The 113,078-nt window shown below is 71.2% G+C and carries 102 protein-coding genes and 2 tRNA genes (1 of these 104 running past the window's edge); 41 read left to right on the top strand and 63 right to left on the bottom strand.

Annotation, left to right across the window (positions count from 1 at the left end; translation table 11 throughout):
- Positions 1-98: 98 nt before the first annotated feature.
- A complete protein-coding gene (locus ACZ68L_RS06320; protein WP_469574598.1) occupies positions 99-311 on the bottom strand; it encodes a hypothetical protein in 213 nt (70 codons plus the stop codon).
- Positions 312-392: 81 nt separating this feature from the next.
- Between ACZ68L_RS06320 and ACZ68L_RS06325 the strand changes: the two genes are divergently transcribed.
- Positions 393-1,367 (top strand): GlxA family transcriptional regulator, encoded by a 975-nt coding sequence (locus ACZ68L_RS06325; RefSeq protein ID WP_469574599.1) that lies wholly within the window; start codon positions 393-395, stop codon positions 1,365-1,367.
- 104 nt (positions 1,368-1,471) lie between these two features.
- Positions 1,472-3,382 (top strand): family 20 glycosylhydrolase, encoded by a 1,911-nt coding sequence (locus tag ACZ68L_RS06330; protein ID WP_469574600.1) that lies wholly within the window; start codon positions 1,472-1,474, stop codon positions 3,380-3,382.
- Positions 3,383-3,451: 69 nt separating this feature from the next.
- Here the strand turns inward: ACZ68L_RS06330 and ACZ68L_RS06335 are convergent, their stop codons facing one another.
- From ACZ68L_RS06335 to ACZ68L_RS06375, 9 genes are all read right to left on the bottom strand, one after another.
- The gene (locus ACZ68L_RS06335; protein WP_469574601.1) at positions 3,452-4,189 is read right to left on the bottom strand and encodes a D-Ala-D-Ala carboxypeptidase family metallohydrolase; all 738 of its coding nucleotides are present in this window, start codon (positions 4,187-4,189) and stop codon (positions 3,452-3,454) included.
- 170 nt (positions 4,190-4,359) lie between these two features.
- Positions 4,360-4,998, bottom strand: a complete 639-nt coding sequence (def, locus tag ACZ68L_RS06340; RefSeq protein ID WP_469574603.1) for a peptide deformylase — start codon at positions 4,996-4,998, stop codon at positions 4,360-4,362.
- A 106-nt stretch (positions 4,999-5,104) separates the two neighbouring features.
- The gene (locus tag ACZ68L_RS06345) at positions 5,105-6,097 is read right to left on the bottom strand and encodes a tetratricopeptide repeat protein (RefSeq protein ID WP_469574605.1); all 993 of its coding nucleotides are present in this window, start codon (positions 6,095-6,097) and stop codon (positions 5,105-5,107) included.
- 91 nt (positions 6,098-6,188) lie between these two features.
- Positions 6,189-7,457: an HD-GYP domain-containing protein gene (locus ACZ68L_RS06350; RefSeq protein ID WP_469574606.1), complete on the bottom strand. Its 1,269-nt coding sequence runs from the start codon at positions 7,455-7,457 to the stop codon at positions 6,189-6,191.
- Positions 7,454-8,914 (bottom strand): HD-GYP domain-containing protein, encoded by a 1,461-nt coding sequence (locus tag ACZ68L_RS06355; protein ID WP_469574607.1) that lies wholly within the window; start codon positions 8,912-8,914, stop codon positions 7,454-7,456. The genes ACZ68L_RS06350 and ACZ68L_RS06355 overlap by 4 nt, the downstream gene beginning before the upstream one ends.
- A gap of 170 nt (positions 8,915-9,084) precedes the next feature.
- Entirely contained in the window at positions 9,085-9,405 is a 321-nt protein-coding gene (gene rsrA, locus ACZ68L_RS06360) for a mycothiol system anti-sigma-R factor (protein ID WP_351075405.1), read from the bottom strand.
- A complete protein-coding gene (locus ACZ68L_RS06365; protein WP_189273941.1) occupies positions 9,402-10,058 on the bottom strand; it encodes a sigma-70 family RNA polymerase sigma factor in 657 nt (218 codons plus the stop codon). Before ACZ68L_RS06365 ends, rsrA begins: the two co-directional genes overlap by 4 nt.
- 322 nt (positions 10,059-10,380) lie before the next feature.
- Positions 10,381-11,133, bottom strand: a complete 753-nt coding sequence (locus ACZ68L_RS06370) for an alpha/beta hydrolase family protein (RefSeq protein ID WP_469574609.1) — start codon at positions 11,131-11,133, stop codon at positions 10,381-10,383.
- Between the two features lie 29 nt (positions 11,134-11,162).
- The gene (locus ACZ68L_RS06375) at positions 11,163-11,978 is read right to left on the bottom strand and encodes an SOS response-associated peptidase (protein ID WP_469574610.1); all 816 of its coding nucleotides are present in this window, start codon (positions 11,976-11,978) and stop codon (positions 11,163-11,165) included.
- Between the two features lie 65 nt (positions 11,979-12,043).
- Here ACZ68L_RS06375 and ACZ68L_RS06380 point away from each other — a divergent pair, with 65 nt between their 5' ends.
- The 4 genes from ACZ68L_RS06380 (at position 12,044) to ACZ68L_RS06395 (ending at position 15,649) form a co-directional block, all read left to right on the top strand.
- Positions 12,044-12,757 (top strand): M50 family metallopeptidase, encoded by a 714-nt coding sequence (locus ACZ68L_RS06380; RefSeq protein WP_469574611.1) that lies wholly within the window; start codon positions 12,044-12,046, stop codon positions 12,755-12,757.
- Between the two features lie 117 nt (positions 12,758-12,874).
- Entirely contained in the window at positions 12,875-14,215 is a 1,341-nt protein-coding gene (gene aroA, locus ACZ68L_RS06385) for a 3-phosphoshikimate 1-carboxyvinyltransferase (RefSeq protein WP_469574612.1), read from the top strand.
- Positions 14,216-14,218: 3 nt separating this feature from the next.
- Positions 14,219-15,235 carry a ribosome small subunit-dependent GTPase A gene (gene rsgA / locus ACZ68L_RS06390; protein ID WP_376220542.1) on the top strand — a complete coding sequence of 339 codons (1,017 nt, stop codon included), beginning with the start codon at positions 14,219-14,221 and terminating at the stop codon, positions 15,233-15,235.
- Between the two features lie 90 nt (positions 15,236-15,325).
- Positions 15,326-15,649 (top strand): DMT family transporter, encoded by a 324-nt coding sequence (locus ACZ68L_RS06395; protein ID WP_469574614.1) that lies wholly within the window; start codon positions 15,326-15,328, stop codon positions 15,647-15,649.
- A 328-nt stretch (positions 15,650-15,977) separates the two neighbouring features.
- Here the strand turns inward: ACZ68L_RS06395 and ACZ68L_RS06400 are convergent, their stop codons facing one another.
- The gene (locus ACZ68L_RS06400; protein WP_469574616.1) at positions 15,978-16,583 is read right to left on the bottom strand and encodes a TetR/AcrR family transcriptional regulator; all 606 of its coding nucleotides are present in this window, start codon (positions 16,581-16,583) and stop codon (positions 15,978-15,980) included.
- A 121-nt stretch (positions 16,584-16,704) separates the two neighbouring features.
- Here ACZ68L_RS06400 and hisN point away from each other — a divergent pair, with 121 nt between their 5' ends.
- Both hisN and ACZ68L_RS06410 read left to right on the top strand, forming a co-directional pair.
- Positions 16,705-17,505 carry a histidinol-phosphatase gene (gene hisN, locus ACZ68L_RS06405; RefSeq protein ID WP_469574617.1) on the top strand — a complete coding sequence of 267 codons (801 nt, stop codon included), beginning with the start codon at positions 16,705-16,707 and terminating at the stop codon, positions 17,503-17,505.
- Between the two features lie 163 nt (positions 17,506-17,668).
- Positions 17,669-18,073 carry a CBS domain-containing protein gene (locus ACZ68L_RS06410; RefSeq protein WP_469574618.1) on the top strand — a complete coding sequence of 135 codons (405 nt, stop codon included), beginning with the start codon at positions 17,669-17,671 and terminating at the stop codon, positions 18,071-18,073.
- Positions 18,074-18,145: 72 nt separating this feature from the next.
- Here ACZ68L_RS06410 and ACZ68L_RS06415 read toward each other — a convergent pair whose 3' ends face one another.
- The gene (locus ACZ68L_RS06415; protein ID WP_469574619.1) at positions 18,146-19,597 is read right to left on the bottom strand and encodes a catalase; all 1,452 of its coding nucleotides are present in this window, start codon (positions 19,595-19,597) and stop codon (positions 18,146-18,148) included.
- Between the two features lie 161 nt (positions 19,598-19,758).
- Between ACZ68L_RS06415 and ACZ68L_RS06420 the strand changes: the two genes are divergently transcribed.
- From ACZ68L_RS06420 to ACZ68L_RS06435, 4 genes are all read left to right on the top strand, one after another.
- Entirely contained in the window at positions 19,759-20,178 is a 420-nt protein-coding gene (locus ACZ68L_RS06420) for a Fur family transcriptional regulator (RefSeq protein WP_469574620.1), read from the top strand.
- A 334-nt stretch (positions 20,179-20,512) separates the two neighbouring features.
- Positions 20,513-21,328 carry an ABC transporter ATP-binding protein gene (locus ACZ68L_RS06425; protein ID WP_469574621.1) on the top strand — a complete coding sequence of 272 codons (816 nt, stop codon included), beginning with the start codon at positions 20,513-20,515 and terminating at the stop codon, positions 21,326-21,328.
- Positions 21,325-22,194: an ABC transporter permease gene (locus ACZ68L_RS06430; protein ID WP_469574622.1), complete on the top strand. Its 870-nt coding sequence runs from the start codon at positions 21,325-21,327 to the stop codon at positions 22,192-22,194. The genes ACZ68L_RS06425 and ACZ68L_RS06430 overlap by 4 nt, the downstream gene beginning before the upstream one ends.
- 32 nt (positions 22,195-22,226) lie before the next feature.
- A complete protein-coding gene (locus tag ACZ68L_RS06435; protein WP_469574624.1) occupies positions 22,227-23,372 on the top strand; it encodes an ABC transporter substrate-binding protein in 1,146 nt (381 codons plus the stop codon).
- A 67-nt stretch (positions 23,373-23,439) separates the two neighbouring features.
- Here the strand turns inward: ACZ68L_RS06435 and ACZ68L_RS06440 are convergent.
- The 4 genes from ACZ68L_RS06440 to ACZ68L_RS06455 all read right to left on the bottom strand — a co-directional run bounded on the left by ACZ68L_RS06440 (position 23,440) and on the right by ACZ68L_RS06455 (position 29,032).
- Positions 23,440-23,513, bottom strand: a tRNA-Met gene (locus ACZ68L_RS06440).
- Between the two features lie 104 nt (positions 23,514-23,617).
- Positions 23,618-25,765, bottom strand: coding sequence for a tetratricopeptide repeat protein (locus ACZ68L_RS06445; RefSeq protein ID WP_469574625.1), 2,148 nt, complete (start codon positions 25,763-25,765; stop codon positions 23,618-23,620).
- Between the two features lie 213 nt (positions 25,766-25,978).
- Positions 25,979-26,052, bottom strand: a tRNA-Met gene (locus ACZ68L_RS06450).
- A 52-nt stretch (positions 26,053-26,104) separates the two neighbouring features.
- Positions 26,105-29,032 (bottom strand): UPF0182 family membrane protein, encoded by a 2,928-nt coding sequence (locus ACZ68L_RS06455; protein ID WP_469575270.1) that lies wholly within the window; start codon positions 29,030-29,032, stop codon positions 26,105-26,107.
- 137 nt (positions 29,033-29,169) lie between these two features.
- On the opposite strand from ACZ68L_RS06455, the gene ACZ68L_RS06460 reads away from it, so the two are divergent.
- Positions 29,170-29,730 carry a PPA1309 family protein gene (locus ACZ68L_RS06460; RefSeq protein WP_469574626.1) on the top strand — a complete coding sequence of 187 codons (561 nt, stop codon included), beginning with the start codon at positions 29,170-29,172 and terminating at the stop codon, positions 29,728-29,730.
- A 30-nt stretch (positions 29,731-29,760) separates the two neighbouring features.
- Here ACZ68L_RS06460 and ACZ68L_RS06465 read toward each other — a convergent pair whose 3' ends face one another.
- The 4 genes from ACZ68L_RS06465 to ACZ68L_RS06480 form a co-directional block, all read right to left on the bottom strand.
- Complete coding sequence (locus ACZ68L_RS06465; protein WP_469574627.1) at positions 29,761-30,849, bottom strand: YlbL family protein; 1,089 nt, start codon at positions 30,847-30,849, stop codon at positions 29,761-29,763.
- A gap of 143 nt (positions 30,850-30,992) precedes the next feature.
- On the bottom strand, positions 30,993-31,163 hold the full coding sequence (locus tag ACZ68L_RS06470; RefSeq protein ID WP_469574628.1) for a hypothetical protein: 171 nt from the start codon (positions 31,161-31,163) through the stop codon (positions 30,993-30,995).
- Positions 31,164-31,291: 128 nt separating this feature from the next.
- Positions 31,292-31,753 (bottom strand): molybdenum cofactor biosynthesis protein MoaE, encoded by a 462-nt coding sequence (locus ACZ68L_RS06475; RefSeq protein ID WP_469574629.1) that lies wholly within the window; start codon positions 31,751-31,753, stop codon positions 31,292-31,294.
- A 266-nt stretch (positions 31,754-32,019) separates the two neighbouring features.
- Positions 32,020-33,162 (bottom strand): SDR family oxidoreductase, encoded by a 1,143-nt coding sequence (locus ACZ68L_RS06480; protein WP_469574630.1) that lies wholly within the window; start codon positions 33,160-33,162, stop codon positions 32,020-32,022.
- A 192-nt stretch (positions 33,163-33,354) separates the two neighbouring features.
- Between ACZ68L_RS06480 and ACZ68L_RS06485 the strand changes: the two genes are divergently transcribed.
- Together ACZ68L_RS06485 and ACZ68L_RS06490 are read left to right on the top strand one after the other, a co-directional pair.
- Positions 33,355-34,806 carry a zinc-dependent metalloprotease gene (locus ACZ68L_RS06485; protein ID WP_469574632.1) on the top strand — a complete coding sequence of 484 codons (1,452 nt, stop codon included), beginning with the start codon at positions 33,355-33,357 and terminating at the stop codon, positions 34,804-34,806.
- Positions 34,803-35,351, top strand: a complete 549-nt coding sequence (locus ACZ68L_RS06490; RefSeq protein WP_469574634.1) for an NUDIX hydrolase — start codon at positions 34,803-34,805, stop codon at positions 35,349-35,351. The genes ACZ68L_RS06485 and ACZ68L_RS06490 overlap by 4 nt, the downstream gene beginning before the upstream one ends.
- A gap of 71 nt (positions 35,352-35,422) precedes the next feature.
- Here the strand turns inward: ACZ68L_RS06490 and ACZ68L_RS06495 are convergent, their stop codons facing one another.
- From ACZ68L_RS06495 to ACZ68L_RS06510, 4 genes are all read right to left on the bottom strand, one after another.
- Entirely contained in the window at positions 35,423-36,178 is a 756-nt protein-coding gene (locus ACZ68L_RS06495) for an AIM24 family protein (RefSeq protein WP_469574636.1), read from the bottom strand.
- An 18-nt stretch (positions 36,179-36,196) separates the two neighbouring features.
- Positions 36,197-36,877 (bottom strand): AIM24 family protein, encoded by a 681-nt coding sequence (locus ACZ68L_RS06500; protein WP_469574638.1) that lies wholly within the window; start codon positions 36,875-36,877, stop codon positions 36,197-36,199.
- 12 nt (positions 36,878-36,889) lie between these two features.
- Positions 36,890-38,539 (bottom strand): TerD family protein, encoded by a 1,650-nt coding sequence (locus tag ACZ68L_RS06505; protein ID WP_469574640.1) that lies wholly within the window; start codon positions 38,537-38,539, stop codon positions 36,890-36,892.
- Positions 38,540-38,646: 107 nt separating this feature from the next.
- Positions 38,647-39,270: a M48 metallopeptidase family protein gene (locus ACZ68L_RS06510; RefSeq protein WP_469574642.1), complete on the bottom strand. Its 624-nt coding sequence runs from the start codon at positions 39,268-39,270 to the stop codon at positions 38,647-38,649.
- A gap of 218 nt (positions 39,271-39,488) precedes the next feature.
- Between ACZ68L_RS06510 and ACZ68L_RS06515 the strand changes: the two genes are divergently transcribed.
- Both ACZ68L_RS06515 and ACZ68L_RS06520 read left to right on the top strand, forming a co-directional pair.
- Positions 39,489-40,634 carry a ThiF family adenylyltransferase gene (locus ACZ68L_RS06515; RefSeq protein ID WP_469575271.1) on the top strand — a complete coding sequence of 382 codons (1,146 nt, stop codon included), beginning with the start codon at positions 39,489-39,491 and terminating at the stop codon, positions 40,632-40,634.
- 41 nt (positions 40,635-40,675) lie between these two features.
- Positions 40,676-42,070 (top strand): ABC1 kinase family protein, encoded by a 1,395-nt coding sequence (locus ACZ68L_RS06520; RefSeq protein WP_469574644.1) that lies wholly within the window; start codon positions 40,676-40,678, stop codon positions 42,068-42,070.
- 175 nt (positions 42,071-42,245) lie between these two features.
- On the opposite strand, the gene ACZ68L_RS06525 is transcribed toward ACZ68L_RS06520, so the two are convergent.
- From ACZ68L_RS06525 to ACZ68L_RS06545, 5 genes are all read right to left on the bottom strand, one after another.
- The gene (locus tag ACZ68L_RS06525; protein ID WP_469574646.1) at positions 42,246-42,461 is read right to left on the bottom strand and encodes a hypothetical protein; all 216 of its coding nucleotides are present in this window, start codon (positions 42,459-42,461) and stop codon (positions 42,246-42,248) included.
- Positions 42,462-42,627: 166 nt separating this feature from the next.
- Positions 42,628-42,951 carry a hypothetical protein gene (locus ACZ68L_RS06530; RefSeq protein WP_391741897.1) on the bottom strand — a complete coding sequence of 108 codons (324 nt, stop codon included), beginning with the start codon at positions 42,949-42,951 and terminating at the stop codon, positions 42,628-42,630.
- A gap of 32 nt (positions 42,952-42,983) precedes the next feature.
- Positions 42,984-43,352, bottom strand: a complete 369-nt coding sequence (locus tag ACZ68L_RS06535) for a WhiB family transcriptional regulator (protein ID WP_469574647.1) — start codon at positions 43,350-43,352, stop codon at positions 42,984-42,986.
- 172 nt (positions 43,353-43,524) lie between these two features.
- Complete coding sequence (locus ACZ68L_RS06540; RefSeq protein ID WP_469574649.1) at positions 43,525-43,857, bottom strand: hypothetical protein; 333 nt, start codon at positions 43,855-43,857, stop codon at positions 43,525-43,527.
- A 165-nt stretch (positions 43,858-44,022) separates the two neighbouring features.
- On the bottom strand, positions 44,023-46,215 hold the full coding sequence (locus ACZ68L_RS06545; protein WP_469574651.1) for an ATP-dependent DNA helicase UvrD2: 2,193 nt from the start codon (positions 46,213-46,215) through the stop codon (positions 44,023-44,025).
- Between the two features lie 386 nt (positions 46,216-46,601).
- Here ACZ68L_RS06545 and ACZ68L_RS06550 point away from each other — a divergent pair, with 386 nt between their 5' ends.
- A complete protein-coding gene (locus ACZ68L_RS06550) occupies positions 46,602-46,856 on the top strand; it encodes a mycoredoxin (RefSeq protein ID WP_351075460.1) in 255 nt (84 codons plus the stop codon).
- A 101-nt stretch (positions 46,857-46,957) separates the two neighbouring features.
- On the opposite strand, the gene nudC is transcribed toward ACZ68L_RS06550, so the two are convergent.
- The 7 genes from nudC to ACZ68L_RS06585 form a co-directional block, all read right to left on the bottom strand.
- The gene (nudC, locus tag ACZ68L_RS06555) at positions 46,958-47,905 is read right to left on the bottom strand and encodes an NAD(+) diphosphatase (RefSeq protein ID WP_469574653.1); all 948 of its coding nucleotides are present in this window, start codon (positions 47,903-47,905) and stop codon (positions 46,958-46,960) included.
- 44 nt (positions 47,906-47,949) lie between these two features.
- Complete coding sequence (locus ACZ68L_RS06560) at positions 47,950-49,344, bottom strand: dipeptidase (RefSeq protein WP_469574654.1); 1,395 nt, start codon at positions 49,342-49,344, stop codon at positions 47,950-47,952.
- Between the two features lie 216 nt (positions 49,345-49,560).
- Positions 49,561-53,241, bottom strand: coding sequence for a UvrD-helicase domain-containing protein (locus tag ACZ68L_RS06565; protein ID WP_469574656.1), 3,681 nt, complete (start codon positions 53,239-53,241; stop codon positions 49,561-49,563).
- Between the two features lie 291 nt (positions 53,242-53,532).
- On the bottom strand, positions 53,533-53,874 hold the full coding sequence (locus tag ACZ68L_RS06570) for a hypothetical protein (RefSeq protein ID WP_469574658.1): 342 nt from the start codon (positions 53,872-53,874) through the stop codon (positions 53,533-53,535).
- Between the two features lie 138 nt (positions 53,875-54,012).
- The gene (locus tag ACZ68L_RS06575; protein WP_469574660.1) at positions 54,013-57,615 is read right to left on the bottom strand and encodes an ATP-dependent helicase; all 3,603 of its coding nucleotides are present in this window, start codon (positions 57,613-57,615) and stop codon (positions 54,013-54,015) included.
- Between the two features lie 97 nt (positions 57,616-57,712).
- A complete protein-coding gene (locus ACZ68L_RS06580; RefSeq protein ID WP_469574662.1) occupies positions 57,713-58,036 on the bottom strand; it encodes a hypothetical protein in 324 nt (107 codons plus the stop codon).
- Positions 58,017-58,508: an MGMT family protein gene (locus ACZ68L_RS06585; protein WP_469574663.1), complete on the bottom strand. Its 492-nt coding sequence runs from the start codon at positions 58,506-58,508 to the stop codon at positions 58,017-58,019. The genes ACZ68L_RS06580 and ACZ68L_RS06585 overlap by 20 nt, the downstream gene beginning before the upstream one ends.
- A 221-nt stretch (positions 58,509-58,729) precedes the next feature.
- Between ACZ68L_RS06585 and ACZ68L_RS06590 the strand changes: the two genes are divergently transcribed.
- The 3 genes from ACZ68L_RS06590 (at position 58,730) to ACZ68L_RS06600 (ending at position 65,267) form a co-directional block, all read left to right on the top strand.
- A complete protein-coding gene (locus tag ACZ68L_RS06590) occupies positions 58,730-61,576 on the top strand; it encodes a lysylphosphatidylglycerol synthase domain-containing protein (RefSeq protein ID WP_469574664.1) in 2,847 nt (948 codons plus the stop codon).
- 316 nt (positions 61,577-61,892) lie between these two features.
- Entirely contained in the window at positions 61,893-63,497 is a 1,605-nt protein-coding gene (locus tag ACZ68L_RS06595) for an alpha/beta hydrolase (protein WP_469574666.1), read from the top strand.
- Positions 63,498-63,686: 189 nt separating this feature from the next.
- Positions 63,687-65,267 (top strand): alpha/beta hydrolase, encoded by a 1,581-nt coding sequence (locus ACZ68L_RS06600; protein ID WP_469574668.1) that lies wholly within the window; start codon positions 63,687-63,689, stop codon positions 65,265-65,267.
- Positions 65,268-65,351: 84 nt separating this feature from the next.
- Here ACZ68L_RS06600 and moeZ read toward each other — a convergent pair whose 3' ends face one another.
- From moeZ to ACZ68L_RS06635, 7 genes are all read right to left on the bottom strand, one after another.
- A complete protein-coding gene (moeZ, locus tag ACZ68L_RS06605) occupies positions 65,352-66,530 on the bottom strand; it encodes an adenylyltransferase/sulfurtransferase MoeZ (RefSeq protein ID WP_114246509.1) in 1,179 nt (392 codons plus the stop codon).
- 85 nt (positions 66,531-66,615) lie between these two features.
- On the bottom strand, positions 66,616-67,440 hold the full coding sequence (locus tag ACZ68L_RS06610) for a spherulation-specific family 4 protein (RefSeq protein WP_469574670.1): 825 nt from the start codon (positions 67,438-67,440) through the stop codon (positions 66,616-66,618).
- A complete protein-coding gene (locus ACZ68L_RS06615; protein ID WP_469574672.1) occupies positions 67,428-68,393 on the bottom strand; it encodes an NAD-dependent epimerase/dehydratase family protein in 966 nt (321 codons plus the stop codon). The genes ACZ68L_RS06610 and ACZ68L_RS06615 overlap by 13 nt, the downstream gene beginning before the upstream one ends.
- Before the next feature lie 154 nt (positions 68,394-68,547).
- Positions 68,548-69,612 (bottom strand): hypothetical protein, encoded by a 1,065-nt coding sequence (locus ACZ68L_RS06620; protein ID WP_469575273.1) that lies wholly within the window; start codon positions 69,610-69,612, stop codon positions 68,548-68,550.
- Positions 69,613-70,414: 802 nt separating this feature from the next.
- A complete protein-coding gene (locus ACZ68L_RS06625) occupies positions 70,415-72,277 on the bottom strand; it encodes a DUF3492 domain-containing protein (RefSeq protein ID WP_469575275.1) in 1,863 nt (620 codons plus the stop codon).
- Positions 72,278-72,860: 583 nt separating this feature from the next.
- The gene (locus ACZ68L_RS06630; protein ID WP_469574673.1) at positions 72,861-74,111 is read right to left on the bottom strand and encodes a DUF3152 domain-containing protein; all 1,251 of its coding nucleotides are present in this window, start codon (positions 74,109-74,111) and stop codon (positions 72,861-72,863) included.
- A gap of 8 nt (positions 74,112-74,119) precedes the next feature.
- Entirely contained in the window at positions 74,120-75,085 is a 966-nt protein-coding gene (locus ACZ68L_RS06635; RefSeq protein WP_469574675.1) for an alpha/beta fold hydrolase, read from the bottom strand.
- Positions 75,086-75,194: 109 nt separating this feature from the next.
- Between ACZ68L_RS06635 and ACZ68L_RS06640 the strand changes: the two genes are divergently transcribed.
- The 4 genes from ACZ68L_RS06640 (at position 75,195) to ACZ68L_RS06655 (ending at position 77,128) form a co-directional block, all read left to right on the top strand.
- Positions 75,195-75,410, top strand: a complete 216-nt coding sequence (locus tag ACZ68L_RS06640) for a hypothetical protein (RefSeq protein ID WP_361449302.1) — start codon at positions 75,195-75,197, stop codon at positions 75,408-75,410.
- Positions 75,411-75,578: 168 nt separating this feature from the next.
- Positions 75,579-76,220, top strand: a complete 642-nt coding sequence (locus tag ACZ68L_RS06645; RefSeq protein WP_239227244.1) for a TetR/AcrR family transcriptional regulator — start codon at positions 75,579-75,581, stop codon at positions 76,218-76,220.
- 144 nt (positions 76,221-76,364) lie between these two features.
- Positions 76,365-76,592 carry a DUF3107 domain-containing protein gene (locus ACZ68L_RS06650; protein WP_164495152.1) on the top strand — a complete coding sequence of 76 codons (228 nt, stop codon included), beginning with the start codon at positions 76,365-76,367 and terminating at the stop codon, positions 76,590-76,592.
- A 266-nt stretch (positions 76,593-76,858) separates the two neighbouring features.
- Entirely contained in the window at positions 76,859-77,128 is a 270-nt protein-coding gene (locus ACZ68L_RS06655) for a hypothetical protein (protein ID WP_361449298.1), read from the top strand.
- Between the two features lie 51 nt (positions 77,129-77,179).
- Here the strand turns inward: ACZ68L_RS06655 and ACZ68L_RS06660 are convergent, their stop codons facing one another.
- Positions 77,180-77,914 (bottom strand): ferritin-like fold-containing protein, encoded by a 735-nt coding sequence (locus ACZ68L_RS06660; protein WP_327273067.1) that lies wholly within the window; start codon positions 77,912-77,914, stop codon positions 77,180-77,182.
- A gap of 485 nt (positions 77,915-78,399) precedes the next feature.
- On the opposite strand from ACZ68L_RS06660, the gene ACZ68L_RS06665 reads away from it, so the two are divergent.
- Positions 78,400-80,238, top strand: coding sequence for a DEAD/DEAH box helicase (locus tag ACZ68L_RS06665; protein ID WP_469575277.1), 1,839 nt, complete (start codon positions 78,400-78,402; stop codon positions 80,236-80,238).
- A 252-nt stretch (positions 80,239-80,490) separates the two neighbouring features.
- Entirely contained in the window at positions 80,491-81,339 is an 849-nt protein-coding gene (locus tag ACZ68L_RS06670; RefSeq protein WP_469574679.1) for an alpha/beta fold hydrolase, read from the top strand.
- A 52-nt stretch (positions 81,340-81,391) separates the two neighbouring features.
- Here the strand turns inward: ACZ68L_RS06670 and ACZ68L_RS06675 are convergent, their stop codons facing one another.
- Positions 81,392-82,279: an NYN domain-containing protein gene (locus tag ACZ68L_RS06675; RefSeq protein WP_469574680.1), complete on the bottom strand. Its 888-nt coding sequence runs from the start codon at positions 82,277-82,279 to the stop codon at positions 81,392-81,394.
- Between the two features lie 221 nt (positions 82,280-82,500).
- On the opposite strand from ACZ68L_RS06675, the gene ACZ68L_RS06680 reads away from it, so the two are divergent.
- Positions 82,501-82,653 (top strand): hypothetical protein, encoded by a 153-nt coding sequence (locus tag ACZ68L_RS06680; RefSeq protein ID WP_015611185.1) that lies wholly within the window; start codon positions 82,501-82,503, stop codon positions 82,651-82,653.
- 79 nt (positions 82,654-82,732) lie between these two features.
- Here the strand turns inward: ACZ68L_RS06680 and ACZ68L_RS06685 are convergent, their stop codons facing one another.
- The 3 genes from ACZ68L_RS06685 to ACZ68L_RS06695 all read right to left on the bottom strand — a co-directional run bounded on the left by ACZ68L_RS06685 (position 82,733) and on the right by ACZ68L_RS06695 (position 85,154).
- The gene (locus tag ACZ68L_RS06685) at positions 82,733-83,338 is read right to left on the bottom strand and encodes a MarC family protein (RefSeq protein ID WP_469574681.1); all 606 of its coding nucleotides are present in this window, start codon (positions 83,336-83,338) and stop codon (positions 82,733-82,735) included.
- 178 nt (positions 83,339-83,516) lie between these two features.
- Positions 83,517-84,383, bottom strand: coding sequence for a PHP domain-containing protein (locus tag ACZ68L_RS06690; RefSeq protein WP_469574682.1), 867 nt, complete (start codon positions 84,381-84,383; stop codon positions 83,517-83,519).
- 132 nt (positions 84,384-84,515) lie between these two features.
- Entirely contained in the window at positions 84,516-85,154 is a 639-nt protein-coding gene (locus ACZ68L_RS06695; protein WP_469574684.1) for a DUF6758 family protein, read from the bottom strand.
- 157 nt (positions 85,155-85,311) lie between these two features.
- Between ACZ68L_RS06695 and ACZ68L_RS06700 the strand changes: the two genes are divergently transcribed.
- Positions 85,312-86,544: an MFS transporter gene (locus ACZ68L_RS06700; protein WP_469574685.1), complete on the top strand. Its 1,233-nt coding sequence runs from the start codon at positions 85,312-85,314 to the stop codon at positions 86,542-86,544.
- A 90-nt stretch (positions 86,545-86,634) separates the two neighbouring features.
- On the opposite strand, the gene ACZ68L_RS06705 is transcribed toward ACZ68L_RS06700, so the two are convergent.
- Positions 86,635-87,267 carry a suppressor of fused domain protein gene (locus ACZ68L_RS06705; RefSeq protein ID WP_469574687.1) on the bottom strand — a complete coding sequence of 211 codons (633 nt, stop codon included), beginning with the start codon at positions 87,265-87,267 and terminating at the stop codon, positions 86,635-86,637.
- 428 nt (positions 87,268-87,695) lie between these two features.
- On the opposite strand from ACZ68L_RS06705, the gene ACZ68L_RS06710 reads away from it, so the two are divergent.
- Both ACZ68L_RS06710 and ACZ68L_RS06715 read left to right on the top strand, forming a co-directional pair.
- Positions 87,696-88,811: a magnesium and cobalt transport protein CorA gene (locus ACZ68L_RS06710; RefSeq protein WP_469574689.1), complete on the top strand. Its 1,116-nt coding sequence runs from the start codon at positions 87,696-87,698 to the stop codon at positions 88,809-88,811.
- Between the two features lie 12 nt (positions 88,812-88,823).
- On the top strand, positions 88,824-89,345 hold the full coding sequence (locus ACZ68L_RS06715; protein ID WP_469574691.1) for a hypothetical protein: 522 nt from the start codon (positions 88,824-88,826) through the stop codon (positions 89,343-89,345).
- Between the two features lie 134 nt (positions 89,346-89,479).
- Here ACZ68L_RS06715 and ACZ68L_RS06720 read toward each other — a convergent pair whose 3' ends face one another.
- Positions 89,480-90,244 (bottom strand): hypothetical protein, encoded by a 765-nt coding sequence (locus ACZ68L_RS06720; protein ID WP_469574693.1) that lies wholly within the window; start codon positions 90,242-90,244, stop codon positions 89,480-89,482.
- 203 nt (positions 90,245-90,447) lie between these two features.
- Between ACZ68L_RS06720 and ACZ68L_RS06725 the strand changes: the two genes are divergently transcribed.
- The 3 genes from ACZ68L_RS06725 (at position 90,448) to ACZ68L_RS06735 (ending at position 93,498) form a co-directional block, all read left to right on the top strand.
- Positions 90,448-91,722: a magnesium transporter MgtE N-terminal domain-containing protein gene (locus ACZ68L_RS06725; RefSeq protein WP_469574695.1), complete on the top strand. Its 1,275-nt coding sequence runs from the start codon at positions 90,448-90,450 to the stop codon at positions 91,720-91,722.
- Entirely contained in the window at positions 91,712-92,269 is a 558-nt protein-coding gene (locus tag ACZ68L_RS06730; RefSeq protein WP_469574696.1) for a DUF1003 domain-containing protein, read from the top strand. The genes ACZ68L_RS06725 and ACZ68L_RS06730 overlap by 11 nt, the downstream gene beginning before the upstream one ends.
- A 95-nt stretch (positions 92,270-92,364) precedes the next feature.
- On the top strand, positions 92,365-93,498 hold the full coding sequence (locus tag ACZ68L_RS06735) for an Mrp/NBP35 family ATP-binding protein (RefSeq protein WP_469574698.1): 1,134 nt from the start codon (positions 92,365-92,367) through the stop codon (positions 93,496-93,498).
- 169 nt (positions 93,499-93,667) lie between these two features.
- Here ACZ68L_RS06735 and ACZ68L_RS06740 read toward each other — a convergent pair whose 3' ends face one another.
- From ACZ68L_RS06740 to sigE, 5 genes are all read right to left on the bottom strand, one after another.
- Positions 93,668-94,327 carry a hypothetical protein gene (locus tag ACZ68L_RS06740; protein ID WP_469574700.1) on the bottom strand — a complete coding sequence of 220 codons (660 nt, stop codon included), beginning with the start codon at positions 94,325-94,327 and terminating at the stop codon, positions 93,668-93,670.
- Positions 94,328-94,445: 118 nt separating this feature from the next.
- Positions 94,446-94,931 carry a sec-independent translocase gene (locus ACZ68L_RS06745; protein WP_469574702.1) on the bottom strand — a complete coding sequence of 162 codons (486 nt, stop codon included), beginning with the start codon at positions 94,929-94,931 and terminating at the stop codon, positions 94,446-94,448.
- Positions 94,932-95,030: 99 nt separating this feature from the next.
- Positions 95,031-96,797 (bottom strand): S1C family serine protease, encoded by a 1,767-nt coding sequence (locus ACZ68L_RS06750; RefSeq protein WP_469574704.1) that lies wholly within the window; start codon positions 96,795-96,797, stop codon positions 95,031-95,033.
- A gap of 122 nt (positions 96,798-96,919) precedes the next feature.
- On the bottom strand, positions 96,920-97,927 hold the full coding sequence (locus tag ACZ68L_RS06755) for a zf-HC2 domain-containing protein (RefSeq protein WP_469574706.1): 1,008 nt from the start codon (positions 97,925-97,927) through the stop codon (positions 96,920-96,922).
- Positions 97,924-98,685, bottom strand: coding sequence for an RNA polymerase sigma factor SigE (gene sigE, locus ACZ68L_RS06760; protein WP_469574707.1), 762 nt, complete (start codon positions 98,683-98,685; stop codon positions 97,924-97,926). The genes ACZ68L_RS06755 and sigE overlap by 4 nt, the downstream gene beginning before the upstream one ends.
- Before the next feature lie 182 nt (positions 98,686-98,867).
- On the opposite strand from sigE, the gene ACZ68L_RS06765 reads away from it, so the two are divergent.
- A complete protein-coding gene (locus ACZ68L_RS06765; RefSeq protein WP_361449369.1) occupies positions 98,868-99,533 on the top strand; it encodes an O-methyltransferase in 666 nt (221 codons plus the stop codon).
- Between the two features lie 200 nt (positions 99,534-99,733).
- Here the strand turns inward: ACZ68L_RS06765 and ACZ68L_RS06770 are convergent, their stop codons facing one another.
- Positions 99,734-99,901 (bottom strand): DUF3117 domain-containing protein, encoded by a 168-nt coding sequence (locus ACZ68L_RS06770; protein ID WP_003966491.1) that lies wholly within the window; start codon positions 99,899-99,901, stop codon positions 99,734-99,736.
- Positions 99,902-100,214: 313 nt separating this feature from the next.
- On the opposite strand from ACZ68L_RS06770, the gene chcB reads away from it, so the two are divergent.
- Positions 100,215-101,027, top strand: a complete 813-nt coding sequence (gene chcB, locus ACZ68L_RS06775) for a 2-cyclohexenylcarbonyl CoA isomerase (RefSeq protein ID WP_469574708.1) — start codon at positions 100,215-100,217, stop codon at positions 101,025-101,027.
- 39 nt (positions 101,028-101,066) lie between these two features.
- Here chcB and ACZ68L_RS06780 read toward each other — a convergent pair whose 3' ends face one another.
- Together ACZ68L_RS06780 and ACZ68L_RS06785 are read right to left on the bottom strand one after the other, a co-directional pair.
- The gene (locus ACZ68L_RS06780) at positions 101,067-101,654 is read right to left on the bottom strand and encodes a DNA-3-methyladenine glycosylase I (RefSeq protein ID WP_469574710.1); all 588 of its coding nucleotides are present in this window, start codon (positions 101,652-101,654) and stop codon (positions 101,067-101,069) included.
- Positions 101,651-102,130, bottom strand: coding sequence for a DivIVA domain-containing protein (locus ACZ68L_RS06785; RefSeq protein WP_469574711.1), 480 nt, complete (start codon positions 102,128-102,130; stop codon positions 101,651-101,653). The genes ACZ68L_RS06780 and ACZ68L_RS06785 overlap by 4 nt, the downstream gene beginning before the upstream one ends.
- A gap of 183 nt (positions 102,131-102,313) precedes the next feature.
- Here ACZ68L_RS06785 and folP point away from each other — a divergent pair, with 183 nt between their 5' ends.
- Positions 102,314-103,186, top strand: coding sequence for a dihydropteroate synthase (gene folP / locus ACZ68L_RS06790; RefSeq protein ID WP_469574713.1), 873 nt, complete (start codon positions 102,314-102,316; stop codon positions 103,184-103,186).
- A gap of 297 nt (positions 103,187-103,483) precedes the next feature.
- On the opposite strand, the gene ACZ68L_RS06795 is transcribed toward folP, so the two are convergent.
- Positions 103,484-104,236, bottom strand: coding sequence for an LOG family protein (locus ACZ68L_RS06795; RefSeq protein WP_469574714.1), 753 nt, complete (start codon positions 104,234-104,236; stop codon positions 103,484-103,486).
- 101 nt (positions 104,237-104,337) lie between these two features.
- Entirely contained in the window at positions 104,338-105,417 is a 1,080-nt protein-coding gene (dapE, locus tag ACZ68L_RS06800; protein WP_469574717.1) for a succinyl-diaminopimelate desuccinylase, read from the bottom strand.
- Between the two features lie 95 nt (positions 105,418-105,512).
- On the opposite strand from dapE, the gene ACZ68L_RS06805 reads away from it, so the two are divergent.
- Together ACZ68L_RS06805 and ACZ68L_RS06810 are read left to right on the top strand one after the other, a co-directional pair.
- Complete coding sequence (locus tag ACZ68L_RS06805; protein ID WP_469574718.1) at positions 105,513-106,463, top strand: VldE C-terminal domain-containing protein; 951 nt, start codon at positions 105,513-105,515, stop codon at positions 106,461-106,463.
- Between the two features lie 282 nt (positions 106,464-106,745).
- Positions 106,746-107,144 carry an ATP-binding protein gene (locus tag ACZ68L_RS06810; protein WP_469574720.1) on the top strand — a complete coding sequence of 133 codons (399 nt, stop codon included), beginning with the start codon at positions 106,746-106,748 and terminating at the stop codon, positions 107,142-107,144.
- Positions 107,145-107,225: 81 nt separating this feature from the next.
- Here the strand turns inward: ACZ68L_RS06810 and dapC are convergent, their stop codons facing one another.
- Positions 107,226-108,320: a succinyldiaminopimelate transaminase gene (dapC, locus tag ACZ68L_RS06815; protein ID WP_469574723.1), complete on the bottom strand. Its 1,095-nt coding sequence runs from the start codon at positions 108,318-108,320 to the stop codon at positions 107,226-107,228.
- A 114-nt stretch (positions 108,321-108,434) separates the two neighbouring features.
- Positions 108,435-108,755, bottom strand: a complete 321-nt coding sequence (fdxA, locus tag ACZ68L_RS06820) for a ferredoxin (protein WP_018956287.1) — start codon at positions 108,753-108,755, stop codon at positions 108,435-108,437.
- A gap of 117 nt (positions 108,756-108,872) precedes the next feature.
- On the opposite strand from fdxA, the gene ACZ68L_RS06825 reads away from it, so the two are divergent.
- Positions 108,873-109,874 carry a GNAT family N-acetyltransferase gene (locus ACZ68L_RS06825; RefSeq protein WP_469574724.1) on the top strand — a complete coding sequence of 334 codons (1,002 nt, stop codon included), beginning with the start codon at positions 108,873-108,875 and terminating at the stop codon, positions 109,872-109,874.
- A gap of 16 nt (positions 109,875-109,890) precedes the next feature.
- The gene (locus tag ACZ68L_RS06830; RefSeq protein WP_469574727.1) at positions 109,891-110,721 is read left to right on the top strand and encodes a transglutaminase-like and tetratricopeptide repeat-containing protein; all 831 of its coding nucleotides are present in this window, start codon (positions 109,891-109,893) and stop codon (positions 110,719-110,721) included.
- A 255-nt stretch (positions 110,722-110,976) separates the two neighbouring features.
- Here ACZ68L_RS06830 and ACZ68L_RS06835 read toward each other — a convergent pair whose 3' ends face one another.
- Positions 110,977-113,078 carry the 3' portion of a HelD family protein gene (locus tag ACZ68L_RS06835; RefSeq protein ID WP_469574729.1) on the bottom strand. Its footprint extends 226 nt past the window's final position, so only the last 2,102 of its 2,328 coding nucleotides appear in the window; its start codon lies off the right edge, out of view; its stop codon occupies positions 110,977-110,979.

The raw sequence follows: 113,078 nt of genomic DNA on the forward strand, positions 1-113,078 counted from the left end.
CCATCGACCGCACCACCTACAAAGCCACCATCAGCATCAACATGCTCACGAGCAGCCCTTGACACCCCAGACCCCGCCCTAACTGAACGGCGTTGCTTCTAGATCCTGGCCCAGCTTCTGAGGTGGGGGCGCCGCGCGGCCGTGACCGGTTGCGCGGCGTCCGCCGTCTGCGGGGGCGTGTCCCCCCGTGCCCGTTCCGCCTCCCGCAGTGCGCGGTCGATGCGGCTCTCCCTGGCGAGTCCGGCCAGGGTGGGCAGCAGGACGAGGGCGAAAAGTGCGGCTGTGCCCAGGACGTTCAGGATTGCGTTCATGGCTCTACTCTCGTCCGCGCGACCGGATTCCGGCAGTGGCAGGACTGTCATGCACCATCGAATTACTGCCACACTGGCGTCATGCTGAAGAATGTCGCCGCCCTGCTGCTCGACGAGGTCCATCCCTTCGAGCTGGGTGTGCTGTGCGAGGTCTTCGGGCTCGACCGCAGTGACGAGGGCCTGCCGGTCCACGATTTCGCCGTGGTCTCCGCCGAGGGCCCGGTGCTGCGGACCCATGCCGGATTCACCATCAGTACGCCGCACGGCCTCGACCGTCTGGAGGAGGCCGACCTCATCGCCGTACCGGCCGGCAGCCACTTCATCGCACGGGACTACCCCGAGGAGGTCCTCGACGCCCTGCGCCGGGCCGTGGACCGGGGCGCCCGGGTGATGAGCGTCTGCTCCGGGGCCTACGTGCTCGGAGCGGCCGGGCTGCTGGACGGCCGCCGCTGCACCACCCACTGGCGTCATGCCGACGAACTGGCCCGTCGCTTCCCGCGGGCGGTCGTCGAACCCGATGTGCTGTACGTGGACGAGGGCCCGGTCATCACCTCGGCGGGCACGGCGGCCGGGATCGACGCCTGTCTGCATCTGGTCCGGCAGGCGTACGGCCCCGATGCCGCCAACGCCATCGCCCGCCGCATGGTGGTGCCGCCGCACCGCGACGGCGGGCAGGCGCAGTACATCAAGCGGCCGCTGCCCCGCACCCGGTGCGACACGGTCGGCGGGACCCTGGCCTGGATGGAGCGCCACCTCGACCAGGAGATGACCGTCGAACAGCTCGCCGCCCAGGCACACATGTCCCCGCGCACCTTCGCCCGCCGCTTCCAGCAGGAGACGGGCACCACCCCGTACCGCTGGCTGCTCCGTCAGCGGGTGCTGCTGGCACAGCACCTCCTGGAGACATCCGATGAAACGGTGGACACGATCGCCGGGCGCACCGGCTTCGGAACGGCCGCCGCGCTGCGCCATCAGTTCGTACGATCGTTGGGCACCACGCCGAACGCGTACCGCCGCACCTTCCGCGGGCCGGGCGCCATGACCGAAGTCGCGTGATCCCGGACAGATCTGACGTCGGATCATTCGTCCAATCGTTGGTCACACCCGTCCATGGACCACGGCCCGGGTGACCCAAGAGGGTCGGCCCCATGGACATGTGGATGGCACGACGAAGGACCATCGGGGCCGTGGTGGCCGCGCTCGCCGCCGCGCTGCTGCCCTGGCAGAGCGCGGCGGCGGAGGTACCGCCCTCCGCCGCTCCCCCGCCCGAGGTACTGCCCTCGTTGCGGCAATGGCAGCCCGGTGAGGGCGAGTTCACGCTGGCCGACCGGGCACGGATCGTGCTGGACGGGGTGCGGGACAGCCGCACGGCCGACGACGCGCGCCGCTTCGCCGGTGAACTGGCCCGGAAGGCCTCGGTGTCGCGGGGCCCGGCGGCGGCCCGTACCGGTGACATCGTGCTGCGCCAGGACCCGTCCCTGAGGGGTTCGCTGGGCGCAGAGGGCTATCGGCTCGACGTCGGCGACCGGGTCACGGTCACGGCCGCGACCTCCACCGGCGTCTTCTACGGTTCGCGGACCGTCCTCCAGCTGCTGAACGACGACGGCCACGCCGCGCGCGGTTCGGCGACCGACGTGCCCGCGTACCGTGAGCGCGGGGTCGGGGTGTGCGCCTGCTACATCAACGTCTCGATCCCGTGGTTCGAGCGGCTGATGAAGGACATGGCGTCCCAGAAGCTCAACCAGCTGTGGATCGAGGCCAAGGTCAGGAGCGACACCGACCCGGCGTCGGCGTTCTGGGGCTACTACACGAAGCCGCAGGTCCGGACCCTGGTCGCGCTGGCGAAGAAGTACCACATCGAGCTGGTGCCGGAGATCAACTCCCCCGGCCACATGGACACCTATCTGGAGAACCACCCGGAGCTCCAGCTCAAGGACAGGAACGGCGTCGCCTCCCCGCCCCGGCTCGACATCTCCCGGCCTGAGGCGCTGACCTACTACACCTCGATGGTCGACGAGGCCCTGAAGGTGTGGGACACCCGCACCTGGCACATGGGCGCCGACGAGTACATGATCGGCTCGTCCTACCCGAACTACCCGCAGCTGCAGACCGCGGCGACCGCGAAGTTCGGCGCGGGCGCGACCCCCGACGACCTCTTCGTCGACTTCATCAACCAGGTAGACGAGCATGTGAAGGCCAGGGGCCGTTCGCTGCGGATCTGGAACGACGGCCTGGCGGGCCGCAACGGCGTCGTCCCGCTGAACCGTGACATCACCGTCGAGCACTGGCTGGGCGGCGGCGCCATCCAGAAGCCGTCCGCGCTGCTCGCCGAGGGCCGACAGGTCATGAACTCGGCGTACGCGCTCTACCTGGTGCGCGGCGGCTACACGACGCAGACGCGGCAGCTCTACGAGAGCGACTGGACACCACTGCGCTTCGAGGGCGAGACGCTGCCCGCCACGGCCGCGAACCTCACCGGCGCCAAGATCAGTCTGTGGCCGGACAGCGCGGCGGCCGAGACCGAGAACGAGGTGGAGGCGAAGACCTTCATGCCGCTGCGCTTCCTCGCACAGACCACCTGGGGCGGCCCGAAGCCCAGTGAGACGTACGCCGGTTTCGAGGCACTGGCCCGGCGGATCGGCCACGCGCCGGGCTGGTCGAACACCGAGCGCACCCCGCTCGCCGACGGTACGTACCGGCTGACCGCGGGCGACCGGGCGCTCTCCCCCGCCGCGGACGCGGGCGTCTCCCTGGTCCGCGCCGGCGCCGCCTCCTGGATGCTGACGGCCACCGCCGACGGGTACTACACGGTGCGGTCGTCCGCGACCGGTCAGTGCCTGGACGCGGTGCGCGGAAAGAAGTATCTGGGCGCCCCGCTGGAGGTGGGGGCGGAGCTCTCGCTCGGGACGTGCTCGGCGACGGCGCGCACCCAGCGCTGGCAGCTGGACACCGGGGCCGGAAAGCTGACCCTGCGCAACGCCATCTCCCAGCTCCATCTGACGGAGCGGCCTTCGGACGGCGCCGCGGTCCAGACGACGGGCGCGACGCGACTGACGGCAAGGACCGCCTGACACGGGCGGCACACGGAGAAGGGCCCCGTACGCCGGTTCGGACGGACCGGTGTGCGGGGCCCTCGTGCGTCAGATGCCGCAGTTCGGCGCCGACCAGAAGTGGCTGGGCCCCTGGTTGACGTGGACGTGGTCGCCGTGGTCCGGGTAGCCGGGGCCGAGGATCCCGTTGAAGCCGTGGTTGCGGGCCTCCTTGGCGAGGGTGCACAGGGCGTGCGGTCCGGCGCCGAGGTCGGCCGCGTCCCCGTACAGATGACGGCTGTTGGACGCGCCGCCGACCGCGCTGTTGCAGGAGGTGGAGCGGAAGCCGCTGGTGATCCGGATCGACTGGTCGCCGAGTGCGTGCCGCAGCGCCTCCAGTTTCCACATGGTGCTCAGGGCGTTGGCCTTCGCCGTGCCGGCCGCGACGGCACCACCCGCCCAGGTCGTGTTGCACTGGTTGTGCTCGGCGTACGTGAAATGGACCGGGGTGCAGTCGTTGTCCTGGAGCTCATAGATCTTCGCCTGGGTGGCCGGGCCCGCGATGCCGTCGGCGGCGAGACCGTAGGCGGTCTGGAAGCGCTTGACGGCGGCGGTGGTGGCCGGTCCGTAGGAACCGTCGACCGCGAGCACGGAGTTGTAGCCGGGGTAGCCGGCCACCCGTATCTGGAGCTGGACGACGTCATTGCCGGTGGCGCCGGCGGAGAGCGTGCGGGTCCAGGTGTAGCAGCCGTCGGCCTGTGCGGTGCCGGCGGTGACCACGGCCCCACCCCAGGCGAAAGCCATGGTCATGACAAGACCGAGCAACAGTCGTGCGGTGCGTCTGAGCATGAGGGGATTCCCTACCACGACGGAGATGTGGTGAGAGAGCTTGTCGGACGAGTCGACGCGCGTCAACTGCCCATGGGTAAACGGCGATTGCCGGCCGATCGAGGGGCGAGGACCGACGGGCCCGGCCTCCCGCGCAGGGGATGCCGGGCCCGCTCGGCGACAGCCGGACGTCAGTCGTTCGGCACGATCTCGTAGCGCGGCGTGTTCTCCGCCATCTGCCGCAGGGCGTCCTTGCGGTCCCGCTTCGAGAGCCGGTCGATGTACAGGTATCCGTACAGGTGGTCCGTCTCGTGCTGGAGGCAGCGGGCGAAGTAGCCGTTGCCACGGATCTTGACCGGGTTGCCCTTGGCGTCCTGTCCCCGGACCACCGCGTAGTCCGGGCGGGCCAGCGAGGCGTACGCCGTCGGGACGGAGAGGCAGCCCTCGTTGGAGTCGTCCAGGACCCGGTCCTCGGGCGCCAGCTCTTCGAGCACCGGGTTGCAGACGGCTCCCACGTGCCGCACGCCGTCGTCGTCCGGGCAGTCGTAGACGAAGACCTTCAGATCGACGCCGATCTGGTTGGCGGCCAGGCCCACGCCCTCCGCCGTCCGCTGGCTGGCGAACATGTCGTCGATCAGCCGGGCCAGTTCGTCGTCGAACTCGGTGACGTCCCGGCACTCCTTGTGCAGCACCGGGTTGCCCACGACCGTGATCGGACGGGAGGCGCCGCGCTCGCGATGTGCCGCCTCGCGCGCCTCACAGTCCTCCGTGTCCACGACGAAACCTTCGTCGTCGAGGCTGATCTGCTCGTCCGTCTCCTGCTGCGCCATGTCCGCCGTACGCCTTCCTCAAAACCTGAAACCGGGGCATCCGACAGATCCGGGGCCCGGACACCCGAGCACCACCATCGGTGCCCGTACAGCCTACGGGCACCGGTCAGCAGACTTCTTCGAGATCCCGCCACTCGCGGCTGTCCGGGCTGTCCGCCACCCAGCCGTCCAGCAGTCCGCGCACCAGCCCGGCCGGTGCCGCTATCCCGCACTCGCGCTCGGGCACCCACAGCTCACCGGCGGTGCGGTGCCGCAGCGGGCCCGGATGCCCCGGCTCGCTGTGGTCGTGGGGGTCCAGGTGCTCGCCGTCGCCCTCGTCGCTCTCCATCCGGCTCTCCGAACAGGCCCGGCAGAGCAGCCGCACGGAGGACGACCAGTCCTCGGCGGCGAAGCCGGCGTCGGACGCCAGCTGTTCCAGCGCGTCCCGGTCCGCCTCGGTGGCCGCTTCCAGCAGCACCACCCAGGTGGGTACGGGGGACGGCGCCCACAGCTCGATCTCGTCGAAGACGGGGTACGCGGGGCCGGCCGCGGTGACCCGCTCGCCGTGCGGCACCCCGTCGTGCAGGACGACCTCTCCCCAGCGCCGGCCGGACGACGGCAACGGGATGGAGAGCACCTCCATCCGGGCCGGATCGAGCCTGCGGCCCCAGACGACCTCGGCCTCGCCCTCCGGCGACAGCCGTACCGCGGCACTGCCGAGCTCCATGCCGACGGGCTCGCTGTTGGCCGCCGAGGTGTGCTGGCCGGCGCCCGGCACCTTCAGGCCGTACGCCTGCCAGGCGCGGCGCGCCAGCGGCCAGTCCTGCAACGCGGTGGCGGCGATCCCGACGTTCCACCAGTCGGGAGCGCCGGACTCCTTGTCGAGCAGCGCGACGGCCCTGAGACCGGCCGCTCTCGCCTGTTCCCAGTCATGCCGGAATTTGTGCAGCAGCGCCAGGTTGAACCACGACTCCGAGAGCCAGGGTTCCAGGTCCGCCGCACGGGTCAGCAGTGCGCCCGCGTCCTCGTACCGGCCGTCGCCGATCAGCGTGAACGCGCGGTCCGTGGCCTGCCGCCAAGAGGCGGAGGGCCGATGCCGTACCTTCCCGAAGATCCTCACGATTCCCGCCCGTCCCGACTGGACACCCTCGTTTTCCGCTCCTCTTCGCATCCAACCATGCCCGGCCGGACGCCCGCTCATTACCCATGGGTTACCCGGGCGGGACGGGGGTCGGACCGCCCCGTGCCAGGACCCGGGCCAGTGATTCCACGACCTCGGGCTGATAGTCGTGACCGGTCCCGAGCCTGAGTTGCTCCATCGCGCCCAGCGGCCCGATGAGACCTTCCCCGGAGAGGTCGTCGTATGCGTTGACGGCCCTGACGATCCTGGCGGACAGCGGCTGCTCGCGGAAGGGGTCGGCCTGCCGTTCCACCACGACCGCGACCCCGGTGTCCACCCCGGTCTGCCGGACCACGGCCCCGCCCAGCAGCGCGATGCGGCGCTGCTCGGCGGGGGGCAGGGTGGCCGTCGCGCCGTCCGGGACCGGATCGACCAGGGAGAGCTGGCCGATGTCGTGCATCAGGGCCGCGTACTCCAGCACGGTCAGCTCGCGTCCGGAGAGCCCCAGCTCACGGCCGACGGCGGTGCAGAGCGTCGCGACCCTGCGGGCATGGCCGTGCGGGGTGTACCCGGCGATCTCGGTGGACCGGGCGAGCGAGGTGATCGTCTGCCGGTAGGTGGTGCGCACGGCGACGAAACGGCGGAACGAGACCTGGGTCAGCAGCAGCGGTACGCACAGGACGGGCAGCGCCCACAGCCCGGCGACGGCGACCCCGAGCGCCATCACGACCCCGGTCGCGCAGACCGCCGACCCGATGCCGATGAGGGCGCGCAGCTCGTCGTGGAGCAGCGGCCCGTACGGGTGGCGGGTGCGCGAGCGCAGCAGCAGCGCGGCGAGCACAGCGTCGCACAGCGCGGTCAGGACGAGGAGCAGCAGCGGGAAGAGCACGTAGTACGGGCCTTCGCCGAACCGGCTCGCGACGCGGCCGGAGTTGTACAGCGGCTGGAAGCACACGGCGGCGAAGGCGACGGTCAGGATACGGCGGGCCACCCGGTCGAGCGAGGGTCCGCTGCCCCGGGCCACGTGCGGCACACAGGCGACGAGCTGTGCCGCGACGAGTACGGCGACCACCTGGAGCACGCCGTGACCGGTGGGCGCGCCTCCGCTGCGGCCGAGCAGGGCGTACGCGAGCGCCCCCGCGGCCCCGAGCGGCGCGGGCTCGCGCTCGCCGGGCAGCGCGCCCCAGCGGGCCAGTTCACCGACGGTGATGAGGACCCCGAAGGCGAGGGCGTGGCCGGGCTCGTGGACACCGTCCCAGAGGGTGTGGCCGAGCCCGACGACGGCGAGCGCGGCTGCGGCACCGCGCACGGCGAGGACGGCGGGGGGCAGCGCCTTTCGCCGGGTGCGGGCCGGGCTCATCCGGGCCGGTCCCCGGACGGCTGCGGACCGGGGGTCGCCCCGAGCCCGTCGGCGGGCGCCACCGGACCGGGCGCCGCGTCGGACGCGTCCGGCCACGGCGGACGGGCCGGTGCCGGGGGCACCGGAGCCTCCCCGTCCCGTGGCCGCGGAATCGCCTCGTCCGCCGTCACCGCGGTCGACGGCGACCAACCGTGCCGTTCCACCCCTCGCACCAGTGCCCGCACCATCTGCGGATCGAACTGCGTGCCCGAGCACCGCTTCAGCTCCTCCAGCGCCGCGGGCACCGGCCGTCCCCTGCGGTACGACCGGGTCGACGTCATCGCGTCGAAGGCGTCCGCCACCGCGACGACCCGGGCGAACTCGGGGATCGCCCGGCCGCTGAGCCCGTACGGGTAGCCGCTGCCGTCGAGCCGCTCGTGGTGGTGCAGGACCGCGTCCCGGGCCTCGCCGAGGAAGCCGATGCCGCGGACGATCTCGTGCCCGTACTCCGGATGCAGTTCGATCACCCGCCGTTCCTCCGGGGTGAGCGGTCCGTCTTTGCGGAGCACCCGGGTCGGGACGCCGAGCTTGCCGACGTCGTGCAGGATGCCGGCGAACCGGAGGACCTCCAGGCGGCCCTGTTCCATGCCCAGTTCGCGGGCGATGAGGACGGAGGCCTGTCCCACCCGTTCGCTGTGACCTCGGGTGTACGCGTCCTTGATGTCGACGGCCTGCACCAGTGCCCTGATGGTGGCGCGGTGGGCGGCGTGCTCGCGGTGGTACTGGGCGAAGACCCAGCAGGAGATGTAGATCGGCAGCAGGACGATGAGCGCGGACGGCGGACCGTACGGACCTCGCCACAGCACGGCCATCATCAGTCCGGCGAGTCCGTGCACCAGGTGCGGTCCCAGCGACCGGGACAGCAACCCGTCCCAGGCGCGCCGCAGGGGCAGCCGTTCGGCCGCGACCAGGATGGAGCCGTCCAGAGCGGCCAGGACGAGGCTGAAGGCCAGGGCGGCCGCGCAGGCGGGCAGCAGGGCGTACGGGAGGTCGGGGAGCCGGTCGGCGCCGGACCCGCCGAGCGTGGCGGCGCCGCCCAGCAGCCCGTGGACGGACGAGGCGGCCCCGACGGTGACGGCGAGCTGCGCGGCCCGCCAGACCCGCCGTGCGGCGACGGGCGAGTTCTCCACCCGGCCGACGAGCGATCCGGGGATCGCGACCAGGCCGGCCGCGGCGGGCGGCAGCAGAAAGGCGGTGGCGAGCAGCAGTGGAAAGAACGATCCGGCTCTGATCGGCACGGAGCCGCCGAAGAAGGGGCAGCGCCCGGGGAGTTCACAGGCCAGGTAGAGCGCGGTCAGCAGTCCGACGGTGGCCCAGGGGGTCCCTGCGCCCGTGCGCAGCGCGGGCAGCACACAGAGCAGGGCACCGGCCGCGGCCACCAGGACGTACGCCCGCGCCGCCCCGCGTGTCGCTCCCACCCGCCCGCCCCCAACATGGTCAATGGAGGCGCCACGCTAGCGAGTTGTGTGTCCCGCCGAGCCGCGATGAGCCCGATTAGCACATTCGGGTGACGCGACGCGGGCGCGGATGATGCGAGGGCGGAGCCGAGCGTCGGGGCCCCGGGCGGGACGGCCGCCGGGCTGCGGCGTCACTCCGTGGCGGCGGTCGGCTGTCCGGTCTCCGACGCCGTCACGTCCTGCTCCGGCACGGCCTGTCCCGAACGGATCAGATCGATCCGGCCCATCACCTTGGAGCGCAGATCGGTCGGCACGTCGTCCTGGCCGCAGCAGCGCTTCACCAGCTTCTTCACGGCCTGTTCCAGGCCGTACTTCTCCAGGCACGGGGAGCACTCCTCGAAGTGGACCTCGAACTTGGTGCAGTCGCTGTCGGGCATCTCGTGGTCGAGGAACTCATAGAGATGATCGAGGACCTCTGAGCAGTCCGTCTCGTGCGGCTCTCCGCAGCTCATGAGCCCGAGCCTTTCCGATCGTCCGACTCTCCGGCACCGGCCGGGACGAGCCCGCGCTCACGGGCGTAGTCCTCCAGCATGCCGCGCAGCTGGCGGCGGCCCCGGTGCAGTCGGGACATCACCGTACCGATGGGAGTCCCCATGATGTCCGCGATCTCCTTGTAGGCAAAGCCCTCTACATCGGCGAGATACACGGCGATGCGGAACTCTTCGGGGATCGCCTGCAGGGCGGACTTCACGTCCGAGTCGGGCAGGTGGTCGAGCGCCTGCGACTCTGCGGAACGCAGACCCGTCGACATGTGCGACTCGGCGCGCGCCAGCTGCCAGTCCTCGATCTCCTCGGCGGCGCTGCGCTGGGGTTCGCGCTGCTTCTTGCGGTACGAGTTGATGAAGGTGTTGGTGAGGATGCGGTACATCCACGCCTTGAGGTTGGTGCCCTCGCGGAACTGGTGGAAAGAGCCGTAGGCCTTGGCGTACGTCTCCTGGACCAGGTCCTCGGCGTCGGCGGGGTTGCGCGTCATGCGCAGCGCGGCCGAGTACATCTGGTCGAGGAAACCGAGCGCGTCCCGCTCGAAGCGCGCGTTGCGCTCGGCGGTCGTCTCCTGCGCGCGGCCGTCGTCGGTCCCTGTGTCGGTCCCAGTGACCGGACCCACCTCCTCCAACGCTGTGGCGGAGCCGAAGCCGGACCCGCTCGAATCGGAGAATAGTCGACCTTGCTTCGAGACGGGCTGTCGATCCGATCCGCTCAGTGCCCGCTCGGGAGTGGTCCTGGCCGTGTGCAGGACCGTCCACTCCAGGTCGGCGGCGTTCGAGCGGCGCGGGCAGATGGTCGAACCCATGCGACGGACTCCCTCTCCACGTACGACGTTGATATACCGATGACACCGACAACAGTGGCCCCTGGCTCAACATTCCCGGGGGTGCGCCCCGGCCGTCCGAGGGGTTCGGCCGGCCCCCTCCCCAGGGCGACGTACCTCACACGAGGGCCGACAGCCATGCGGTCACGGCGGTGGTCAGGATCGCCATCGCCTGATCCTCGGTCAGGCCGGATTTCTTCGGTACGGCGAACCCGTGGTCCCCGTACGGCACCTCGGCGAGCTCGTACTCCCCCGGCGGGAATTCGGCGGGCCGCCCGAACGGGTCGTTCCCGCCCTGCACGACGAGTGTGGGCACGCCGGCCCCGAGGAGCTCGTCCGCGCGGGACTTCTCCGGCCTTCCGATGGGGTCTCCCCTGCTCGAACGGAGCTGAGAGCTTGGGGAAGGGTGCAGCGGGAAGCTCAGCGCGAGGACGCCGTGGGCGCCGAGCTCCGTCGCCGTCCGGCACGCCACCCGGGCCCCGGCGCTGCGCCCGCCGGCGACGACGGGCAGCCCGGGGGCGGTGAGCGCGGGCCACAGGCCCCGCCATCCGGCGTCCAGGGTCTTCGGGGCGGGCGCGATCTTCTTCCCGGCGACCCGCCACGGCTGCTCCACCAGGGCGACGGCGACCCCGTGGGCGGGCAGCGCGGCGGCCAGGGCCCGCAGGTCACGGGTCTCGATGCCGCCGCCCGCGCCATGGCTGACGGCGAGCACCAGGCGGGCGTTCCCCGGGCCCGCGGGATCCTTCAGGCCTTGCGGGGCCTTCGGGTCCCTCGGCTCCTGAGGGTTCCCCGCGGGCAGCCAGGTGATCCTGGCCGGCCCGGCGTCCGTGTCGACCGTCTCGGTCCTGCGGCCTGTCTCTGCGGTACTCACACGCCCCATCCTGCCCGCTCGGAACGGGGTCAGAACAGCGTGCTCACCTCCGGCGCGGCCAGCTCCTCCAGCAGCTCGGGACCGTTGTTGCGGACATTGCTGACGGCCGTGGCCACCGGGTAGGCCCGCATCAGCCCGCCCGGCGGCGGCGCGAGCAGCGCCCGCAGTTCCTCGGTGTCGGTGCGTGACGGATCGAGCCAGGCGTCCCACCGGTCCGGGGTCAGCATGAGCGGCATCCTGGGGTGGATGTCGGCGAGCGTGGCCGGGCCCTCGGCCGGGGCGACGGCGAGCGGGGTGGTCTCCGCCTCGGTCGTGATCACCGAGCACGTCACCCACCAGGCCATGGGGTGGTCGTCCGGCAGGGTCCGGTCGCGCCAGAACTCGTACAGTCCGGCCATCGCGAAGACGGATCCGTCGGCGGGCGTCACGAAGTAGGGCTGCTTGCGCGGCCGCTTCTTCTTCCCCTTCTCCTCCAGCTGCCGCTCATCGGCGCCGGTGACCCACTCGTAGTAGCCGTCGGCGGGCAGGATGCAGCGCCGGGAAACGAAGGGGCGGCGGAAGGACGGCTTCTCGTGGACGGTCTCCGCGCGGGCGTTGATCATGCGTGCCGCTCCCTCGGGGGACTTCGCCCAGGACGGCACGAGTCCCCATTTCAGAGCACGCAGCTGGCGAACCGGACGCTGATCGTCTGCGTCTTTCAATGGACGTTCCAGTACGGCGTAGACCTCCTTGGTCGGCGCCACGTTCCAATCGGGCGCCAGAGTCTCTGCCGGTTCCCACTTCTCGACCCGGAAGAGTCCGGTCAGGTCCTCGGGCCGCCGACTCGCTGCATACCGTCCGCACATAAGTGCCAGACTGCCACGACCGACGCGCCGACAGGACGCCGATACCGCAAGGAGCCGCCCGCACCATGGACAGCACCGATCTGGGCAATCTGTGGGACCGCGTCTTCGGCACCCAGCCCGCGCCCGAGCAGTGGCTGGTGGTGGTGACCGGCGCGCTCGCGCTGATCGCCGTCGTGCCGAACCTGATATGGCGGCTGACCCGCAACGCGATCACCATCGCGCACGAGGGCGGGCACGGGCTGATCGCGCTGTGCACCGGGCGGCAGCTGTCCGGCATACGGCTGCACTCGGACACCAGCGGGCTGACCGTCAGCCGTGGCAAGCCGACCGGCATCGGAATGATCCTGACGGCGGCGGCCGGCTACACCGCCCCGCCGCTGCTGGGCCTGGGCGGGGCATGGCTGCTGGTCAGCGGCAGGATCACGCTGCTGCTGTGGCTGGCCACCGCGCTGCTCGCGGTGATGCTGGTGATGATCCGCAATGTGTACGGGGCACTGACGGTGATCTTCACGGGGTCGGCCTTCCTGCTGGTGTCCTGGCTGGCCTCGCCCGCCGTGCAGTCGCTGTTCGCTTACACCGTGGTCTGGTTCCTGCTGCTCGGCGGCGTACGCCCGGCCTTCGAGCTCCAGTCGAAGCGGCGGCACGGCGGGGCGCCGGACTCGGACGCGGACCAGTTGTCGCGGCTGACCGATGTGCCGGCCGCGCTGTGGCTGTTCCTCTTCCACGCGGTGTCGCTCTGCTCGCTGATCGGCGGCGGGCGCTGGCTGCTCGGCATCTGAGGGCAGGCAGACGCGGGGCGGTCCCGCGCGGCGCCATGTACCACACATGCGCTACGCCACCGTTTCGACCTATTTGATAGAGATTCCGGTTTGCGGTGAGCCACTAAAGTGAGGTCCATGACCGAACGTTCCGTGCACCCCGCCCTCTGGCCCGCCCCGCATGCGACCGGAGCCGTCGATGCGACCGTCACCGTGCCCGGATCGAAATCGGTCACCAATCGCGCGCTCGTCCTCTCCTCTCTCGCCGCCGAGCCCGGCTGGCTGCGTCGCCCGCTGCGCTCCCGCGACACCCTGCTGATGGCCGAGGCACTGCGCGCGATGGGCGTCGGCATCGAGGAGACGGTGTCGTCCAGCTCCTCCGTCGCGGACGGCCCGGACGGCGCCGGTGAGGCCTGGCGGGTCATCCCGGCCGGGCTGCACGGCCCCACCACGATCGACGTCGGCAACGCCGGTACGGTCATGCGCTTCCTGCCGCCGGTCGCGGCGCTGGCCGACGGCCCGATCCACTTCGACGGAGACACCCGTTCGTACGAACGCCCGCTGAACGGCGTGATCGACGCGCTGCGGGTGCTGGGCGCACGGATCGACGACGACGGGCGCGGCTCGCTGCCCATGACGGTGCACGGCAGCGGCGCCCTGGACGGCGGCGCGGTGGAGATCGACGCCTCCTCGTCCTCTCAGTTCGTCTCGGCGCTGCTGTTGTCGGCGCCGCGTTACAACCAGGGGGTGGAGGTGCGCCACACCGGCGCCCGGCTCCCCTCCATGCCGCACATCCGGATGACCGTCGACATGCTCCGGGCCGTCGGCGCCCAGGTCGACGAGCCGGAGACGGGCGGTGAGCCGAACGTCTGGCGGGTCTCGCCCTCCGCCCTGCTCGGCCGTGATCTCACCATCGAGCCCGACCTCTCGAACGCCCAGCCGTTCCTCGCCGCAGCGCTGGTCACCGGCGGCCGGGTCACCATCCCCGACTGGCCCGAGCACACCACCCAGCCGGGCGACGCGCTGCGGGAGATCTTCACCGCGATGGGCGGTAGTTGCGAGCTGACCGAGCACGGGCTCACCTTCACCGGTTCGGGCCGTATCCACGGCATCGACGTCGACCTCGGCGAGGTCGGCGAGCTCACCCCGGGCATCGCGGCCGTCGCGGCCCTCGCGGACGGCCCGTCCACCCTGAGCGGCGTCGCCCATCTGCGGCTGCACGAGACGGACCGGCTCGCCGCGCTCACCAAGGAGATCAACGAGCTCGGCGGCGACGTCACCGAGACCGCCGACGGGCTGCACATCCGGCCCAGGCCGCTGCGCGGCGGTACCTTCCATACATATGACGACCACCGGATGGCCACCGCGGGGGCGGTCATCGGCCTCGCCGTCCCCGGAGTGGAGATCGAGAACGTGGCGACCACAGCCAAGACCCTGCCGGACTTCCCGCAGATGTGGACCGGAATGCTCGGGGCCTGAGACATGCGCCGCTACGGCAAGAACCCCGACGAGGACGACATCCGGTTCCGCCCCAACCCGAAGGGCAACCGGCCCCGCACCCATACCCGCCCGAAGCACGAGGACGCCGAGGACGGCATGGTCCTCACCGTCGACCGGGGCCGCCTCACCTGTCTCGTCGACGGCCGTACGGTCATGGCGATGAAGGCCCGTGAGCTGGGTCGGAAGGCCGCCGTGGTGGGTGACACGGTCTCCATCGTCGGCGATCTGTCCGGCGACAAGGACACCCTCGCCCGCATCGTCCGCATCGGTGAGCGCCGCTCGGTGCTCCGCCGCACCGCGGACGACGACGATCCGTACGAGCGGGTCGTCGTCGCCAACGCCGACCAGCTGGCGATCGTCACCGCGCTGGCCGATCCGGAACCCCGGCCGCGGATGATCGACCGCTGTCTGGTCGCCGCGTACGACGGCGGGCTCTCCCCGCTCCTCGTGCTCACCAAGTCGGACCTCGCCTCCCCGGACAAACTGCTGGAGGCGTACACCCCGCTGGGCGTCCCCTTCATCGTCACCAGCCGCGAGGAGCTGGAGAACGGCGACGCGGCCGAGCGGGTCCGCGAGCAGTTGAACGACCGGGTCACCGCCTTCGTCGGCCACTCCGGGGTGGGGAAGACGACGCTGGTCAACGCGCTCGTGCCGAAGGACCGGCGGCGGACCACCGGGGTCGTCAACGCGGTCACCGGCCGGGGCAGGCACACCACCACATCGGCGCTGGCGCTCCCGCTGCCCGACTATCGCGGCTGGGTGATCGACACCCCCGGCGTGCGCTCCTTCGGGCTCAACCACATCGATCCGTCCCGGGTGATCCACGCGTTCCCGGACCTGGAGCCCGGCACCGAGGACTGCCCGCGCGGCTGCACCCACGACGGCAATCAGCCGGAGTGCGCCCTGGACGCCTGGGTGGCGGACGGTCACGCCGATCCGGCGCGGCTGGACTCGCTGCGGCGACTGCTGTCCACCCGGGAGCGGCGCGAAGGCGACTGACCCGGGCACGTTTGCGATCCGCCGTCGCCGGTAAGTGCATAATCACACCCAGCGAAGCAAGGCGGTCACCGAAGTGGGAGGGCAGTGACGATGGCGTGGCTGCTGGTCGTGGTCGCGGGAGTTCTGGAGACCGGCTTCGCCGTCTGTCTGAAGCTCTCGCACGGATTCACCCGGCTCTGGCCGACCGTCGCGTTCTGCATCTTCGCGCTCGGCAGCTTCGGTCTGCTGACGCTGTCGCTGAAGAAGCTCGACGTCGGGCCCGCCTACGCCGTGTGGACCGGCATCGGCGCGGCGGGCACCGCGATCTACGGCATGGTCTTCCTCGACGACGTGGTCTCCACCCTCAAGCTGATCTCGATCTCCCTGGTGATCATCGGCGTGATCGGCCTGCAGCTCTCGGGCTCGTCCCACTGACCGCCCGGCACGCCCACGCCGTGACGGGCGTCCGCGGGAAGTGACACGCGACGCGGTGCCCGGCGCCCGCACCGACCTGCATCGCCTGCCGCGGCGCCTCCGGCCCGGCCGGCTCCGACTGTGACGGGCTCGGCCGGCTAGGCCCTGTCCTGCCGATCTTCGCGGGCCCGGAACGCCTGGCACGGCACCTCGCCGCGTTGTCGGTATCGCCCGAGTACGTCCGGTACGAGGACGATCCTCCGCCTTGCGATGCACCGCACCAGACGCCCCGGGCTGATCCACGAAGGTCGACAGGACAGGACCTAGAAGCAGCGACGGGCCCCGGTCTTCATCCGGCCGGCCGCCCCTCCACCACCGTGCGCACCAGCGGTGCCGTCTCGCCCGGCGCAGCCGGTACCAGCGCGTAGCTCAGCGCGAGCCGCAGCACGATCTCGCAGGTCGCGGCCAGCGACTCCGGGTCGCGCGATGACCGGCCCCCGTCGAGGGCGGCCACCATGCGTTCCCTGACCTGGCCGAGCAGTTCGGCGGGCGTCGGCGTTCCGGCATCGGCCCACCGCTGGGCGGGAACCGGCGACGAGGTCGGCGCCGCCGGGCCTACGGGACGGGGTAATCGCTCACCCCAGCAGCCCGTGAGCAACCCTCGGACCAGGGCGTTCGTGCGTACGGCACGGACGGTCCAGGCGGCCGTGGCGGCCAGTTGGTCCCCCGGGTCGCCGGCCGACCGCAGCGCCCGGTCGACGCCTGCCAGGTAGCCGTCCGCGGCACCCCGGACCAGGGCACGGGCCAGGCCGTCCTTGCCGCCGAACTCGTTGTAGAGGGTCTGCCGGGAGACCCCGGCGGCGGACGCGACATCGACCATGCGCACCGCCGACCAGGGCAGCGTGGCCAGCGCCGAGAGTGCGGCGTTCAGCAATGCGTCTCGCGCCGTGGGCATCGTCGCCTCCCGCGCCATGGGGCCTGCGTTCCAGAGTTGACGTGCCGCCGGGAGCTGTCAATGGTCCGGGCCGCCGCGAACCCCTGTGGCTCCGTTCACCTGCGGTCGATACTGTGACGGCATGCCCGACTACCACGATGATCTGCGCCTTGCCCATGTGCTGGCGGATGCCGCCGACGCGGCGACGATGGACCGGTTCAAGGCTCTGGACCTCAAGGTCGAGACCAAGCCGGACATGACGCCGGTGAGTGAGGCCGACAAGGCCGCCGAGGAGCTGATCCGCGGCCACCTCCATCGGGCCCGCCCGCGCGACGCGATTCTGGGCGAGGAGTTCGGGATCGAGGGCACCGGCCCGCGGCGCTGGGTCGTCGACCCGATCGACGGCACCAAGAACTACGTCCGGGGCGTGCCGGTCTGGGCGACGCTGATCTCCCTGATGGAAGCGGGGGAGGACGGCTTCCAGCCGGTGGTCGGCGTGGTGTCCGCCCCCGCCCTGAACCGGCGCTGGTGGGCGGCGAAGGGCGCGGGCGCGTTCTCCGGCCGCAGTCTGACGTCGGCGACCCGGCTGCAGGTGTCGAAGGTGGAGCGGATCGCGGACGCCTCGTTCGCGTACGCGTCGCTGAGCGGCTGGGAGGAGCAGGGCCGGCTCGACGGGTTCCTGGATCTGACCAGGGCCTGCTGGCGCACGCGTGGGTACGGGGACTTCTGGCCGTACATGATGGTCGCCGAGGGATCGGTCGACATCTGCGCGGAGCCCGAGCTCTCGCTCTGGGACATGGCCGCGAACGCGATCATCGTCCAGGAGGCCGGCGGGAAGTTCACCAGCCTGGACGGGGTCTCCGGCCCCGGCGGCGGCAACGCGGCGGCCTCGAACGGGGTGCTCCACCACGAACTGCTGGGCTATCTGAACCAGCGCTACTGATCGGGATCGCGCCCCCGAGGGGCGTCGCGCACCACCGCACGCCCCTCGCGCACTCCCACCCCCCTTGTTCCGGTTCCGCATCGGTGCAACTCTGAGAGTCCCCCCGCTTGTGAACTTGTGAATCGACTCACACGGTCGCTTCACGAAGGAGGTGGCTCCCTTCATGCTCGTCCGTGACGCCATGAGCACGCTGGTCCTCACCATCGGACCGGCCCACACGCTCCGCGAGGCCGCCCGGCTGATGTCGGTCCGCCGCGTCGGAGCCGCGGTCGTCCTCGACCGGGACACCAGCGGGCTCGGCATTCTCACCGAGCGCGACATCCTCGACGCGGTCGGCTCCGGCAAGAACCCCGATGTCGAGACCGCCTCCACCCACACCACCACCGATGTGGTCTACGCCGCCCCCACCTGGACCCTGGAAGAGGCCGCGGAGGCCATGACACACGGCGGATTCCGTCATCTGATCGTGCTGGACGACCACGGGCCCGTCGGCGTCGTCTCGGTCCGCGACATCCTGCGCTGCTGGGCGCCCATCAGGCGCCGCCACCACGCGGAACTCGTCGGCTGAGCCCCGGGAACGACCGGTGGGCCGGCCCCCTCCGAAGAGGGAACCGGCCCACCGTCGACGACAGGCGTCGGTTCAGCCGCGCAGGGCCTGGACCGCGGCCTCCAGACGCTTGCCGAAGTCGCCGTCCGCCTGGCGGAAGTTGTTGATCGCGCGCTCGGCGATGTCATCGCGCGACACCTTGGCGATGAATCCGGCGAGGTTGTCGATCAGCCGGACCTTCTCGTCCTCGGAGTAGAGCCGGTAGAGGTTTCCGGCCTGCACGAAGTCGTTGTCCTCGGCGTGGCTCGGGGCCTCGTGCGTACCGATCCCGCCCGCGACCGGGGTGGCCTCCCACAGCGGCCGGTCCGTCTGGGCCGGGCCGCCGAAGCTGTTCGGCTCGTAGTTCTTCGCACCCTTGTGACGGCCGTCGTACAGGTAGCCGTCACGGCTGTTGGTGCGCGCCTCGGTGGCGTGCGGGCGGTTGACCGGCAGGTGGTCGGCGTTGATGCCGACGCGGTAGCGGTGGGCGTCGCCGTATGCGAAGAGACGGCCCTGGAGCATCTTGTCGGGGGACGGGCCGATGCCCGGCACGAAGTGCGCGGGGCTGAAGATCGACTGCTCGACCTCGGCGAAGATGTTCTCCGGGTTGCGGTTGAGCTCCAGCTTCCCGATCTCGATCGGCGGGTAGTCCTCGTGCGGCCACACCTTGGTGAGGTCGAACGGGTTGAAGCGGTACGTGGCCGCCTCGGCCGCCGGCATGATCTGGACCTGCACCGTCCAGGACGGGAAGTCACCGCGCTCGATCGCCTCGCGCAGATCACGCTGGTGGCTGTCCGGGTCCTCACCGGCGAGCTTGTTGGCCTCGTCCTGGGTGAGGTTCTTGATGCCCTGGTCGGTCTTGAAGTGGTACTTGACCCAGAAGACCTCGCCGGCCTCGTTGCTCCACTGGTACGTGTGCGAGCCGTACCCGTTCATGTGACGCAGCGTGGCCGGGATGCCGCGGTCACCGAAGAGCCAGGTCACCTGGTGGGTGGACTCGGGCGACAGACCCCAGAAGTCCCAGACGTTGTCCGCCTCCTGCGAGCCGGTGTACGGGTCACGCTTCTGGGTGTGGATGAAGTCCGGGAACTTGATGGCGTCCTTGATGAAGAACACCGGGGTGTTGTTGCCGACGAGGTCGTAGTTGCCCTCTTCGGTGTAGAACTTCAGCGCGAAGCCGCGGGGGTCGCGCACCGCGTCGGCCGAACCGAGGTTGCCCGCGACGGTCGAGAAGCGGAGGAACGTCTCGGTCTGCTTGCCGACCTCGGAGAGGAACTTCGCCCGCGTCCACTGGGAGACGTCACGAGTGAGCGTGAACGTGCCGTACGCGCCGGCGCCGCGGGCGTGCACGATGCGCTCCGGGATGCGCTCACGGTTGAAGTGCGCGAGCTTCTCCAGCAGCGACTGGTCCTGCACCAGCACCGGCCCGCCGACGCCCGCCGTCTGGCTGTTCTGGTTGTCGGCGACCGGCGCGCCGGCCTCCGTGGTGAGCGGTCCCTGCGTCACGTGCGCCTCCTGCGTCGTTCCTGCACATTCGTCATGTCCTGCACAGCCTGTCCCTTGGCTTATGCCGGTTCCGATCCTACAATGGACATTGTCCAAGTCAAGTGAACATCCAAAGTCACACCTGTTCGGGACCTGGTCCCCTCACTGTTAGGCTTGTTCTTATGAGTGACCTGTTGGAACGACTTCGCGGACGCGGCTGGCGCATGACTGCGCAGCGGCGCGTCGTGGCCGAGGTCCTCGACGGGGACCATGTGCACCTGACGGCCGACGAGGTCCACGCCCGGGCCGTCGCCAAGCTGCCCGAGATCTCCCGCGCCACCGTCTACAACACCTTGGGTGAGATGGTGACGCTCGGCGAGGTCATCGAGGTCTCCACGGACCGCCGGGCCAAGCGCTACGACCCGAACGCGCACCGCCCCCATCACCACCTCGTCTGCGCGAACTGCGGCACCATCCGCGACGTGCACCCGGCGGGCGACCCGCTGGCGGACCTGCCGAGCGACGAGCGGTTCGGATTCACGGTCTCCGGCGTCGAGGTGACCTACCGCGGCATCTGCCCGAACTGCGCCGCGACGAGCTGAGTCCCACCACGGAGGGCCCCGGTGCGAGCATCCTGCTCACCGGGGCCTTCCGCATGCCCGCCGGACGCACGCACCACACGCCCGCGAGCCGGCCGGCACAAGGCACGGACCGGCCGCCGCGGGTGCACCGAGCGCTTCGGACCGCCCCGCCCCCGGCCGCCCCGCCCGCGGAACGAGGACGGAACGGACACCGGGCGGCCCCGGCACACCCCCGCACCCTCGACCTCACCACGCGCGCACCCCCTTCCCGAATCTGACGGAGCGTCATATCGTCGGCGGCGATCACGTCCGCCCCGCGGCGGATCCGCACCTCGATACGCGCGAGGAGAGACCCGTGGGAGTTCCGCACCCGACCACACCCACACCCACTGCCCCAGCCACCAGTCCCAAACTCCGCGCCGACGCGCTCACCCGTTCGTTCGGACGCGGCGCCAAGGCCCTTCCCGCCCTCGGTCCGGTCGATCTCTCCGTCGCACCGGGCGAGTTCACCTGCATCGTCGGCCCGTCCGGCTGCGGCAAGTCCACGCTGCTCCGGATCGCCGCCGGACTGCTCCGCCCCAGCTCGGGCGAGCTCTCCCTCCGTACGGCCTCGTCCCGCCCGGCGGCGATGATCTTCCAGGACTACGGGATCTACGACTGGAAGACCGTGCTCGCCAATGTCCGGTTCGGCCTCGACATCCAGCGCGTACCGCGCAAGGAGGCCGACGCCAGGGCTCACGACTGGCTGGCCCGGATGGGACTCTCGGACTTCGCGGGGGCGTATCCGGCCGCGCTCTCCGGCGGGATGCGACAACGGGTCGCCATCGCCCGCGCCCTCGCCGTCGAGCCCGAGATGCTGCTGATGGACGAGCCGTTCGCGGCGCTGGACGCCCAGCTGCGCACGATCCTCCAGGACGAGCTGCTCGACCTCACCCAGACCACCCGTACCACCACCCTCTTCATCACCCACAGCCTCGAAGAGGCGATCGTGCTCGGGGACCGGGTGCTGGTGATGTCCGCCAGACCGGGGCGGATCATCGCCGAGCGCCGTCCGCCGTTCGCCCGGCCACGCACCGGCGAGGTCCGGTCGGCGCCCGAGTTCACCGCGCTGAAGAGCGAGTTGTGGGAGCTGCTGCGTGGCGAGGTGCGAAGGGAGGTGTCCCCGGTATGAGCGCCACCGTGAACGCCACGGAACCCGACGAGGGCGTGCTGGTCCGCAGGCCCGGTCCGCAGGAACTGCGTCCAGTGCGCACCCACCGCAGGCGGCGCGCCCTGGAGCTCTCGCTCGCCGTCGCCGTACCACTGGTGCTCGTGCTGCTCTGGCAGCTGGCCGCCGAGCGGTCCTGGATCGACGACCGGGTCTACCCCGCCCCCTCCACCATCCTCGCGGACGGCTGGGACCGGGCGAGCGCCGGTGAGCTGTGGCCGGATGTGTGGGCCACGCTCAAGCGGGTCCTCGGCGGCTACGCGATCGGCACCGTCGCGGGATACGCGCTCGGACTGCTGATGGGCTCGCTCTCCCTCGTACGGGCCGCGCTGGAGCCGTTGCTCGACGCTCTGTACGTCGTACCGAAGCTGGCCCTGCTGCCGGTCTTCCTCAATATGTTCGGCCTCGGTGAGGGGCCGCAGATCGCCCTGGTCGCGGCGACCGTCTTCTTCTTCGTCTGGATCTCCACCATGGCTGCCGTGCTCGCCGTCCCGGCCGGCCACCGGGACGCCGGTCAGGTCTTCGGCGCCTCTCCCTGGCAGATGTTCCGCCATGTGCTGCTGCCCGCGTCGCTGCCCGCCGTCCTGGTCGGAGCGCGGATCGCGGCGGGGGTGGCCGTGCTGGTCATCGTCGCTTCCGAGCAGATCGCGGCGGCCGACGGGCTGGGGCATCTGATCTTCGACTCCCGGGCGCTGTTCCAGAACGACGTGATGTTCGTCGGCATCGTGTGTGTCGCGGTCCTGGGCGTCGTCTTCTCCGAAGTGGTGCGGGTCGCCGGGCGGCTGCTCACACCGTGGGCCCCGCGCGACCGCGGCCGCGGCCGGTCCTGAACGGCTCCCCTCGTTCTTCGTACGGAGGCACTGTGCGTACACGTACCCCTTTCACCTGCACCGTCGTACTCATCACCGCGTCCCTGCTCGGCACGGCGAGCTGTGCCGGGAAGGACTCCGCCGGCGACCGCGGCGCCCCTGCGGCGCCACGGACCGTCGAGCCCGTCGCGGGCTGCGGCTCCGGCGGCTGGACCGACCCGGCCGACCTCGCCCCCGACCGGAAACCGGCCCGCTGCGACAAGGGCGCACCGGCCCCCCGCCCCCTGGCGAAGAAGCGGAAGCTCACCGTCGCCACCGGCACCCTGAGCGCGGAGTACGTCGCGCCGCTCCAGGTCGCGGTGGCGAAGGGCGAGTTCGCGAAGGAGGGACTCGACGTCGAGCTGAAGGTGCTGCCCACCCCGGACGCCCTGCCGCTGCTCGCCAGGGGCGATGTGGACGCCCAATGGGCGGCACCCGAGGCGGCCGTGATGAACGGCGTCAACGGCGGCTTCGACATCAAGTGGGTGGCGGGGAACTTCTCCCCCGACCCCGCCTCCAAGAGCGGCCTGTGGGTGCGGCTCAAGGACGGCGAAAGCGCCGATCACGTCAATATGGCGGGCCGGAAGATGGGCACGATGATCGGCAAGGGCTCGGTCATCGCATACCCGATGGACACCTCCCTGAAGAAGCACGGCGGCGGCCTCGACAGGATCAGCTTCCAGCAGCTCGGTTCCGCGGACGTGCTGACCGCGCTGCGGAACGGCGGCGTGGACTCGGCCTGGCTGCTCGACCCGGTCTGGCGCAAGGTGGACGGCGACCGGCAGTACGCGTTCCTCGGCGGCCAGCCGCTCGGCGAACCGCTCGGCGGCCTGCTGTTCGGCCCGACGCTGCTGAACAAGGACCCGGACGCGGGCGTCGCCTTCCTGCGGGCCTACATCCGGACGGTGAACACCTACTTCGCCGGCGACTACAAGGCGGACCCCGCGTTCGTCGCCGAACTGGCGAAGCTGATGAAGACCGACGAGGCCACGCTGCGGGCGACACCGTCGATGCGGATGGACTGGGAGATACGCGGGGGGACGACGGACCGGTTGCAGAAGGCGTACGCGGACGCGGGGGTCTCTAAGGGTGCCGCGGTGCCGGAGGCGAAGGCCGTCGACCGGGCGATGTACTCGGAGGCGGTGGGTCACAAGCTCTGAGCACGGGCCGGGGCAGATAATGCACGGAAGGCCGGATCCTTCAAAGGATCCGGCCTTCCGTCTTCAGTAGCGGGGACAGGATTTGAACCTGCGACCTCTGGGTTATGAGCCCAGCGAGCTACCGAGCTGCTCCACCCCGCGTCGTTGTGTTCCCCACCCTACGTCACCGCTCCGGACCAGCGCAAATCTGTGCCGGCGCCCCACGCGCGGGCGCCGGGCGCCGCTGCCACGACGCCCCGCCCCGCCTACGCGGTGAGTTCCTGGTGCAGCGCTTCCCGCAGCCGGGCAGCCCGCTCGGCGACCTCCGCCGGTCCCAGCTCGACCGCCCGCGCGCACCAGCGCTGCCCCTCGGTGAGCTCGCCGCGGCGGGCGGCCAGCAGCGCGAGGCGCAGGGCGGCCCGCCCATGCCCGTCGTTCGCGGCGCGGCTCCACCACAGCGCGGCCTCCCGCTCGCTGCCCTCACGGGCGAGCAGCAGCCCGAGATTGAAGGCACCATTGCGGCTGCCCGACTCGGCGGCCTCGCGGTACCAGCGGGCCGCGCTGTCCACGTCTCCGCGGGCCGCCGCGAGCATCCCGACGCGCACCTGGGCACGGCGGTGCCCCTGCTCGGCGGCCCGCTCGTACCACTCCTCGCACTCGGTCTTCTCCGGCATCGGCTCACCGAGCGCGGGAGGGCCGGGCGGCGGCTGCCGCGAGTCCAGCACCCCGGCCAGCCGGAAGGCGGCCTCGGCGCTGCCGCCGCCCGCCGCGCAGCGCAGATGGCGCTCGGCCTCCTGCTCCTCGCCGTGGTGCAGCAGGGCCATGCCGACCTGGAGCGCGGCTTCGGTGTGGCCCGCAGCCGCGGCGCGCTCGTACCAGACCAGTGCCGTACGGTCCTCGTCCCGCCCGGCGTACAGGATGCCGAGATTGAAGGCCGCGTCGACGCTGCCCGCCTCGGCGGCCTTGGAGAACCAGGGCTCGGCGCCGGTCGCGTCGCCCGCCTGGAGCAGGAGTACGGCGAGCGCGTTGGCGGCCTCGCGGTGGCCCGCGTATGCGGCACGGCGGTACCACTGCTCGGCCTGCGGCGTGCGGTCCTGCGCCGCACAGAGCAGCCCCAGGTTGTAGGCGCCGTTGACGTCGCCCGCGTCCATGGCGGCGCGGTACCAGCGCTCGGCGGTCTGCTGCTCACCGCGGGCGGCGTGCAGGGCACCCAGGGCGTTGGCCGCGTTCCCGTCGCCGTCCTGGGCGGCGCGCAGCCACCACACGGCGGCGCTCTCCTCGTCGCCGGCGTCACGCAGCAGGAATCCGAGCGCGCAGGCGGCCCGTGCCTCCCCGGCCTTCGCGGAGATCAGGTACCAGCGGCCGGCCTCCTTGGGCTCGCCGCGCTGTTCGAGGATGGCGCCGAGGTGCAGTGCGGCCCGCCGATGGCCGCGCGCGGCGGCCTGCCGGTACCACTGCTCGGCCTCGCCCACGCGCCCGGTCGCCGGACCCGCCACCGGGCCGTCGTCCTTGCGCGCCCCGGACCGGTCGACGGCACCCTGACGCTCGGCGCCCGCGCCGGGGCCGGGGCTCAGCCCCGGGCGGCCGAAAGCGTCGTGCGGGTCGTCGGCGGCGTTGCGGTCCAGCATGCGCGCGAGGCGGTAGGCGGCCTCGCGGTGCCCCTGTTCGGCGGCGGCGCGCAGCCAGCGCTCGGCGCCGACGTCGCTGCGGTGTTCCAGCAGATCGGCGAGGGCGTAGGCGCCCAGCGCGTGGCCCTGTTCGGCGGACTGCCGCAGCCAGTACTCGGCACCGGGCTCGTCACCGCGCTCCCGGTAGTGGCGGCCGAGGGCGTGCGCGGCGGCGGCGGAGCCGGCGACGGCCGCGATACGCCACCAGCCGGCCGCGTCGTCGGTGTATCCGCGCTGGTGGAGGAGGACGCCCAGGTTGTTGGCCGCGGCCCGGTCGCCGTCGGCGGTGGCCCCGCGCAGATACGGCTCGGCACCGTCCAGATCGCCGCGGCGCAGCAGGAGGGCACCGAGGACGCTCATCGACGTGGTGTCCCCCGCGTCGGCGGCGCGACGATGGCGCTCCTCGCTCTCGGCGCTCTCGGGAGTCTCCTGGACCCCGGAGCTCTCCCCGGCCCCGATGGACCCGGCGCTCCCGGTGGTCACGGCGTTCCCCGCGCCCTCCGCGCCCTTCGCGCCCTTCGCGCCCTTCGCGCTCTCCGTACTTTCTGTGCTCTCGACGGTCGCGGCACACCCCGCAGTCTCGGCGGTCTCGGTCGTCCCGATGATCCCAGTGTTCTCGGTGGTCTCGCTGCTCTCCCCGGCGGCAACACCAAAAGCCTCATTCATCACGCTATCCGGCCGATGAACGCGACGTTGCACAAACCGCCCTGTCTCCAACAGAGTTGCCCTGTCCCCCATAAATACCATCGTCGCACCACCCGCAACCCGCGTACACCTGGTATACCGCGACCAGTGAGGTCACTTCAGCGTTTTGTCGACATGCCCACAGAGAGATAAGTCAAACACGTCTGGACCCAACTCGTGCCCCGCGAACCGCCCTTCACGCACTCCGCACAAGAAAGTCGTCAGAACACGACGAAGGCCCGGATCCTCAATAGGATCCGGGCCTTCGTCTTTCAGTAGCGGGGACAGGATTTGAACCTGCGACCTCTGGGTTATGAGCCCAGCGAGCTACCGAGCTGCTCCACCCCGCGTCGTTGTGGTGAAACCGTACCACGACGCGGGGGTGAGCCTTTACCGAGTTACTCAGCCATCGCCGGCACTAGACGCTTTGTCCGTATGTCCGGAACCGCCCGCACTGTTCGCGGAGCCCGGCTTGGGCTGGGCCGCCGCCGCACGCTGCAGCGCGTCCTGCAGATCCGCCTGGGCCTTGCCGTAGGCGGTCCAGTCCTGCTTCTTCAGGGCCGCCTCGCCTTCCGCGTAGGCCTTCTGCGCGTCCGCGATCGCCTTCTTCAGCGCCGCGTCACCGGTGGCCGGTGGCTGCGTGGTGCCCGGTGGCCGGGTGGTCTCCGTGGGTGGCTGGGTGGCACCGGAGCCCGTCACCCCGAAGACCGAGTTGAGCGCCTCCCCGAGACTGTTCTCGAAGACGGTCTTCGACCCGTACGAGGCGGCGACCTTGCGCAGCAGCGGATAGTTCTGCGTGCCACCGCGCGTGTACACCGGCTCGATGTAGAGGAAGCCCCCTTCGAGCGGCACGGTCAGCAGGTTGCCGTACTCGATGTCGGAGTCGGTCCCCTTGAGGTTCCTCACGAACTCGGCGACGTCGTCGTTGCCGTTGAGCTCACTCTGTACCTGGCCGGGGCCCTTCACGGTGGTGGTGACTCTCAACAGTCTTATCGTGCCGTAATCCTTGCTCGCCGCGTCCGCGTCCACCGCCATGAACGCGCCGAGGTCGGGCCGCCCCTTCGGGGTGAACGTCGTCGTCAGCGAGAACTTCTGGGCCGGCTGATCCGGCATCTTTATGCTCAGGTAGTACGGCGGGACCGCGCCGGACTCCTTGTTGGTCGGGTCGTCCGGGACCTGCCACGCGTCACTGCCGCTGTAGAACTGGGCGGGGTTCGTGACGTGGTAGCGGGTGAGCAGCTCACGCTGCACCTTGAACAGGTCCTGCGGGTAACGCAGGTGGTCCATGAGCTGCTGCGGAATGTCCGCCCTGGGCTGCACGGTCCCCGGGAACGCCTTGCGCCAGGTCTTGAGGACCGGGTCCTCGGTGTCCCACTCGTAGAGCTTGACCGTGCCGTCGTACGCGTCGACGGTGGCCTTCACCGAGTTGCGGATGTAGTTGACCTGGTTCTGCTGGGCGACGACCGCACGCTGGTTGGTGGTCAGCGAGTCGGCCGTGGTGTCGCCGAGCGTCGTACGGGAGGCGTACGGGTAGCCGTTGGTGGTGGTGTACGCGTCGACGACCCACTGGATGCGGTGGTTCACCACGGCCGGGTAGGCGTCGCCGTCGATGGTCAGCCACGGGGCGACCGCCTCGACGCGCTCCTTGGGCGTGCGGTTGTAGAGAATCCGCGAGCCGTCGCCGATGGCCCCCGAGTAGAGGATCTGCGGCTCGCTGAACGCCACCGCGTAGGCGGCGCGGTTGAAGGCATTGGAGAGACTGACCCCGCTGTTGCCCTGATAGCTGGTGGTCTTCTCGCCGTCCTCCTCGTAGTCGAGCTCCTTCTGGGGCCCGCCGACGATGGAGTACTGATCGGTCTTCTCGCCGTAGTAGATCTGCTGCTCGTACTTGCCCAGATCACCCGTGGTGGGCAGACCGGCCTCGGTGAAGTCCGGGGAACCCTTCGGGTTCTTGCCGGTCGTCGTGCCCCGGGCCGCGATGGCCCCGTAGCCGTGGGTGTAGGTGAAGTGGTCGTTGATCCAGTTGCGTTTGGGGATGCCGTCGAGGTTGAGCTCGCGCAGACCGATGACCGTGTCCTGGTCCTTGCCGGCGGCGTCCTTGTAGCGGTCCACGTCAAGCGTCTTGGGGAACTGGTAGTAGTTCCTCTTCTGCTGGAGCTGCTGGAAGGCCGGGGAGACGACGTTGGGGTCCATCACCCGGTAACTGGCGGCGTCGTCCGCGCTCGCGCGCAGCTTGGCGTCGTCGTTCGTCGTGCTCTTGCCCGCGTAGTCGTGGACCTGCGCCTTGTCGATGTCGTACGCGTCACGCGTCGCTTCGATGTTCTTCCGGATGAACGGGGCTTCCTTGGCCTGCTCGTTCGGCTGGACCTGGAACTTCTGCACGATCGCCGGGTACAGCCCGCCGATCAGGATCGCCGAGAGCACCATCAGGCCGAAGCCGATCATCGGGAGCTGCCAGGTGCGGCGCCAGAGCGTCGCGAAGAAGAGCACGGCACAGATCGCGGCGATGCAGAACAGGATGGTCTTCGCCGGAAGGTAGGCGTTGGCGTCGACGTACCGCAGGCCCGTCCAGTTGTCCGTGGCCTTGAAGTCGCTGGACTTCACGGCCAGGCCGTAACGGTCCAGCCAGTACGCCACGGCCTTCAGCGAGACGAAGACACCGAGCAGCACCGACAGATGGCCGGTGGCCGCGCCGGTCGCCCGCGCGCCGGGGCTGGTGATGCGGAGTCCGCCGTACAGGTAGTGGGTCAGCGCGGCGGCGATCAGCGAGAGCACCGTGGCCGCGAAACCGAAGCCCAGCAGGAAGCGGTACCAGGGCAGGTCGAACGCGTAGAAGGAGACGTCCAGGTGGAACTGGGGGTCCTTCTGGTGGAACGCCACGCCGTTCACATACATCAGCCAGGTACGCCACTGGCCGGAGGCGGATGCTCCGGCGATCAGTCCGACGAGCGCGGTGATCGCGAGCAGCACCCACTTCTTGTACGGGGCGAGACTCATCCGGTAGCGGTCCAGGCTCTGCTGTTCCAGCGACATCGCGCTCAGCGGCGGCCGGAGCCGGTACGCGAGCCAGATGTTCAGACCGACGGCGATCGCCATCAGCAGTCCGAACACGAGGAACAGCCCGATCTTGGTCCACAGAGTGGTGGTGAAGACGGACGAATACGCGACCGACCGGTACCAGAGCCAGTCCGTCCAGAACCCGGCGAACATGACGAACGCCATGGCGAGGACCGCCAGGACGCCCAGTGTCATGAGCAGGGTACGGGCGCGCCGGGACGGGCGGCCGACTCTGATCCGTGGCCCGGTCGGGCCTCCGCCGCGGTCCGGCATCTGGAAAGCCAACGTGCGCACCTCGAAGTTCGCGGGTCGTGTGGAGCGGGCCCAGCGATCGTAGAGCCCACCTATGCAACTTACTGAGGCTTTACCTAGTTCCCGTTCCCGGGGCGGAAGGAGGCAGGATATTGGCCATGCCCAACGTTTCCCCCTCAGGCCCCCCGATGGCCGCGAGCCCTCTCACCGTCGCCGTCCTCGAAATCGACGAGTACATCTCCGGCCTCGGCTGGGACCAGCCGGCCCGGCTCTTCGCCCTCGTCGACACCGCCAGGCTGCGCGCGCAGGAGCCCGGCCTCGCCGCCCAGCTCGGTCTCGACAGCACCGACTCCCCGACCGCCTCACTCACCCCCATCGAGCAGGAGGAGCTGTCGCCGGGCACCGCCCTGGACGAGTTCCTCGCCACGATCGCCTGGCCCGACGCGGTGATCGGATGTGCGATGACGGTGGAGCGGCTGATGCTGCCGCCGTCCGCCGAGGCCTCCGTGCCGGAGGGACTCAGCGACACCCAGCTGACGAAGTGGGTCGCCAAGCACCCGGAGCGCCAGGAGGTGCGGATGACCGTGGCCGTCCTCCGGGACGGTACGCGCGAGGCGGCCGTACGGCTCCGCGAGAAGGACTCCCCGAGCGAGGTGCGCACGGGCGCCGGTCTGGTACCCGGTCTGGCCGACGCACTGGCCGCGACGTTCGAGGCCTGATTCCCGCCACGCCCCCGCCGAGAGACGTGGTCAGCCTGCCGAGCAGCTCGGCAGGCCGGCCGTGTCCCCCGCCCGGATCTTCTCCAGCGACTTCTTCGCGTCGTCGATCGTCTCGACCTTCACCAGCTTCAGTCCGCTCGGGGTGTCGGAGGCGGCGGCCTTGCAGTTCTCGTCCGGCGTCAGGAAGTAGCGGGCGCCCGCGTCGCGGGCGCCGACCAGCTTCATGTTGATGCCGCCGATCGGGCCGACCTTGCCCTTGTCGTCGATCGTGCCGGTGCCCGCGATGAACTTGCCGCCCGTGAGGTCGGTGGGCGTCAGCTTGTCGATGATGCCCAGGGAGAACATCAGACCGGCGCTCGGGCCACCGACGTCGGCGAGCTTGATGTCGATCCGGAACGGGAACGTGTGGTCCGTCCCGGCCTGGATGCCGACGATCGCCCGGTTCTCCTTGGGCGCCTTCGCGGTGGTGATGGTGATCTTCCGGGTGCCCTCCGGCTCCTTGCCGGCCTTCTCCGCCGCCTGCGCCGTCCTCGCCGGGATGATCGTGAACGTGACGTCCTCGCCGGGCTTGTGGCGGGTGACGAGCTTCGCGACGTCCTCGGGCTGCTTGACCGCCGTACCGTCGACCTGCTTGATCACGTCGCCGGCGTGCAGCTTGCCCTGGGCCGGACTGCCCTTGACGACCGTGGAGACCACGACGCGCGACGGCACCGCGATCCCGATCTCGTTCAGAGCGGCGACCTTGGCGCTCTCCTGGGACTGGCTGAACTCCTCGGCGTTCTCCTGCGTCGACTGCTGCTCGGTCTTGCCGTCGGGGTAGAGGGTGTCGTGCGGCACGACGATGCTGTCGTGGGCCAGCCAGCCGTAGACGGCTTCGACGAGATTCATCCGGTAGTCGGCCCCGGTGACCCTGACCGTCGTCATATTGAGGTTGCCGGACGTCGGATACGTCTTGTGCCCGGAAATCTGCAGGACGGGTTCACCGCCGACCTTGCCGAGGGTGTTCACGGTCGGCCCGGGAGACATCTCCGAATACGGCACTTTGATCAGCACGCCTGCGCAGAGCAGCGCGATGAGGATCAGGGTGGAGGCGAGCATCGTCGCGGTGCGGCGTGGCATGGAACGACAGTACGGGAAGGGTCTGTCAGTGCACCGTCGGGGCCGGTCCGTGCGGGCGAGGAGGAGGTCCCGGAGCCGTTCCGGAAGGCGTCGGCAATCGGCGGCGGGATGCGGATTGGCGACTGCGTAGGTTCAAAGGAGGGTCAGACAACATCGGAACCGGAATGCGACTTTTCCATCGCCTCACGGAACCGGGCATACCCGGCGAGTTCTGAAACATCACCGGCCGTGCGATTACGGGCGGCCCAGCTTCCCCATATCGCGGCACCGCACGCAGCGAAAACCGGAATCAACAACCAGGCGAGTGCTGCCATTACGACCTCCCTACCCCATGAGCGACCGCAACTGACCGATCAGCAGATTAACCACCTGCAGGATCAACGCTCACGGCAGGGGTGCGGTTACGCAAATCGGGGCGGATGACCACCCGATCGGCTTGCACTCAGCAGGCTCCGACCCACTCCTCGGTGCCGTCGGAAAAGCGCTGGTGCTTCCAGATCGGCACCTCGTGCTTGAGGTCGTCGATGAGCTTGCGGCACGCCGCGAACGCCTCCGCGCGGTGCGGGCAGGAGACGGCGACGACCACGGCGAGATCGCCCACTTGGAGGTCACCCACTCGGTGGACGGCGGCCAGCGCCCGCACCGGGAATTCCGCTGCCACCTTCTCGGCCACCCGGCGCATCTCGTCCTGCGCCGAGGGATGGCAGGAGTAGCCGAGCGCACCGACGTCCTGACCACCGTCGTGGTTGCGCACCGTGCCGACGAAGAGTGCGGTGCCGCCCGCGGCGTCGTCCCCGACGGCGCGGAAGATCTCGTCGACCGACAACGGCGTGTCGCGGATCGCCAGCAGCCGGATGGGGTCGATCGCCGCCTGCTCGCCGGGGTGGTCGTGGGTGGGAGCCATGGGTTCCATGGTGCCGTACCGCACCGGCATCACGGAATAGCGATTTCCACCGGCGGACTGCCCCTGACCTTGGAGTCTTCTACAGGCGTCCCGAGGTCCCGCCGAGGGCCGTCCCGTGATCCCCGGCGGGCGCACGACGACAGCCGCGGCACCTCGCCGCGTCGTCGGGCCGCCCGGACACGCCCGGCAGGAGGACACTCCTCCGCATCGCGCCGCACGGCATCCGCCTCGGCGCGCCGATCCATCAGGGATCGGGGGGGGCGGCCTCAGATGCGGCGGCGGGCCTTGCGGGCGCGGCGGACCAGGGCGGCGGTGCCGAGCAGCGCCACGGTCGCGCCGGCGGCACCCGCCGCGGTGGCGTCCTTGCGGCCGAGACGGCGCCCGGCGACGGTGTGCCGGCCCTCGACCTCTTCCAGGAGCGCGGCGAGCACCTCCTCGTTGGTCCAGCTCGGGCGCCAGCCCGCGTCGTGCAGCCGGCTCACACTGACCACCCAGGGGTGCATGGTGTACGCCAGATCGCCCGCCGGGGAGGGGGTGAGGCCGATCCTGTGCAGCCGGGCCGCGGCGCCGAGGGCCACGGCGGAGGGCAGCTCCATCCGGCGGACGCCGCTGAGCTCCTCGACCTCCTCCTGTTCCAGCCAGCCGTCGCAGCCGACCGCGAACTCGCCGTCGATCTTCTCCAGCGCCGCGTACTCCAGGGCCGTGACCAGGTCGTCGACATGGCAGAACTGCCAGGTGGGACGCGATCCAGCGACGACCAGGAGGCGTGGCGACTCGAAGTAGCGCGTCAGCGCGGTGTCCGTGCCGCCGACCAGGACGGTCGGCCGGACCACGGTCACGTTGAGCCCGGGGTGGGCACGCGGCGCGCGGCGGCCGAGCCGTTCGATCTCCAGGAGGTCGCCCACTCCGGTGGCCTCGGCCGTGGCGCGCAGCTCGGCGTCCTCGGCGAGCGGGATGTCGTTGTCGGGCAGCGCCCCGTAGACCATCGCCGAGGTGCACAGCACGACCCGGTGGACGCCCACGGCCGCTGCGGCCGTCAGCACGGTCTGGGTGCCGCGAACGTTGTAGGCGGTACGGGCCGCGGGGTCGGTCTCGAGGTCGAGATCGAGTGCCAGATGCACCACGACATCCGCGCCGCGCAGCTTCTCCGCGATGGCGGGGTCCCGGACGTCGAGGATGTGCCAGGTCGCCTCGGAGACCTCTCCGCGGCGTTCATCGATGGCAATGACCTGTTTGATCTCCTCGGATGCCGCGAGGCGGGCGGTGAGCAGTTCACCGACGCCCCCCGCGGCCCCGGTGACCGCGACGACGGGGCCACGGTTCCTGGAGCGGCTTTTTGCGGGCTTGCTCGCGGTCGAGGGGTCGGACAGGTTTCGCGCTGCGCGAACCTGAGGATCTGGGGAACTCACCGGGCGTCTCCAGCGGTTGTCTTCAGTACGTACCCGAATGACGCGTACGTACCAGGTGGCTTCCATCCTGCCGCAGGCCGGGAGCCGGCGGAGCACCGAGGCCCCAAGCGGACTTTTGGTGTCTACGCTGGATGGTGATGTCGGGCAGTCGCCGTCGGTTCGAGCCGGCGGCCCTACGAGCCGAGGAAACCCGTGAGTGACACCCCATTCGGATTCGGCCTTCCGCCGGAGGAGCCGGAGAACGGCGACGAGGGCAAGAAGAAGGACCCCACCGGAGGTGGGCAGGGTTCGGGCGGGCCGGCGAACCCGTTCGGCTTCGGTCCGGGCGCGGGCGGGGAGAACCCGTTCGCGGCGATGTTCGGCACGATGAACCCCAACGACCTGGGGGCGGCCTTCCAGCAGCTCGGCCAGATGCTGAGCTACGAGGGCGGTCCCGTGAACTGGGACATGGCCAAGCAGATCGCCCGCCAGACGGTCTCGCAGGGCACGCCGGACGGCACCAAGGACGCGAGCGTCGGCCCGTCGGAGCGGTCCGCGGTCGACGAGGCGCTGCGGCTGGCCGACCTCTGGCTGGACGGCGTGACGTCGCTGCCCTCAGGTTCGGTCTCCACCGTGGCGTGGAGTCGTGCGGAGTGGGTCGAGGCGTCCCTCCCCGCCTGGCAGAAGCTGGTCGACCCGGTGGCCGAGCGCGTCGGTCTGGCCATGGGCGATGTGCTGCCCGAGGAAATGCAGGCGATGGCGGGCCCGCTGATCGGCATGATGCGGTCGATGGGCGGCGCGATGTTCGGCCAGCAGATCGGGCAGGCCGTGGGTGTGCTTGCGGGCGAGGTGGTCGGTTCGACCGACATCGGGCTGCCGCTGGGCCCGGCGGGCAAGGCCGCGCTCCTTCCGCTGAACGTCGAGAGGTTCGGCAAGGACCTCAGCGTGCCGCAGGACGAGGTGCGGCTGTACCTCGCCCTGCGTGAGGCCGCCCACCAGCGGCTCTTCGCTCATGTTCCGTGGCTGCGCTCCCATCTGTTCGGCGCCGTCGAGGGGTACGCCCGCGGCATCAAGGTCGACACCAGCAAGCTGGAGGACGTGGTCGGCCAGTTCGACCCGTCGCAGCCCGAGCAATTGCAGGACGCCCTCCAGCAGGGCATGTTCCAGCCGGAGGACACACCGGAGCAGAAGGCCGCCCTGGCCAGGCTGGAGACGGCGCTCGCACTCGTCGAGGGCTGGGTGGACGCCGTGGTGCACGAGGCCGCGAAGTCCCGTCTGACCTCGGCGGACGCGCTGCGCGAGACCATGCGCAGGCGCCGCGCCTCCGGTGGGCCGGCCGAGCAGACGTTCGCCACGCTCATCGGCCTTCAGCTGCGCCCGCGGCGGCTGCGTGACGCCTCGCGCCTGTGGGCGTCGCTCACGGACGCCCGCGGCCTCGACGGGCGTGACGCCCTGTGGGAGCACCCCGACATGCTGCCGACCGCCCAGGACCTGGACGATCCGGACGGGTTTGTGCACCACGAGCAGCTGGACTTCTCCGAGCTGGACAAGATGCTCGGCGAGGCGGCGAAGGGTCCGCAGAAGCCCGGGGCCGACACGGACGGGCCCGGCTCCGGGGGAACCGACGACCACGGCAGCGAAGGCAAGGGCGACAGCGACCGGTGAGCCTGTACGACGACGCGGTTCTCGTACTGAAGGGGTACGAGAACCCGCTGGATCCGGCCCAGGAGGAACTGCGCCAGGTCTATCTCGACCATCTGGCAGCGCATCCCGACGGCATGTGGAAGGCCTGCGAAGCCGGACATCTGACGGCCAGCGCACTGGTCGTCGACCCGGATCGCGGCCGCGTGCTGCTCACCCTGCACCGCAAGCTGCGGATGTGGCTGCAGATGGGCGGCCACTGTGAACGACCGGACACCACGCTGGCCGCCGCGGCGCTGCGCGAGGCCACTGAGGAGTCCGGTGTCAGCGGCCTGACCCTCCTGTCGGGCGGCCCGGTGACGCTGGACCGCCACCGGATCCCCGCACCCTGCCACTGGCACCTGGACGTCCAGTACGCGGCGCTGGCGCCGGCGGGCGCGACGGAGCAGATCAGCGACGAGTCGCTGGACCTGCGCTGGTTCGGGTACGACGAGGTCGCGTCGGTGGCCGACACCTCGGTCGTACGGCTGGTGACGCGGGTCCGCGCCGCGCTGGAGCAGCGCCGGTAGCCGTGACATGCGGCATGGGCGAGGGGCGGTCTCCGTGGAGACCGCCCCTCGCCCATGCCGGTGCGTCGTGGTCAGTTCCAGGCGTTGTTCTGGTTCTGGCCGTGGGCGCCCTGCTGGCCCATCCCGTACTGCGCGCGGATTCCCTGGCCGATCTGGGCGTTCTGCGGGGGCAGCACCTCGCTCGGCTGGACCAGGGCGTAGCCCTGGCCGAGGAAGCTGAGCTCCCAGCCCTCGCCGGTGTTCCCGCGCCGCCGCCAGACACCCGAGGAGTGCGTCTGGGCCTGCATCTGCACCCGCAGCGAGCTGGACCAGGCCACGATCGCGTCGGCGTCGGCGTTGACGTACTTGTCCGGCGTGACCTGCATCATCAGTGGCTGGCCCGAGGTCATCAGGGCGACCTTGCCGGTGCCGGAGATGTTGAGCTGGTACTTGCCGGTGCCTGCGATGCCGTACTGGCTGTCCACCGCGATGACCTCGTGATGCAGCCCGGAGTCCAGTGCGAGCACATAGGCGCTGTCGACGGTCAGCCCGTCGTGGTCGACGTCCACCACGTGCACATACTGCGCGAGATTGGCCAGAAAGATGGTGCCCTGGCCGGAGCACCGCATGAGGTCGAGACCTTCGCCGGTGTGGGCGCGGGAGTGGCCCTGGCCCCGCGACTGGTACTCCCCGTCGAACTCGACCAGTCCCTGGTACGCGACCATGCTGCCCTTGCGGGCCAGGATGTCGTCGTGACCGTTGAGCGTCACCCGGAGCATCTGCGCGTTCTGCAGCACGTAGCGGTCCGCGGACTGCTGTTCGGTGTGGTGGAAAAGCGGACTCTGCATGGTGTCTTCTCGCTCCCCTCAGCCCCGGGCCCGCAGGCGGTCGGTGCTGTCCTCGCTCGGCTGTACGACGACGATGCCCTGACCGGAAAAGGCCATCTGATATGCCTCGCCGCTGCCGCGGCCGATCAACGAAGCCGCCTTGAAGCTGCGCTTGCCCTTCACCTTGAGGTTCGGGGACCAGGCCACGAGCGCGTCGGGGTCGACATATGTCTCGTCCTCGCCGCTGCCGCAGTTGACGACGACAGGAGTTCCGCGCGAGGTCAGGGCGACCCAGCCGGTGCCCGAGACGGACACGTTCCACAGGCCCTGGCCGGCGAACTTGGCCATCCCCTTGACGCGCTCGACGCCCCACTGGAGCTGAGCGTCGAAGGCGAGGACGTTCGTGCCGTTGACCGACAGCGCCTCATTGTTGAGGTGGACGACGACGACATGGGCGCCGTAGTCGGCCAGGTACAGCAGTCCGTCCCCGCTGCACTTCATGAGCGGGGCGCCTTCACCGGTGATCCAGTCACGGGCGATCTGGCGTACGGCGGGCGGGTTCGGTTCGTACTGGATGAATCCCTCGTACGCGACCATCGAGCCCACCCGGGCGAGGAGGTCCTGCCCCGTGGCCATCGCCACCTTCAGCATGGCGCTGCCGTGATTCTCCATACGGGCTGTGACGGGCGCGGGGGCGTACCCCGCAAGCTGCTGGTTCATTCCTCGGCTTCCTCAGACCTCGTACGGCTGGACGACGATGAAGTTGCCCGGGGCCCCCCGGAACTGAAGGTTCACCGACTCCCCGCTGTGTCCCGGGTAGGCGTTGTAGCGCAGCCGCACCTGGCTGGAGACGATGACCTGCGATGCGGCGGACCAGGCCACGATCGCGTCGCTGTCGGCGAAGGTCGTGGGCGTCACGGGCAGGACGACCGGAGTGCCGTGCGTCATCACCACGACCGTGCCGGTTCCCTGGAAGAGCATCGTGAACAGCGCGCCGCCCGGGATGCCGTGCCCTTCGATCCTCCGTACCTCGTACTGAAGGGACTCGTCGAAGGCGAGGACCCGCTCGGCGGAGACGCAGATGCTGTCGCCCTGCAACTCGATGGGGTGCAGATGGGCGCTCTCCTCCGCGAGGAAGATCTGGCCTCGGCCGGTGCAGCGCATCAGCTGCATCTCCTGGCCCGTGGCGTGCCCCACGATCCGGCCGGCGAAGCCCGCTCCCTTGTAGCCGAAGTCGACCTTGCCCTGGTACATGACCATGCTGCCCTGACGGGCCAGGACGGGGGCGCCGTCCTCCCCGAGGTCGACACGCACCAGTTGCTTGTTCTGCGCGGTCCAGCGCCGGCCCGTCGGCACCTCCTTGTAGAGGTTGACGGCCGCCTGAAGCCCGGCACCGGACTGCGGCACACCTTGCGGAACCCCCGGGGACATGCCGGGAGGCTGCTGCCCGTACGGAGCCGGAGCCTGCTGTCCGTAGGGCGCGGGCGCCTGCTGGCCGTACGGGGCGGGACCCTGCTGGCCATAGGGTGCCGCGGGCGCGGGCCGGCCGGGGATCTGACCGAACTGCGGCTGCCGGCCCGGTTGTCCGTACGGCGCGGGCGCGGGCGCGGGGGGAGGAACGGTGCCGCCCTGCGGCGCCATGGGGGCCATCGGCGCCACCATCGTCGGCGCGTTGTGGATCTGTTGCTGCGGGTCGGGGGCGGGGGCACCGAAGGACGGGGCCGGCGGAGGGGCTTGGGGTGCCTGCGGCGCGGCCGGGGCGCCGAAGGACGGGGCGGGCGACGGTTCGGCGGCCTGGGCGGGCGGCGCGAACGACGGGACGGCGGCCTGCGGCTGAGGTGCGGCCGGCTCCTCCTCGGCGACCTCACCGCCGAAGTTCTTCAGCAGCGCTTCCAGGCCGCCGTCGAACCCCTGCCCCACGGCGGCGAACCGCCACACGTCCTTCAGGTAGAAGTCGCCCAGCATCACCGCGCGCTCGGTGGTGAACTCCGAACCGGTGAAGGCGTACCTGACGACTTCTTCGCCGCCCGCGACGATTCGGATGTATCCGGGACCGACCTGGGACATCTGGCCGGCGCCGTCGACCGTGGCGGTGAACGACAGCTTGTGGATGTTCGCCGGAATGCGGTCCAGGGTGACGCGGAACGACTCGGTGTCACCGGCCTGGGCACCGAGAAGCTGAATGGACTCCTCGGGCGATTTAGGCTGATTGAAGAAGATGAAATACCGGTCGTCGGAGAGCTGCTCATTGGCATCGAGCCCGAAGCAGCTGATGTCAAAGGTCAGTCCCGGGCCGGCGATCTGCACACCTACGTACAGGTCCGTCCCCGGCGTGAGATCGCTGATCTTGGCCTTGTGGCCGCGCTGGAATTCCCTGGCCATGCGTAACGACCGTCCCCCATCCCGAATGTGAATGCCTCGCGTCAGGCTAACCGCAAACTCCGACGTTGGGCCAAGCCGGTACACACCCGGTACAGAATCGCCGAACGTCACTCACCGCGTGCGGCAGGCAGATGCGGCAGCCGGTCGGCCGCCACCACACCCTCCAGGTAGCCGCGGGCCCGTTCGGTGCGCGGATACGCCTCCAGCAGCCGCCAGAAGCGCGGACCGTGGCCGGGTACGAGCAGATGGGCCAGTTCATGGACCAGTACGTAGTCGACGACGTACTCGGGCATGCCCTGCAGCCGGTGCGACAGCCGGATGCTGCCCTCCGCCGGGGTGCAGGACCCCCATCGGGTGTTCTGATTGGTCACCCAGCGCACCGACACGGGTCTGGCCCGGCCCTCGAAATACTGCGCGGACAACCGCTCGGCCCGCTCGACGAGTTCGCTGTCTCCGAGGACGCGTTTGCTCTCCTGGGCCGCGAGTTTGTCCAGCATCACGTTCACCCATCGCTGCTCCTCGGCCGCCGACATCCGGGCGGGGATGAGCACGATGGTGCGATTCCCCTCCCGGTACGCGGAAACCGTTCTGCTGCGGCGGGTGCTCCTGCGGACCTCGACCGCGCTCGTTGCCGAGGCGCGGGGCGGACGGTCTGCCGCGCTGCGCTGATGGGTTCCGGCGCTGCGCGCGGGGGACTCCCCGGCGATTCCGGGTGACGGGTCGGCGGGCACGCCACGACGTTACCCGGTGTCAGTGGGGGAAGTCCCGCCTCCGGGACGGTTCGCGCCTGATCCGCTCCGTGGCATGCACCATTTGAACGACTAATACCCCACACCTGTGGATAACTTTCTGCGTGTTTCGACGCCTGCCTGCATTCTGACAACGGATCTCGCGGAGATCCGGACACAGTCCACGCACAGAGATCATGGAACACACACCGGGGGAAGCCGTGTATCCGATGTTGAAGCCCGCACTGCGCCGCGCCTGGCGCGGCCGAGGCGCCGTGCAATTCGGAGTGACACCCGCTCATGCGGTCAAGCTCAGTCCGATGGATATCGCCACGGGCTGTTTTCTGGAACTGCTCGACGGTACGCGCGGTCTCCCGCTGCTGCGGGAAGAAGCGCGGGCGCTGAACCTGTCGGACCATCAAATGGACACCCTGGTAGGCCGCTTGACGGCTGCCGGCCTGATCGATGACCTGCGGCCCGTCGGCCCGGAGATCGATGCGTTACGGAAGCGGCCCGGTGTCCTGGAGCGGCACCGCCCCGATCTGGCGTCGCTCTCCGTCGTCCATCCGGAACCGGGCGGCGGGATGCGGCGGCTGGCCGCCCGCCGGGCGATGCGGGTCCAGGTGCGGGGCGCCGGGCGGGTCGGTGCCGCGATCGCGGCGGTGCTGTCCGGCTCGGGGGTGGGCCGGGTGGAGGTGCTGGACGGTGGGCACACGGAGCCGTGGGACGTCTCACCCGGCGGGCTGCCGCAGTCGGCGGTCGGAGAGCGCAGGGACACCGCCGCCCGGCAGTTGGTGCGCAGGGCCGCCGCCGGGTCGGCTCCCCGGGAAGCGGAAGCGGCGGCTTCCTCCACGGGTGGCGAGCCAGGACTTTCCCTGATCGTGGTCGCCCCTCGCGACGGACTCGGGGTGTACGTCCCCGACCCGCGCACGGCCGAACCCTGGATCACTTCCGGAACACCCCATCTCTATGCCGGAGTGATGGAGGCGACGGGAGTGGTCGGGCCCCTGGTCCTGCCCGGGGGTACGGCATGCGCGGGCTGTCTGGCGCTGGAGCGTGCGGATGGGGACGAGCAGTGGACCAGGATGCTGTCCCAGTGGCAGTCCGGGCGGCGCACCGCCGTGCAGGCCTGTGATCTGGGGCTGGCGACAGCGGTGGCAGGCCTTGCGGCCGCGCATGCGCTGTCCTTTCTGGACGGGGAACTGCCCGCGAGTACCGGCACTCGGTGGGAAGCCGCGCTGCCGCTGCTGGACTGGCGGTCCGAGCGGATCCCGGCGCATCTCGACTGCTCCTGCGGAGCGGCTGGGCACACTGGGAGGGAGCGCGCCTCCGCGGTCGACACGGCGCACGACACAATGGCCGGGTAACCGCCGCACGCGGTACGGCAGTCTGGGATTTGGAGGGGCTCATGTCTGATCTTCCCCGGAAAGCGGTCACCCGTACCGCCAAATTGGTCGCCCTGCCACTGGGCTTCGCCGGCCGCGCCACGTGGGGCCTGGGCAAGCGGATCGGCGGGAAGTCGGCGGAGCTGGTCGCCCGGGAGGTTCAGCAGCGCACCGCGGATCAGCTCTTCAAGGTCCTGGGCGAGTTGAAGGGCGGGGCGATGAAACTGGGTCAGGCCCTGTCCGTCTTCGAGTCGGCACTGCCGGAGGAGGTTGCCGGGCCGTACCGGGCGGCGCTCACCAAACTGCAGGAAGCCGCACCTCCCCTGCCCAGCGCCACGGTGCACGCGGTGCTGGAGGAACGGCTCGGCGAGGACTGGCAGGAGCTGTTCCTCGAATTCGAGGACAAGCCGTCGGCCGCCGCCTCGATCGGCCAGGTCCACCGGGCGGTGTGGCACGACGGGCGGGACGTGGCGGTGAAGGTGCAGTATCCGGGCGCCGGAGAGGCGCTGCTCTCGGATCTGACTCAACTCAGCAGGTTCGCCCGGCTGCTCGGCCCGTTGATCCCCGGCATGGACATCAAGCCGCTCATCACGGAGCTGCGCGACCGGGTCTCGGAGGAACTGGACTACGAGCAGGAGGCGCGGTCGCAGCGTGACCATGCCGAGGAGTTCGCCGCCGACCCGGATGTCGTGATCCCCGGGGTGGTGCACCAGTCCGATCAGGTGCTGGTGACGGAGTGGATGGACGGCGTTCCGCTGGCCGACGTGATCGCGGAGGGCACCCCCGAGCAGCGGGACCGGGCCGGTCAGTTGCTGGCGCGTTTTCTCTTCTCGGGGCCCGCCCGCACCGGCCTGCTCCACGCGGACCCGCATCCGGGCAACTTCCGGCTGCTGCCTCCGGACGAGGAGGCCGGCGAGGACGGGCAGTGGCGGCTCGGAGTGATGGACTTCGGCACGGTGGACCGGCTGCCGGGCGGCCTGCCGCAGACCATCGGGAGCTCCTTGCGGCTGACGCTGGCGGGTGAGGCGGTGGCGGTGTACGAGCTCCTGCGCGGGGAGGGCTTCGTCAAGGAATCGATCGACCTCGACCCGGATGCGGTGCTCGACTATCTCCTCCCGATCATCGAGCCTGCGCAGGTGGAGGAGTTCACCTTCACCCGGAGCTGGATGCGCAATCAGGCGGCGCGGATCGCCGATCCCCGCTCCCCCGCCCACCAGTTGGGCAAGCAGCTGAATCTACCGCCCGCCTATCTGCTGATACACCGGGTGACGCTGAGCACGATCGGGGTGCTGTGCCAGCTGGGTGCGACGGTACGGCTGCGCGACGAACTCGAGTCCTGGCTTCCGGGGTTTCTGATCGAAGAACAGCAGGATTCAGTGGTCGAGGAGTTGGCGGGCGACGGCGCCGTCGGCGCGTAGGCGGTTGACACCTGGCGCGAAGCCCGGGACATCACGCCGCCGGTCGTCACCGCTTGGGGCTCCTTGCCCCGGTCATCTCGACCCGGCTGTCCCGGCCCGGTCGCCTCGACCCGGTCGCCTCATTCCTGGGTGACGCCCCTTCGGCTGTCCCCCCCAGGTATCACCACCCCAGGTATCACCACCAGGCGGAGTCGAGGCGGCTCTCGATGGCTCTGATGTGGGTGCGGGCGCACTCCTCGCAGAAGTACTGGTGCCTGCCGTTCTCCACGGAGCAGATCCAGGTCGGCGGTGCGGTCTCGCTGTCGGCGGAGATATCGCACAGAGCGCACGCGATCACTGCTGTGTCCCTGCGCCCGGCTTGCTGAATCCGGTGATGAGTTTCCTCGTCCACCTCGTGACGATAACCCCGTCGCCGCTGTGGCGCGCGGCACCACACAGCACGACCGCGGGGCCGGCCCGTCCGGACCGGCCCCGCGGAAGGGGTACTGACTATGGGTACTGGCTGCTGCCGAGCAGAGCGGCTGCCCGGCAGCGGGTGCTGCTGGAGTTCGGCGTGACTAGTGCATGACCGCCATGGCCAGCGCACGGCGGGCGCGCATCGAAGCGCGCTCCGCCCGGCGCTGCATCCGGCGCGCGGCGACCAGGCGTACGGCCTGGCGTTGCGTGTCGGCTTCCCTCAGGCGGTCGTGCATATGCGCACGTGCCAGGGCTTCTGGGATGAGTTGCATCTCGCGGGTCCTGTTCTGACGCGAGTCGTTCGCGCCGATGATGGTGACGTTCGGTGTTGCGGAGCCGACGGGCTCATTCGTGGGGACGGACATCGGGGCCTGATTTCGGGGATCGTGAGTGTGGGGACGGTCGATGGTTCCGACGCGCTTCATGGGTTTGGGGGCCGTGACCCCCAGTCCGGCGATCACGCCGCGACCGGGTTCTTGCGCGGACGGCCACGCGGCCGCTTGCGAGCGACGACGACGCCCTGGATGAAGAGCTCACCGCCCCAGACGCCCCACGGCTCGCGGCGCTCTTTGGCGCCGGCGAGGCAGGCCTCGACGAGCGGGCAGGTGCGGCAGAGGGACTTGGCGTACTCGACATCGGCCGGCGACTCGGCGAAGAAGACCTCCGGGTCGTAGGAGCGGCAGGGGACGGGCACGCCGAGGTTCTCGATGGCGTCGTCGAGCGCGGTGAGTGCGGTGAGGGGGGTCAAGGCGGAGTCCTCCGTGAGGCCGGGCGGCGGGATCGTGTCGGAAAGCGGTACGGACGGGGCGTGCGCTTGGAGTTGCACGGTGGGTGGTGTCCTCGTCTGGTCGTTCCGGCCTGTTGGCCGGGGGCGGCTGGTACCGGGTGTTGCTTGTCCCGAGGCTCCTTCTCGCTGTCTCGTCCGTTTGGACAAAACAAAAGGGCCGCGGATCCCGAGTGGGGTTCCGCGGCCCTGAAGGCGCCGGCCTGATGGTGAATCAGGCTGGATCACTCCAGGGTTCAGGCCCACGGAAGGCCCACATCGTGTGATGCGTCATCTGCTTCTTGGCGCCGGATTCCGCTCCTGCACCGACGGCCGCAAAGGCATAGGCCTGGGCCTGTCCCTTCGCTACTGCTGCTGCCGGTGCCTGGGTCGGTCGCTCATTACGCTCCTGCACGGGGAGGCCAGGCAGGGACAGCGGGCTGACGGCGGAAATGCCGGACATACCGGTGCCACGCAGCGAGGACTTCGAAGAGCAGGCGAGGCCGAGCGAGCAGGCGGAGACGACCGAGAGATCGGTCATTTTGTTGGTCTTGATGATGCTGATCACTTCAATCGCCTCCTCTCGGCGTCTCGGGGGGACCGGCGGGCCGGTCCTACGTATTCGGATAAGTACAGCACAGGACCAGGGCTTCAGAGAAGTCGCTGTTCCCGTGGTTAAGAACCTATGGTGATGACTGGGGCGGGCGCAAACTATTTTTTCGACGAGTTTTTCTCACACCTCGTCAACGGCGTCCCCAAGTCCGTCCTCTACCGTCTCACCTGCACAAATGGCGAGTACTGCGGTCCCGAACCGGTCCAGCTTCCGCGCGCCGACGCCGGAGATCCCGGCCAGCTCGCCCGCGCTGCCCGGCACCGCCTCGGCGATCGCCATCAGTGTCTTGTCCGTGAAGACGCAGTACGCGGGCTGACCGATCTCCTTCGCCCGGACCGCCCGCCAGTCGCGCAGTCGCTCGTACAGTGCCTCGTCCATGTCGGAGGGGCAGTCGTCGCAGCGCATCAGCTTCATCTCGCCCGCATCCGTCAGGGTCTTGCCGCAGACCCGGCAGCGGGCAGGGCCACGCCGGCCGCGCTTGGCGACCGGGCCGGGGCCCCGTTCGATTCCGCCGCCACCAGCCGTGCCGCGCGTACCGAGCGGCACGGAGCCGGGGCGCAGTCCGTTGAGGAACCGGCTCGGGCGCCGTCCGGCGCGGCCGCCGGGCGAGCGGGAGAGCGACCACGACAGCGAGAGGTGGAAGCGGGCGCGGGTGACGCCGACATACAGCAGTCGGCGCTCCTCCTCGATCTGCTCGTCGGTCTTGGCGTAGGTGATCGGCATCATGCCCTCGGTCAGCCCGACCAGAAAGACCGCGTCCCACTCCAGGCCCTTCGCCGAGTGCAGCGAGGCGAGAGTGACCCCCTGGACCGTGGGGGCGTGCTGGGCGGCGGCGCGCTCGTCGAGCTCCGCCACCAGATCGGAGAGCGTCGCGCCCGGCTTGGCCCGTTCGAAGTCCTCGGCGAGCCGGACCAGCGCGGCCAGGGACTCCCAACGGTCTCGCACCGCCCCGGAGCCCGCGGGCGGCTCCGCGGTCCACCCCTTGGTGGACAGCACCGCACGGACCTCCGCCGGCAGCCCCTCCGCGTCGTCGAGCAGGGAGTCGTTGCCCCCCGCGCGGGCCGCGCCGCGCAGGGCGACGCCCGCTTCCCGTACCTCCGCCCGCTCGAAGAAGCGCTCCGCTCCGCGCAGCTGGTACGGCACGCCCGCGTCGGCCAGTGCCTGCTCGTAGACCTCGGACTGGGAGTTGACCCGGTAGAGCACGGCGATCTCACCGGCCGGGACGCCCGCGGCGATCAGATCGCGGATGCGGCGCGCGGTGCCCTCTGCCTCCGCGGGCTCGTCCGCGTACTCCGTGTAGAAGGGCTCGGGGCCGGGCTCGCGCTGCGAGACCAGTTCCAGCCGGTGCTCGGCGGCCCGGCCGCGGGCCTGGCCGAGGAGTCCGTTGGCCAGATGGACGACCTGGGGGGTGGAGCGGTAGTCCCGGACCAGCTTGACCACTGTCGCGTTGGGGTGGCGGGTGCGGAAGTTCAGCAGGTGGTCGGGGGTCGCTCCGGTGAAGGAGTAGATCGTCTGGCTGGCGTCACCCACGACGCACAGCGTGTCCCGGTCGCCGAGCCAGAGGTCGAGCAGCCGCTGCTGGAGAGGACTGACGTCCTGGTACTCGTCGACGACGAAGTGCTGGTACTGACGGCGGACATGATCGGCGATGTCGTGGCGGTCCTGAAGGATGGCGACGGTCAGCAGCAGCACGTCCTCGAAGTCGATCACCGAGCGGTCGCGCTTCAGCTGCTCGTACATCGCGTAGATCTGGGAGATCTCGGCCGGGTCCCGCGGGGCGTCCCGCTGGGTCTTGGCGACCACGGCCGGATAGTCGGCGGGCACGGTCTGGGTGACTTTGGACCACTCGATCTCGCTGGTGACATCGCGCAGCTCGTTGCGGTTGAGCCGGATGCGGCAGCGGGCCGCGGCCTCGGCGACCAGCTGGACCTTGCGTTCCAGCAGCCGGGGCAGGTCACCACCGACCGCCTTCGGCCAGAAGTACTGGAGCTGGCGCAGGGCGGCGGAGTGGAACGTCCGCGCCTGCACCCCGCCCGCGCCGAGCAGGCGCAGCCGTCCCCGCATCTCGCCCGCGGCCCGGTTGGTGAACGTGACGGCGAGCACGCTCGTCGGCTGAAGTATTCCGGCGCGCACCCCGTAGGCGATGCGATGAGTGATCGCACGCGTCTTGCCCGTACCGGCTCCGGCCAGCACACACACCGGGCCGTGCAGGGCCACGGCGACCTCGCGCTGCTCGGGGTCCAGGCCGTCGAGCACGGCATCGGCCGACTCGGGGACCTGCGGGAAAAGGGAGGAATGCGTTGCTGCTGTCACCCCGCCATGCTGCCAGGTCGGAAGAGGCCGGTGCGAAGGTTGTCCACAGGCGAGCAGTATCTGTCGTACTAATGCGGGAGGGGCGGTCCCCTGCGGGAACGAGGGTCCCGTACGGGGGTAGCAGCCCCGGACAGGAAAGTGGCGGTGCGGTACGAGGGTCGCGGCGCGGGGTACGGGGGTGGCGGTCCTCGATGCGAGGGTGGCAGTTCGGTGCGAGGAGGGCGGTCCACCGCGCGACAGAGGGGCGGCAGCGGGAATGGTGGTCGGCTCGCGTACGTTCCCTTTCCGTGCGGCGACGCACTTTCCAGCTTCTCCGCGTGACGGATGAGACGGATGAGACAGACGACAAGTCTGAGAAGACTGATGAGACAAAGGAGTGCGAAGACATGCCGGGCACTGTGACGATGTACAGCACCACGTGGTGCGGCTACTGCCGTCGGCTCAAGGGCCAGATGGACCGCGAGGGCATCGCTTACAACGAGATCAACATCGAGCAGGACCCGGAGTCCGCCGCCTTCGTCGAGAAGGCCAACGGGGGCAACCAGACCGTTCCCACCGTCCTGGTGGTCGGCTCCACGGGTGTCGAGGCCGTCATGACGAACCCGTCCCTGGCCCAGGTCAAGCAGGCGCTGGCCGCCTGACCCGCCCTTCCCGCGATATGGGAACGCCCTCTCCGGTCGCGCAGCTCCGGAGGGGGCGTTCCGCTGTCTCGTGAGCCGTCCGGCCGGCATCGGCCGGCACGTCAGCCGACGGTGCCCGGCTTCGGAAGTGGCTTGCCGTACCAGAGTTCGATCAGGCGGGCCGCGATCGAGATGCCGTACGGGGGCATGATCTCGCCCGACTCGAAGGCCGCCGTCAGGTCCTCGCGGGAGAACCAGCGGGCCTCCTCGATCTCCTCGCCGTCCACATTGATCTCGGAGGAGGTCGCCCGCGCCATGAAGCCCAGCATCAGGCTGGACGGGAACGGCCAGGGCTGGCTGGCGATGTACTCGACCTCGCCGACCGTGACACCCGCTTCCTCGAAGACCTCGCGGGCCACGGACTGCTCGATCGACTCCCCCGGCTCGACGAAGCCCGCGAGCGTCGAGAAGCGGCCCTCGGGCCAGTGCACCTGGCGCCCCAGCAGGGCGCGGTCCTGCTCGTCCGTCACCAGCATGATGACCGCGGGGTCCGTACGCGGGTAGTGCTCGGCTCCGCATGCCTGGCAGCGCCGGATGTGGCCGGCCGCCGCGATGACCGTGCGCTCGCCGCAACGGGAGCAGAAGCGGTGCAGGCGCTGCCAGTTCTCCAGGGCCACCGCGTGCACCATCAGGCTCGCGTCGCGGGGGCCGAGCAGCAGTCCGGCCTCGCGCAGGCCCGCCGGGCGGGCCGGCTGGTCCATGCGGCCGGGCAGGGAGTCCTTCTGGAGCGCGAAGTAGCTGACGCCGTCCTCGTCGGTGCCGAGGAAGTAGCGGTGGGTCTCGGTGACCGGGGCCTCGAAGGCCGGGGTCATGACGATCTCCGTACCGCCGTCGGCGGTGTCGTCGATCAGCACCTGCCCGCCGCAGACGACGAACACACGGGTGGTCGGGTGGCTCCAGGCGGCGGACAGCCACGCCTCGTCGAGGCGGTGGTGCGCCGCGCGATCGATGCCGCTGGGCGCGGTGAGACCGATGGGCCGGTCTGCGGTGGCGTTGTCGAAGGTGCTCACAGGTGCTTCCTACTCCCCCGGGATGGATCGGGTGTTCAGAGGATTCAGCGGAGTGCGACGGCCAGCTCGCCCCAGAGGTGGGCGGTTGTCTCCACGCCCTTGAGCAGAAGGTCGAGTTCGACCTTCTCGTTGGGAGCGTGCCAGCCGTCGGACGGTACGGAGATGCCCAGGAAGAGGACGGGTGCGCCGAGCACGTCCTGCAGGTCGGCGGCGGGCCCGGAGCCTCCTTCGCGGGTGAAGAGGATCTGCTGGCCGAAGGCCCGTCCCATGGCGCGGGCCACGGCCTGCAGGGCCGGGTGGTCCAGCGGTGTCAGACAGGGGCGGGTGGCGGGCGCGAAGGTGATCCGGTGGCGGACACCGGACGGGATCTGCGCCTCGGCCCAGGCTCGTACGACCTGCTGGACGTGATCGGGGTCCTGGCCCGCGACCAGCCGGAAGCTGATCTTCACGAGGGCGGAGGAGGGAATGATCGTCTTGCTGCCGGCGCCCTGGTAGCCGCCACCGATGCCGTTGACCTCGGCGGTGGGGCGGGCCCAGATGCGTTCCAGCGTGGAGTAACCGGCCTCGCCCGAAGCCGCCCGGGACTTGGCGGTGCGCAGCCAGGTGGCCTCGTCGAAGGGCAGTTCGGCGAAGAGCGCGCGCTCGGTGTCGGTGAGTTCCGTCACGCCGTCGTAGAAACCGGGGATCGCGACCCGGCCGTCCGCGTCGTGCAGGGCGGCGACGAGCCGGGCCACGGCGGTCGCCGGGTTGGGGACCGCGCCACCGAACGAACCGGAGTGGATGTCCTGCTCCGGGCCGTGCAGCTCGATCTCGCACTCGGCGAGGCCGCGCATGCCCGTGCAGACCGTGGGAGTCTTCTCGTCCCACATGCCGGTGTCGGAGACGATCACCGCGTCGGCCGTGAGCCGGGCGGCCCGTTCTTCGACCAGCGCGCGGAAGTTCGGGGAGCCGGACTCCTCCTCACCCTCGATCAGCAGCTTGAGGTTGACGGCGGGGGTGGTGCGGCCGGTGGTGTCGAGGTGGGCCCGCACACCGAGGGTGTGGAAGAACACCTGCCCCTTGTCGTCGGCGGCGCCCCGCCCGTACATGCGGCCTTCGCGGATCACCGGCTCGAACGGGTCGGTGTCCCAGCCGTCCTCGCGTGCGGCGGGCTGCACGTCGTGGTGCCCGTAGACGAGGACGGTCGGGGCGTCCGGGTCGTCGGACGGCCACTCGGCGTAGACCGCGGGCGCGCCGGGCGTCTCCCAGATCTCGCTGACCGGGAAGCCGGTCTCCCTGAGCTTGGCGGACAGCCACTCGGCGCTGCGTCGTACGTCCCCGTCGTGGACCGGCTGTGCGGATACGGACGGGATGCGCAGCCAGTCGGCGAGGTCGTCGAGGAAGGCTGCGCGGTGCTGCTCGGTGTACGTACGGACGGCGCTGTCCGGGGTGTCGCTCATGGCCTTGAGCCTAGTGCCTCGCCAAGTGGGGTTTGCCCTCCGCGGAGCATCGTCCGGTGCGTGCGACCGCAGGGCGCCGGAATGCCGTCGGACGGGGTCTCCCCCGCTCGACCGGAGCTGAGAGCTCGGCGAAGGAGTCATGACGACCGACGACAACGCGACGAGGCGCGGTGCGGTGCCGGGGCATGCGAGCCCGGCAGGATCCGAACGAGAGGCCTAGCCCGTGGGAGGCGGTTCGTCCAGCAGGAGCCGCTCCAGCTCCGCGCGGCCCGGGAGGCGGACGGGGCGGACGGTCTCCCCGCTGCGCACGTACAGGAACGTGGCGCTGACGTCGGTGAGCGGGAGCTCGTGCAGTTCGGCCCAGGCCAGGCGGTAGACCGCGAGCTGGAGGGGGTCGGCGGTATGGGCGCGGGCGGTCTTCCAGTCGACGATCTCGTAGGTGTCCCCGGTGCGGTACACCGCGTCGATACGGCCCCGGATCACCCGGCCGGCCAGGGTGATCTGGAACGGCGCCTCCACGCGGTACGGGGTACGGCGGGCGTAGGGGGTGCGCTCGAAGGCCTCCTTGAGTGCCGCGAGGTCGCGCTCGTCGGCGATCTCGGCATCGCTCTCGTCTCCGCCCGGCAGCTCGTCCGGCCCGAGCATGGGCAGGGGCAGCTCCTCGAAACGGGACTCCACCCAGGCGTGGAAACGGGTGCCCCGACGGGCCGCGGGCTGCGGAGGCCGGGGCATGGGCCGGGCCAGCTCCTGGGCGAAGCCGTCGGGGTCGTCGGCCAGGCGCAGCAGCTGGGTGGCGGAGAGCGAGGCGGGTACGAGGACGTCGCGCACGGTGGCGCGGGCGCGGCGCAGTTCGCCGGTGAGGGCGTCGAGGTCGCGGTCCCAGGAGGCGAGCGTGCGGGACTCCTCGGGGGTGAGGCGGCGGTCCCCGGTGGGTTCGGGGGCGCGGGCGGCCGGGACGTGTGGTGTGGGGGCGGGGGGCTGAGCGGGGGTGGGAATGGGGAGATGAGCGGGGGCGGGGAACGGGACAGGACCCCGTGGGGGCTCCGTCGACAGTGCGTTCCAGTCATCGGCGTCTCCGGGGAACGCCTCGTTGTCGGGGAACGGGGCGTCGTCGGAGAACAGCTCGTCGTCGTACGAGCCGTCATACGGATCCGGGGCGTCGTACGGATCCGGAACGTCGGACGGATCCGGGGCGTAGGAGGGCGCTTCGTACGCGTCCGGCACGCCCCCTGACGCGGCCAGTGCCTCCAGATGTGCCATCACCGTGTCCGCGGCGGCCCGGCGGCGGGTCAGCGCAATGCCGTCCAGCGGAAGCGGCCACGCCCGGTCGGCCTCCTTCTCGGCGAGCGCCGGGTTCTCCTCGTCCTCGGCCGGTTCGTCCGCCCATGCCTCGATCTCGCCGTGTCCGGCCGCGCAGTGCTCGTACAGCGTGTGCAGGAAGTCGGACGGGCCGCGCGGCTTCTTCTGGGTCGGGCCCCACCAGTGGCCGGAGCCGAGCAGCAGTCCGCGGGGCCTGGTGAAGGTGACGTATCCCAGGCGGAGCTCCTCGGTGTGCTGGTGCTCCTTCATCTCCTCCTTGAAGCCCTTGAGCCCCTTGGCATCCCACGCGTGGATGACGGGAAGGGTGGCCTTGTCCCCGCGCAGCGCGTGCGGGAGGACCTTGGACTGGGACGTCCAGGCGTCGCGGGACTGGCTGCTGGGGAACTGGCCGGTGACCAGACCGGGCACCGCGACAACATCCCACTCCAGGCCCTTGGACTTGTGGGCGGTGAGGACCTTGACGGTGTTCTCCCCGCCGGGCAGGGCGTTGTCCAGGCCCTTCTCGTACTGGACGGCGGTCCGCAGGAAGCCCAGGAACGCGAGGAGGGTGGCCTCGCCGTCGACGGCGGCGAAGCGGGCCGCGACGTCGAGGAAGTTGGCGAGGGTCTCACGGCGGCGGGCGGCCAGGGCGTGCGGCGACGCGGAGAGCTCGACCTCAAGGCCGGTGGTGACGAGGACGCGGTGCAGCACGTCCATGAGGGGGTCGGCCAGCGAGCGGCGCAGGTCGCGCAGTTCGGCGGCCAGGCGGGCGAAGCGGATGCGGGCCTCGGTGGAGAACGGAAGGCCGTCGTCCTCTCCTCCGCCCGATTCGAGGAAGGTGTCCAGTGCGTCGGCGAGTGAGATCACTTCGGCCGGATCGATGCCTTCGACGGCCTCGGCGAGGCGGCGGTCGGGGTCGAATTCGTCGTCGTCGCCGTGGGCCGCGCGGTGGACGAGGAGGCGGGCGCGACGGCCGAGGAGTGCCAGGTCGCGGGGGCCGATCCGCCAGCGGGGGCCCGTGAGCAGCCGGACCAGGGAAGCATTGGCGCCGGGGTCCTGGAGGACCTCGCAGACCGCGACGAGGTCGGCGACCTCGGGCAGATGCAGCAGCCCGGACAGGCCGACGACCTCGACCGGAATGTCACGGGCCACCAGCGCGGCCTGGATCTCCGGGAAGTCGCCCGCGGTACGGCACAGGACGGCGATCTCACCGGGCGCCTTTCCGGTCCTGACGAGGTGCGCGATCGAGTCGGCGAGCCAGTCGATCTCTTCGGTGTGGGTACGCAGCAGAGCGCAGCGGACGGTGCCGTCCCGTTCGGCGCCGGGAGCGGGGCGCAGCGCCTCGACGCCCTCATGCATGGCACGCAGGGGTGCGGCGAGGCCGTTGGCGAGGTGGAGGAGCCGCCCGCCGCTGCGGCGGTTCTCGCTGAGGGAGTAGCGGGTGGCGGGCGTTCCGTCGGCGTGCGGGAAGTGGAGCGGGAAGTCGTCGAGGTTGGCCACGGAGGCGCCGCGCCAGCCGTAGATCGCCTGACAGGGGTCACCGACGGCGGTGACGGCGTGGCCGGCCCCCGCCGCTTCCGCGGTCCGCGCCCCGGCCGCGGTCTCCGCCGTCCGCACCCCGGCCCTCGGCGATTCGGCCGCCGCGTCGGTGGTCGTTCCGGTCGGTGTCTCCGTAGCCGCCGTCTCGGAACCGGGGCCAGGGCCGGAGCCTCGGCCGGAGCCGGGGCGTCGGCCGAAGAGTGCGGAGAGCAGCAGGCGCTGGGCGACCGAGGTGTCCTGGTACTCATCGAGCAGGACGACCCTGAATTCGTCGCGCAGGATCGCGCCGACCTCCGGGCGGGTGAGGGCCAGCTCGGCCGAGAGCGCGATCTGGTCACCGAAGTCGAGGAGGTCGCGGCTCTTCTTGACCTCGCGGTAGCGGCGGGTCAGCTGCAACAGCTCACGACGGGCCTGCGCGGTCTCGGGGATCTTGCGCAGCTCGGCGTTGGTGAGCCGGGCCGATTCGAGCGTGCGGAGCAGGTCGGTGTCGTGCTCCGCGAGCTGTTCGGGCTGTACGAGATGCTCGGCCAGCTCGGCGTCGAGGGCCAGCAGATCGCTGACCAGTGTGGGGAACGACCTGGTCAGGGCCGGATACGGGCCGGGGGCCTCGCGCAGCACGCGGGCGGCGAGCTGGTAGCGGGTGGCATCGGCGAGGAGGCGGGTAGTGGGTTCGAGCCCGATGCGCAGCCCGTGCTCGGTGAGGAGCCGGCCGGCGAACGCGTGGTACGTGGAGATGCTGGGCTCGCCCGGGGGGTCGTCCGGGTCGATGGCGTCCGGATCGGTGACCCCGGCCGCGATCAGGGCCTTGCGGACGCGCTCGGCGAGCTCCCCCGCCGCCTTGTTGGTGAAGGTGAGCCCGAGGACCTGCTCGGGGGCGACCTGTCCCGTCCCCACCAGCCACACCACGCGCGCCGCCATCACCGTGGTCTTCCCCGACCCGGCTCCGGCCACGATCACCTGCGGGGCGGGCGGCGCTGTGATGCAGGCCGTCTGCTCCGGGGTGAACGGGATCCCGAGGAGTTCCTTGAGCTGCTCGGGATCGGTGATACGTGAGGACACCCGACCGAGGCTAACCGGGCGCACTGACAATGTGCCGGGGCGGCCGCCGGCTCCGGCCGCCCCGGGAGATCCGGCGGACGGCAACGGAGCCACGCGGTGGCCGACAACAGGGCCGCCTGTCGGCCCGGTTCCGGACTGCTTCGAAGGACGGCTGCTTCGAGGAGAGGCTGCTCCGAGGGGGGCTGCTCCGAGGGGGCTGCTTCGAGGGACGGGGACGGTCGCCTCGACATTTCTTGCGAGGACGGCCTCATGAGCACTGGAGCATCCGGCCCGATGCCGCAGCCTGTCCGGTCAGCGGTCGACGGTCCAGGCCGCGTCGGCCGGTGGGGTGCCTGCCGAGAGGAGGTGCCGGACGATCCGGAGTGCCTCGGCCAGCGGCACGGTGTCCTCATCGAGGTACTCGTCGTCCTGGCCGTTCGACAGCCTGAAACCGTCGCTCCAGCCTTCGGCCCCGGGGTCCACCGCGTGCGCGCCCGGGTCACCTTCGCTGTCGAGGAGCATCACCATCGCGCGTTCGGCATTGCTGACGACAGCGAGCCGGCGTCCGGACGAGCTGGTCAGCCACGTTTCAAGCTGCCCGTCGGCGATCCTGAGCCTGAGCACGTCGAGCGCCTCGTCCGGAGCCACTGGCACGGTGTCACTGTCGAATGTCCATGATTCGGCCACGCGTACGACTGTCTCGCACGGCACGGTTCGGACACCGGCCCGGTCCGCCTGCGTCAACACCCACGCCATGGTCGCCCGCAACCATACGGAGAAACGCCGAAAGGATCACTCCAGGATGTGGCGGCCCTCCGGCTGTGCGCTGCATGAGGCCCGGAAGGCGCAGTGCGTGCAGTGCTGGCCGGTCGAGGGGGTGAAGCGTTCGTCCAGGACCCGGCCGGCGGCTGTGGCCAGGAGATCGGAGACCCACTCCCCGGAGAGCGGTTCCTGGGCCTGCACCTTGGGAAGGGCGTCGCCGCCCTCCTTCTTGGGGGCGGGCTGGCGCAGCTGTACGAGTTCGGCGCCGCCGGGCACGAGGCGGCGGCCGTCGAAGACCTCGTCGACCGCCCCTTCCCGTACAGCCAGCTGGTACACGGCGAGCTGGGGGTGACGCGTGACCTCGTCCTTGGTCGGGGACTGCTTGCCGGTCTTGAAGTCGACGACGTACGCCCGGCCCTCGGCGTCCTCTTCGACCCGGTCCATGGAGCCGCGGATACGTACCTCGTACTCCCCCGCCCCCAGCGTCACGTCGAAGTCGTGCTCGCTCGCGGCGGGGGTGCGGCCGGCCCGGTCCATGACATGCCAGCGCAGGAAGCGCTCCAGGGCGACCCTGGCCTGTTCCTTCTCCTGCTGGGACTTCCAGGGGGCGTCGAAGGCGAGTCCGTCCCAGACCGAGTCCAGCCGCTCCATCAGGACGACCAGGTCCGCGGGGGTGCGTCCTGACGCCACCTCGTCAGCGAGTACGTGGACGACGTTGCCGAAGCCCTGTGCGGCCGTCGCGGGGGCGTCTGCCTTCACCTCGCGGCCGAGGAACCACTGGAGCGCGCAGGTGTTGGCGAGCTGGTCGAGCGCGCTGCCGGAGAGGGCCACGGGCTGGTCCCGGTCGCGGAGCGGAACGGCGGAGCGGGTCGGCTCGTACAGGCCCCACCAGCGGTACGGATGGGCCGCGGGTACGAGCGGCTGGCCCTCGTCGTCGGTGAGCGCGGCGAGCCGGGCGAGGCGGCGGGCGGCTTCCTCGCGCAGCGTGTCGGAGGCGTCGGGATCGACGGTGGTGGCGCGGAGTTCGGCCACAAGCGCGGCGACGGCGAGGGGGCGGCGAGGCCGGCCGGTGACGTCGCGCGGTTCGACGCCGAGCTCGGCGAGGAAGCGGGACGGCTGGTCACCGTCGTCGGCGGGCGCCTTGACCGCGGTGACGACGAGACGATCCCGGGCGCGGGTCGCCGCGACATAGAAGAGGCGGCGTTCCTCGGCGAGGAGGGCGCCGGGGGTGAGCGGTTCGGCCAGGCCGTCACGGCCGATCCGGTCCGCTTCGAGCAACGAACCGCGGCGGCGCAGGTCCGGCCAGAGCCCCTCCTGCACTCCCGCGACAACGACCAGGCGCCACTCCAGGCCCTTGGACCGGTGTGCGGTCATCAGCCGAACGGCGTCGGGGCGCACCACGCGCCTGGAGAGGGTGTCGGCCGCGATGTCCTGGGCGTCGACCTCCTCCAGGAAGTTGAGCGCGCCGCGACCGCCGGTACGTTCCTCGGCGCGGGCCGCGGTGTCGAAGAGGGCGCAGACGGCGTCGAGGTCGCGGTCGGCGTTGCGGCCGCCCGCCCCGCCGCGCAGCGCGGCACGTTCCAGCCGCCCCGGCCACGGGGTACCGGACCACAGCTCCCACAGGGCCTCTTCCGCGGTACCGCCGCCTTCGAGGAGCTCACGCGCCTTGCGTAGAAGTGCGCCAAGGCGCTGGGCGCCACGGGCGTACGCCGGATCGTGCGCGACGAGCCGTTCGGGCTCGGCAACCGCGCGGGCCAGCAGGTCGCCGGAGGGCGCCGGTACGCGGTTCCCGCCGGCCCTCTCCTCGTCGCGCAGGGCCCGGCCGAGCCGACGCAGATCGGCCGCGTCCATGGAGCCGAGGGGAGAGGTGAGGAGGGTCAGGGCGGTCTCGGTGTCCAGCCAGGAGGGCGCTTCGGAGGCGGGGGCCCGGCCTGGAGCCGGATCGGGTTCCCGGCCGAGGTCCCGGCCGAGGTCCCGGCCGTGAGCCACATCGGAAACCTGATCGGGTTCCCGGCCGAGGTCCTGATCGGGCACCTCTGTCTCCACCGGCGCCTCCGCCGACACCTCAGCTCGGACCTCTTCACCTTCCGGAACAGAGTTCTCCGAGTTCTCCGAGTTCTCCGAGTTCTCCGAGTTCTCCGAAACAGGGTCCTCCGTCACAGAGATCTCTGCCACGGAGGTCTCTGTCACGGAGGTCTCCGCACCCTGGCGCAGCGCCGCTGTCGCGACGGCACGGAGGGCTGTCAGGAGTGGTGCCACAGCCGGTTCGTGGCGCAGGGGGAGATCGTCGCCGTCGATCTCCAGGGGAACGCCCGCCGACGTCAGGGCCCGGCGCAGCGAGGGGATCGTGCGGCCCCCGGCCCGTACGAGCACCGCCATCTCGTTCCACGGGACGCCGTCCTCCAGATGTGCCCGGCGCAGCAGGTCGGCGATGTTGTCGAGCTCGGTGGAGGGGGTCGGGTAGGTGTACGCCTCCACGCTGCCGCCCTCGCGGACCGCGGCGAGCTCCCGGTGGGCGCGGACCTTCGCCGAGGGCAGCCGGGTCAGCGGCATCCGGCGGGTGAGCAGTCGGGTGGCGGCCAGCAACTGTCCGCCGGAACGTCGCGAGGTGGTGAGGACGCCGACCGGGGCCGGAGTGCCGTCCGCCCGCCGGAACGCCTCCGGGAAGTCGAGGATGCCGTTCACATCGGCGCCCCGGAACGCGTAGATCGACTGGTCCGGGTCACCGAACGCGATCAGGTCCCGGCCGCCCCCCGCGCCCGGCACGCTCCCCCGGTTGCCGGCCAGCGCGTGCAGCAGCCGTACCTGCGCCGGGTCCGTGTCCTGGTACTCGTCCACGAACACCGCGTCGTACCGCCCGGCCAGCAGCGCCGAGACCTCGGGGCGCTCCGCGAGCAGCACGGCCCGGTGCACCAGCTCGGCGTAGTCCAGTACCCCCTGCGCGTCCAGCACGTCCAGGTATTCGGCGAGGAACTCGGCGGCGGCCCCCCAGTCCGGTCGGCCGGTGCGGCGGGCGAAGTCGGCCAGCGCGTCAGGGCCCAGGCCCAGCTCGCGGCTGCGGGCGAGCACCGCCCGTACCTCGTCGGCGAAACCGCGCGTGGTCAGACAGGCCCGCAGCTCGTCGGGCCAGCGGATGTGCGCGAAACCGTCCTGTTCGAGTTCGAGCTGACCGGCGAGCAGCTCGCGGACGGTGACGTCCTGCTCCGGACCGGAGAGCAGCCGCATCGGTTCGGCGAAGAGGTCGGCGTCCTGATGGGCGCGCACCAGCGCGTAACAGAAGGAGTGGAACGTGGTGGCCTGCGGACCGCGGGCGGCACCGAGTCTGGCGGCCATCCGGTCGCGCAGCTCCACGGCGGCCTTGCGGCTGAAGGTGAGGACCAGGACGCGGGCCGGGTCGCCGCCCCGCGCCACACGTGCGGCGACCGCTTCGACGAGCGTGGTCGTCTTGCCGGTGCCGGGTCCGGCGAGCACCAGGAGCGGGCCGCCGGGGTGATCAACCACCGCACGTTGCGCCGCGTCCAGAAGAGGGGGATCCACGGAGCCCGGCGGGGTGCGCACCAGTCGGTACGCGCCCGCGGTCCGCTGCCGTGCCTGACGGTGCGGACTGTGCCGGGTGAAGGAGGAGGAGCTCACGTGGTTCGCCGGTCCTGGTGGGTGTACTGGTGATGAGGGTGCGGTGCGTGCCGCGAACTGACGACGCTACGCCAGCGGGGGCGCGATGCGGGGCGAGTCAACTGCGTGCCTCGTCACGTTCCGCGTCACCGACGCCCTCGGCGGGCTCCATGCCGCAGGAGCGGTCGCCACGTTCCGTATCGCGGGCGGCGTCGGCAGGCTCCGGGCCACGGGAGCGGTCGCCACGCGCCGCATCGCGGGCGCCGTCGGCGCGCTCCGGGCCGCAGGAACCGTCGCCACGCGCCGTGTCTCGGGCGCCCTCGCCACGCGCCGCATCACGGGTGCTGCCGCGCAACGCGTCGTGTTCCGCATCACGCGCCGGGCCCGCCACCACCCGTTGCGCACCCGAATGGCCGAAGCTGTCAGGTGTGAGCACCTCCACCCTTGTCCCTGCCCGCGCTCGCGCTCGCGTCCGCGCCGCCGGTGACGCCGTCCCACCGTGCCCGCTTCATGTCGAGGCGCGGCAGATGCCCCTCCGCGCTGCGCGAGGCCTCGCGCAACGGGGTGCTCTCCTCCCGGTAGTGGCCCAGCGCACGCAGTTCGTGGCCGGGCAGCAGTGCCCCGTCGGCACGCACCACGCGCCACCACGGCACTGCGGCCCCGTACAGCGCCATGACCCGGCCGACCTGGCGCGGGCCCCCGTCGCCCAGCCACTCGGCGACATCTCCATACGTCATGACACGGCCCGGCGGGATCAGCTCGGTGACATCGAGCACCCGCTCCGCGTACTGAGGCAGCTCGTCGACCGCCCGGCCGTCGATCACACCGCCGTCGATCGCGCCCTCATCGATCGCCCGGTCGTGGATCGCCCGGTCGCCGCTCGTCCCGTCGCCGCTCGTCCGGTGTTGGCTCATCCGGCCCATCCTGCCGTACTCCACCGACAGTCCGGCGCGATCCGCGAGCGTCCTTTCACGGGGCGTGCGTGCGGGGACAAAGGAGCGTATCTTGCGCTTCGCGTGTCCGCGCAGTGCACCCTGATTCCCTCCTCTGTCGCCGGGCCGTGCCACCATCGTGCGGGCGGTGACCGGTGATACGAGAACACGAAGACCAATCAGAGGCGACGAAGGAGCAGGGCGTGCAGCCACCGAAGGCGGCGGACGCCCCTGACGCCGAACCGCACCCGGACGCGTCCGGCAGGCCCGCCGAAGAGCCCGGTTCGGAGCGGGAGGCTTCCCCCGCGGAGCGGGATGCTTCCCGTGCGGGGCAGGAGAGGTCCGGTGCGGGACAGCAGGCGCTCCCCGAGCATCTGGCCGGCTCGACGCTCTCGGCCGCCGCGGCGGAACAGGCCGAACGCGTCTCGGGGGACGAGCCGCTGCTCCCCGCCCGGGTGCACCGGCCCTCCGATCTCATGCGACTGCTCATCGGTGTCCTGGCGATCGTCGTCCTGTTCTCGATCGCCGCGTTCGCCCACGGCACGACCACCGGTCTCGAACAGGACATCAACAAGGGCACCGGCCAGGCACCCGATGTCCTGATCAAGCTCGCCGGTCTGGTCTCCAGCATCGCCGTGCTCCTCGTCCCCGTCGCCTTCGCCATCGAGCGGCTGATCAAACGCGACGGGCTACGGATCGCGGACGGCGTGCTCGCCGCCGTGCTGGCGCACGGCGTCACGCTCGCCGCCGACCTGTGGGTGGCCAAGTCCGCCCCCGGCACCATCCAGGACGCCCTGACCCAGCCGCAGCCCGGTGACGCGCTCACCGATCCCGTCCACGGCTATCTCGCTCCCGTGATCGCCTATATGACGGCGGTCGGGATGGCGAGACGGCCGCGCTGGCGGGTCGTGCTGTGGGTGGTGCTGCTGCTCGACGCGTTCGCCATGCTGGTCGGCGGCTACACGACCCCGTTCTCGATCGTCCTCACCGTGCTGATCGGCTGGACCGTGGCGTACGGCACGCTGTACGCGGTCGGCTCGCCGAACGTCCGGCCGACCGGCCAGCACCTGATGGCCGGTCTGCGCCATGTCGGCTTCCACCCGGTCAACGCGATGCGCGCCGAGGACACCCCCGACTCCGGCGACCAGAACGACCGGGGGCGCCGCTATCTGGTCACCCTGGAGGACGGGCCACCCCTGGATGTGACGGTCGTCGACCGTGAGCAACAGGCCCAGGGCTTCTTCTACCGGGTCTGGCGCAGGCTCACCCTGCGCGGCATCACCCAGCGCCGCTCCATCCAGTCGCTGCGTCAGGCGCTGGAGCAGGAGGCGCTGCTCGCGTACGCGGCGATCGCGGCCGGGGCCAACGCGCCGAAGCTGATCGCCACCTCCGAGCTCGGCCCCGACGCCGTGATGCTGGTGTACGAGCACATCGGCGGCCGTTCGCTGGACGCGCTGGAGGACTCGGAGATCACGGACGAGCTGGTGCGCGGGGCCTGGCGCCAGGTCAAGGCGCTCCAGTCGCGGCGGATCGCGCACCGCAGGCTCACCGGGGACGCCATCCTGGTCGACCGTTCCGGCAAGGTGTTCGTCACCGATCTGCGCGGCGGCGAGATCGCGGCCGGTGATCTGGTCCTGCGGATGGACGTCGCCCAGTTGTTGACCACCACCGGCCTGCGGGTGGGTGCCGAGCGGGCCGTCGCCGGCGCGTTGGAGGTGCTCGGCCCCGATGCCGTCGCGGACTGCCTGCCGCTGCTCCAGCCGATCGCGCTGAGCCGCTCCACCCGGGCGACCCTGCGCAGGCTCGCCCGGGAACGCTCGCAGCGCGAGCGCGAGGCGGTGCTCGACGCGTCGGACGCGGCCAAGCGCGCGAGGGCGCTCGAACACGGGGCGGCCCAGGACACGGCCGCCGCCGGAGCGGGGCCCGAACGCGCGGCCGACCACAAGGCCGCGCGCAAGGCCGCACGGAAGTCGCTGCGCAACCATAAGCAGGCCGAGAAGCGGGCCATGGACGACGCGCTGGAAGAGGCGCGCGAAGAGGATCTGCTCTCCCAGATGCGACAGCAGGTGCTGCTGATCCGGCCACAGGCACCGGTCGAACCGGTCCGGCTGGAGCGCATCAAGGCACGCACCCTGTTCAGCTGCATCGCCGGCGCGATCGCCGCGTACTTCCTCATCTCACAGGTCACCCAGGCCGACTTCGGCGCGGTCGTCGAGCAGGCGGAGTGGGGCTGGGTGGCGGCCGCGGTCGGCTTCTCGGCCCTCAGCTACGTCGCGGCGGCGATGAGCCTGCTGGGCTTCGTGCCGGAACGGGTGCCGTTCGGCAGGACCGTGCTGGCGCAGGTCGCCGGCTCCTTCGTGAAGCTCGTCGCCCCGGCCGCGGTCGGCGGCGTGGCGCTGAACACGCGCTTCCTGCAGCGTGCGGGAGTGCGTCCGGGGCTCGCCGTGGCGAGTGTCGGCGCCTCGCAGCTGTTCGGTCTCGGCTGCCACATTCTGCTGCTGGCCGCGTTCGGCTATCTGACCGGTACGGAGAAGACCCCGTCCTCGCTCACCCCGTCCAGGACGGTGATCGCCGGGCTGCTGACGGTGGCGGTGCTGGTGCTGGTGGTGACGGCGGTTCCGTTCCTGCGGAAGTTCGTGGTGACACGGGTGCGGTCGTTGTTCGCCGGAGTCGTTCCCCGCATGCTCGACGTGGTGCAGCGCCCGCAGAAGCTGCTGACGGGCATCGGCGGGATGCTGCTGCTGACCGGCGTGTTCGTGATGTGCCTGGACGCGTCGGTCCGGGCGTTCAGCGGTCCGGATGTGCCGCGGCTCAGTTACGCGAGCATCGCGGTGGTCTTCCTGGCCGGCAACGCGCTGGGGTCGGCGGCGCCCACACCGGGCGGAATGGGCGCGGTGGAGGGCGCGCTGACGCTGGGGCTGATCGCGGTCGGCCTGCCGAAGGAGGTCGCGGCACCGGCCGTTCTGCTCTATCGGCTGCTGACGCTGTGGCTGCCGGTGCTTCCCGGCTGGCTCTGCTTCAACCATCTGACCCGCAAGGGCGAGCTCTGACGGTCCTCGGCGGCCGGACGGTCCTCGGCGGCCTGACGGCTCGTCCGAGGCCGGCCCCCGCACGAGAAGCCGATCCGGCCTGCCCTGCCCCGGCCCCACGTACGCGACCCCGGTCCGGCCCTCCCCGACCCCGGCTCGACGTCCGCAAGCCCTGCCCCACATACACGAAGCCGGTCCGGCCCTCCCCGCCCCTGGCCGGACGTCCGCCGGGACGGCCCGACATCCGCAAGGCCGGTCGGCCGATCGGGCGAGAGAACCGCCACCCGCTTGGACCGTGCCTCGTGCACCGGTCCGGTTCCCACCGCACGATGGGGCCATGAGGACCTCCCCCGCCCTGCGTGCCGCCGCTCTCGCCGCCGCCGTCACCGTGCTCCTTCCCATCACCGCCTGCTCGGAGAGCGGCAGCGAGGACGGCCCGGACGGGCCCCGGAGCTCCCCGCTCGCGGCGAACGCCGCCGAGGCGAGCAGCTCCGGCGACCTCGCCTCCCAGAAGCTCACGTGGAAGCCGTGCCCTGCCCCGTCCCCGGCACAGGGCAGCGGAGGGGTGCCGACGCCGCTGCCAGGCGGGACCCCCTGGGAGTGCTCCTTCATGAGGGCGCCGCTCGATTACACGAAGCCGCACGGCGAGACGATCGAGCTGGCACTCATCCGGGCCAGGGCCAGGAACCTGGACAAGCGGATCGGCTCCCTCATCTTCAACTTCGGCGGCCCCGGCGCCTCCGGTGTGGCCACCCTGCCCGCCTTCGGCACCGACTACGAGAAGCTTCGTTCCCGCTACGACCTGGTCAGCTTCGACCCGCGCGGGGTCGGCCGCAGCGCGGGCGTGGAGTGCGAGACCGACCAGCAGCTCGATGTCCGCTTCGAGAGCGACGGCACTCCGGACACCGCCGCCGAGGTGAATTCCTTCGTCAAGGACATCAAGACGTTCGCGTTGGCCTGCAAGAAGAACTCCGGCAAGAAACTCCCCTACGTCGGCACCACCAACGCCGCCCGTGACATGGACCTGATGCGCCAGGTGCTCGGCGACAAGAAGCTCCACTACTTCGGCATCTCGTACGGCACCGAGCTGGGCGGCGTCTACGCCAACTTGTTCCCGAAGAACGTCGGCAGGTCGGTGCTGGACGGGGTGGTGGACCCGACCCAGGACACCGAGCAGGCCTCACTCGGCCAGGCCAAGGGGTTCCAGCTCGCGCTGGACAACTTCACCAAGGACTGCGCGGCCCGCGGTGACGCCTGCAAGCTTCCCGGTGCCACCGGGAAGGAGGTCGAACAGGGCATCTCCGGCCTTCTCGCCGGGCTGGAGAAGAAGCCGATCCCGGGGCTCGGGTCCCGGCAGCTGACGCAGACCCTGGCCACCACCGGCATCGCGGCCGCCCTCTACTCCAAGGAGACCTGGCCGCTGCTGGAACAGGGTGTGGACGAGGCCGACGGCGGGAACGGCGCGCTGCTCCTCGCCCTCGCCGACTCGCTGAACGGCCGTTCCGAAGACGGTCGCTACGACAACTTGGTGGCTGCCAACACCGCCGTCAGCTGCGCCGACTCCAAGCAGCGCTTCACCTCGGATCAGACCAAGGCGAAACTTCCGGAGTTCCGGTCCGCCTCGCCGCTCTTCGGTGACTATCTGGGCTGGGGTCTGATGACCTGCACCGGCTGGCCGGTGGCGGGCGCCTGGAAGACCCCGGACGTCAGCGCGCCCGGCGCGCCCCCCATCGTCGTCATCGGCAACACCGGCGACCCGGCGACCCCGTACGCGGGAGCGAAGGCGATGGCCGACGCGCTGGGCAAGGGTGTGGGGGTGGAGCTGACGTACGAGGGCCAGGGGCACGGCGCGTACAACAGCGGAAACCCCTGTGTGCAGAAGGCCGTGAGCGCCTATCTGCTGGACGGCACGGTTCCGGCGGCCGGCACCGTCTGCAAGTGAACGACCGGCCCGAGACGCCCCGGGTGTTCTGTCCCAGGAGGTCGTGTCGCAGGGCGGACGGCGGTTCGGCGACACGGCCCAGGGTCTTTGGTCTGGATCACGCGAGCCCGGCATGATCCGAACGAGAGGCCGCAAGGGCTGACTTTCTGTACGTCGTCGTGAACACGCACATCGGGGAGGACGCAACACATGGTCGGACACGCACGCGCCGGGGCTCTGGCCGGCGCCGCACTTCTGCTGACGGGCCTGCTCGCGGGCTGTGACAGTGGTACGGACGACAAACCGGCCGACCCGACGGACCCCGGTGCGGCGTCCGCGTCCGGCGGTTCGTCCGCCACGCCGGACGGGCGGCCGGGCTCACCCCCGCTGCCTGCGGCCCTCACCTCCCAGCAGGTGGACTGGAACACCTGCAAGGCCCCCGCGGGCGGCAACGAACCCGGCGACGACTGGCAGTGCGCCACGGTCAAGGTGCCGCTGGACTACGCGAAGCCGGATGGCGACACCATCGGGATCGCGGTGATCCGCAAGGATGCCCAGGGCCCGGCCCGGCGCCTCGGCGCGATGCTGTTCGACTTCGGCGGCCCCGGCGGTTCGGGGGTCTCGATGCTGCCGCGGCTCGCCGACTCGTACCGCAAGCTCAACACCCGCTACGACCTGGTGAGTTTCGATCCGCGCGGGGTCGCGGCCAGCGCGGGAGTGAACTGCCGTACCGACAAGGAGACGGAGGACGCCAACCGGAAGGTCGACATGACCCCGGACACGCCGGCGGAGGAGGCGGCGTTCCTGAAGGACGGCGCGGACTTCGGCGCCGGCTGCGCGCGCCGCTCCGGCAAGGTTCTGCCGTACGTCGGTACGACCAACGCGGCCCGGGACATGGATCTGATCCGTCAGGTGCTGGACCAGAAGAAGCTCAACTACTTCGGCGTCTCCTACGGCACAGAGCTCGGCGGCACCTACGCCCACCTCTTCCCCGAGCGCGTCGGCCGGACCGTCCTGGACGCCGTCGTCGACCCGACCGCGGACGCGATCGGGCACGCCCGCAACCAGGCGACCGGTTTCCAGCGGGCACTGGAGAACTACCTCAAGGACCGCGGCCAGGACCCGAAGGCCGGAACGCGGCGCATCGCCCGGCTGCTGGAACGGATCGACAAGAAGCCGCTGCCGACGAACTCGGGCCGTGAGCTCAACGAGTCGCTGGCCATCACCGGCATCGTCATGCCGCTCTATTCCAAGAGCAGCTGGCCGTATCTGACCCGGGCGCTGGACGAGGCCGAGAAGAGCGGCACCGGCACCATGCTGCTGCGGCTGGCCGACGCGTACAACGGTCGTGACGAGAAGGGGCACTACGACACCCAGAACCACTCGCAGCGCGCCATCTCCTGCGCGGACAGCAGACTCCGGCCGACGGCGGCCGAGGCGCGGGCCCTGCTTCCCGAGTTCCGGAAACTGTCCCCGGTGTTCGGCCCCTTCCTGGCATGGGACACGGCCGGCTGGTGCGCGCAGTGGCCGGTGAAGGGCGAGCACGACCATCCGGAGGCGAGCGCCCCGGGCGCCGGTCCGATCCTGGTCGTCGGTACGACCGGCGACCCGGCGACGCCCTACGAGGGCGCCCGGAGGATGGCGGACGAGCTGGGCAAGGGCGTCGGCGTCATGCTCACCAACAAGGGCGAGGGGCACGGCTCGTACGGCGAGAGCGCGTGCGTGACGGCGACCGTGGACGCGTACTTCCTGGACGGGAAGGTTCCGGCGGACGGCAAGACCTGCTCGTGACGCGGAGTGTGTGTACGTCGAAGGGGCCGGTCCGCAGTGCGCGGACCGGCCCCTTCGGCACGACGGTGCCCGTGCGGCAATCGCTCAGTACACCGGCTTCTCGGGCTCGATCTGGTTGACCCAGCCGATCACGCCGCCGCCCACGTGCACCGCGTCGGCGAAACCCGCCGACTTGAGGACCGCGAGGACCTCGGCGCTGCGGACACCGGTCTTGCAGTGCAGGACGATGCGCTTGTCCTGCGGGAGGTCCTGGAGGGCGTTGCCCATCAGGAACTCGTTCTTCGGGATCAGCCTGGCACCGGGGATCGAGACGATCTCGAACTCGTTCGGCTCGCGGACGTCGATGATCTCGATCTTCTCGTCCGCGTCGATCCACTCCTTGAGCTGCTTGGGAGTGATCGTGGAGCCGAGCGCCGCCTCCTGGGCCTCCTCGGACACGACGCCGCAGAAGGCCTCGTAGTCGATGAGCTCGGTGACGGTCGGGTTCTCGCCACAGACCGCGCAGTCGGGGTCCTTGCGGACCTTGACCTGGCGGTACTGCATCTCCAGGGCGTCGTAGATCATCAGCCGGCCGACCAGCGGGTCACCGATGCCGGCGAGCAGCTTGATGGCCTCGGTGACCTGGATGGAGCCGACCGAGGCGCAGAGCACCCCGAGCACGCCGCCCTCGGCGCAGGAGGGGACCATGCCGGGCGGGGGCGGCTCCGGGTAGAGGCAGCGGTAGCAGGGGCCGTGCTCGGACCAGAAGACGGACGCCTGGCCGTCGAACCGGTAGATCGAGCCCCAGATGTACGGCTTGTTCAGCAGTACCGCCGCGTCGTTGACCAGATAGCGGGTGGCGAAGTTGTCCGTGCCGTCCACGATCAGGTCGTACTGCGCGAAGATGTCCATCACGTTGTCGGCTTCGAGCCGCTCCTCGTGCAGGACCACGTTCACGTACGGGTTGATGCCCAGCACCGAGTCCTTGGCGGATTCGGCCTTGGAACGGCCGATGTCGGCCTGGCTGTGGATGATCTGGCGCTGCAGGTTCGACTCGTCGACCTCGTCGAACTCCACGATGCCGAGCGTTCCGACACCGGCGGCGGCCAGGTACATCAAGGCCGGCGAACCCAGACCGCCGGCGCCGACACAGAGCACCTTCGCGTTCTTCAGCCGCTTCTGCCCGTCCATCCCGACATCCGGGATGATCAGGTGGCGGGAGTACCTGCGGACCTCGTCGACGGTGAGCTCAGCAGCTGGCTCGACCAGGGGTGGCAGCGACACAGGAACCTCAACAATGCAGGTGGTCGGTTTCTACGTACTTCGGCTACGTACGGTTGTTCTCTCGGTAACACTGCCACGCCCCTCCTCATTCCGAGATACCAGGTCCGCTCCGCGAGACGATTTCGTCCCAGTAGCTGGGCAGCGCCGCGAAGGGGTCCGTTTGCCCGTGTTGATCGTCCCGGTCCGTGAAGAAGATGGTGCCCGCACCCTGCCAGCGGGCGATGCGCATGGCCTCTTCGAGGTGGGTGCGAGGAACCCCGTGGACGAAGTGCGCGAACCGCTCCGGCGGGTAGGCGGCGGTCCACTCCGCCACCTGCGACCAGCGGTAGTCGGTCCAGGGGCCGGAGAAGGTGACCAGTTGGTCGGCGGCCTCGGCGTAGCCCGGGTGGGGGTGGGTGCCCAGCCCCAGCACCAGCGGACCGATCCCCTCGCCTCGGTCGCCGTGTTCGAGGAGCGTGGCGAGCGTGCTGGTGAGACGGCGGACCGCCGGGAGTCCGTCACGCCCGGCCGGGCACCGGCCGAGATAGAAGCCGTCGACGCGGTACCAGTCGAGGAAGGACTGCGCGTCGGCGATCAGCTCCCCGAACGAGCGGCTGCCGAAGGCCAGATCGAGATGGCCGAGCAGCCGCCCGCCCGCCGCGCGCACGGAGTCCTGCGGGGCATCGCCGTGCACCGCCCGCTCCCGCGCGTTGCGGAGCCGGCCCGCGGCCTCCAGACAGTGCGGGTCGGGGCGGGCGCCGGGGCCGGAGTCGATGTTGAGGACCGCCCAGTGCAGCGGGGTGCCGGGACGGACCAGCTCGGCCCACTCGGTCGGGGCGAGCAGCGGATGCGCGTAACCGGGGACGCCGAAGCCGAGCTGTTCGGCGCCGCCGGTCCGACGGACGGTGCCGGTGGGGGTCAGATACGGCACGCCGCCTCCATCCAGATGTCGGCGAGGGACTCCTCCAGGTTGATCCGGGGGCGCCAGCCGAGCCGGTCCCTGGCGGTGCGGACGTCGGCCTGCTGCCAGGCGCCGCAGCCGTCGGGGTAGGGGGACGGGGTCGCCGAGAGGTGCTCGATGACCGACTCGGTCGAGGTGCGCGGGGCGCCGATGGGCAGCCGGGGCGGGGGCGGGTCGAGCTCGTGGAGCGCGCCCGCGTATCCGGCGACCCTGGCGAGGACGGCGGCCGCGTCCCGGAGCCGCACGGCACGGCCGGTGCCGATGTTGACGACGCCCTGCGCGGCGGAGAGCGAGGCGGCGTGCACGGCGCGCGCGACATCGCGCACGTCGACGAAGTCGCGCTGCACGCCGAGGCCGCTGAGCTTCAGCTCGCCGTCGCCGGACTGCATGGCCCGGCGCATCGCCTCGGCGAGCCTGCCGAGCGGTGAACCGGCCGGGGTGCCGGGGCCGACCGGGGAGAAGACCCGCAGCACCACCGCGTCGAGGCCGGAGCCGAGGACGAGTTCGGTGGCGGCGAGCTTGCTGACGCCGTACGGGCCGCCGGGGCGCGGGATCGCGTCCTCCGCGGTCGATGAGCCGGGCTGCGAGGGCCCGTACTCCGAGGAACAGCCGACCTGCACGAGCCGGGCCGTACAGCCACTGCGCCGCATCGCCTCGCAGACGGTGGCGACGGCGACGGTGTTGTGGCGGGTCAGATCGCGGGCCCCGCCCCGGGTGGCACCCGCGCAGTTGACGACGACTCCGGGGTGGACCGCGTCCAGGAAGCGGGTCAGCGCGCCGGGGCTGCCGCTGGCGAGGTCGAACCGTACGTCGGCGTCGTCGCCGCGGCCGAGCGCCGTGAGGTGCACGGCAGGGTCGGCGAGCAGGCGGTCGGCCACGAAACGGCCGAGGAATCCGTTGGCTCCGAGCAGCAGCACCCTCATCGTGCGCCCCCTTCGTGCCGACGGCTGGCTGCCGGTGCGGGGGATTGGGGGGTCATGTCCGGTGTCTCCTTGAGGAAGTGAGGTGCGGTACGGGGAAAGGACCCGCGGCGTCGGCTCCGCGGGGCGTGCGGGTGGTGCGGTTCTGGTCGCGCGGTTACGCGGTGGTGCGGGTTTCGCCGCCGAAGTGAGCTGGGGTGTGGGCGGACGCCCGGGAGAGGGCGACGGTGGCGGTGATCAGCAGCCCGAGCGCGGCTGCGCCACAGGCGACGGCGGGTACGGCTCCGGTGCCCGCCGCCGCGACGAGTACGTCGACGGGGCGGGCGAGGACGTGCAGACCGGGCAGCCGCCCGGCCAGGACCAGGGCGGGTGCCAGGGCCTCTGCGGCGCAGGCGGTGGCGAGTCCGGCGGCGGCGGGCCCGGGAAGGCCGTGGACGCTCAGCAGCCGGGCCAGCAGCAGCAGCACCCCGAGCGCGGCCGCCCCGATGAAGGCGCCGCCGCCGCCGTATCCCAGGTGGGCGAGGTACAACAGCCCGGCGAGGGCGCCCAGGTGGAGCGCGACGGCCCCGAACAGCAGGGGGCGCACGCCTGCGGCGAACTCCTCCAGCGCACGGCTGCCAATGAGTTTGCGGTGTGCGTGGACGGAGAAGAGGTGCGCGCACCAGGCGGCCGGGGCGACGGAGAGGGCCAGCCCCAGCAGCGGTGCGGGGGTGATCGTCCAGGGGCCTTCGGGGCCGCCGCTGAGGACCTGGTCGAGCAGCGCGTCACCGTAGAGGACGTAGCCGAGGAGCCAGCAGCTGTAGACATGGGCGGTGCCCGAGGAGCCGCTCTCGGCGTGCAGGGGACCGCTGCGCAGGCTGAGGACGAGGCCGATGAGTGCGACAAGCGCTCCGACGAGGGTGATGACGAACCGTCCCTGACCACCAAGAGCGCCCTCCGTGAGCCTCAGCGCTCCGGCGGTCGCGAGACAAGCGGCGCCCGGCACCAGCGCCCGGAGCGTCCAGGCGGCGCGCGTTTCGGTGTCACGCTCCGGCGCGCGGAAGCCTGTTGCGGGCTCCCCCGTGACGGGGGGTACCCGGGCGAAGAGCTCCTCGGCGAGCGAGAAGACATCGCGGTGCCGGTAACGGGCGGCGGTCCGGTCGGTGACGCCGTGGGCTTCGAGCCCGGCGGCGATCTCCAACGGATCGACGGCCCGTTCGCACAGCGCGCGATGGCGGTGCATCAGCGTTTTCACGGGATCGGCGGGACCGCGGCGCGAGGCGCCGAGCCTGCGCGCCGGAGCGGCGGGCGCGATCTCGGGGGCGCGGGGGGCGGCTGCCCGCTCTCCGGGGGACTGCTCTCCGGAGGGCTGTCCGCCGGGGCGCTGCCCGCCAGCGGTCTCCTTTCCGGAGGTCTCCTCTCCGGTGGCCCGTTCTCCGGCACCCGGCGCCCCGGCGGGCTGCGCTGCGTAGGCTTCCTCCGCAGCAACGGCTCGCCCCGCGCCAGCGGCTCGCTCCACGTCGGCGTCCTCCGCGACGGCTCGCCCGGTATCCACGTCATCCCTGGCGGCTTCCTCCGCACTAACGGCTCGCCCCGTACCGACGGCTCGCTCCACGTCGGCGTCCCCCGCGACGGCTCGCGGGGTGCCGGCGTCATCCGCGACGACTCGCTCCGCACCGGCGTCCCCCGCGACGGGTCGCGGGGCGGCGGGCTCGGCGCCGGAAGCCGGGTGGGGAGATCTCCCCGCGGCTGCCGCGGGAACCGCGGGATCCGGTGTCGACGGTCCCCGGACCGGGTCGGAGAACTCGGCGACGGGCATCCTGGAAACGAGGGGCTCGTGGGCGACGACGGCCCCGTCGGACGCAAGGGACCCGGAGACCAGGGCCCGGGAGCGGAGGTCCCAGCTTCCGCCCGCTGCCGGTGCGGCGGGCGCGTCGGACGCCCCGGTCGGGCGGCCCATGGTGATTCCTCCGTGATCGTCGCCGACTGCGTGGGGCCGTCCGGGCTCGCCGCCGCGGCCCGGACCGGCCGTCTCCTGTTCCCGTTCACGCATCGCCGCCACCCGCTCCCCGCGCTCCCGCGCAGACGGCCCTGGTCTCGACGGCCCAGCTGGGCGTGCGGTCGGCCGCGGCTGCCGGGGCAGGGGCGGAAGCCGTCCACGGGCCCTGGACCTGTGCCTCCGGCGGGGTGGCGAACGGGCGCGGTTCGCCGTCGGCGTCCACCGCGTCGGCCTCCCTGTGCACCGGGGCGCGCGAGATCAGCTCCAGGTAGATGCCGCGGAATGCAGCGAGGTTCTGCTCGACGGTGAAGAGTTCGATCGCACGGGCGCGCGCCGCCGCTCCGAGCCGTGCGCGGCGCTCGGGGTCGCGCAGCAGCGCGAGGCAGGCGTCCGCGAGTGCCTTGGGATTGCGCGGGGGCACCACCAGCCCGGTACCACCGATGACTTCGACCACCGCGCCGACATCCGTCGACACCGTGGCCCGTCCGCAGAACATCGCCTCGACCAGACCGGTGGGGAAGCCTTCGACCACACTGGACAGAACGACGACGCCACCCGCCGCGTAGGCCTCCGGCAGATCCCGCGCCTCGGCTCCGCCGATGTCCTCGAAGGAGACCGGGTTGTCGCCGACGGCGTGCGCGTCCGTGGCCTCGTCGGGGAACAGCTGGGCGGCAAGCGCCCGGCAGTGCGCGAGATATCCGGTGTCCTCCGGGCCCTGCGACGCCGACCCGATGATCCGCAGCCGGACGTCCGGTTCGGCCTTCCGTACTTCCGCGAAGGCGTGCAGCAGCGCGATCAGGTCCTTGGCGGGCTCGATCCGGCCGACCCACACCAGTGTGTCGTCGGGACCGCTGTCGCCGCTCTCCCCCAGCGCCGTGAACCGGCCGGACTCCATGCCGGCGTGGACGGTGCGCAGCTTCTCGCGTTCGGCACCGCACCGTTCCTGCCAGCGGCGGGCGTGGGTGCTGCCCGGGGTGACGATCGCGGCCTGCCGGTACACCTCACCGGCCAGCCGCCCGTGGAGGCCGGCGAGCAGGGCGCGTACCGGCGCGCTCAGGGGGGAGTCGGTGGCGGCGAGGTAGTGCTCCCGCAGCCGCACGCCGTGCTCGCTGACCAGCAGCGGAACCCCGAAGAAGCGTTTGGCCAGCAGTCCCGGCAGGGCCGCGGCCCCGCCCGACGTGGCGTGGCAGAGGTCGACCGCCCCGAGGCTCTCCTCGTCGTACCAGTCGAGGGAGAGCGGGCGCAGCACCCGGTCGAGCTCCCGGGCGAAGGCGAGGAGATCGGGGACGGCGGCGGCCTGGACGGTGCGTCCGGTGCCGGGGGCGCGGCAGGCGGATTCGAGCACGCGCAGGGCGGTCTCGGAGCGGAGTGCGGCGAGCAGTCCCCCGTGTTCGCGGGCCAGTTCGGCGAGTCCGTACAGGCCTTCGGTGAACCGCGTGTCCGCGACGCCGACGGCCTCGCGCCCCTCGTCACCGCGTTCACCGGAACCCACTGCCCCGCCCGCAGCCACACCCGCACCCGCACCCGCAGCTTCGTAGCCACCCGGCGCACCCGGCGCACCCGTCGCGCAGACAGCGGTCGCGAGAGCCGTGAAGTGCGCCGTGAACCGCTGCCGTTCGCGCCGCCCGTACGAGCGACCGCCCCCGCCCGTCACTATCCGGGCGAGCAGCCCTTTGGGGACGCGGGTGCCCAGGGAGTCCTCGTCGACCGACCACAGCGGTGCCGTCCGCACCCGGCTGACCTGCGTCGGGAGCGGGACCCAGCCCTGTGCCTCCTGTTCGGCGGAGTGGCTGAGCGCGAAGAGATCGAACTCGTGCTGCGCGAGTCCGCGCACCAGATGGTCGCACCAGAGTCTGGACTCACCGGTCGCATACGGATAACCACCGTCGGTGAGGAGTCCGATCCGCACGAGCACACCCCCGATCTCCCTTGTGGGCGGCCGCCGTCGGGACGGCGGCTCACAGCGGGACGACCGTAAGCGGATACGCCGGTGGCGCGATGGACGGTTGTCCGTCGCGCCACCGAAAGGGGTGAATCGTCGTAACTTTCCCGCCCTGGCGGCGTTCGGTCGCGCTATGGGAACGGTCGATCACTCGGAGTCAGGCCGCAGTCGGCTCCTTGCGGGCTGCGCGGCGGACCGAGCGAGCGCCGGGCCGAGCGAGGGAACGGTGGCCAGGGGCTGTTTGGTTTACGGGTCCCCGGGGCCCTCGTACACCCGTTCCACCTCGCCCCCTCGCGGATCCGGCCCCGCCACAGGACGGCGACCCGGTGGCTGACCTGCCGCGCGACGGCGAGGTCGTGCGCGATGAAGGCCAGCGCCAGGCCCAGCTCCCGCCGCGACCGCGCCAGCAGAACGGTCATCCGCAGAATGAGACACTCATCTCGACATGCGGACGGATTCGAGGCGTGGTGGCCCGGGTCCCGCGGAACACGGTGGAGACCGGCCCGATCGAGGGGCGGCCCGGAACACCCCGGGCCCTACGCCTTCCGATTCAACTGGTGGGGTACACCCAGGAGTTGGGCCGGCATTTGATCCCGTCGATGTCCAGGGACTTGGTCTGCTGCTGCATCACCGGAGCGAGCGCTCCCGGCGTGCGACAACTCGCATGGTCGTGACCCAGCCGGTGACCGACCTCATGGTTGATCAGCATCTGGCGGTAGGCGAAGAGTTTGTCCGGACCGAACGTCGACGACCCCTGCGCCCAGCGGTAGGCGTTGATCATCACGCGTTCGGTCGCGGCGGAGTCGCACGAGACGTTGTCCTCCGTCGTGTCCAGCCCCGACTTCCGGCACCAGTCCCCGGTGGTTCCGGGACTGGCCAGGGTGATCACGAAATCGGGGTCGCCGGAGGAGATCCGCTCGAACGTCATGGCGCCGTCGTGCGCCCAGCTGCGGTCGTCGTTGAGCGTTTCCTGGACGGCTCGGGCGAAGAGCGCCACGTCGAGCCCGAGGCCCTTCTCGACATCGATGCGGTAGCGGTACTTGTGTCCCCGGCCCGGGGCCTTCGCCGAGCCCGGAACCGCCTCGAACTTCCCCGACCCGTGGAGCTTCGGCGGGAGCGGATAGGCCTTGGCCATCTTCTCCGCGTACGAAAGGGGCTTGACCTGCGCCGCCTTCGGGGTCGGCCGGTCGTCCGAGCGGGAGGCGCCCTCGGTGCCGTCCCGGTCGACGCCCGCGGACCGCGCGGTGCTGCCTCCGTCGTCGTGGGCGACCTGTCCGGCCACGACCACCGCGAGCACGGTGGTCACCGCGGCGGCCGCTATGCCGGTGAACGTGCGCCCCCTGGCGCCCTTGGCGGGCGTCGGCGCGCCTGCGTCACCGCCCGACGGCTGCTCGTCGCGCTCGCCGACCGAGCTGTTCGGATCGGCCGGCGGGGCGGGCGGGGCGGAAGGCCTCCGGGGTGCGGGCGGAACGGGTGACGCGTCGAAGGCCTCGACGAACTCGCGCCGCGGCCCCGGTATCAGCGGTCGGGCCCCGGCCTGCTGTGCGCGCCGGGGCACCGTCTGCTGCGGGCCGGTCCCCCAGCCGCCGCCGGGTTCACGCTGTTCGGGGTGGCCGCCGCGGACATGGCCGGCCTGCTGGAACGGGGCGTGCCCGTCCGTACCGGCGGGCGCATCGGCCGACTTCCGGCGCCGCCCGCTGCCGGGCCCCGGGCGGACGCCTTCTCGGCCGGCGCCCGCGTTCGCGAGGGCCTCGGTATCGGCCCCCGTGGTTGCGGGGCCTTTTCGGCTATGTCGTCCCACGCCCCGGATCAGCTCCCGCCGCATTCATCGAGCAGATCCCGGAACGCCTGGGCGACCGCCTCCGGGTACTCCATCATCGCCACGTGCCCCGCGTCGGGCAGTGTCAGCAGTCGCGAATCGCGGAAGGCCGCGGACGCCCTGCGTGCCATCCGGTACGAGACGAGCTGGTCCCGTCCGCCGTACACGAGCTGGGTCGGTGCGAGCACCCGCTCGGCCTGGCGCCACAGTCCGTGCTGCCCGCCCAGCGTGTACGCGTCGACGATGCCACGTGCCGAGCGCGCCATCGCGTCCCAGAAGTACGGCAGTTCCAGCCGACGCTCCATTTCGGCCACCGCCGCGCGGAAGCCCGACTCGGAGACACGCGCCGGATCGCCGTAACAGAGTGCCATGACACCGCGCGTGCGTTCTTCGGCGGTCCAGTCCCTGGTCATGCGGGCGAACAGCTGGGCGACGCCCGGAACGGCCAGCAGTCCGGTCGGCGCGGCGGAGCGCTGCACCCGGATCTCGGGCAGCGCGGGCGAGATGAGGGTGAGGGTGCGCACCAGGTCGGGACGGACCGCGGCGACCCGGGTGGCCACGGCGCCGCCGAGCGAATTACCGAACAGATGGACCGGTCCGCGCTCCGCCGCGTCGAGGAAGCGGATCACGGCGCGGGCATGTCCGGTGACCGAGTAGTTGCCGTCGTCCGGTGGCGGCGAGTCCCCGAAACCGGGCAGGTCGACCGCCTCCCCGTCCACCAGGTCCTGGACCAGCGGCATCAGCGCCGACCAGTTCTGGGAGGAGCCGCCGAGCCCGTGCACATAGAGCGCGGGCGGCAGCCCGGCCCGCTCCGGCGGCCGGGCCCGGACGGTCAGCGTCAGTCCGGGCAGCGCGACGGAGCGCAACTCCTCGCCCTCCGCGACCCTGACGGTGCTCACCGTGGGGGCCACCGCGGCGGCGGCGGCGTGGACGCCCGGCAGCTCGGTCGAAGACATGCGGCAATGTTACGAGACGATCACACCACGAATCATGTGTTCGCGGTCACAGATCGCATAGCGGCACGCGGGGGTAGCTCCTAGGCTCTTAGCAAGGAAGGGAGTCACCATGACGGTCGACCCCAGCGACCCGGAAACCTTCGAGGACATCCAGCCGGACGAACCGGACCAGGAGACGCCCCGGGCGGACGCCGCCGAGCAGCGGGCCGATCTCCAGCAGCGGCGCGACGAACCGCTCACGGACATCGACCGGGACAGCGCCAATGAGGCGGATGCGGCGGAACAGGCTCGTGTGGTCGCACAGGATGAAGACGATTACCGTTGATTCGCCCCGCTTTGCCACAGCGGTCGACGAATCTGTGGCTACCGCAGCCGTCCGGTCCATGAAATTCTGCGTCCGCGCCGCGCGCACCCGGGTTACCCAAAAGTACGATGGCGGTACGGCGCAGCGTGCACGGAAAGGCTGTGTCCGATCACATATTTGGGAGGCGGCGTGACAGCCATCGAGCAGACCGAGGCGGCGCGCCCGCGAGGCACTCGACTGCCTCGCCGCGCCCGACGCAACCAGCTGCTGGGCGCCGCGCAGGAAGTATTCGTGGCGCAGGGTTACCACTCCGCGGCCATGGACGACATCGCGGAACGGGCCGGGGTCAGCAAGCCGGTGCTCTATCAGCACTTCCCGGGCAAGCTGGAGCTCTATCTGGCGCTGCTCGACCAGCACTGCGAGTCGCTGCTCCAGGCGGTCCGTACGGCGCTGGCGTCGACGACCGACAACAAGCTGCGCGTCGCCGCGACGATGGACGCGTACTTCGCGTACGTGGAGGACGAGGGCGGCGCGTTCCGGCTGGTCTTCGAGTCGGACCTGACCAACGAGCCCGCGGTCCGCGAGCGCGTCGACCGGGTCTCGTTGCAGTGCGCGGAGGCGATCTCCGACGTCATCGCCGGGGACACGGGACTGTCCAAGGACGAGTCCATGCTGCTCGCGGTCGGTCTGGGCGGCGTCTCCCAGGTGGTCGCCCGCTACTGGCTCTCCAGCCGGTCCGCCATCCCGCGCGACACGGCGGTTCAGCTGCTCACCTCGCTGGCCTGGCGGGGCATCGCGGGCTTCCCGCTGCACGGCATCGAGCAGCACTGACGGCGGCGGCCGGGTTCGGCCGGCGCGCGTGTTCGCTGCGGGCGTTGCCCACCGGCCCCTGACGGTTCCCCTCAGCGGGCTAATGTGTGCTGCGTACGGCGCGATTCACACCGCGCAGGGACTGACCGTCGGAGGGACATAGCCGTGGAGGTCAAGATCGGGGTGCAGCACACGCCCCGGGAGATCGTTCTGGAGAGCGGGCTTTCCGCCGAAGAGGTCGAGAGCGCGGTCGCCGAGGCTCTCACCGGTAAGGCGCAGCTGCTCAGCCTCACGGACGAGAAGGGCCGCAAGGTCCTGGTACCGGCCGACCGGATCGCGTACGTGGAGATCGGCGAGCCCAGCACGCGCCGCGTGGGGTTCGGCGCGCTGTAGGGCGGCGCGCTCGACGCAGTGGTCGTGACGGCGGCCCGGTGGGGATTCCCCGCCGGGCCGCTTTCCGTTCTGGGGATCCCCCGCCGGGCCGCATCCCGGTCGGCCCGCGGCTCGGCCCGAGGATCCGTCCGTACTCACCGTGCGCGTTTCCGTCGGTCGGGCGATTCCGGCGCGAACCCGGTACGAGGAGGGTTGCGTTCCGCCCCCCTCGGGTAGTACGGCTAACGACCGATTTACCCGCCCCGCAACACGCGAGGTGATCATCTGTGATTCTGGAACCTCTCGGCTCCGTCGTGCTCGGACTCGCCCTGGCCTGGGCGGGGCTCCACTCGCTGCCCGACCGGCTCCCGTCCCGCCGTGCCGTCTTCACCACCGGCGCGCTGGGAGCCCTGTTCGGCGCGTTTCTCATGCACTCGGTGCTGGGACCGGGCCACTCGGTGGCCACACTCGTCGGCGCGGCGCTGGTCGGCGCCGTCACGCTCTCGCTGCTGGTCCGCCCCCGAAGTCACCGCCTGAGCCGCTCAGCGGCGGCCTGAGAGCGTCCGGCGCCCGTGCGGACGGGCGCCGGACGGCCCCCGGTGAAGGTGCTACGCCGCCAGTCCCAGCGCCGCCATCCGCTTGGTGTGCGCCTCGGTGATCCGCGAGAACATCCGCCCGACCTCCGCCAGGTCGAACCCGTCCGCCACGCCGCCCACGAGCATCGTCGACAGCGCGTCGCGGTCGGCCACCACCCGCTGCGCCTGCGAGAGCGCCTCGCCCATCAGCCGACGCGCCCAGAGCGCGAGCCGACCGCCGACACGCGGGTCGGCCTCGATCGCGGCGCGTACCTTCTCCACGGCGAAGTTGCCGTGTCCCGTGTCGTCGAGCACGGCGAGGACGAGGGAGCGGGTGTCAGAGTCGAGCCGGGCGGCGACCTCGCGGTAGAAGTCACTGGCGATCGAGTCGCCGACGTACGCCTTGACCAGGCCCTCCAGCCAGTCGGACGGAGCGGTCTGGCGGTGGAAGTCGTCGAGCGCCTTGGCGAACGGCTCCATCGCGCCGGTCGGCTCCACCTCGATCGCGGTCAGCCGGTCCGTCAGCCGCTCGAAATGATGGAATTCGGCGGAGGCCATCTTCGCCAGCTCCGCCTTGTCGGCCAGCGTCGGCGCGAGTTTGGCGTCCTCGGCGAGCCGCTCGAAGGCCGCCAGCTCCCCGTACGCGAGTGCTCCCAGCAGGTCCACGACCGCTGCGCGGTACTGCGGCTCCACGGACGCGGTGGCCCAGTCCTGGGCGGCGATTCCGGTGAGCACGGGGGCTTCGTTGGCGTTGTCAGGCGTCTCCATGAAGCGCAGAATAGCCCGCCCGACGGGGGACGGAAGGGCCTGGCCGGTCAGTGACATCACACCGTTCCGATGAATTCGCCCAACACACATGCGCGAATCCGGGGTACAGTGGTATTGCGCCTACTGAGTATTTTGGACGTACCTGCGGCGCGAACATTGGTGAAAACGAATGAGGATGCCCGGTCGGTGGCCCGATCGGCTCCGACCCGACAGCCCTCCGCGCGGGTCGTACGACTCGTACGACCGCAGATGAGGGGCCCCCTCAGCGGCACGAGCGCTCGAGCGACGGCAGTGGTCCCGCGCCACCCGGCCCATCCACGGCCGGATGACCAACCCCGGCACGGTACGACCCCCAGCGTTCGCCTCGGACCGCGTCTCACAGAAGAGGCAGCACCCTGACTACGTTCCGAGAACTCGGGATTCTTCCCGAGACGGCCGAGGCCCTTGAGGCCGTCGGCATCGTGTCCCCGTTCCCCATCCAGGAGATGACGCTCCCCGTCGCGCTCTCCGGCTCCGATGTCATCGGACAGGCCAAGACCGGCACCGGCAAGACCCTCGGTTTCGGTCTTCCGCTGCTGGAGCGCGTCACCGTCCTCGCGGACGTCGAGGCGGGCCGGGCCCGGCCCGAGCAACTGACGGAGGCGCCGCAGGCGCTGGTCGTCGTCCCCACCCGCGAGCTCTGCCAGCAGGTCACCAACGACCTCCTGACCGCCGGCAAGGTGCGTAACGTCCGCGTTCTCGCGATCTACGGCGGCCGCGCGTACGAGCCGCAGGTAGAGGCCCTGAAGAAGGGCGTCGACGTGATCGTCGGCACCCCGGGCCGACTGCTCGACCTGGCCGGACAGCGCAAGCTCGACCTCTCGCACGTCCGCTCGCTCGTGCTCGACGAGGCCGACGAGATGCTCGACCTCGGCTTCCTGCCCGACGTCGAGAAGATCATCACCATGCTTCCGGCGAAGCGCCAGACGATGCTCTTCTCTGCGACCATGCCCGGCGCCGTCATCGGTCTCGCGCGCCGCTACATGTCGCAGCCGACGCACATCCGCGCCACCTCGCCCGACGGCGAGGGCGCGACCGTCGCGAACATCTCGCAGCATGTCTTCCGGGCCCACTCGATGGACAAGCCGGAGCTGGTCTCCCGCATTCTGCAGGCCAACGGCCGCGGACTCGCGATGATCTTCTGCCGTACGAAGCGCACGGCCGCCGACATCGCCGAACAGCTGGAGAAGCGTGGTTTCGCTTCCGGCGCCGTCCACGGCGACCTCGGGCAGGGCGCGCGCGAGCAGGCGCTGCGCGCGTTCCGCAACGGCAAGGTGGACGTGCTCGTCTGCACCGACGTGGCGGCCCGCGGTATCGATGTCGAGGGTGTGACCCACGTCATCAACTATCAGTCGCCGGAGGACGAGAAGACGTACCTCCACCGCATCGGCCGGACCGGTCGTGCCGGCGCCAAGGGCATCGCGATCACGCTGGTCGACTGGGACGACATCCCGCGCTGGCAGCTGATCAACAAGGCGCTGGACCTGAACTTCAACAGTCCGGTCGAGACGTACTCCACCTCGCCGCACCTCTTCGAGGAGCTCGACATCCCGGCCGGCACCAAGGGTGTCCTGCCGCGTGCCGAGCGGACCCGTGCGGGTCTGCGTGCCGAGGAGATCGAGGACCTCGGCGAGACGGGCGGCCGCGGCCGCAAGTCCGCCGCCGCCGCCGTGGCCCCCGCCGCCCGCGAGGAGCGTGCGCCGCGCACGCCGCGCCAGCGTCGTCGTACGCGGGGTGGTTCGACCGTCCCCGCCGTCGAGGAGACCGCCGAGACCACGGCCGTGGTACCGGCCCCGTCCGCCGAGGTGACCGACGCCCCGTCCGAGCCGCGTACGCCGCGCCGCCGGCGCCGTACCCGCGTCGGAGCCCCGGACATCGCGGCCGAGGTCGCGGTGAGCACGGTCGAGGCTCCGGCCGCCGAGGCCGGGGACGAGTCCGAGGCCAAGCCGCGCCGTCGTCGCACCCGGGCCGCCGTCGTGAAGCCGGTGGCGGAGGAGGTCGACTTCCAGATCGCCCCCATCGCCGAGCCGGTGCCCGCGAAGACGGTGACCAAGCCGCGCCGCCGCACCCGTGTGATCAAGCCGGCCGAGGACGAGGTCGACTTCCAGATCGCGCCCATCGCCGAGCCGGTGCCCGCGAAGACGGAAAGCAAGCCGCGCCGTCGCACCCGTGCGGCTGCCAAGCCGAAGACGGAGGTCGTGGCGGAGGTTCCGGCCGCCGAGGGCGAGACGAAGCCGCGGAGGCGCCGGGCGCCGCGTGCGACCGCCGCCACGACCGAGGGCTGAGCGCGCGACACCGCCTCGTCCGGGGCTCGCCCCGGACCCCGCTCCTCCGTCGACCGGAGGGGCCTGATTTCGCCGGACGGGCTTGAGGGTTTCCTCAAGCCCGTCCGGCGTTCCAGCACATGGTCGCTGCCCGTCCGGCATCCAGGACACGGCCTCTGTCCGTCCGGCGTCCGAGGACGCGGGGTGCGGCCGTCCGGCGATCGGGGACCTTCCCTTCTGCCCGTCCGGCGTCGCAGGACATAACCTCGTCCCATGAGCCGGCCGCACACCTTCACCCCGCCTCCCTGCGCCCACGCCCACCAGCTCCGCACCGCGCGCGGGGACTTCGCCGTGCTGGACGCCCCGCCGCGCACCGCGCCGCGCGGCACGGCCCTCCTGCTGCCCGGATACACGGGCAGCAAGGAGGACTTCATCGCACTGCTCGAACCACTCTCCGCCGCCGGGTACCGAATCGTCTCCGTGGACGGCCGCGGGCAGTACGAAACCGAGGGGACGGACCGTCAGGACCAGTACATGCAGGCCGAGTTGGCCCGTGACGTGCTCGCGCAGGCCGCCGCGCTCGACGCCGCCGGCGAGGGCACCGTACATCTGGTCGGGCATTCGCTCGGCGGGCAGATCGCGCGCGCCGCCGTGCTGCTCGACGCCTCGCCGTTCCGTTCGCTGACGCTCATGTCGTCCGGCCCCGCCCAGGTCGCCGAGGCCCAGCAGCTCAAGGTGAAGATGCTGAGCGACGCACTCGCGACGCTGAGCATGGCCGAGGTGTGGGAGGCGATGCGCGCCCTCGACCCGCCCGAGGACGCGACGACCGACGGCGAGGCGCTGCGCCGGCGCTGGCTGCGCCACCGGCCCGCCCAGCTGATCGCCACCGGCCGTCAGCTGGCGACCGAACCGGACCGGGTGGCCGAACTCGCCGCCGTCGCGCTGCCGGTCCATGTGCTCTCCGGGGAGCGCGACGACACCTGGCCGGTACCGCTCCTCGACGAGATGGCCCGGCGGCTCGGTGCGCACCGCACCCGGATCGCGGGCGCCGAACACTCCCCCAACACGGACCGCCCCGAACAGACGGCGGCCGCACTCGTCTCCTTCTGGGAAAGCCTGTAGGCGCCACCGTCGGAACTCGACGAGGCCGGTGCGCGGCGCCGTCACCCGGAACTCAGTACTGGGCCTGCAGGTGCTGCCAGAAACCGTCACGCAGCGCCCGGCGCAGATGCGCGTGACCGCGCAGCGAGTGCTGCAGCAGCCGTTCGGCCTCGACCAGCAGGTCCTGGTCGACCGAGCCCGGCAGATACGGGTGGCCGGGCAGCAGATCGGCGAGGGATTCGCGGCCCCGGGCGGCCAGCCAGGCCGCGGCGATCTGCGCACCGACGAAGCGGACGTCTTCGCGCGAGGGCGCGGGGGTGTCGTCCTCGTAGGTGGTGACGGGGCGTCTGGTGACGTACGGGCGGCAGAAGTCCAGATCGAAGGTGCGCTGGCTGTCGACCTCCCAGAGCAGCGGTTCGGCCTGGTTGCGCCCCTCCCCGGCCTCGATGCCCCACAGGTGCACACGGGCCCCGTATCCCTGCGCCGCCTCGACCGCGGACACCAGGTCCTCATCGCCGCCGACGAGTGCCGCGTCGCTGATGGCGCGGTGCCGGGCGAGCGATTCGAGATCGGTGCGGATGAGTGAGTCGACGCCCTTCTGCTGGTTGTTGGCGTTGAGGTTGCCGAGTCTGACCTTGACGTCGGGGAGTTCGGCGATGGCCTGCTGCTCGACGGTGTGAATGCGTCGCCTGGCTCCGTCGTACCAGTACACGCGCAGCAGTCTGCTGTCCGCGAAGATCGTGCGGGCCTTGTCGATGAAGGCCTCGATCAGCCCTTCCGCGTCGAGGTCGAAGGAGCGGCGGTCCTCGGTGCCGGTGACGAGCAGTCCGGCCGCGGCGTACACATAGCCCGCGTCCACGAAGATCGCATGGGTCGAGGGGGTCTTCGACACCTCGGCGAGCACGCGCTGGAGCAGCTCGTTGGTGCGGTCCAGGCGCTCGCCGATCTCTGCCTCGTTCATACGGGCCTCGTCGTGGACCTCGTCGCCGGCGCGTGCTGGGTGACCTGCTGATACTTAGACATCCAAAAAATTTCCTTAGCGTAGGGAATGTTTGCCGGAGGCAAGTCGTTGTACCCCTCGTGGAGCGCAGGACATCGCTGTCGGGCGCTCTCATCCTTGCGGACGGGTCATCCGTCCTCCCAGTAGTTCTCCAGCAGGAGGATCAGACGAAGGGAAGCCATATGCGCTTCGAGATCATGCGACTCGACGATGTCGACGGTACCGCCGTGGACAGCACCGTCGTGGACGCCGCCTCCGTCAACCGGATCGTGCAGCAGGCCGCAGCCATGGGCCAGCGCATCTACATCCGCCCGGCCGAATCCTCGGCTTCGTAACGCATGACGACGTACTAAAGACGAAGCGCCCCCGTACGGACGGTCCGTACGGGGGCGCTGTGGTGTCCGAGGGCGAGCGTCAGGCGTTCTGGATGACCTGGGTGACCCCGTTGATGATCTGCTGCACGGCGATGGCGGAGAGCATCATTCCGGCGAGCCTGGTCACCAGCACGACGCCGCCGTCCTTGATGACCCGGATGATCAGCAGCGAGTATCGCATGGTCAGCCAGAGCACGATGTGCATGGCGATGATCGCCGACCAGACCGAGATCTGGCTCCCCACACTGTCGGCGTGCTGCACCGCCAGGATCACCGAGACGATCGCACCGGGCCCGGCGAGCAGCGGCATGCCCAGCGGCACGAGCGCCACGTTGACGTCCTTCGTCTGCGTCGGCTCGTCCGTCTTGCCGGTGAGCAGATCGAGCGCGATCAGCAGCAGGAGAAGCCCGCCCGCGATCATCAGCGCGGGTACGGAGACATGCAGATAGTCGAGGATCTGCTGGCCGAGCACCCCGAAGACGGCGATCACGCCGAAGGCGACGGCCACGGCCTGCAGCGCCATCCTGCGCTGCATCTTGGCGGGGCGGCCCGCGGTGAGGGCAAGGAAGATCGGGGTGATTCCAGGGGGATCCATAATCACAAAAAGCGTGAGAAAAAGAGATCCGAAGACAGCGACGTCGAACACAGTGAGCCTTGCGGGAGGAGAACGAGAAACGGCTTGGAGGAGCGCACCCCGGGACCGGGACAGCGGCCCGGAGGCCGTGGGTGCGCGGTGGAACGCGGAAGAGGGACGCGTGCGGCGTTACGCGTCGGGCCGCCGGGCCGGGCGCGGGGCTTCGGCCCCGGCCGGGACGCGTGCGGCGTTACACGGGGCGGGGTCCGCCGGCGCCCGGCACCGGGAAGGCTCCCGTGGCGCGCCGGGTGATCTCGCCGTAGATCTCGGGGTCGGTGGTGCACTCGCCGAGTCCGACGGTCTTGCGGGTGCCGTGATAGTCGCTGGAGCCGGTCGTCAGCAGTCCCAGCTCCCGGGCGAGTCCGCGCAGCCTGGCCCTGGTCGGCTCGTCGTGGTCCATGTGGTCGACCTCGACGCCGTCGAGGCCCGCGGCGGCGAGCTTCGCGATCGACGACTCGGGCACCACCTCACCGCGCTTGACGGCGAGCGGGTGGGCGAAGACGGTGACGCCGCCGGCGGCCTTGACCAGCCGGATCGCGTCGAAGGGGTCGAGCTCGTGCTTCTCGGCGTACGCGCGTCCGCCGTTCGCGAGCCATTCGGGCGTGAAGGCGTCGGAGACGGTCTCGACAACGCCGAGCTCGACGAGCGCGGTGGCGATGTGCGGCCTGCCGACCGATCCGTCCCCGGCGATCCGTGCGACCCGCTCCCATTCGATGGGCACGCCGAGCGCCTGGAGCTTGCCCACCATCGTCCGCGCACGCGGCACCCGGTCGTCCCGCACCAGCTCGCGTTCGCGGGCCAGCTCGGGCTCGTCGGGGTCGAAGAGGTACGCCAGCAGGTGCAGGCTCACGCCGTCGATCCGGCAGGAGAGCTCGGCGCCGGTGACGAGGGTGAGCCCCTCCGGAAGGGCGGCGATCGCCGCGGCGTGACCGCGCACGGTGTCGTGGTCGGTGAGGGCGACGACGTCGAGGCCCGCGGCAGCGGCGCCCAGCACCAGCTCGGCGGGGGTGTCCGTACCGTCCGACGCGGTGGAGTGGGTGTGCAGGTCGATGCGCACGACGCGTACTCCATTGTTCGGGGCCGGACAGAGGGGGACGTTCAAGGATAACCGGCGTCCGGACACCACCCGGCCGGGCTCCGTCCGCCCCGACCGGTGCCGCGAGGTCCGGATCTATCCGGACGAGAGGACCTAGTTGAGCAGGCGTGGGGTGAGCGCTCCGCACGGCACGAGGTCCATCTCTCCCCCGGCCTCGCGCAGATCGGCGAGCACCAGCTCGTCGTACATCAGGAGCCCCGACTGCTCGGGCCAGACGATCGCCCAGAGCCAGAGCCCGCGCGCCTCGCCCGCGAAGACCGCGCGGTCCTCGGGGGCGCCTTTGACGTGCCAGAGCGGAGTGGGACGTCCGGCGGCGAGCATCTTGACGTCCGGCGGGCCGTCGACATCCAGATGCGGGCCGGGGTCGGGGCCGTCGATCCCGGCGTAGCGCGCCCCGAGTCCGACACCGAGCTCCTCGGTGACGAGCAGCAGCTCGCCGATGCCGCCGACGGGACCGGGACCGGAGCAGCCGACGACGGTGGCACGGCCGCCGCTGCGCTCGTCACCCGCGCTCGCCACGCCCGTGAACAGCCAGCCCACCGGCAGCGGCCAGGGCATCCACACCGGCACCCGGGCGCGGCCCACGACCACGCCCAGCGCCTCGACGCTGGGCGGGACGACCGGTTGCAGCGGTTGCACACTGCCGTGCAGAGAGCACTGCCAGGTATCGGCAAAGAGACCGGGCGCCCTGACCCGGCCTCCACACTTCGGGCAACTGGGTTCGCCCCTCATAGCGACCAACGGTCCTCCAGGTCCGCCGCCGCGTCAAGGATGATCACCCGTCCGCAGCGTGGCCGCGACCTGCGGAATTAGATGTAACTTGCATTCATTAGTTCCTCTAACTTATTCTGTGTATAACACAACGATCTAGTGGAGAGCGAGAAGACCTATGCAAGGAGAGGATCCGTTCGATCAGGGAGCGGGCAGCATCCTGCGCCAGCCGAAGGCCGTCTGGGCCACGGCGGGCGCCTCTGTCGTCGCGTTCATGGGAATCGGCCTGGTGGACCCGATTCTGCCGTCCATCGCCAAGGGCCTGGAGGCGACACCGAGCCAGGTGTCCCTGCTCTTCACCTCGTACTTCCTGATCACCGCCGTGGCGATGCTCGTCACCGGCTTCGTCTCCAGCCGGATCGGTGGCCGCAAGACGCTGCTGACCGGCCTCGCGCTCGTCGTCGTCTTCGCCGCGCTCTCCGGCACCTCGTCGTCCGTCGCCGAACTCGTCGGCTTCCGGGCCGGCTGGGGTCTGGGCAACGCGCTCTTCGTCTCGACCGCGCTCGCCGTGATCGTCGGTGCGGCGGCCGGTGGCAGCGCGGCGGCGATCCTGCTCTACGAGTCGGCGCTCGGCCTCGGCATGGCCTGCGGCCCCCTGCTCGGCGCCCTGCTCGGTGATGCCAGCTGGCGCTACCCGTTCTTCGGTACGGCCGCGCTGATGGCGATCGGCTTCATCTGCATCACGCTGTTCCTGAAGGAGCAGCCCAGGCCCGCCGGCAGGACGTCACTGCTCGACCCGATCAAGGCGCTCGGCCACGGCGGCCTGGCCTCCGTCGCCACCTCGGCGTTCTTCTACAACTACGCGTTCTTCACGATCCTGGCGTTCACTCCGTTCGTGCTCGACATGACGCCGTACAAGTCGGGCGCGGTCTTCTTCGCCTGGGGTCTGCTGCTCGCGGTCTTCTCGGTGCTCGTCGCCCCGCGGCTGCAGAAGCGCTTCGGGTCACTGAAGGTGCTCGGTGCCTCGCTGGTGCTGCTCGCCGCCGACCTCCTGGTCCTGGGATACGGCAACCACACCGCCGCCGTCGTCTGCACGATCGTCTCCGGCGCCTTCATCGGCATGAACAACACCGTCTACACGGAGCTGGCGCTCGGTGTGTCGGACGCGCCGCGCCCGGTGGCGAGCGCGGGCTACAACTTCGTCCGCTGGTTCGCCGCGGCCGCCGCCCCGTACCTCGCCCCGAAGATCGAGGAGTGGAGCAACATCCACATCCCGTTCGTGGTCGCCGCCATCACGGCCGTGGTCGGTGCGATCGTCGTCTGGGTCCGGCGTACGGCGCTGACCCACGACGCGGAGGAACTGGAGCCGAAGCACGCCACCGAGGACGGCGTCACGGTCTTCGCCGACTGACCACGGCACCGGCCCCCCGTTCCGCCCCGCCCGCGGCTCCCCCTCCTGGCCGCGCGGCGGGGCTTCCCCGTGCCCGGCATGACGTACGTCTCAGTCCAGGTCGACGGAGGCACGGAGCGGATCGCGCAGATCCGTACCGTGCGAGAGCCACCGCTCCTGGAGTTCCTGCGCACCCCGGACCCGCTTCCACGCGGCCTCGTTGTGCGTCATCGGCAGCAACGGCAGGAACCGCACCGGATCCATGGGGCCGCCCGCCTCCGGACCACCGCCGCTCCCGGAGCCGCCGGGCGCGGGCTCGTTCGGATCCAGGTCCTCGACCAGCCCGCCCGGCTCGGCGACCAGTACGGAGCTGAACGGCGCCCCGGGCCACAGCGGTTCACCGAAGTCCAGCGAGGCTCCGGGCGCCACGATCAGACCCTCGACCTGCGGAGAGGCCGCCAGCACGGCCAGCGGACGCAGCACCTTGTCGGTGTCGGCGAGCCCCGCCCGCACGGAGAGGACCAGCTCGGCGCGCGGCCCCTTGACCGGGTCCGCGAGGGTCGCGGTCGGGTCGGTCATCGGCTGCGCGGACATGCCGAGCGTGGCGTAGCGCACCACGTCGCCGTCGACGAAACGGAGCACCTCGATGCGGTCCGTGCCGAGAAACGTCACTGCGGCGCGGGCGTCCGGTTCGCCGAGGGCCGTCAGCAGCCGGGCCTCGACCAGAGCAAGAATTTCTCCCATCCCGCGAGCATAGGACGCGTATGGAACGGGCAAAGTAAAGGATTGGCCCTCGGGCGGCTGATAGTCTTGGCCGCTGGTCGGGGCAGCACGCAGAAGCGTCGCTCTCAGCCCCGACGACACGTCATCCCCCACGGGGGACCGGCTGGAGGAGGTGGGGCTGCCATGGATCGAAGTCGACCGTGCAGTACCAACCGCTCTTCCGCACCTCACCTCTCTTCGGTGATCTGAAGCCTTCTCGGTCAAGGCCCATGGCATTGCGCACGACGGAAGAGCACTTCCCTTTTGTCTGTCTGTAGCGAATTTGCCTGTCTGTAGCGAACGCCGTCATCGCGCCGCCGCGGTGCCGCCCGCTTTGCGGACGTGAGCACACGTCCCCATTCCGGGCTGTTCCACGTGCCCGACGACGGCCCTCCGTGAAGGAGCCAGCCATGTCGATGATCCGCGACCTGCGCGCCGCCGTGCGCCCGTCCCTGCGCAAGAGCAACGCCCTGCACAACAGTTACGACACCACCCGGGACCCGTCCGTCTCCAGCGCGGTGGTCGACTGCGCGGTCTACCGCGACGGACGGCGCCTGGAGAGCGGCACCTGCCGCACGCCGCACGAGGCGATGCTCCAGGTGCGCGAGGAGGGCGGCTTCGCCTGGATCGGTCTGCACGAACCGACCGAGGAGGAATTCGCCGGGATCGCCCGGGAGTTCGGGCTCCACCCGCTCGCCGTCGAGGACGCCGTCCACGCCCACCAGCGACCGAAACTGGAGCGGTACGACGACACGCTCTTCACCGTCTTCAAGACCATCCACTACGTCGAGCACACCGAGCTCACCGCGAGCAGCGAGGTCGTCGAGACCGGCGAGGTGATGTGCTTCACCGGCCGGGACTTCGTCATCACCGTGCGGCACGGCGGCCACGGCTCGCTGCGCGCGCTGCGGCACCGGCTGCAGGACGACACCGAGCTGCTCGCCAAAGGGCCCTCCGCGGTCCTGCACTCCATCGCCGACCATGTCGTCGACGGCTACATCGCGGTGGCGGGTGCGGTCCAGGACGACATCGACGAGGTGGAGATCGAGGTCTTCTCCACCCCCGCGAAGGGCAGCCCGCGCGGCTCCGACGCCGGCCGGATCTACCAGCTCAAGCGCGAGGTCCTGGAGTTCAAGCGCGCCGTGTCGCCGCTGCTGCGGCCGATGCAGCTGCTGAGCGAGCGGCCGATGCGGCTGATCGACCCCGACATCCAGAAGTACTTCCGTGACGTCGCCGACCACCTGGCGCGGGTGCACGAGGAAGTCATCGGCTTCGACGAACTGCTGAACTCGATCCTCCAGGCCAACCTGGCGCAGGCGACCGTCGCGCAGAACGAGGACATGCGCAAGATCACGTCCTGGGCGGCCATCGTCGCCGTCCCGACGATGATCTGCGGCGTCTACGGCATGAACTTCAAGCACATGCCCGAGCTGGGCTGGAAGTACGGCTATCCGATGGTGCTGGGCGTCATCGGGGTGGTCTGCTTCTCCATCCACCGCACGCTCAAGCGCAACGGCTGGCTCTAATAGAGTTCGGCCATGACTGCTGCTGCCGCTGACGTGCCGCTGGGCCGGGCTCTCGTCGAGGAGGCCACCAAGAAGTCCGGCCTCATCTGGGTGCGGGGCACCGGGCCCGCGCGGGCGCTGTGGCACGTGTGGCACGAGGGCGCGGCGCTTCTGGTCGGCGACGGCCCCGGCGAGCAGCCGCTCCCGGTCGGCCTCACCGACGGTTCCACCGCCGAGGTGACCGTACGCAGCAAGGACAAGGGTGGCCGACTGGTGGCCTGGACGGCCACCGTGACGGAGCTCGCGCCGCACTCCGAGGAGTGGGAGGCCGCGGTCGCCGAGCTCAAGGGCAAGCGGCTGAACGCACCGGACGCCGAGCAGATGACGGAGCGGTGGGCGCGCGAGTGCCGGGTGCTGCGGCTGACGCCCGGCGCATTCCGTACGGAGCTGCCGGACGGCTCACTGGCCGCGGCGCCCCTGCCGACGTCCGCGACCACGCGACGACCGGTACCGGCCGGGTTGCCCCGGCTGCTGAAGCGGGGACGCAAGGGCTGACCGGGGTCCGGCGGACCGGCGCGGCCGGGCGGGCTGCCGGCCGTGACGACCGGCGCCGGGCACGGCAGGGTGCGGTCGGGCCGGAGCCGAGCCCCCTGATCCGTACGGCCGGTCCGGGTGTCGCGCGGCCGGTCTCAGGACGACGTCTTGGGCAGCTGCTGCCCGTAGTCGACCGTGTCCCCCTTGGCCGGGGCCTCCAGCGGGAACTCCTTGCCCCAGTCCGACAGCGTCACGATCCCCCCACCGGCGGCGCGCGCGAAGCGCAGCGGATACGGCGTGCCCTCCAGCGAGACGTCGAGCGCGCCACCCTCGCCCTTGCCGCCCGTGATCTGAACGGTCCGGGTCGGTCCGACCGTGCCGCGGTCGCCCTTGTTGAGGGTGCCGTGCAGCGTGAGCAACCCGTCGAGCAGGGTCTTCTTGTCCGTGAAGCCGCGCAGCTGCTTGTACGTGGGGTCGCCCTCGGGCACCTTCACGTATTTGTCCTGGAGCTTGTCCGCGGCGGCCCCGCCCGTGTGGGTGTCGGCGCCGGGCTTCTCGTCGTGGCTCCAGAACCCCGAGTCCGCCTTCAGATAGAGATCGTCACCGATCCGCAGCAGCTCGAAGGTGCTGCCCTTCGAGACGACCGAGCCGGTTCCGCCCTTCTCCCTCAGCCGCATGTTGAGCTGGTACGTGCCGCCCTTGCTGACCAACTTCCCCGCGAGGCGCACCGCGTCGGCCGAGCCCGCGGCGGTCTGCGCCTTCTTCTCGATCTCCTCGGCGGTGAGTTTGCCGACCCCGTTGGTCCCCTTGTCCGGATCCTCGCCCCCGCACCCCGTGAGGGCGGTGGTCAGTGCCGCGCAGAGCACAACGGCGAGGGCGGTCCGGCGTCGGGCCCGGACGGGCCGAACGGAAGAGGTCACGGGCGCACTGCCTCTCATCTGCATGGTGGGGGTGGCAGACGGCAGCGTACCCGTGCCGTTCATGCCTTCCGGCAGAGAGCCGTACGGACGGGTCCACCGGGGCGGCCCGGAGCGGTACGGGCTAGCCTGATCCCGTCATAACGGTTAATTAGCTGTCAAACGGACCGGACAGGGAAGTCGTACACGGAAGAAGGAGGCGCACCATGGCGGCAGGCGCCCCCCGGGTCTTCGTCTCGCATCTCGCCGGCGTCCCGGTCTTCGACCCCAACGGCGACCAGGTGGGCCGCGTCCGCGATCTGGTCGCGATGCTGCGGGTCGGCGGCCGGCCACCCCGGCTGCTCGGCCTGGTCGTCGAGGTGCTCACCCGCCGCCGCATCTTCCTCCCGATGACCCGGGTCACCGGGATCGAGTCCGGTCAGGTCATCACCACCGGCGTGGTCAACGTGCGGCGCTTCGAACAGCGGCCCACCGAACGCCTGGTGCTCGGCGAGTTCCTCGACCGGCGCGTCCGTCTCGTGGAGACCGGCGAGGAGGTCACCGTCCTCGATGTCGCCATCCAGCAGCTTCCGGCCCGCCGCGACTGGGAGATCGACAAGTACTTCGTGCGCAAGGGCAAGGGCGGGGCGCTGCGGCGCAAGGGCGAGACGTTGACGGTCGAGTGGTCGGCGGTCAGCGGATTCTCGCTGGAGGAGCACGGGCAGGGCACCGAGTCCCTGGTCGCCACGTTCGAGCGGCTGCGCCCCACCGACGTGGCCAACGCGCTGCACCATCTGTCGCCGAAGCGACGGGCCGAGGTCGCCGCCGCGCTCGACGACGACCGGCTCGCCGACGTCCTGGAGGAGCTGCCCGAGGACGACCAGGTGGAGATCATCGGCAAGCTCCAGGAGGAGCGCGCCGCCGACGTCCTGGAGGCCATGGACCCGGACGACGCGGCCGACCTGCTGTCGGAGCTGCCCGAGGAGGACAAGGAGCGGCTGCTGACCCTGATGCGTCCGGACGACGCGGCCGATGTGCGGCGCCTCATGTCGTACGAGGAACGGACCGCGGGCGGCCTGATGACCACCGAGCCGATCATTCTGCGCCCGGACGCGACCGTCGCCGACGCGCTCGCGCGGGTCCGGCAGGCGGATCTGTCCCCGGCGCTCGCCGCCCAGGTGTACGTGTGCCGCTCCCCGGACGAGACGCCGACCGGCAAGTACCTGGGCACCGTGCACTTCCAGCGGCTGCTGCGGGATCCGCCGTACGCGCTGGTCAGCTCGATCGTCGACAGCGACCTCGTCCCCCTCGCGCCGGACACCCCGCTGCCGGCCGTGACCAGCTATCTGGCGGCGTACAACCTGGTCTCCGCTCCGGTCGTGGACGAGAGCGGATCGCTGCTCGGCGCGGTGACCGTCGACGACGTGCTCGACCACCTGCTGCCCGAGGACTGGCGGGAGACCGACTTCCACGGTGAGGAGGAGGTCGCCCGTGGCCGGTGAGGACCGCGCGAAGGCGGCACCGGCGGGTGCCTCCGGCATCGCGCGCCCGCCCCGCGCCCGGCTGGATCAGCCGAAGCGTCCGCGACGGCGGCTGCTGCCCGACTACGACCCCGAGGCGTTCGGCCGGTTCTCCGAGCGGATCGCCCGCTTCCTGGGCACCGGACGCTTCATCGTCTGGATGACGCTGGTCATCTTCATCTGGCTGGTGTGGAACGTCTTCGCGCCCGCGGGCTTGCGGTTCGACCCGTACCCGTTCATCTTCCTGACGCTGATGCTGTCGCTCCAGGCCTCCTACGCGGCCCCGCTGATCCTGCTCGCACAGAACCGGCAGGACGACCGCGACCGGGTCACCCACGAGCAGGACCGCAAGCAGAACGAGCGCTCCATCGCGGACACCGAGTACCTCACCCGGGAGATCGCGGCACTGCGGATGGGCCTCGGCGAGGTCGCCACCCGCGACTGGATCCGCTCGGAGCTGGAGGACCTCATGCGGGATCTGGGGGACCGGCACGCACTGCTCCCGGGGGAGAGCGACGAGGACCACTGACGGGGTTACTCGCGCGTAGCAGCCGGCGCCGTACGCCCTCCCGCCGCCCGCACCACCCTTTCAACGAGCGCCTCCCGCACCCGTACTATCAATGTATGGCTACGGAAGACGCGGTGCTTGAGGCACTGGCGACAGTGAACGACCCGGAGATCCACCGCCCGATCACCGAACTCGGCATGGTGAAGTCGGTCGAGATCGGTGCTGACGGTGTGGTCGCTGTCACGGTCTATCTCACGGTCTCAGGCTGTCCGATGCGCGAGACGATCACCAAGAGCGTGACCGACGCGGTGGCGAAGGTCGAAGGCGTCACCCGCGTCGACGTCACGCTCGACGTGATGAGTGACGCACAGCGCAAGGAGCTCACGTCCTCGCTGCGCGGCGGCACGGCGGAGCGCGAGGTGCCGTTCGCCAAGCCCGGCTCGCTGACCCGGGTCTACGCGGTCGCGTCCGGCAAGGGCGGCGTCGGCAAGTCGTCGGTCACGGTGAACCTGGCGGCCGCGATGGCGGCCGACGGCCTCAAGGTCGGTGTCGTGGACGCGGACATCTACGGGCACAGCGTGCCCCGGATGCTCGGTGCGGACGGCAAGCCGACCCAGGTCGAGAACATGATCATGCCGCCGTCGGCGCACGGCGTGAAGGTCATCTCCATCGGCATGTTCACCCCGGGCAATACCCCGGTGGTGTGGCGCGGACCGATGCTGCACCGCGCACTCCAGCAGTTCCTCGCCGATGTGTACTGGGGCGACCTGGACGTCCTGCTGCTCGACCTGCCGCCGGGCACCGGTGACATCGCGATCTCGGTGGCGCAGCTCGTGCCGAACGCCGAGATCCTGGTCGTCACGACCCCGCAGCAGGCGGCGGCCGAGGTGGCCGAGCGGGCCGGTTCGATCGCCGTGCAGACGCACCAGAAGATCGTCGGCGTCGTCGAGAACATGTCGGGACTACCGTGCCCGCACTGCGACGAGATGGTGGACGTCTTCGGCACCGGCGGTGGCCAAAGGGTCGCCGAGGGACTGACGAGGACGGTCGGCGCCGAGGTGCCGGTGCTCGGCTCCATCCCGATCGACGTACGGCTGCGCGAGGGCGGCGACGAGGGCAAGCCGGTCGTCCTTTCCGACCCCGACTCCCCGGCCGGAAAGGCGCTTCGCACCATCGCGGACAAGCTGGGAGGCCGTCAGCGCGGCCTGTCCGGCATGTCGCTGGGGATCACCCCGCGCAACAAGTTCTGAGCCGAGTCGAGGGACGGGGGCGGCTGTCCTCCTACGGCCGGTGATCCTCGGCCGGTGGTCCGTCCTCGCTCGCCGGACGGGTCCGCTCCTCGGGCCCGTCCGGGAACGGGAACGGGGTCGCGAACGGGGAGGCAACCGGACGGGACCGGTCACCGCCCCGCGCCCGGCCCTACGCGTACGTGGTGATGTCGCCGATCACCGAGAAACCCAGTCCGTACGCGCTCATTCCCCGCCCGTACGCGCCGATGTGCACCCCGCCGCGCGCCGATCCCGCCAGCACCCAGCCGAACTCGGACTCTCGGTAGTGGAACGGCACGGGGACGCCGTCCACCGGCAACGACAGCACCGACCACGCGGGGCCGTCCAGATCGTCGGCGAGTTCGAACGCCGTCTCCGTCTGCTGGTCCAGCCAGTCGTCACGCAGTGAGTGATCCATCTGCGCAGGCCATGTGCAGGCCAGCAGACCGGACCCGGCCAGCCAGGCCGCGGAGGAGACCGTGGTCGCGTCCAGCACCCCCGTACCGTCACCGCTGTGCCGCACCGGGCTGCTGGCCACCGTCACGACGACGGCGAATCGTTGCTTCTCGGCGCCCGCGTCGGCCCGTACCGACGGCTCGTCACCGTGCCCGATGGAGCCGTGCTGCACCGTGCCGTCCGCGGCGGTGCCCACCTGCATCAGCCGCCGCGGGCCGGTGAAGGCCTCGTCCAGCGCGTACCAGGGAAACGGAGCAGCCAGATATCCGTCGACAGTACGCCGGGCCGCCGGCATCCCCTCTGCGGTGGCTGTGTCCGGCGCGCCTTCCGCGCCCACCCGACTGGTCGTCTCCATCTGCCCGGCCGCCTCCTCGATCCCTGGGGTCCGGAGCGGCCCGCCCCCCACGGGCGTCCTCACAACCGGACAGATGGAGAATAGCCATACCGTCCGGACGAGTCGGGATTGACTGCGGTCAGGTGGCGTCGGCGTCGAACGGCGGGCGGTCGTCCTTCGCGGGCTGTTCACGCTTCTTGAGCAGGTCCGGAGTCCCGGCGGAGCCGTTGGCGGCGGTGATCGCCGAGCCACCCGACACGCCGCTGCGGGAGTCCGCGGACTCCACGGCGGCGCTCTCCCGGCCGTTCACCGCGTCGGTGACCTCCGCCAGGTCCTTGCGCAGGTCGAAGCTCTCGCGGATCTCCTTCAGCCCCAGGTCGTCGCCGCCGTCCATGAGCTGCTTGCGGACGAACGTCTTGGGATTGAGGTCCTCGAACTCGAAGTCCTTGAACTCCGGGCCGAGCTCCGTACGGATGTCCTCCTTGGCACTCTCCGAGAACTCGCGGATCTTACGGATGAAGCGCGAGGCGTCCTGGATGACCTTGGGCAGCTTGTCCGGGCCGAAGATCAGCACGCCCAGGATCGCGAGCGTCACCAGCTCCAGTGGGCCTATGTCATTGAACACCCTGTTGCTCCTCGTGTTCTCCGAGACCAGGTCGGTTGTGGTCCGGACCCGGCCCACGGTACCGGTCGAAACTACCCGCGCGGTAGCGTCCCGTGGCGGTCACGTGCCGGTTGCGGAGCCAAGAGTCAAAGAGATGGACAGGTCTTTACCACCACGGGTCAGGGTGAGGTCCAGACGGTCGCCGGGCCGGTGGGCGCGGATCTTCACGATCAGTTCCTCGCCGCGGTGCACCCGCTGACCGTCGACCGCGGTGATGACGTCCCCCGGCTTGATCCCGGCCCTGGCCCCGGGCCCGTCGGGCGCGACCGCGGACTTGCCGGCGGCGCCCTTCGTGCCGACCTTGGCGCCGTCGCCGGTGTACTTCATGTCCAATGTGACGCCGATCACCGGGTGGGTGGCCTTCCCGGTGTTGATCAGCTCCTCGGCGACTCGCTTGCCCTGGTTGATCGGAATGGCGAAGCCGAGACCGATGGACCCGGCCTGCCCGCCCTCGGTGCTCGAACCGTTGTCCGCGGCGCGGATGGCGCTGTTGATACCTATGACATGGGCATCGGTGTCGACGAGCGGGCCGCCGGAGTTGCCCGGGTTGATCGGGGCGTCGGTCTGCAGCGCGTCGACGTAGCTGATGTCGCTGCCGTCGCCCTTCTCGCCGCCCGCGGTGATCGGCCGGTCCTTGGCGCTGATGATGCCGGAGGTCACCGTGTTGGACAGGTCGAAGGGGGCGCCGATGGCCACCACCGGGTCACCGACCTGCACATTGTCGGAGTTGCCCAGCGGCAGCGGCTTGAGGCCGGAGACGCCGCTGACCTTGACCACGGCGAGGTCGTAGCCGCTGTCCTTGCCGACGACCTCGGCGCGTGCGGTCTCGCCGCCGCTGAACGTCACGGTGATCTCTCCGGAGGACCCGGCCGGGGCGACGACGTGGTTGTTGGTGAGGATGTGGCCGCGGTTGTCGAGAACGAACCCGGTGCCGGTGCCGGACTCTGCCGTCCCGCTGACGTGGAGGGTGACGACGCTGGGCAGGGCACTGGCGGCGATGCCCGCGACGCTGTCGGGGGCGCGCCCGCCGCTGTTCCGGCCGGCCTGCGGAAGGTCGATCTGGGTGAGACCGCCGTTGCGCTCGATGTAGGAGCCGATGCCGCCGCCGATGCCACCGGCCACCAGCGCGAGCAGCACCGCACCGATGAGGAGGGAACCGCGGCGGCTCTTCTTCCGGCCGTTGTCGGCCCCGAGCGGCGGCCCCGGATTGGTCAGCGGCTGCCGGGGCGCACCCCAGGGGTCGTACTGGAGCCACTGCGTCGACTGGGGCTGGAGCACGGGCTGCACACCCTGGGGGTGCTGGGACTGGTGATGCTGGGGGTGCTGGGGCGGTGAGTGCTGGGGCGGAGGTGTGAAACCGGGGGCGGCCGTGGAGGCGTCGGGCCGGCCGGCTCCGTTCGTCGCAGCCGCGTACTGCGGGGGTACGGGGGTGCCGTGCGCCGGGGTCGGGACCGGTCGCTGTACGGGCGGTGCGGGCGCCCAGGGGCCGGGTCCGCCGTACGGCGGGGTGCTGTACTGATCGGGCTCGTGCAGGGGCGCGGGCCGCGCGGCCGGTACGGATGCCACGGGCTCGACCGCCGGGGGCTGCGACGCCGGCTCCGCGGCCGGGGGGTGCGCCGCCGACTCCGGAGCCGGCGGCTGGAGCGGCGCGTCGGGCGCGGACGCTTGTGCCACGCTCGTCGGATCCGTCACATCGGCCGTCACATCGGCTGCGGACACCGCGTCCTCTACGGGGGACGGCTCGTCCGGCGCTGTGCGGGCGGTGCGTCCCGGCGCGGGCCGGCTCCACCACTTCGCCTTCGGCCCCGTGGACTTCCCGTCTTCCATGCTCTCCCCGCAACTGCCGCGACTGGCCTCTGCACGCCCCGGCAGGGGCGTGCCTCCCGGAATTCCTCCCGGAATTCCTCCCGGAATTCAACCAGGTTTGCGAAGGTCTGCGCAGACCTTGGTCAGCGCCGGGAGGAAAGCGGAAGACCGCGATCGGCGGGGGTGGGGAGGGCGGAGGCCGACGGAGGCGTCCACGACGGCTGCGCGGAGGGCGAGGGGGGCGGCGGGGCGAGTCTTCCGAGCACTCGGACGAAGAGCGGGGAGGTGCCGGTCGGACGTATCAGCGGTGGCGCGGACACATTGGTCAGGACCGGGACGGCGAAGGTGCTGTCCGTGAGGCTTCCGGAGGTGAGCAGCGCGGGGGCGGCGGAGAGCGGTGCCTGTGTGGCCTCCGGCACGGGCGGCGGACCGGCCGCGGCGATCGAGCGGTCGCCCGCCTCCGTCGCGGCGAGCGAGCCCTGGCCGCTGCCGCGGCGGCTCGCGGCGCCGGTGTTCTCACCGCGGGAAGTCGTGTCGAGCGGGGTCACCGTGTTTCCGGTGCCCGCGGCCCGCGCCGGGGTGCCGGAACCCGCGCCGGTCGGCAGGGCGCCGCCCAGCGCGATGGCCGCCAGCGAGACGGCGCTGGCGGCTGCGAAGGCGAATCTCCGGCCGCGCCAGGGCGAACGGTCCCCCTCGCGGCTCACCTCATGGATCCGGAAGCCCGAGCGGGAGGAACCACCCGGCAGTACGGCGGTCGATCCGTGCGGGTCCGGGAGGAAGCCGAAACCGCCCAGGGGCAAATCGCCCGGCGACTCCGTGCGGCTGCCGGGCGGCTGGATCACGGGGAAGAGCCCGTCGGCGAAGCGCCCGGAGCCGCCGAATGGTCTTCCCTGGCCGTCGTCGTCACCCCCCGGTCCCCCGGGAAGGCCCTGCAGCCGGGCGAGGAACCCCTCGGACGGCGAAGGCGGGGCGGACTGAGCGAAGACACTCTTCAGGCGCCGCTGGGCGGCAGCCTCGGCCTTGCACTTGGCACAGGTCGCGAGGTGCGCGAGCACCCGCTCTCGGGTGTCGTGTTTCAGTTCGCCGTCGACAAGCGCGGCGAGTCGGTCCCCCAGGTGTTGCTCCGCAGGGGTCGGACTTGTGCCACTCACGCCGTTCCGCCCTCCCCTGCCAGGATCGCGCCCGCCAGCGAGCGCTGCTCGGCGCGGGCCTCGGGCGAACGGTGCCGCAGCGCCTTGCGCAGGTGCGAGCGACCGCGGTGGATACGGCTGCGCACGGTGCCGAGCTTCACGCCCAGCGTCGCGGCGATCTCCTCGTACGAGAGGCCCTCGATGTCACAGAGCACGACGGCGGCACGGAATTCGGGCGCGAGGGTGTCCAGCGCCTGCTGCACATCCGCGTCGAAGTGGGTGTCGTTGAAGACCTGCTGCGGGGACGGCTCACGGCTCGGCAGCCGCTCGGCGGCGTCGTCGCCGAGGGAGTCGAAGCGGATCCGCTGCTTACGGCGGACCATGTCCAGGAACAGGTTGGTCGTGATGCGGTGCAGCCAGCCCTCGAAGGTGCCCGGCGTATAGGTCGACAGCGACCGGAACACGCGGACGAAGACCTCCTGGGTGAGGTCCTCCGCGTCGTGCTGGTTGCCCGTCAGCCTGTAGGCGAGGCGGTAGACACGGCCGCTGTGCGTGCTGACGATCTCTTCCCATGAGGGCGGCGTCCACGCCTGGGAGTCCGCATCTGAGGCGAAGGTCGCGGTCGTTACGGAGTCGTTGGAAGAACGGTCAGCAATGTTGGTCACGGATTTCGGCTCACCCGCCGACCTGAGAAAGCGCCGAAGCGCTCCTCTCCGATCCACAGGCGCAGCCGCACCTCCCCTATCGGCTCTGGTGGTGTCCAGTGGAGCCCCTACCATAGCCACCTCGCCCGTTAGCTCCGGATAAGCCTTTTTCCTGCTGGGGCCGGGGGTCACCCCGGGTACCGTCGGCCCATGGTTCCCGGACCCGATCCGCGGGCCGATTCCATGCGCTTTCCCCTGCCCTTGGACAACGCCTGGTCCCATCAGCGGGTTCCCGGGTACAGCGGATACAGTCACCGTTGCGCCAACTACGGGGACAGGAGAGGGTCATTACCGCCAACCGGCAGACGAGCTGGGCGTTCGCCGACGCCTTTGTCGCCGAGGACGAAGCATTGCGCTGGGCCCGGGACCGGGCCCGGGAGGCAGGGCTTCGCTCGGTGTCGCCAGGTACCGGCGCCGCGCTGCGCTTGCTCGCTGCCACGACGGACGCCAAAGCGGTGGCCGAAATCGGCACCGGGACGGGCGTGTCCGGACTCTATCTGCTGCACGGCATGCGGCCCGACGGGGTGCTGACCACGGTCGACCCGGAGCCCGAGCGCCAGCAGTTCGCCCGTGAGGCGTTCCGGGCCGCGGGGTTCGCGACCAACAGGGCCCGCTTCATTCCCGGCCGCGCCCTGGACGTACTGCCACGGCTCGCGGACGGCGGGTACGACCTGGTGTTCTGCGACGGCGACCGGCTGGAGAGCCTCGACTGTCTCGCTGAATCGTTGCGCCTGCTGCGGCCGGGCGGCCTGGTCTGCTTCGAGGGCGTGTTCGCCGACGGCCGTACGGTCGATTCCGCGGCACAGCCCGCGGAGGTTCTGCGGCTGCGGGAACTGCTGCGCGCGGTGCGGGAGAGCCAGGAGCTGATGGCGACGCTGCTGCCGGTGGGCGACGGCCTGCTGTGTGCGGTGCGGCGGGGCTGAGGAGCGGCGGAAGCGGGCCGGGACAGGGCCCTCGTCCCGCACCCGGGGCGTCCGGGCTCGTCCTCCGCCGCCGGACCGGCCCGCTTCCGCCGCCGCGATGTTCCGACCACCGGACCGGCCCTGCTCGGCCTGGCGTGAACGCATCACTGCCCCGGCACGGACACCGTGCCGGGGCAGTCATGAAGTGTGGGCGCCTCTGCTCAGCCGACGACCTTCTTGAGGGCGTCGCCGAGTGCATCGGCCTCGTCCGGGGTCAGCTCCACGACAAGCCGACCGCCGCCTTCGAGCGGAACGCGCATGACAATGCCCCGCCCCTCCTTTGTCACCTCGAGCGGGCCGTCGCCCGTCCGCGGCTTCATGGCCGCCATGCTCGTTCCCCTTCCTGAAACCAGCTCATCGCAACCGGCGGCCCCATGACAGGCGCTGTGTCACCGGCATCGAACACATTGCTTCCAGGCCATTATCCCGCATCACAGACCCCGATGACCAACATCGGTCTGCATCGCTTACGCAACGCGCTTTCTCAAAACCACCCAATTCGGCGATCCAGCTGCGATACTCCGTCCCCTTCACCCCTTCATCAGGGCGCAATTGTTAGACGCAGGTCACATGTTCGCTCGCGCCGGAGTCGGCCATGCTTGCCTGGACAGGCATTGCCCGAGGCGCAGAGGGGACAGCGAAATGGCCGACCGGATGGCGGACAGCGTGCTCTACGAGGTGAGCGAGGGGCTCGCGACGATCACGATCAACCGTCCCGACGCGATGAACGCCATGAACACCGCGGCCAAGGTGGCGCTCCGTGACGCACTGCGGTCCGCGGCGGCCGACGCCGACGTACGGGCCGTTCTGCTCACCGCGACGGGGCGCGCCTTCTGCGTCGGCCAGGACCTGAAGGAGCACATCGGCAAGCTCGACGAGGCCCGCGAGTCCGGCGGCGGCAATGCGCTGAGCACCGTGCGGGAGCACTACAACCCGATCGTGCGGGCCATCACCGAGATGCCCAAGCCGGTGGTCGCCGGGGTGAACGGTGTCGCGGCCGGTGCCGGTTTCGGGTTCGCGCTCGCCTGCGACTACCGGGTGGTCGCCGACACCGCCTCGTTCAACACGTCCTTCGCCGGAGTGGCCCTCACCGCCGACTCGGGCGTCTCCTGGACGCTGCCCCGGCTGATCGGGCAGAGCCGCGCCGCGGACCTGCTGTTCTTCCCGCGCTCGATCTCCGCGCAGGACGCCCACGAGCTGGGCATCGTGAACAAGCTGGTGCCCGCCGCCGACCTGGCCGCCGAGGCCGCGGCCGTGGCCCGCACCCTGACGTCCGGTCCCACGGTGGCGTACGCCTCGCTCAAGGAGTCCCTGGCCCACGGCGCCACCCACACGCTGAGCGAGGCGCTGGTGAAGGAGGACGAACTCCAGACGAGGGCGGGCGCTTCCGAGGACCACGCCATCGCGGTGCGGGCGTTCCTGAACAAGGAGAAGCCGAAGTACCTCGGCCGGTAGCCACCGGGACCGGTCCGGCCCCGGTCCACCCGACGGGTCCTACGCCCCGCCGCCGCGCGCCACGCAGTCGGCCAGGTGGTCGTCGACGAGGCCGCAGGCCTGCATCAGGGCGTAGGCCGTCGTGGGTCCGACGAAGCGCAGGCCGCACTTCTTCAGATCCTTGGCCAGGGCCGTGGACTCCGGGGTGACCGCGGGAACGTCTCCGACGGTGAGCGGGGCCGGGCGGGCGGCCGGGTCGGGGGCGTGGGACCAGATCAGCTCGTCCAGCTCACCGGCGCGCCAGTCGGCCAGCACCTTGGCGTTGGCGAGGGTCGCCTCGATCTTCGCCCGGTTGCGGATGATCCCGGCGTCGGCGAGGAGCCGCTCCTTGTCGGCGTCGGTGAACTCCGCAACCGCGGCGATCTTGAACCCGGCGAAGGCGGAGCGGAAGCCCTCTCGGCGACGCAGGATCGTCAGCCAGGAAAGACCGGACTGGAACGCCTCCAGACAGAGCCGTTCGAAGAGGGCGTCGTCGCCGTGGACGGGGCGGCCCCATTCGGTGTCGTGATACGTGAGGTAGTCCTCGGTGGAGAGCCCCCACGGGCAGCGCAGGCCCCCGTCCGGGGCCGCTTCCGGGCCGCCGCTCATCGCTGGGGCTCCTCTCCCTGCTCGCCGGGCCGTCGGACGTCCTGCCCCGGGTCCTGTCGAGGGTCCTGGCGGGGGGCTTCCCCCGGTGCGGCCGGACGGTCCTCCGGCGGCTCCCACGTCAGCTCCGGCCGGCCCTCCGGCGGCTTGAGCAGATCGGGGCCGCCGACCGCGGTCGCCTGCGCCCCGGCCAGCGCCGACTCCAGTTCCGCGATGCGCGCGTCCCGCTCGGCGAGCTCCGCCCCGAGCCGGTCGAGCGCCTCGTCGACATCCGTCATGCGGTAGCCGCGCACGGCCACCGGCAACCGCAGCGCCTCGACGTCCGCGCGGCCCACCGGGCGCGTCGCGGGCAGCGGGTCGGTCAGCCGCTCGGGCGCCACGTCCTGCAGGACGGCACTCTTCCCCCCGCCGACCACCGCGAGGGTGACCGCGGCCACGACCACCACCATCGCCAGCAGCAAGAACCAGAACACGCGCATCTCCCCGGGAGCGGAAACCTGTCCGGGTCCGATCGTGCCATGCGGCACTGACAGTCACGGCCTCGCCCACGGCAGGGAGCGGGCCCCGACGCCCCGCGACCGCGCAGCCCGCTCCCTGTCGTGGGCGAGGCCGCTAGGGTCGCAGGCGACCCATGGGGCGATCTACCAGAGGAGAAACACGGGATGCGAAGCGGTGCGCTCAGGCTGGGCCGACGTGAATTCGGTGCGCACGAGCCGGTGATCATGGCGATCGTGAACCGTACCCCGGACTCCTTCTACGACCAGGGCGCGACGTTCCGGGACGAGCCGGCGCTCGCCCGGGTCGAACAGGCCGTGGCGGACGGCGCGGCGATCATCGACATCGGGGGCGTGAAGGCGGGCCCCGGCGAAGAGGTGACCGCCCAGGAGGAGGCCCGTCGCACGGTGGGGTTCGTCGCCGAGGTGCGGCGCCGCCACCCGGACGTGGTGATCAGTGTCGACACCTGGCGCCACGATGTCGGCGAGGCGGTCTGCGAGGCCGGGGCGGATGTGCTGAACGACGCGTGGGGAGGCGTCGACCCGAAGCTCGCGGAGGTCGCCGCGCGGTACGGCGCCGGTCTGGTGTGCACGCACGCGGGCGGCGCCGAGCCGCGGACCCGGCCGCACCGGGTCGTGTACGACGACGTGATGGCGGACATCCTGCGGGTGACGGTGGGACTGGCCGAGCGGGCGGTCGAGCTGGGGGTGCGGCCGGACGGCATCATGATCGACCCCGGTCATGACTTCGGGAAGAACACCCGGCACTCGCTGGAGGCGACGCGTCGGCTCGGCGAGATGACCGAGACCGGGTGGCCGGTCCTCGTCTCGCTGTCCAACAAGGACTTCGTCGGCGAGACGCTCGACCGGCCGGTGAAGGAACGGGTGATCGGGACACTGGCGACGACGGCCGTCTCCGCATGGCTGGGGGCGCAGGTGTACCGGGTGCACGAGGTGGCGGAGACGCGGCAGGTGCTGGACATGGTGGCCTCCATCGCGGGGCACCGGGAACCGGCGGTCGCTCGGAGAGGGCTGGCATAACCGGGACGCGGGGCGGCGGACAGGACCGGCGGTCGCTCGGAGAAGGCCGACATAACCCGGACGCGGGTCAGGGCGCCCTCCGGGGGGCGGCGTGACCGGGGCGCGGGGTGGCGAGGAAGCGGAAGGGGCGCAGGGGCACCCGGAACGGGCGTGTCCGCCGACCGCCCCCTACCCCTGACGGCCGGGATGTCCGCCGACCGCCCCTCCCCCTGACGGCCGGGATGTCCGCCGACCGGCCCCTTCCCGTGACCGGGAGCCCGCCCTGACCCCGCTCCTCGGTCGCCGCGGAGGCCCGTACTACCGGGAGCCGACCTCCTTCGTCACGAGGTTGACCGCCTCGTCCACGTCGTCCGTGACGTGGAACAGCAGCAGATCGTGCTCGGACGCCTTGCCCTGCGCCACCACCGTGTCCCGCAGCCAGTCCACCAGCCCGCTCCAGTACGCCGTGCCGAACAGCACGATCGGGAAGCGGGTGACCTTGCCCGTCTGGACGAGGGTGAGGGCCTCGAAGAGTTCGTCCAGCGTGCCGAGGCCGCCGGGCAGGACGACAAACCCTTGAGCATACTTCACAAACATCGTTTTTCGGACAAAGAAGTAACGGAAGTTCACGCCGATGTCGACGTGCGGGTTGAGCCCGGACTCGAAGGGCAGCTCGATGCCGAGGCCGACCGAGACTCCCTTCGCCTCCCGCGCACCCTTGTTCGCGGCCTCCATCGCTCCGGGGCCGCCCCCGGTGATCACCGCGAAGCCCGCCTCGACCAGGGCCCTGCCGATCTGTACACCCGCCTCGTAGTCCGGCCCGCCGGCCGGGGTGCGGGCCGAGCCGAAGACGCTGATGGCGCTCGGCAGCTCGGCGAGGGCGCCGAATCCCTCGACGAACTCCGACTGGATGCGCATCACCCGCCATGGGTCGGTGTGCACCCACTCGGAGTCGCCCTCGGTGTCCAGCAGCCGCTGATCCGTGGTGCCGGGCTGTACCTGTTCCCTGCGGCGCAGTACCGGTCCGAGCCGCTGCTCCTCGGGGACGTGCGCTCCCTCGGGGTTGCCCATGATCCGCTCCCTCCGACGACGATCGATGACCACCGGCGATGACCATCCGTGCTCAGGCCAGGGTAGATCCATGGAGGTTACGGACAGGGGAATACCGTGGGTCAGCTGGTGAGCCAGGAGCGGAGCCGCTCCTCGCAGTGGGTGATCCGCTCGACCACCACGTGCTCGTCGCGCTTGTGCGCGAAGAGCGGGTCGCCGGGGCCGTAGTTCACCGCGGGAACGCCGAGAGAGCCGAAACGGGAGACGTCGGTCCAGCCGAACTTGGGCCGGGCGGTGCCGCCGACCGCCGCCATGAACGCTTTGGCCGCCGGGTGGGAGAGGCCGGGCATGGCCGCTCCCGAGTGGTCGTCGACGGTGAATTCGACGACGCCGCAGTCCGCGAAGACCTCGTGGACGTGGGCCAGCGCCTCCTCGGCGGAGCGGTCGGGGGCGTACCGGTAGTTCACGACGACGGTGCAGGCGTCGGGGATGACGTTGTTGGCGACGCCGCCCTCGATCCGGACCGCGTTCAGGCCCTCGTGGTACTCCAGCCCGTCGATGACCGGGCGGCGCGGTTCGTACGCGGCGAGCCGGGCCAGGACCGGAGCGGCGCCGTGGATGGCGTTCGAGCCCATCCAGCCGCGCGCGGAGTGGGCCCGCTCCCCTTCCATCCGCAGGAAGACCCGCAGGGTGCCCTGGCAGCCGCCCTCGACCTCGGCGTCGGAGCCTTCCAGAAGGACCGCGAAGTCGCCCGCCAGCCAGTCGGGGTGGGCGTCGGCGATGTGGCCGAGCCCATTGAGGTGCGCGGCGACCTCTTCGTTGTCGTAGAAGACGAAGGTGAGGTCGCGGTTGGGCTCGGGCACGGTCGCGGCGATCCTCAGCTGGACGGCGACGCCCGACTTCATGTCGGAGGTGCCGCAGCCCCAGAGCACGCCGTCGTCGTCGAGCCGTGACGGGACGTTGTCGGCGATCGGCACGGTGTCGATGTGCCCGGCGAGCACGACCCGCTCGGCCCGGCCCAGGTTCGTCCGGGCCACGACGTTGTTGCCGTGCCGGTCGACGGTCAGATGCGGCAGGGTGCTCAGCGCCGACTCGATCGCGTCGGCGAGCTCCTTCTCCTGACCGCTGACCGAGGGGAAGTCGACGAGCCGGGCGGTCAGCGCCGGGCCGTCCAAGGTGAGGTCAAGCGTGCTTTCGGGCATGTACCCGACCCTAATCGAAGGGGAACGGACCGGCGGGAACGGGCCGGGGGGACTGGGCCCTCCGCCCCGGCGGAGCACTCCAGTACGGTGGCTCCGTGCCCCGGACCGTCTCCCCCGCCCGCCGACACACCGGCCGCAGCCGCCTCTCCCGTATCGCGGCCGCTTTTGTCGTGCTCGCCGCCCTCGGCGGCTATCTGACCGTGCAGTACATATCCGGCAGCAGGGTCATCGAAGGGTGCGCCGTGGAGTCCGCCGACGGATCGGCCGGCAAGGGCCGCACCTACCGGATGAGCCCGGAGCAGGCCTCGAACGCCGCGACGATCTCCGCGGTCGGCACCTCGCGCGGGATGCCGGAGCGCGCGGTGACGATCGCGCTGGCGACCGCGTTGCAGGAGTCCGGGCTGCGCAACATCGAGCACGGGGACCGGGATTCGCTGGGACTGTTCCAGCAGCGCCCCTCGCAGGGCTGGGGCACCGGGAAGCAGATCCTCGACCCGGTCTACTCCTCGGGGGAGTTCTACCGGCATCTGGCCGAGGTCCCCGGCTATTCGCGGCTGCCGCTGACGGTCGCCGCGCAGCGGGTCCAGCGCAGCGGCTACCCGCAGGCGTACGCGAAGCACGAGCCGGACGCGGCCTTGCTGGCGGCGGCGCTGACCGGCCGCACCCCCGCCGCGCTGAACTGCGCGCCGCCGCGGGCCACGGCCGCGACGGCCGATGCGGCGAAGGTGCGGGCGGAGCTGGTGCGCGCGTTCGGCAAGGACGTGCTGCCCGCGAGGGCGCCGTCGACGAAGGACGGGAAGGGCGCGGCCGGTACAGCGGTGACGAGCACGGTCTCGGTGCCGGTGCGAGCGTCCCGTGCCTCCGGAACCGAGGACCCGGCGCGGCGCGGCTGGGAGCTCGCGCACTGGGCGGTCGCGCAGTCCGAGGCGCTCCGCCTGGACGAGGTCACGTACGCGGGCCGGGTGTGGGAGGCCGGGTCGGGCTGGCGGACGGACCGTAAGGAATCGGGCACCACTGAGGTCCGCATACGGCTCGCACACCAGTAGGGGCGATCCCCCGGAGGTGTCATCCGGCCTCTGCGGGACGCCCGTCACCCGTCGCCCTCACCGCTTGTCCCCCGTTCCCGAATTCTCTTGGGGAAAAAGGGAAGTGACGGTTCATCGGACTGTTCGGGAATGCGGCGTCTGCCCGGATTCATCCGCTGCGGATTATGTGACGCATTGCCGACTCTTTACCGCGTCCCACCGCAACCTCCCCCGCCCTTTCGACGGTTGTCATTGCGTCCGATCAACGGACTGACCGATTCCTCATCCCGTCGAAGGAGCATCATGTCCCTCCCCCTGACCCGCCGGATCGCCCGTGCCGCGCTGCTGATCGCCGCGGGTGCGGCCCCCGTGGTCGGTGCGGCCGGATCCGCAGGTGCCGCGGCGCTCCCGCAGACCCCGGAGCTCGGTGGTCTGACCACCGTCGACGGCGCCGGCCTCGGCAAGACGGTCGACGGCGCGTCCCAGCAGGGCACCAAGGCGGCGGGCGAGACCGGCGGCAAGATCGTCGGCACGACCCTCCCGGTCGCGGGCAAGACCGTCGGCAAGGCCGGCGCCCAGGCCGCCCCCGCCGTCCAGAACGCCGCCGGAGGTGCGGCGGGCAGCGCGGGCGAGGTCCTCGGCGGCGCCGCCGGTGCCGCGACCCAGGGCGGTCTGCCCATGAAGGGCCTGCCGGTCGGCTGACCCCGGTCCGTCGGCACCACACACGCGCGGGGCCCCGGGAGTGCGCACTCCCGGGGCCCCGCGCGTGGGATCGCCGGGCTGTCAGGCCAGCCGCTTGACCGCGGCGGCCACCCGCTCGTCCGTCGCGGTGAACGCCACGCGTACGAAGCGGTCACCGGCCGGCCCGTAGAAGTCGCCGGGCGCCACCAGAATGCCGAGTTCCGCGAGGTACGCCACGGTCTCCCAGCACGGCTCGTCGCGGGTCGCCCACAGGTAGAGGCTCGCCTCGCTGTGCTCGACGCGGAAGCCATGGGCCTCCAGCGCCGTGCGCAGGGCCGCGCGCCGCTCCGCGTAACGGGTCCGCTGCTCGGCGACGTGCTCGTCGTCGCCGAGCGCCACGACCGTCGCCGCCTGGACCGGGGCCGGCGTCATCATTCCGCCGTGCTTGCGGATCAGCAGCAGCTCACCGAGCACGGCCGCGTCGCCCGCGACGAAGGCCGCGCGGTACCCGGCCAGGTTGGAGCGCTTGGAGAGCGAGTGGACGGCGACGATGCCCTCGTACGTGCCGCCGCAGACGTCGGGGTGCAGTACGGAGACGGGTTCGGCCTCCCACCCCAGCTCCAGGTAGCACTCGTCGCTGAAGACCAGCACGCCGTGCTCGCGCGCCCAGGCGACGATCCGGGTCAGCTCGTCCTTGGCCAGGACGCGGCCGGTCGGGTTGGACGGCGAGTTGAGCCAGAGCAGCTTCAGGCCGGCCGGGTCGAGCTCGGTCGGGTCGTCGTAGACCACGGGCTCGGCGCCGCAGAGCCGGGCGCCCACCTCGTACGTCGGGTAGGCCAGGCGCGGATACGCCACCTTGTCGCCCGCGCCGAGCCCGAGCTGGGTCGGCAGCCAGGCCACCAGTTCCTTGGAGCCGACGACCGGCAGGACGTTCTCGTGCGCCACGGAGACCGCGCCGAGCCGCCGCTCCACCCAGCCCGTGATCGCGTCACGCAGTTCGGCGGTCCCCCACACCGTCGGATAGCCGGGGCTGTCCGACGCGGCGACGAGCGCCCGCTGGATCAGCTCGGGCACCGGGTCGACGGGCGTGCCGACGGAGAGGTCCACGATGCCGTCCGGGTGGGCGGCGGCCGTCGACTTGTAGGGCGCGAGCTTGTCCCAGGGGAAGACCGGGAGACGGGAGGAGACTGCGGACACGGATCTCTGCTTTCTCGTACGGGGGTTACTCGGGCCGCTCGGCCGTGGAAATGCCTCGGTCCCGCACGGTGACGAGCCGTACGGGACCGGGGCGACGCACGTGCCTGCCGCTGACTACTGGTTCTGCGGCGGCAGCGCGGCGATGAACGCGTGGTCGCGTTCGATCAGGCCCAGCTTGGAGGCACCACCGGGCGACCCGAGGTCGTCGAAGAACTCGACGTTCGCCTTGTAGTAGTCCTTCCACTCCTCCGGGGTGTCGTCCTCGTAGAAGATCGCCTCGACCGGGCACACCGGTTCACAGGCTCCACAGTCGACGCATTCGTCCGGGTGGATGTACAAGGACCGCTGGCCCTCGTAGATGCAGTCGACGGGGCACTCTTCGATGCAGGCCTTGTCCTTCACGTCGACACAAGGCTGCGCGATGACGTAGGTCACGCTGTCGTTCCTCCTCGGTAGGGCGTTGGCTCTCGCGCGGGAGCGCGGCGTCGTCGATGCCCGCCCCTAGTATCTCCGTTCCCGGGCACGAACCGAACAGGAGGGGCGGAGAGAGCTGTGGAATTCACCATCGGCGGACAACTCGAAGTCCGAATCACCCCGGCTGACGTGGGCAAACGTGTATCAGTCCGTTGCGTGACCGAGCGTGGCCCGCGGGGAGCGAAGTTCACCGACACGGTTGGTGTTCTCACATCATGGGACACTGGTGTGCTGTCGATCACAACGAAGAGCGGTGACTCCGTCCGTATCACGGAATCGACGCTGGTGGCGGGCAAGGTCGTACCCGCCGCGCCGGCCCGCCGACGCGGCCCCGCGGCCTCCTTCGACGAACTCGCGCGGGTCTGTGCCCGCGCCTGGCCGCCGGTGGAGAGCGAGCCGCTGGGCGACTGGCGGCTGCGCGCCGCACAGGGGTTCACCCGGCGCGCCAACTCCGTCCTGCCGCTCGGCGATCCGGGCATACCGCTCGACGAGGCACTCGGGCGCGTCCGGGGGTGGTACGAGGAGCGTGGTCTGCCCGCGTACATCCAGACCGCGACCGGCGCCGAGGGCACCCAGGAACGGCTCTGCGCGGAGCTTGACGAGCGCGGGTGGCGGCGCGAGGTGACGGCGGAGGTCCGCATCGCCGCCCTCGCGCCGATCGCCGATCTGGACGCCGATGTGTCGGAGGTACGGCTGAGCCGGGACCTCGACGAGGCGTGGCTCTCCCGGTATCAGCGCTTCGAGACACCGGGACCGCACGTCCTGGAGGTGCTGCGCGGCGGCCCTTCGGTGTGGTTCGCCTCCGTGCCCGGTGGCGCCGGGGATGCGGCGCCCGCAGCGATCGGACGGTGCGTGGTGGACGGGCGGTGGGCCGGCTTCATGGCCGTCGAGGTCGATCCCGCGCAGCGGCGCCGGGGGCTCGCCACCGCCGTGATGACCGCGCTCGCCCGCAAGGCCCTGGACGAGGGCGCGTCGGCGGCGTGGCTGCAGGTGGAGACGGACAACGAGGGGGCGCGGGCGCTCTACGAGGGCATGGGGTTCGCGGTCCATCATCGGTATCACCACTTCCGGCCGGCGTGACGGAGGCAGGCATCCCATGAACCCGGAAAGGGAGGACCCGCGCAGCCGCTTCGCCGAGGAGGCGCGCGCCGAGCGGCCGGACCTCGCGCTGCTCTGCCTGCTGCTGGCCGCGGTGGCCGACCCCGCGCTGGACGCGCACGGGATCGACGCGGCACAGATCGAACTGGACGAGCTGGCGGGCCGGCTTCCGTACGGAGTGCGGGGCGGCCGGGCCTGGGCCTCGGCCCTGGCCGAACTGCTCGGCGAGCGGTGCGGCTTCGCGGGCTCGTCGGCGGACTACCACCGGCTCGGTTCGTCGCTGCTCCACGAGGTGCTGCGGCAGCGGCGCGGGCTGCCGATCCTGCTGTCCGTGGTGTGGATCGAGGTGGCGCGGCGGGCGGGCGCTCCGGTGTACGGGGTGGCGCTGCCCGGTCATTTCGTCGTCGGGTTCGGCGATCCGGCCGAGCGGGTGCTGGCCGACCCCTTCGACGGCGGCCGGCCGATGACCGGGCAGGACGCGGAGCTGCTGGTGGCGGGGGCGATCGGGGAACCGCTCGACGAGTCCATGCTGGTGCCCGCGCGGCCACTGGAGATCGTGCTGCGGATCCTGAACAACATCAGGGCGTGGGCGGCGGCCCGTCCGGAGCGGACGGATGTCGCGCTGTGGGCGGTGGACCTCTCGCTGCTGCTGCCCTCGCATCCGGCCCGGCTGCGCTACGAGCGGGCTCAGCTGCTCGTACAGAGCGGGGAGTTCGCGCGCGGGGCCGCGGAGATGGAGGAGTACGCGGACGTGGTCGAGGGGGTCGAACCCGAGACGGCGGAAGCGATCCGGCAGCGGGCACGGGCGGCGCGGGCGTTGCTGAACTGACGGGCCCGCGCGGCGCGGGCGGCCGCCGGCCCCGGCGGCGGGGTCGTCGCCGGGGCCGGCGGCGGAGTCGTCGCCGGGGCCGGCGGCGGAGTCGTCGCCGGGGCCGGCGGCGGAGTCGTCGCCGGGGCCGGCGGCGGAGTCGTCGCCGGGGCCGGCGGGACAAGCTGCAGGGCGGGACGGCGGGTCGGCCGGTGGCGGATCGGTTTCCCCGGCCCGCCGCGCCCGTCCCCCATCCCCCGCGCCCCGTCCCCCGTCTCAGCGCAGTTCCGTCACCGCTGCCGCCAGTACCCCGGGGGCCGGTCCCTCGTGGATGATGCCGAGTCGCTGTGTCGCCCGTGTCAGTGCCACGTACAGGTCGTTCAGGCCCCGTGCCGAACGGCCGAGGACGGCCGCGGGGTCGGCCAGCAGCACCGCGTCGAACTCCAGCCCCTTGGCCTGCCGCACGCCGAGGACCACGACCCGGTTCTCCAGGTCGGGCTCGTCCCCGTACGCCGCTCCCGGCACGGCCCGCGCCACCGCGGCCCCCAGTTCGTCGCGCCGCGCGTCGGGGACGATCACGGCGAGCCTGCCCTCGTCCAGCGCCGCCACCTCCTTCGCGGCCAGGTCGGCGAGGGTGCGCGCGGTGTCCCGGGTTCGCAGCCGCCAGGGGGCGACACCCGTCTCCCGTACCGAGCGCGGCGGTTCGAGACCGGGGCCGAGCGCGGCGAGCACATCGGTGGTGGACGCCATGATCTCGGCGGGGGTGCGGTAGTTGACGGTGAGCGATGCCTGCCGCCACCGGTCGCCGACGTGCGGGGCGAGCGCGGACGCCCACGAGGACGCCCCGGCCTCGTCACCGGTCTGGGCGACATCGCCGACCAGGGTCATGGAACGGGTCGGGCAGCGCCGCATCAGCAGCCGCCAGGCCATCTGGGAGAGTTCCTGCGCCTCGTCGACGATGATGTGCCCGAAGACCCAGCTCCGGTCGGCGAAGGCCCGCTCGGCGACGGTACGGGTGGTGCGTTCCTCATGGCGCTCGGCGAGGGTCTGCGCGTCGACCAGTCCGGCCGGGCCGCCGTCCTCCTCGTCCTCCCCGTCGGCCGCCGCGAGGTCGAGGACGCCCTGGGCGTACGCGACGCCCTCGGCGCGCTCGTGCGCGGCGGCCGCCTCGGCCGCCCGGTTGTCCTGGCCGAGCAGTTCGGCGGCCTCGTCGAGGAGGGGTACGTCGGCGGCGCTCCAGCCGCCGCCGTCCGGCGTACGGAACAGCAGCCCTCTTTCCTCGTCGGTGAGTCCGGTCGTGGCCGAAGCGAGGCGCGCGGGCTGCCCGTACAGCTCGGTGAGGAGCTGCTGCGGGGTGAGCGGCGGCCACAGGGCGTCCAGCGCGGCCCGTACGTCGGCGTCGGTGGCGAGCAGTCGCCGGGCGTCCGCGATGTCCTGGGCCTCGGTGCGTTCCCGAGCGGCGGCCGAGTCGTCGTCGAGGAGCCCCGGCAGGGCCTCCAGGTCGTCGCGTACGGCACGGTCGAGACCGGCCTCCGCGAGCACCTCGGCGATGTCCGCCTCCAGCCGGTCGGCGAGCGCCCGGGTGGCCGCCACGGAACGCCGGGCGAGCGCGGTCACCATCTCGCGCCGGAAGACGGGCGCGGCGAGGTTGTGCGGCAGCCGGGTCGCGCGGGCGGCGTCGGCGGCGCGTACGCACTCCTCGTGATCGAGCCGGACGACATCGCCGTCGAGCTCGACTTCGAGCGTCGCGCCCGCCGGCACCTGACGGTCGAGTACCGCCGCCGCGATCACGGCCGCCATCTCCGTACGGCCCTTGAGCTCGGCGGTCTGCGGCTCCTCGGCACGGTCGGCCCGGATCCCCGGGTACAGCTCTCCGACGGTGGACAGCAGCACGCTGTTCTCACCGAGGCCGGGCAGGACCTGTCCGATGTATCCGATGAAGGTGGGGTTGGGGCCGACGACCAGCACACCGCGGGAGGCCAGCTGCTGGTGGGTGTAGAGCAGGTACGCGGCCCGGTGCAGGGCGACGGCGGTCTTGCCGGTGCCGGGCCCGCCCTGGACGACGAGGACCCCGCGGTGGTCGGAGCGGATGATCGCGTCCTGCTCGGCCTGGAGGGTGGCGACGATGTCGTGCATGCGGCCGGTGCGCCCGGCGTCGAGGGAGGCCAGCAGGGCCGCCTCGCCGGTCAGTTCGCTGTCCGGCACTCCGTCCCGGTCGAGCACCTCGTCGTCGAGCCGGACGACCCGCCGGCCACGGGTGGCGAGGTGGCGGCGCCTGCGCACCCCGTGCGGGGCCGCGGGCGTGGCGACGTAGAAGGCGCGGGCCGCCGGGGTCCGCCAGTCGAGCAGCAGCGGATCCTCGTCGGCGGACTCCGCGG

Source organism: Streptomyces sp. NPDC104309, assembly GCF_055584025.1.

Excerpts from the sequence above, each read along its gene's own strand:
- ACZ68L_RS06320 (WP_469574598.1), bottom strand. The coding sequence starts at position 311 with ATGAACGCAATCCTGAACGTCCTGGGCACAGCCGCACTTTTCGCCCTC.
- ACZ68L_RS06325 (WP_469574599.1), top strand. The coding sequence starts at position 393 with ATGCTGAAGAATGTCGCCGCCCTGCTGCTCGACGAGGTCCATCCCTTC.
- ACZ68L_RS06330 (WP_469574600.1), top strand. The coding sequence starts at position 1,472 with ATGGCACGACGAAGGACCATCGGGGCCGTGGTGGCCGCGCTCGCCGCC.
- ACZ68L_RS06335 (WP_469574601.1), bottom strand. The coding sequence starts at position 4,189 with ATGCTCAGACGCACCGCACGACTGTTGCTCGGTCTTGTCATGACCATG.
- def (WP_469574603.1), bottom strand. The coding sequence starts at position 4,998 with ATGGCGCAGCAGGAGACGGACGAGCAGATCAGCCTCGACGACGAAGGT.
- ACZ68L_RS06350 (WP_469574606.1), bottom strand. The coding sequence starts at position 7,457 with ATGAGCCCGGCCCGCACCCGGCGAAAGGCGCTGCCCCCCGCCGTCCTC.
- rsrA (WP_351075405.1), bottom strand. The coding sequence starts at position 9,405 with ATGAGCTGCGGAGAGCCGCACGAGACGGACTGCTCAGAGGTCCTCGAT.
- ACZ68L_RS06375 (WP_469574610.1), bottom strand. The coding sequence starts at position 11,978 with ATGTGCGGACGGTATGCAGCGAGTCGGCGGCCCGAGGACCTGACCGGA.
- ACZ68L_RS06380 (WP_469574611.1), top strand. The coding sequence starts at position 12,044 with ATGGACAGCACCGATCTGGGCAATCTGTGGGACCGCGTCTTCGGCACC.
- aroA (WP_469574612.1), top strand. The coding sequence starts at position 12,875 with ATGACCGAACGTTCCGTGCACCCCGCCCTCTGGCCCGCCCCGCATGCG.
- rsgA (WP_376220542.1), top strand. The coding sequence starts at position 14,219 with ATGCGCCGCTACGGCAAGAACCCCGACGAGGACGACATCCGGTTCCGC.
- ACZ68L_RS06395 (WP_469574614.1), top strand. The coding sequence starts at position 15,326 with ATGGCGTGGCTGCTGGTCGTGGTCGCGGGAGTTCTGGAGACCGGCTTC.
- ACZ68L_RS06400 (WP_469574616.1), bottom strand. The coding sequence starts at position 16,583 with ATGCCCACGGCGCGAGACGCATTGCTGAACGCCGCACTCTCGGCGCTG.
- hisN (WP_469574617.1), top strand. The coding sequence starts at position 16,705 with ATGCCCGACTACCACGATGATCTGCGCCTTGCCCATGTGCTGGCGGAT.
- ACZ68L_RS06410 (WP_469574618.1), top strand. The coding sequence starts at position 17,669 with ATGCTCGTCCGTGACGCCATGAGCACGCTGGTCCTCACCATCGGACCG.
- ACZ68L_RS06420 (WP_469574620.1), top strand. The coding sequence starts at position 19,759 with ATGAGTGACCTGTTGGAACGACTTCGCGGACGCGGCTGGCGCATGACT.
- ACZ68L_RS06430 (WP_469574622.1), top strand. The coding sequence starts at position 21,325 with ATGAGCGCCACCGTGAACGCCACGGAACCCGACGAGGGCGTGCTGGTC.
- ACZ68L_RS06445 (WP_469574625.1), bottom strand. The coding sequence starts at position 25,765 with ATGGTATTTATGGGGGACAGGGCAACTCTGTTGGAGACAGGGCGGTTT.
- ACZ68L_RS06455 (WP_469575270.1), bottom strand. The coding sequence starts at position 29,032 with ATGCCGGACCGCGGCGGAGGCCCGACCGGGCCACGGATCAGAGTCGGC.
- ACZ68L_RS06460 (WP_469574626.1), top strand. The coding sequence starts at position 29,170 with ATGCCCAACGTTTCCCCCTCAGGCCCCCCGATGGCCGCGAGCCCTCTC.
- ACZ68L_RS06465 (WP_469574627.1), bottom strand. The coding sequence starts at position 30,849 with ATGCCACGCCGCACCGCGACGATGCTCGCCTCCACCCTGATCCTCATC.
- ACZ68L_RS06470 (WP_469574628.1), bottom strand. The coding sequence starts at position 31,163 with ATGGCAGCACTCGCCTGGTTGTTGATTCCGGTTTTCGCTGCGTGCGGT.
- ACZ68L_RS06475 (WP_469574629.1), bottom strand. The coding sequence starts at position 31,753 with ATGGCTCCCACCCACGACCACCCCGGCGAGCAGGCGGCGATCGACCCC.
- ACZ68L_RS06495 (WP_469574636.1), bottom strand. The coding sequence starts at position 36,178 with ATGCAGAGTCCGCTTTTCCACCACACCGAACAGCAGTCCGCGGACCGC.
- ACZ68L_RS06500 (WP_469574638.1), bottom strand. The coding sequence starts at position 36,877 with ATGAACCAGCAGCTTGCGGGGTACGCCCCCGCGCCCGTCACAGCCCGT.
- ACZ68L_RS06505 (WP_469574640.1), bottom strand. The coding sequence starts at position 38,539 with ATGGCCAGGGAATTCCAGCGCGGCCACAAGGCCAAGATCAGCGATCTC.
- ACZ68L_RS06520 (WP_469574644.1), top strand. The coding sequence starts at position 40,676 with ATGTCTGATCTTCCCCGGAAAGCGGTCACCCGTACCGCCAAATTGGTC.
- ACZ68L_RS06530 (WP_391741897.1), bottom strand. The coding sequence starts at position 42,951 with ATGAAGCGCGTCGGAACCATCGACCGTCCCCACACTCACGATCCCCGA.
- ACZ68L_RS06550 (WP_351075460.1), top strand. The coding sequence starts at position 46,602 with ATGCCGGGCACTGTGACGATGTACAGCACCACGTGGTGCGGCTACTGC.
- ACZ68L_RS06560 (WP_469574654.1), bottom strand. The coding sequence starts at position 49,344 with ATGAGCGACACCCCGGACAGCGCCGTCCGTACGTACACCGAGCAGCAC.
- ACZ68L_RS06585 (WP_469574663.1), bottom strand. The coding sequence starts at position 58,508 with ATGAGCCAACACCGGACGAGCGGCGACGGGACGAGCGGCGACCGGGCG.
- ACZ68L_RS06595 (WP_469574666.1), top strand. The coding sequence starts at position 61,893 with ATGAGGACCTCCCCCGCCCTGCGTGCCGCCGCTCTCGCCGCCGCCGTC.
- ACZ68L_RS06600 (WP_469574668.1), top strand. The coding sequence starts at position 63,687 with ATGGTCGGACACGCACGCGCCGGGGCTCTGGCCGGCGCCGCACTTCTG.
- ACZ68L_RS06615 (WP_469574672.1), bottom strand. The coding sequence starts at position 68,393 with ATGAGGGTGCTGCTGCTCGGAGCCAACGGATTCCTCGGCCGTTTCGTG.
- ACZ68L_RS06620 (WP_469575273.1), bottom strand. The coding sequence starts at position 69,612 with ATGCACCGCCATCGCGCGCTGTGCGAACGGGCCGTCGATCCGTTGGAG.
- ACZ68L_RS06635 (WP_469574675.1), bottom strand. The coding sequence starts at position 75,085 with ATGTCTTCGACCGAGCTGCCGGGCGTCCACGCCGCCGCCGCCGCGGTG.
- ACZ68L_RS06640 (WP_361449302.1), top strand. The coding sequence starts at position 75,195 with ATGACGGTCGACCCCAGCGACCCGGAAACCTTCGAGGACATCCAGCCG.
- ACZ68L_RS06660 (WP_327273067.1), bottom strand. The coding sequence starts at position 77,914 with ATGGAGACGCCTGACAACGCCAACGAAGCCCCCGTGCTCACCGGAATC.
- ACZ68L_RS06665 (WP_469575277.1), top strand. The coding sequence starts at position 78,400 with ATGACGCTCCCCGTCGCGCTCTCCGGCTCCGATGTCATCGGACAGGCC.
- ACZ68L_RS06670 (WP_469574679.1), top strand. The coding sequence starts at position 80,491 with ATGAGCCGGCCGCACACCTTCACCCCGCCTCCCTGCGCCCACGCCCAC.
- ACZ68L_RS06675 (WP_469574680.1), bottom strand. The coding sequence starts at position 82,279 with ATGAACGAGGCAGAGATCGGCGAGCGCCTGGACCGCACCAACGAGCTG.
- ACZ68L_RS06680 (WP_015611185.1), top strand. The coding sequence starts at position 82,501 with ATGCGCTTCGAGATCATGCGACTCGACGATGTCGACGGTACCGCCGTG.
- ACZ68L_RS06695 (WP_469574684.1), bottom strand. The coding sequence starts at position 85,154 with ATGAGGGGCGAACCCAGTTGCCCGAAGTGTGGAGGCCGGGTCAGGGCG.
- ACZ68L_RS06700 (WP_469574685.1), top strand. The coding sequence starts at position 85,312 with ATGCAAGGAGAGGATCCGTTCGATCAGGGAGCGGGCAGCATCCTGCGC.
- ACZ68L_RS06705 (WP_469574687.1), bottom strand. The coding sequence starts at position 87,267 with ATGGGAGAAATTCTTGCTCTGGTCGAGGCCCGGCTGCTGACGGCCCTC.
- ACZ68L_RS06710 (WP_469574689.1), top strand. The coding sequence starts at position 87,696 with ATGTCGATGATCCGCGACCTGCGCGCCGCCGTGCGCCCGTCCCTGCGC.
- ACZ68L_RS06715 (WP_469574691.1), top strand. The coding sequence starts at position 88,824 with ATGACTGCTGCTGCCGCTGACGTGCCGCTGGGCCGGGCTCTCGTCGAG.
- ACZ68L_RS06725 (WP_469574695.1), top strand. The coding sequence starts at position 90,448 with ATGGCGGCAGGCGCCCCCCGGGTCTTCGTCTCGCATCTCGCCGGCGTC.
- ACZ68L_RS06735 (WP_469574698.1), top strand. The coding sequence starts at position 92,365 with ATGGCTACGGAAGACGCGGTGCTTGAGGCACTGGCGACAGTGAACGAC.
- ACZ68L_RS06740 (WP_469574700.1), bottom strand. The coding sequence starts at position 94,327 with ATGGAGACGACCAGTCGGGTGGGCGCGGAAGGCGCGCCGGACACAGCC.
- ACZ68L_RS06750 (WP_469574704.1), bottom strand. The coding sequence starts at position 96,797 with ATGGAAGACGGGAAGTCCACGGGGCCGAAGGCGAAGTGGTGGAGCCGG.
- sigE (WP_469574707.1), bottom strand. The coding sequence starts at position 98,685 with ATGGTAGGGGCTCCACTGGACACCACCAGAGCCGATAGGGGAGGTGCG.
- ACZ68L_RS06770 (WP_003966491.1), bottom strand. The coding sequence starts at position 99,901 with ATGGCGGCCATGAAGCCGCGGACGGGCGACGGCCCGCTCGAGGTGACA.
- chcB (WP_469574708.1), top strand. The coding sequence starts at position 100,215 with ATGGCCGACCGGATGGCGGACAGCGTGCTCTACGAGGTGAGCGAGGGG.
- ACZ68L_RS06780 (WP_469574710.1), bottom strand. The coding sequence starts at position 101,654 with ATGAGCGGCGGCCCGGAAGCGGCCCCGGACGGGGGCCTGCGCTGCCCG.
- ACZ68L_RS06785 (WP_469574711.1), bottom strand. The coding sequence starts at position 102,130 with ATGCGCGTGTTCTGGTTCTTGCTGCTGGCGATGGTGGTGGTCGTGGCC.
- folP (WP_469574713.1), top strand. The coding sequence starts at position 102,314 with ATGCGAAGCGGTGCGCTCAGGCTGGGCCGACGTGAATTCGGTGCGCAC.
- ACZ68L_RS06795 (WP_469574714.1), bottom strand. The coding sequence starts at position 104,236 with ATGGGCAACCCCGAGGGAGCGCACGTCCCCGAGGAGCAGCGGCTCGGA.
- dapE (WP_469574717.1), bottom strand. The coding sequence starts at position 105,417 with ATGCCCGAAAGCACGCTTGACCTCACCTTGGACGGCCCGGCGCTGACC.
- ACZ68L_RS06810 (WP_469574720.1), top strand. The coding sequence starts at position 106,746 with ATGTCCCTCCCCCTGACCCGCCGGATCGCCCGTGCCGCGCTGCTGATC.
- ACZ68L_RS06830 (WP_469574727.1), top strand. The coding sequence starts at position 109,891 with ATGAACCCGGAAAGGGAGGACCCGCGCAGCCGCTTCGCCGAGGAGGCG.